Origin of the sequence: Streptomyces sp. NBC_00986, assembly GCF_045162565.1 — a bacterium.
In the GTDB taxonomy this organism is placed as follows: domain Bacteria; phylum Actinomycetota; class Actinomycetes; order Streptomycetales; family Streptomycetaceae; genus Streptomyces.
Genome location: NZ_CP108733.1, coordinates 5215720 through 5331062, shown reverse-complemented (window position 1 = coordinate 5331062; position 115343 = coordinate 5215720). Strand labels below are relative to the sequence as shown.

The 115343-nt window shown below is 69.1% G+C and carries 106 protein-coding genes, 4 tRNA genes, 1 pseudogene and 1 riboswitch (1 of these 112 running past the window's edge); of the genes and pseudogenes, 74 read left to right on the top strand and 37 right to left on the bottom strand.

Translation table 11 applies throughout. The features are described 5' to 3' along the window. Positions 1–62 precede the first annotated feature (62 nt). From OG504_RS23435 to OG504_RS23420, 4 genes are all read left to right on the top strand, one after another. Positions 63–371 carry a hypothetical protein gene (locus OG504_RS23435; RefSeq protein WP_318018110.1) on the top strand — a complete coding sequence of 103 codons (309 nt, stop codon included), beginning with the start codon at positions 63–65 and terminating at the stop codon, positions 369–371. Positions 372–390: 19 nt separating this feature from the next. Next, positions 391–2799 carry a bifunctional polysaccharide deacetylase/glycosyltransferase family 2 protein gene (locus OG504_RS23430; RefSeq protein ID WP_405991569.1) on the top strand — a complete coding sequence of 803 codons (2409 nt, stop codon included), beginning with the start codon at positions 391–393 and terminating at the stop codon, positions 2797–2799. Continuing rightward, a complete protein-coding gene (locus tag OG504_RS23425) occupies positions 2799–4115 on the top strand; it encodes an acyltransferase (protein ID WP_405991568.1) in 1317 nt (438 codons plus the stop codon). The genes OG504_RS23430 and OG504_RS23425 overlap by 1 nt, the downstream gene beginning before the upstream one ends. A 70-nt stretch (positions 4116–4185) precedes the next feature. Further along, positions 4186–4881, top strand: coding sequence for a demethylmenaquinone methyltransferase (locus OG504_RS23420; RefSeq protein WP_363099606.1), 696 nt, complete (start codon positions 4186–4188; stop codon positions 4879–4881). A gap of 46 nt (positions 4882–4927) precedes the next feature. On the opposite strand, the gene OG504_RS23415 is transcribed toward OG504_RS23420, so the two are convergent. Further along, on the bottom strand, positions 4928–5242 hold the full coding sequence (locus OG504_RS23415; RefSeq protein WP_405991567.1) for a PASTA domain-containing protein: 315 nt from the start codon (positions 5240–5242) through the stop codon (positions 4928–4930). 120 nt (positions 5243–5362) lie between these two features. Then, positions 5363–5869 (bottom strand): GNAT family N-acetyltransferase, encoded by a 507-nt coding sequence (locus OG504_RS23410; protein WP_405991566.1) that lies wholly within the window; start codon positions 5867–5869, stop codon positions 5363–5365. Between the two features lie 97 nt (positions 5870–5966). On the opposite strand from OG504_RS23410, the gene OG504_RS23405 reads away from it, so the two are divergent. Further along, entirely contained in the window at positions 5967–7250 is a 1284-nt protein-coding gene (locus OG504_RS23405; protein WP_019061216.1) for a geranylgeranyl reductase family protein, read from the top strand. A 48-nt stretch (positions 7251–7298) separates the two neighbouring features. Here the strand turns inward: OG504_RS23405 and def are convergent, their stop codons facing one another. Together def and OG504_RS23395 are read right to left on the bottom strand one after the other, a co-directional pair. After that, positions 7299–7928: a peptide deformylase gene (gene def / locus OG504_RS23400; protein ID WP_405991565.1), complete on the bottom strand. Its 630-nt coding sequence runs from the start codon at positions 7926–7928 to the stop codon at positions 7299–7301. A gap of 188 nt (positions 7929–8116) precedes the next feature. Further along, on the bottom strand, positions 8117–8932 hold the full coding sequence (locus OG504_RS23395; RefSeq protein ID WP_405991564.1) for a C40 family peptidase: 816 nt from the start codon (positions 8930–8932) through the stop codon (positions 8117–8119). Positions 8933–9677: 745 nt separating this feature from the next. Between OG504_RS23395 and OG504_RS23390 the strand changes: the two genes are divergently transcribed. Genes OG504_RS23390 through nuoN form a run of 14 tightly spaced genes read left to right on the top strand, consistent with a single transcriptional unit; the run spans position 9678 to position 25631 of the window. Beyond that, positions 9678–10037: an NADH-quinone oxidoreductase subunit A gene (locus tag OG504_RS23390; protein ID WP_007383963.1), complete on the top strand. Its 360-nt coding sequence runs from the start codon at positions 9678–9680 to the stop codon at positions 10035–10037. Positions 10038–10050: 13 nt separating this feature from the next. Then, a complete protein-coding gene (locus OG504_RS23385) occupies positions 10051–10605 on the top strand; it encodes an NADH-quinone oxidoreductase subunit B family protein (RefSeq protein ID WP_023547484.1) in 555 nt (184 codons plus the stop codon). Next, positions 10602–11342 carry an NADH-quinone oxidoreductase subunit C gene (locus tag OG504_RS23380; RefSeq protein ID WP_405991563.1) on the top strand — a complete coding sequence of 247 codons (741 nt, stop codon included), beginning with the start codon at positions 10602–10604 and terminating at the stop codon, positions 11340–11342. Before OG504_RS23385 ends, OG504_RS23380 begins: the two co-directional genes overlap by 4 nt. Further along, positions 11339–12676, top strand: coding sequence for an NADH-quinone oxidoreductase subunit D (locus OG504_RS23375; protein WP_318018119.1), 1338 nt, complete (start codon positions 11339–11341; stop codon positions 12674–12676). Before OG504_RS23380 ends, OG504_RS23375 begins: the two co-directional genes overlap by 4 nt. Beyond that, positions 12673–13527, top strand: coding sequence for an NADH-quinone oxidoreductase subunit NuoE (gene nuoE, locus OG504_RS23370; RefSeq protein ID WP_405991562.1), 855 nt, complete (start codon positions 12673–12675; stop codon positions 13525–13527). Before OG504_RS23375 ends, nuoE begins: the two co-directional genes overlap by 4 nt. After that, a complete protein-coding gene (gene nuoF / locus OG504_RS23365; RefSeq protein WP_405842988.1) occupies positions 13527–14873 on the top strand; it encodes an NADH-quinone oxidoreductase subunit NuoF in 1347 nt (448 codons plus the stop codon). The genes nuoE and nuoF overlap by 1 nt, the downstream gene beginning before the upstream one ends. Next, a complete protein-coding gene (locus OG504_RS23360; protein ID WP_405991561.1) occupies positions 14870–17374 on the top strand; it encodes an NADH-quinone oxidoreductase subunit G in 2505 nt (834 codons plus the stop codon). The genes nuoF and OG504_RS23360 overlap by 4 nt, the downstream gene beginning before the upstream one ends. Continuing rightward, entirely contained in the window at positions 17371–18747 is a 1377-nt protein-coding gene (gene nuoH, locus OG504_RS23355; protein WP_405991560.1) for an NADH-quinone oxidoreductase subunit NuoH, read from the top strand. The genes OG504_RS23360 and nuoH overlap by 4 nt, the downstream gene beginning before the upstream one ends. After that, a complete protein-coding gene (gene nuoI / locus OG504_RS23350) occupies positions 18740–19351 on the top strand; it encodes an NADH-quinone oxidoreductase subunit NuoI (protein ID WP_405991559.1) in 612 nt (203 codons plus the stop codon). Before nuoH ends, nuoI begins: the two co-directional genes overlap by 8 nt. Next, positions 19348–20193 (top strand): NADH-quinone oxidoreductase subunit J, encoded by an 846-nt coding sequence (locus tag OG504_RS23345; protein WP_405991558.1) that lies wholly within the window; start codon positions 19348–19350, stop codon positions 20191–20193. Before nuoI ends, OG504_RS23345 begins: the two co-directional genes overlap by 4 nt. Continuing rightward, positions 20190–20489, top strand: coding sequence for an NADH-quinone oxidoreductase subunit NuoK (gene nuoK / locus OG504_RS23340; protein WP_016437642.1), 300 nt, complete (start codon positions 20190–20192; stop codon positions 20487–20489). The genes OG504_RS23345 and nuoK (OG504_RS23340) overlap by 4 nt, the downstream gene beginning before the upstream one ends. Positions 20490–20503: 14 nt before the next feature. After that, positions 20504–22399 carry an NADH-quinone oxidoreductase subunit L gene (gene nuoL / locus OG504_RS23335; protein WP_405991557.1) on the top strand — a complete coding sequence of 632 codons (1896 nt, stop codon included), beginning with the start codon at positions 20504–20506 and terminating at the stop codon, positions 22397–22399. Positions 22400–22404: 5 nt separating this feature from the next. After that, positions 22405–23976 (top strand): NADH-quinone oxidoreductase subunit M, encoded by a 1572-nt coding sequence (locus tag OG504_RS23330; protein WP_405991556.1) that lies wholly within the window; start codon positions 22405–22407, stop codon positions 23974–23976. Next, on the top strand, positions 23973–25631 hold the full coding sequence (gene nuoN / locus OG504_RS23325; protein WP_405991555.1) for an NADH-quinone oxidoreductase subunit NuoN: 1659 nt from the start codon (positions 23973–23975) through the stop codon (positions 25629–25631). Before OG504_RS23330 ends, nuoN begins: the two co-directional genes overlap by 4 nt. Positions 25632–25689: 58 nt before the next feature. Here the strand turns inward: nuoN and OG504_RS23320 are convergent, their stop codons facing one another. Next, positions 25690–26238, bottom strand: a complete 549-nt coding sequence (locus OG504_RS23320; RefSeq protein ID WP_405991554.1) for a hypothetical protein — start codon at positions 26236–26238, stop codon at positions 25690–25692. 255 nt (positions 26239–26493) lie between these two features. Here OG504_RS23320 and recQ point away from each other — a divergent pair, with 255 nt between their 5' ends. After that, the gene (recQ, locus tag OG504_RS23315) at positions 26494–28587 is read left to right on the top strand and encodes a DNA helicase RecQ (protein WP_405991553.1); all 2094 of its coding nucleotides are present in this window, start codon (positions 26494–26496) and stop codon (positions 28585–28587) included. 531 nt (positions 28588–29118) lie between these two features. Here recQ and OG504_RS23310 read toward each other — a convergent pair. Together OG504_RS23310 and fahA are read right to left on the bottom strand one after the other, a co-directional pair. After that, complete coding sequence (locus OG504_RS23310) at positions 29119–30057, bottom strand: M56 family metallopeptidase (protein ID WP_405991552.1); 939 nt, start codon at positions 30055–30057, stop codon at positions 29119–29121. Between the two features lie 306 nt (positions 30058–30363). After that, the gene (fahA, locus tag OG504_RS23305; RefSeq protein WP_405991551.1) at positions 30364–31578 is read right to left on the bottom strand and encodes a fumarylacetoacetase; all 1215 of its coding nucleotides are present in this window, start codon (positions 31576–31578) and stop codon (positions 30364–30366) included. A gap of 214 nt (positions 31579–31792) precedes the next feature. On the opposite strand from fahA, the gene OG504_RS23300 reads away from it, so the two are divergent. Beyond that, positions 31793–33043 carry an ATP-grasp domain-containing protein gene (locus OG504_RS23300; protein ID WP_405996408.1) on the top strand — a complete coding sequence of 417 codons (1251 nt, stop codon included), beginning with the start codon at positions 31793–31795 and terminating at the stop codon, positions 33041–33043. Positions 33044–33135: 92 nt separating this feature from the next. Next, a complete protein-coding gene (locus OG504_RS23295; RefSeq protein WP_405991550.1) occupies positions 33136–34356 on the top strand; it encodes an NAD(P)-binding domain-containing protein in 1221 nt (406 codons plus the stop codon). Between the two features lie 14 nt (positions 34357–34370). Here the strand turns inward: OG504_RS23295 and OG504_RS23290 are convergent, their stop codons facing one another. From OG504_RS23290 to OG504_RS23275, 4 genes are all read right to left on the bottom strand, one after another. Continuing rightward, on the bottom strand, positions 34371–35051 hold the full coding sequence (locus tag OG504_RS23290; protein ID WP_405991549.1) for a formylglycine-generating enzyme family protein: 681 nt from the start codon (positions 35049–35051) through the stop codon (positions 34371–34373). A gap of 9 nt (positions 35052–35060) precedes the next feature. Next, a complete protein-coding gene (locus tag OG504_RS23285; protein ID WP_405991548.1) occupies positions 35061–35795 on the bottom strand; it encodes a hypothetical protein in 735 nt (244 codons plus the stop codon). Positions 35796–36185: 390 nt separating this feature from the next. Beyond that, positions 36186–37343 (bottom strand): arabinogalactan endo-beta-1,4-galactanase, encoded by a 1158-nt coding sequence (locus OG504_RS23280; protein WP_405991547.1) that lies wholly within the window; start codon positions 37341–37343, stop codon positions 36186–36188. Between the two features lie 72 nt (positions 37344–37415). Continuing rightward, positions 37416–39422 carry a beta-galactosidase gene (locus OG504_RS23275; protein ID WP_405991546.1) on the bottom strand — a complete coding sequence of 669 codons (2007 nt, stop codon included), beginning with the start codon at positions 39420–39422 and terminating at the stop codon, positions 37416–37418. Positions 39423–39633: 211 nt separating this feature from the next. On the opposite strand from OG504_RS23275, the gene OG504_RS23270 reads away from it, so the two are divergent. From OG504_RS23270 to OG504_RS23250, 5 genes are all read left to right on the top strand, one after another. Next, a complete protein-coding gene (locus tag OG504_RS23270; protein WP_405991545.1) occupies positions 39634–40968 on the top strand; it encodes an ABC transporter substrate-binding protein in 1335 nt (444 codons plus the stop codon). Then, complete coding sequence (locus tag OG504_RS23265; protein ID WP_405991544.1) at positions 40965–41954, top strand: carbohydrate ABC transporter permease; 990 nt, start codon at positions 40965–40967, stop codon at positions 41952–41954. The genes OG504_RS23270 and OG504_RS23265 overlap by 4 nt, the downstream gene beginning before the upstream one ends. Beyond that, a complete protein-coding gene (locus tag OG504_RS23260; protein WP_405991543.1) occupies positions 41951–42832 on the top strand; it encodes a carbohydrate ABC transporter permease in 882 nt (293 codons plus the stop codon). The genes OG504_RS23265 and OG504_RS23260 overlap by 4 nt, the downstream gene beginning before the upstream one ends. A gap of 174 nt (positions 42833–43006) precedes the next feature. Further along, complete coding sequence (locus OG504_RS23255) at positions 43007–44035, top strand: LacI family DNA-binding transcriptional regulator (protein ID WP_405991542.1); 1029 nt, start codon at positions 43007–43009, stop codon at positions 44033–44035. Positions 44036–44141: 106 nt separating this feature from the next. Beyond that, positions 44142–44948 (top strand): HAD family hydrolase, encoded by an 807-nt coding sequence (locus tag OG504_RS23250; RefSeq protein ID WP_405991541.1) that lies wholly within the window; start codon positions 44142–44144, stop codon positions 44946–44948. Positions 44949–45083: 135 nt separating this feature from the next. On the opposite strand, the gene OG504_RS23245 is transcribed toward OG504_RS23250, so the two are convergent. From OG504_RS23245 to OG504_RS23235, 3 genes are all read right to left on the bottom strand, one after another. Then, positions 45084–45563, bottom strand: coding sequence for a transglycosylase SLT domain-containing protein (locus tag OG504_RS23245; protein ID WP_366435984.1), 480 nt, complete (start codon positions 45561–45563; stop codon positions 45084–45086). Positions 45564–45568: 5 nt separating this feature from the next. Then, a riboswitch (cyclic di-AMP (ydaO/yuaA leader) is annotated at positions 45569–45770 on the bottom strand. 231 nt (positions 45771–46001) lie between these two features. After that, the gene (locus OG504_RS23240) at positions 46002–47996 is read right to left on the bottom strand and encodes a CocE/NonD family hydrolase (RefSeq protein ID WP_405991540.1); all 1995 of its coding nucleotides are present in this window, start codon (positions 47994–47996) and stop codon (positions 46002–46004) included. Positions 47997–48012: 16 nt separating this feature from the next. Further along, entirely contained in the window at positions 48013–49518 is a 1506-nt protein-coding gene (locus OG504_RS23235) for a peptide MFS transporter (protein WP_405991539.1), read from the bottom strand. A gap of 205 nt (positions 49519–49723) precedes the next feature. Here OG504_RS23235 and OG504_RS23230 point away from each other — a divergent pair, with 205 nt between their 5' ends. After that, entirely contained in the window at positions 49724–50734 is a 1011-nt protein-coding gene (locus OG504_RS23230; RefSeq protein WP_405843025.1) for a polyprenyl synthetase family protein, read from the top strand. Positions 50735–50740: 6 nt separating this feature from the next. On the opposite strand, the gene OG504_RS23225 is transcribed toward OG504_RS23230, so the two are convergent. After that, positions 50741–51268 (bottom strand): hypothetical protein, encoded by a 528-nt coding sequence (locus OG504_RS23225; RefSeq protein WP_405991538.1) that lies wholly within the window; start codon positions 51266–51268, stop codon positions 50741–50743. A 371-nt stretch (positions 51269–51639) separates the two neighbouring features. On the opposite strand from OG504_RS23225, the gene OG504_RS23220 reads away from it, so the two are divergent. Genes OG504_RS23220 through OG504_RS23210 form a run of 3 tightly spaced genes read left to right on the top strand, consistent with a single transcriptional unit; the run spans position 51640 to position 54754 of the window. Next, the gene (locus OG504_RS23220) at positions 51640–52857 is read left to right on the top strand and encodes a LolA family protein (protein WP_405991537.1); all 1218 of its coding nucleotides are present in this window, start codon (positions 51640–51642) and stop codon (positions 52855–52857) included. A gap of 33 nt (positions 52858–52890) precedes the next feature. Next, positions 52891–53865 (top strand): ABC transporter ATP-binding protein, encoded by a 975-nt coding sequence (locus tag OG504_RS23215; RefSeq protein WP_405991536.1) that lies wholly within the window; start codon positions 52891–52893, stop codon positions 53863–53865. Next, positions 53852–54754 carry an ABC transporter permease gene (locus tag OG504_RS23210; protein ID WP_405991535.1) on the top strand — a complete coding sequence of 301 codons (903 nt, stop codon included), beginning with the start codon at positions 53852–53854 and terminating at the stop codon, positions 54752–54754. Before OG504_RS23215 ends, OG504_RS23210 begins: the two co-directional genes overlap by 14 nt. Here OG504_RS23210 and OG504_RS23205 read toward each other — a convergent pair. Beyond that, on the bottom strand, positions 54744–55331 hold the full coding sequence (locus OG504_RS23205; RefSeq protein ID WP_405991534.1) for a flavodoxin family protein: 588 nt from the start codon (positions 55329–55331) through the stop codon (positions 54744–54746). The genes OG504_RS23210 and OG504_RS23205 overlap by 11 nt on opposite strands. Before the next feature lie 306 nt (positions 55332–55637). Next, the gene (locus tag OG504_RS23200) at positions 55638–56192 is read right to left on the bottom strand and encodes a hypothetical protein (protein ID WP_405991533.1); all 555 of its coding nucleotides are present in this window, start codon (positions 56190–56192) and stop codon (positions 55638–55640) included. Positions 56193–56370: 178 nt separating this feature from the next. Between OG504_RS23200 and OG504_RS23195 the strand changes: the two genes are divergently transcribed. Beyond that, on the top strand, positions 56371–57888 hold the full coding sequence (locus tag OG504_RS23195) for a tetratricopeptide repeat protein (RefSeq protein ID WP_405991532.1): 1518 nt from the start codon (positions 56371–56373) through the stop codon (positions 57886–57888). A gap of 10 nt (positions 57889–57898) precedes the next feature. On the opposite strand, the gene OG504_RS23190 is transcribed toward OG504_RS23195, so the two are convergent. The 3 genes from OG504_RS23190 to OG504_RS23180 all read right to left on the bottom strand — a co-directional run bounded on the left by OG504_RS23190 (position 57899) and on the right by OG504_RS23180 (position 60404). Then, entirely contained in the window at positions 57899–58363 is a 465-nt protein-coding gene (locus OG504_RS23190) for a VOC family protein (protein WP_405991531.1), read from the bottom strand. 38 nt (positions 58364–58401) lie between these two features. Continuing rightward, complete coding sequence (gene rarD, locus OG504_RS23185; RefSeq protein ID WP_405991530.1) at positions 58402–59391, bottom strand: EamA family transporter RarD; 990 nt, start codon at positions 59389–59391, stop codon at positions 58402–58404. A gap of 158 nt (positions 59392–59549) precedes the next feature. Further along, positions 59550–60404 (bottom strand): SDR family oxidoreductase, encoded by an 855-nt coding sequence (locus tag OG504_RS23180; RefSeq protein WP_405991529.1) that lies wholly within the window; start codon positions 60402–60404, stop codon positions 59550–59552. 105 nt (positions 60405–60509) lie between these two features. On the opposite strand from OG504_RS23180, the gene OG504_RS23175 reads away from it, so the two are divergent. The 3 genes from OG504_RS23175 to OG504_RS23165 all read left to right on the top strand — a co-directional run bounded on the left by OG504_RS23175 (position 60510) and on the right by OG504_RS23165 (position 61801). Next, positions 60510–60926: a winged helix-turn-helix transcriptional regulator gene (locus OG504_RS23175; RefSeq protein WP_405991528.1), complete on the top strand. Its 417-nt coding sequence runs from the start codon at positions 60510–60512 to the stop codon at positions 60924–60926. Between the two features lie 84 nt (positions 60927–61010). Continuing rightward, positions 61011–61475, top strand: coding sequence for a DUF6082 family protein (locus OG504_RS23170; protein ID WP_405991527.1), 465 nt, complete (start codon positions 61011–61013; stop codon positions 61473–61475). Between the two features lie 68 nt (positions 61476–61543). Continuing rightward, a complete protein-coding gene (locus OG504_RS23165; protein ID WP_405991526.1) occupies positions 61544–61801 on the top strand; it encodes a hypothetical protein in 258 nt (85 codons plus the stop codon). 62 nt (positions 61802–61863) lie between these two features. On the opposite strand, the gene OG504_RS23160 is transcribed toward OG504_RS23165, so the two are convergent. The 5 genes from OG504_RS23160 to OG504_RS23140 form a co-directional block, all read right to left on the bottom strand. After that, complete coding sequence (locus OG504_RS23160) at positions 61864–62943, bottom strand: 2-oxoacid:ferredoxin oxidoreductase subunit beta (protein ID WP_405991525.1); 1080 nt, start codon at positions 62941–62943, stop codon at positions 61864–61866. Next, positions 62936–64864 (bottom strand): 2-oxoacid:acceptor oxidoreductase subunit alpha, encoded by a 1929-nt coding sequence (locus tag OG504_RS23155; RefSeq protein ID WP_405991524.1) that lies wholly within the window; start codon positions 64862–64864, stop codon positions 62936–62938. Before OG504_RS23155 ends, OG504_RS23160 begins: the two co-directional genes overlap by 8 nt. Before the next feature lie 318 nt (positions 64865–65182). After that, the gene (locus OG504_RS23150) at positions 65183–65842 is read right to left on the bottom strand and encodes a LuxR C-terminal-related transcriptional regulator (RefSeq protein ID WP_033282544.1); all 660 of its coding nucleotides are present in this window, start codon (positions 65840–65842) and stop codon (positions 65183–65185) included. Positions 65843–66222: 380 nt separating this feature from the next. Next, positions 66223–67590, bottom strand: coding sequence for a sensor histidine kinase (locus OG504_RS23145; protein ID WP_405991523.1), 1368 nt, complete (start codon positions 67588–67590; stop codon positions 66223–66225). 122 nt (positions 67591–67712) lie between these two features. After that, complete coding sequence (locus OG504_RS23140) at positions 67713–68927, bottom strand: sensor histidine kinase (RefSeq protein WP_405991522.1); 1215 nt, start codon at positions 68925–68927, stop codon at positions 67713–67715. Positions 68928–69196: 269 nt separating this feature from the next. Here OG504_RS23140 and ndhC point away from each other — a divergent pair, with 269 nt between their 5' ends. From ndhC to OG504_RS23065, 15 genes are all read left to right on the top strand, one after another. Continuing rightward, the gene (gene ndhC / locus OG504_RS23135; RefSeq protein WP_399386458.1) at positions 69197–69616 is read left to right on the top strand and encodes an NADH-quinone oxidoreductase subunit A; all 420 of its coding nucleotides are present in this window, start codon (positions 69197–69199) and stop codon (positions 69614–69616) included. Next, entirely contained in the window at positions 69607–70248 is a 642-nt protein-coding gene (locus OG504_RS23130; protein ID WP_405991521.1) for an NADH-quinone oxidoreductase subunit B, read from the top strand. Before ndhC ends, OG504_RS23130 begins: the two co-directional genes overlap by 10 nt. Further along, on the top strand, positions 70245–71510 hold the full coding sequence (locus tag OG504_RS23125) for an NADH-quinone oxidoreductase subunit C (RefSeq protein WP_405991520.1): 1266 nt from the start codon (positions 70245–70247) through the stop codon (positions 71508–71510). Before OG504_RS23130 ends, OG504_RS23125 begins: the two co-directional genes overlap by 4 nt. After that, complete coding sequence (locus tag OG504_RS23120; protein WP_405991519.1) at positions 71507–72478, top strand: NADH-quinone oxidoreductase subunit H; 972 nt, start codon at positions 71507–71509, stop codon at positions 72476–72478. Before OG504_RS23125 ends, OG504_RS23120 begins: the two co-directional genes overlap by 4 nt. After that, positions 72475–73083: a NuoI/complex I 23 kDa subunit family protein gene (locus OG504_RS23115; RefSeq protein ID WP_405991518.1), complete on the top strand. Its 609-nt coding sequence runs from the start codon at positions 72475–72477 to the stop codon at positions 73081–73083. Before OG504_RS23120 ends, OG504_RS23115 begins: the two co-directional genes overlap by 4 nt. After that, a complete protein-coding gene (locus OG504_RS23110; RefSeq protein ID WP_405991517.1) occupies positions 73080–73823 on the top strand; it encodes an NADH-quinone oxidoreductase subunit J in 744 nt (247 codons plus the stop codon). The genes OG504_RS23115 and OG504_RS23110 overlap by 4 nt, the downstream gene beginning before the upstream one ends. Then, on the top strand, positions 73823–74257 hold the full coding sequence (gene nuoK, locus OG504_RS23105) for an NADH-quinone oxidoreductase subunit NuoK (RefSeq protein WP_405991516.1): 435 nt from the start codon (positions 73823–73825) through the stop codon (positions 74255–74257). The genes OG504_RS23110 and nuoK (OG504_RS23105) overlap by 1 nt, the downstream gene beginning before the upstream one ends. Next, a complete protein-coding gene (locus OG504_RS23100) occupies positions 74254–76248 on the top strand; it encodes an NADH-quinone oxidoreductase subunit L (protein WP_405991515.1) in 1995 nt (664 codons plus the stop codon). Before nuoK (OG504_RS23105) ends, OG504_RS23100 begins: the two co-directional genes overlap by 4 nt. 6 nt (positions 76249–76254) lie before the next feature. Continuing rightward, positions 76255–77829: a NuoM family protein gene (locus OG504_RS23095; RefSeq protein ID WP_405991514.1), complete on the top strand. Its 1575-nt coding sequence runs from the start codon at positions 76255–76257 to the stop codon at positions 77827–77829. Next, positions 77826–79349, top strand: coding sequence for an NADH-quinone oxidoreductase subunit N (locus OG504_RS23090; protein ID WP_405991513.1), 1524 nt, complete (start codon positions 77826–77828; stop codon positions 79347–79349). The genes OG504_RS23095 and OG504_RS23090 overlap by 4 nt, the downstream gene beginning before the upstream one ends. A gap of 189 nt (positions 79350–79538) precedes the next feature. Next, a complete protein-coding gene (gene htpX, locus OG504_RS23085; protein WP_033282557.1) occupies positions 79539–80402 on the top strand; it encodes a zinc metalloprotease HtpX in 864 nt (287 codons plus the stop codon). Next, positions 80399–80791 (top strand): YccF domain-containing protein, encoded by a 393-nt coding sequence (locus tag OG504_RS23080; protein ID WP_405991512.1) that lies wholly within the window; start codon positions 80399–80401, stop codon positions 80789–80791. The genes htpX and OG504_RS23080 overlap by 4 nt, the downstream gene beginning before the upstream one ends. A 12-nt stretch (positions 80792–80803) precedes the next feature. Then, complete coding sequence (locus OG504_RS23075; protein WP_405991511.1) at positions 80804–81961, top strand: barstar family protein; 1158 nt, start codon at positions 80804–80806, stop codon at positions 81959–81961. Between the two features lie 222 nt (positions 81962–82183). Then, entirely contained in the window at positions 82184–82750 is a 567-nt protein-coding gene (locus OG504_RS23070; RefSeq protein ID WP_405991510.1) for an SMI1/KNR4 family protein, read from the top strand. 180 nt (positions 82751–82930) lie between these two features. Next, positions 82931–83197, top strand: a complete 267-nt coding sequence (locus tag OG504_RS23065; protein WP_405991509.1) for a GlsB/YeaQ/YmgE family stress response membrane protein — start codon at positions 82931–82933, stop codon at positions 83195–83197. Between the two features lie 245 nt (positions 83198–83442). Here the strand turns inward: OG504_RS23065 and OG504_RS23060 are convergent, their stop codons facing one another. Beyond that, complete coding sequence (locus OG504_RS23060; RefSeq protein WP_033282561.1) at positions 83443–83931, bottom strand: YajQ family cyclic di-GMP-binding protein; 489 nt, start codon at positions 83929–83931, stop codon at positions 83443–83445. Between the two features lie 234 nt (positions 83932–84165). On the opposite strand from OG504_RS23060, the gene OG504_RS23055 reads away from it, so the two are divergent. The 3 genes from OG504_RS23055 to OG504_RS23045 all read left to right on the top strand — a co-directional run bounded on the left by OG504_RS23055 (position 84166) and on the right by OG504_RS23045 (position 85607). After that, positions 84166–84247: transfer RNA gene (locus OG504_RS23055), tRNA-Tyr, on the top strand. Between the two features lie 277 nt (positions 84248–84524). Then, positions 84525–85337 (top strand): polysaccharide lyase family 7 protein, encoded by an 813-nt coding sequence (locus OG504_RS23050; RefSeq protein WP_405991508.1) that lies wholly within the window; start codon positions 84525–84527, stop codon positions 85335–85337. A gap of 57 nt (positions 85338–85394) precedes the next feature. Continuing rightward, a complete protein-coding gene (locus OG504_RS23045) occupies positions 85395–85607 on the top strand; it encodes a hypothetical protein (RefSeq protein ID WP_033282563.1) in 213 nt (70 codons plus the stop codon). A 43-nt stretch (positions 85608–85650) separates the two neighbouring features. Here OG504_RS23045 and OG504_RS23040 read toward each other — a convergent pair whose 3' ends face one another. Continuing rightward, positions 85651–86307: an NAD(P)H-binding protein gene (locus OG504_RS23040; RefSeq protein WP_405991507.1), complete on the bottom strand. Its 657-nt coding sequence runs from the start codon at positions 86305–86307 to the stop codon at positions 85651–85653. 143 nt (positions 86308–86450) lie between these two features. Then, positions 86451–87728 (bottom strand): amidohydrolase family protein, encoded by a 1278-nt coding sequence (locus OG504_RS23035; RefSeq protein WP_405991506.1) that lies wholly within the window; start codon positions 87726–87728, stop codon positions 86451–86453. Positions 87729–87997: 269 nt separating this feature from the next. Between OG504_RS23035 and OG504_RS23030 the strand changes: the two genes are divergently transcribed. From OG504_RS23030 to OG504_RS22995, 8 genes are all read left to right on the top strand, one after another. Then, positions 87998–88070: transfer RNA gene (locus OG504_RS23030), tRNA-Thr, on the top strand. Between the two features lie 46 nt (positions 88071–88116). Further along, positions 88117–88189 (top strand) — tRNA-Met (locus OG504_RS23025). 88 nt (positions 88190–88277) lie between these two features. Beyond that, positions 88278–88442, top strand: coding sequence for a 50S ribosomal protein L33 (gene rpmG, locus OG504_RS23020; RefSeq protein ID WP_003948671.1), 165 nt, complete (start codon positions 88278–88280; stop codon positions 88440–88442). A gap of 108 nt (positions 88443–88550) precedes the next feature. After that, positions 88551–89003, top strand: a complete 453-nt coding sequence (locus OG504_RS23015) for a MaoC family dehydratase N-terminal domain-containing protein (protein WP_405991505.1) — start codon at positions 88551–88553, stop codon at positions 89001–89003. Position 89004: 1 nt separating this feature from the next. Then, positions 89005–89433, top strand: a complete 429-nt coding sequence (locus OG504_RS23010; protein ID WP_405991504.1) for a MaoC family dehydratase — start codon at positions 89005–89007, stop codon at positions 89431–89433. Between the two features lie 179 nt (positions 89434–89612). Further along, positions 89613–90185 (top strand): TetR/AcrR family transcriptional regulator, encoded by a 573-nt coding sequence (locus tag OG504_RS23005; protein ID WP_405991503.1) that lies wholly within the window; start codon positions 89613–89615, stop codon positions 90183–90185. 93 nt (positions 90186–90278) lie between these two features. Continuing rightward, positions 90279–91757, top strand: a complete 1479-nt coding sequence (locus tag OG504_RS23000) for a DHA2 family efflux MFS transporter permease subunit (protein ID WP_405991502.1) — start codon at positions 90279–90281, stop codon at positions 91755–91757. A gap of 469 nt (positions 91758–92226) precedes the next feature. Beyond that, the gene (locus tag OG504_RS22995) at positions 92227–93282 is read left to right on the top strand and encodes a UDP-N-acetylmuramate dehydrogenase (protein WP_405991501.1); all 1056 of its coding nucleotides are present in this window, start codon (positions 92227–92229) and stop codon (positions 93280–93282) included. A 19-nt stretch (positions 93283–93301) separates the two neighbouring features. Here OG504_RS22995 and OG504_RS22990 read toward each other — a convergent pair whose 3' ends face one another. Then, on the bottom strand, positions 93302–93934 hold the full coding sequence (locus OG504_RS22990; RefSeq protein WP_405991500.1) for an NAD(P)-dependent oxidoreductase: 633 nt from the start codon (positions 93932–93934) through the stop codon (positions 93302–93304). Between the two features lie 123 nt (positions 93935–94057). Here OG504_RS22990 and OG504_RS22985 point away from each other — a divergent pair, with 123 nt between their 5' ends. Continuing rightward, positions 94058–94696 carry a TetR/AcrR family transcriptional regulator gene (locus tag OG504_RS22985; protein ID WP_405991499.1) on the top strand — a complete coding sequence of 213 codons (639 nt, stop codon included), beginning with the start codon at positions 94058–94060 and terminating at the stop codon, positions 94694–94696. 30 nt (positions 94697–94726) lie between these two features. Next, entirely contained in the window at positions 94727–95392 is a 666-nt protein-coding gene (locus OG504_RS22980) for a hypothetical protein (RefSeq protein ID WP_405991498.1), read from the top strand. Here OG504_RS22980 and OG504_RS22975 read toward each other — a convergent pair. Both OG504_RS22975 and OG504_RS22970 read right to left on the bottom strand, forming a co-directional pair. Further along, positions 95373–96413, bottom strand: coding sequence for an adenosine deaminase (locus tag OG504_RS22975; protein WP_405991497.1), 1041 nt, complete (start codon positions 96411–96413; stop codon positions 95373–95375). The genes OG504_RS22980 and OG504_RS22975 overlap by 20 nt on opposite strands. 130 nt (positions 96414–96543) lie before the next feature. After that, on the bottom strand, positions 96544–97770 hold the full coding sequence (locus OG504_RS22970; protein ID WP_033279974.1) for a pyridoxal phosphate-dependent aminotransferase: 1227 nt from the start codon (positions 97768–97770) through the stop codon (positions 96544–96546). Between the two features lie 260 nt (positions 97771–98030). Here OG504_RS22970 and OG504_RS22965 point away from each other — a divergent pair. From OG504_RS22965 to OG504_RS22915, 11 genes and pseudogenes are all read left to right on the top strand, one after another. Continuing rightward, positions 98031–98103 (top strand) — tRNA-Trp (locus tag OG504_RS22965). 113 nt (positions 98104–98216) lie between these two features. After that, positions 98217–98504 (top strand): preprotein translocase subunit SecE, encoded by a 288-nt coding sequence (gene secE, locus OG504_RS22960; RefSeq protein ID WP_019055477.1) that lies wholly within the window; start codon positions 98217–98219, stop codon positions 98502–98504. A gap of 77 nt (positions 98505–98581) precedes the next feature. Next, positions 98582–99439 carry a transcription termination/antitermination protein NusG gene (nusG, locus tag OG504_RS22955; RefSeq protein ID WP_033279975.1) on the top strand — a complete coding sequence of 286 codons (858 nt, stop codon included), beginning with the start codon at positions 98582–98584 and terminating at the stop codon, positions 99437–99439. Positions 99440–99607: 168 nt separating this feature from the next. After that, entirely contained in the window at positions 99608–100042 is a 435-nt protein-coding gene (gene rplK / locus OG504_RS22950) for a 50S ribosomal protein L11 (RefSeq protein ID WP_019072313.1), read from the top strand. 79 nt (positions 100043–100121) lie between these two features. Continuing rightward, a complete protein-coding gene (gene rplA / locus OG504_RS22945) occupies positions 100122–100847 on the top strand; it encodes a 50S ribosomal protein L1 (RefSeq protein WP_019055479.1) in 726 nt (241 codons plus the stop codon). A gap of 158 nt (positions 100848–101005) precedes the next feature. Continuing rightward, the gene (locus OG504_RS22940; protein ID WP_405991496.1) at positions 101006–101947 is read left to right on the top strand and encodes a hypothetical protein; all 942 of its coding nucleotides are present in this window, start codon (positions 101006–101008) and stop codon (positions 101945–101947) included. A 210-nt stretch (positions 101948–102157) separates the two neighbouring features. Next, positions 102158–102380: pseudogene (locus OG504_RS22935) on the top strand (DUF1396 domain-containing protein); the annotation flags it as partial. A gap of 264 nt (positions 102381–102644) precedes the next feature. Beyond that, positions 102645–103175, top strand: a complete 531-nt coding sequence (gene rplJ / locus OG504_RS22930; protein ID WP_033279978.1) for a 50S ribosomal protein L10 — start codon at positions 102645–102647, stop codon at positions 103173–103175. Between the two features lie 122 nt (positions 103176–103297). After that, a complete protein-coding gene (rplL, locus tag OG504_RS22925; protein WP_086021584.1) occupies positions 103298–103678 on the top strand; it encodes a 50S ribosomal protein L7/L12 in 381 nt (126 codons plus the stop codon). Between the two features lie 571 nt (positions 103679–104249). After that, positions 104250–107735 (top strand): DNA-directed RNA polymerase subunit beta, encoded by a 3486-nt coding sequence (gene rpoB / locus OG504_RS22920; RefSeq protein WP_405991495.1) that lies wholly within the window; start codon positions 104250–104252, stop codon positions 107733–107735. Between the two features lie 94 nt (positions 107736–107829). Further along, complete coding sequence (locus tag OG504_RS22915; protein ID WP_033279981.1) at positions 107830–111729, top strand: DNA-directed RNA polymerase subunit beta'; 3900 nt, start codon at positions 107830–107832, stop codon at positions 111727–111729. Positions 111730–111787: 58 nt separating this feature from the next. On the opposite strand, the gene OG504_RS22910 is transcribed toward OG504_RS22915, so the two are convergent. The 6 genes from OG504_RS22910 to OG504_RS22885 form a co-directional block, all read right to left on the bottom strand. Then, a complete protein-coding gene (locus tag OG504_RS22910) occupies positions 111788–112054 on the bottom strand; it encodes a hypothetical protein (RefSeq protein WP_327401957.1) in 267 nt (88 codons plus the stop codon). After that, entirely contained in the window at positions 112051–112326 is a 276-nt protein-coding gene (locus OG504_RS22905; protein ID WP_405991494.1) for a hypothetical protein, read from the bottom strand. The genes OG504_RS22910 and OG504_RS22905 overlap by 4 nt, the downstream gene beginning before the upstream one ends. Positions 112327–112352: 26 nt before the next feature. After that, positions 112353–113222, bottom strand: a complete 870-nt coding sequence (locus OG504_RS22900) for a peptidoglycan-binding protein (protein ID WP_405991493.1) — start codon at positions 113220–113222, stop codon at positions 112353–112355. Positions 113223–113370: 148 nt separating this feature from the next. Beyond that, a complete protein-coding gene (locus tag OG504_RS22895; protein WP_405991492.1) occupies positions 113371–113805 on the bottom strand; it encodes an ATP-binding protein in 435 nt (144 codons plus the stop codon). A gap of 20 nt (positions 113806–113825) precedes the next feature. Further along, a complete protein-coding gene (locus OG504_RS22890) occupies positions 113826–114521 on the bottom strand; it encodes a hypothetical protein (RefSeq protein WP_405991491.1) in 696 nt (231 codons plus the stop codon). After that, positions 114521–115343 carry the 3' portion of a hypothetical protein gene (locus OG504_RS22885; RefSeq protein WP_405991490.1) on the bottom strand. The gene runs 323 nt beyond the window's last position, so only the last 823 of its 1146 coding nucleotides appear in the window; its start codon lies off the right edge, out of view; it ends in the stop codon at positions 114521–114523. Before OG504_RS22885 ends, OG504_RS22890 begins: the two co-directional genes overlap by 1 nt.

Genomic DNA, 115343 nt, shown 5'->3' with positions numbered 1-115343 from the left:
ATAACCGCGCCTCTGCGCGGGGTCGCCGCCGCAAAGCCGGCAACGGGTCCGCCGAAGGCCCCGTGTTCGTTGACAACTCCGGCCGCCGGTCAAAGGTGCTGCGCCGGATCGGCCTCCTCATGGGCACCGTCTGCCTCGGGTACGCGTTCGTACTCGGCATGGCGTTCATGGGCTGGGGCATCTCGATCAACCCCTCCTCGCTGCTGCCCTTCGGCGGCGGCCAGGCCGGTTCCGCTCCCGGCGGTGGCTACGGCCCCAACGGCGGCAGAGGCGGCGTAGCGCCCTCCGGTGTTCCGACCGGCGCCCCGACCGACATCCCCTCGGGCACCCCCACGGGTGCGGCCCCGTCGTCCTCAGCCACCGCACACTGACCGGAGCGCCCCCGCAGCCATGACTACGACGACTCCCTCGCGCGGGCGCCGACGCGCCCCGACCCGGATGGAACGCGCGGCCGGCAAGGCCGCCGCGCTCCAGCGACCCCGGGTGATTCTCGCCCTGCTGCTTCTCCTCGGCCTCACCTGCGTGATGCTGCTCGACGGCTACCTGCGCGCGGAAGTCGGCGGCGACGAACGCGTCCGGGACGGCGCGAGCGCCAGCAAGGTCCCCGACAAGGTCCTCAACGGCGGCCCGATCCTCACCTTCCGCAACGGCAAGCCGGTCACCCAGACCATCCCGAAGAAGACCATCGTCCTCACCTTCGACGACGGCCCGAACCCCACCTACACGCCCACGGTCCTGAAGATCCTCAAGAAGTACGACGTGCCGGGCACGTTCTTCCTGGTGGGCTCGATGGTCTCGCGCTACCCGAGCATCGTGAAGCAGATGGTCTCGCAGGGCGAAGAGGTGGGCATCCACACCTTCACCCACGTCGACCTCTCCTACCAGAGCGACGCCCGCATCAAGCGGGAGATGGAGCAGACCCAGCTCGCGCTCGCGGGCGCGGCCGGCATCACCACCACGCTCTTCCGCGCGCCGTACTCTTCGGAGACGGACGCGATCGACAACTACAGCTACCCCGTCTACAAGAAGCTCGGCGCGTCCGGCTACACCAGCGTCTTCGTCGACACCGACAGCGACGACTGGAAGCAGCCCGGCGTCGCGAAGATCATCAAGTGGGCGACGCCGTCCGGGACTTCGGGTTCCTCGGTGCTGTTCCACGACGCCGGTGGTGTGCGCTCGCAGACCATGAAGGCGCTGCCCACGTACATCGAGAAGATGAAGGCGAAGGGCTACACGTTCACCACGGTGAGCGGCGCCATCGCCAAGAACGCCGCCGCCCAGCGGGCGAGCGGGACCGGCGCGGGTGCCGGAGCGGGCGCCGGGACGAGCACCGGCAACGTCGAGGCCGGCGCCAAGCCGTCCGCGGCACCTTCCGCCGCACCCACCGGCACCGGTACAGGCAACGGCCAGACCCCGGTCGACTCGGCCGTCGGCGGAACCGGAGGTGCCGGGGGAGCCAACGGCAACGGCTCCAGGAACGGGATCTCGGTCCTCCAGGGCGCCCACCGCGAAGCCACCGGCATGACCCTCTACGAGGGCAAGGCGCTCATCTACGCCGTCACCGTCGCGGAGTGGGTGGTGCCGGGACTTGCGGCGGGCCTCACCGTCGTCGGCATCGCGGTCATGAGCCGCTTCGGGATGATGCTGATCCTCGCCCGACGCCATTACAGACAGCGCAACAAACGCAGGTTCAGCTGGGGCCCGACCGTCACCCGACCGGTGACCGTCATCGTCCCGGCCTACAACGAGAAGGAGTGCATCGCCAACACTCTTGAGTCGCTGGCGAAGAGCACCCACCCGATCGAGGTCATCGTCGTCGACGACGGCTCCTCGGACGGCACCTCGGAGATCGCCCGCGAGGCGGCCCGCTCCTTCGGCATGACGAACGTCCGGGTCATCCGCCAGGAGAACGCGGGCAAGCCTGCTGCCCTCAACAACGGTGTGCGCAGCGCGAGTTACGACATCGTCGTGATGATGGACGGCGACACCGTCTTCGAGCCCGACACCGTACGGCACCTCGTGCAGCCCTTCGCCGACCCCGAGGTCGGCGCGGTCGCGGGCAACGCCAAGGTCGGCAACCGCAACACGATCATCGGCGCCTGGCAGCACATCGAGTACGTGATGGGCTTCAACCTCGACCGCCGCATGTACGACCTGCTGCGCTGCATGCCCACCATCCCGGGCGCGATCGGCGCGTTCCGCCGCGAGGCGGTCCTCCAGGTCGGCGGCATGAGCGAGGACACGCTCGCCGAGGACACGGACATCACCATCGCGATGCACCGCGAGGGCTGGCGGGTCGTCTACCAGGAGCACGCCAAGGCCTGGACCGAGGCCCCCGCCTCCCTCAAGCAGCTCTGGTCGCAGCGCTACCGCTGGTCCTACGGCACCATGCAGGCGCTGTGGAAGCACCGCAAGTCCCTTACGGACAAGGGTCCTTCGGGCCGCTTCGGCCGGGTCGGCATGCCCCTGGTGGTGATCTTCCAGATCATCACGCCGGTCTTCGCCCCGCTGATCGACGTCTTCACCGTCTACTCGATGATCTTCGTCGACTTCTGGGCGTCCCTCGCGATGTGGTTCGCGGTGCTCGGCATCCAACTCCTGTGCGCGGCCTACGCGTTCAGGCTGGACCGGGAGAAGTACCGCTACCTGCTGATGATGCCGCTCCAGCAGCTCGCCTACCGCCAGATGATGTACCTCGTCCTCATCCACTCCAGCATCACCGCCCTGACCGGCGGCCGGCTGCGCTGGCAGAAACTCAAGCGCACCGGCGAGGTCGGCACACCGGCAGGGGCGAGCTGATGAGCTGGGAGCAGCAGGGATACGGCGGCGGCTACGGCCCGCAGCAACATCCCCAGCAACCTCAACAGCCGTACGGCTACGAGGGGTTCGGCCACCCGCAGGCCTACGGCCAGCCCCAGCCGTACGTACAACAGCCGTACGAGCAGCAGCAGTACGCGGATCACGGGCAGGTGCCGTACGCGACGGCGCCCCTGCCGGTCGTAGAACCGGAGCCGGCGCTCGAGCCGGAGGCGGTGGTCGAAGAGGTTGCCGAAGAGCCGGCACCCGCTCCTCAAAAGGCGGGCCGGGACCGGTACTTCGACACCCTGCGGGCCGTCGCGCTGATCCGGGTCGTGACCTATCACACCTTCGGGTGGGCCTGGTGCGGGATGGTGTTCCCCTCGATGGGGATCATGTTCGGGCTGGCCGGGACGCTGATGGCGAAGTCGCTGGAGCGGCCCGCGTTCAAGGTGGTCAAGAGCCGGATGCGGAGGCTGCTGCCGCCGTTCTGGTTCTGGGGCTTCTTCGTGCTCGTGGCGATGATGATCCACGACTGGATGCCGGGCTGGCAGATCGTCTTCTGGATCGTGCCCGTCGGGGATCCGCCGGGCAACGCCTGGGGCACGCAGGCCTGGGAGATCCTCTGGTACCTGCGGACGTATCTGTGGTTCGTGATGCTGTCGCCGGTGCTGCTGTGGATCTTCCGCAAGGCGCCGATTCCCGTGCTGCTGCTGACCCTTGTGCCGATCGTGATCCTCAAGTTCGTGTGGGCGGGGCCGGACAACCGCTTCGGCAACGCGCTCTGGGACCTGTCGACGTACCTCTTCTGCTGGATCCTCGGCTTCGCCCACCGCGACGGGGTGCTCCAGAAGCTGAAGCCCTTCCTGGTGGTGACGCTCTCGGTCGCCGCGATCGTCTTCGGCGGCTGGTACGCCTTCACGCACCAGGCCGAGGCCGGCGGCACCTACGACCTGGACGAGAGCCCGCTCGCCCAGACCTACTGGTCGGCCGGCTACGTCATGCTGCTGATGTGGGCCAAGGCCTACTTCAACATCGACTTCGCCTGGCTCACCCGGTTCAAGCGGCTCGACCGGATCGTCACGATCTTCAACGCGCGGGCCGTGACGATCTATCTCTGGCACGAGATCGCGCTGGTGCTCGCGGTGCCGCTGACCGACCAGTTCTGGAAGGTGCCCGCCTTCGAGAAGTGGCTGCCGCTGGGGAGCCAGTGGTTCATGTTCGGTATCGGCTGGATCCTGATCGCCGTGTTCATCGTGCTCTGCGGCTGGGTGGAGGACGTGGCGGCGAAGAAGAAACCCAGACTCCTGCCGTCGTAAGCGTGTGTCGGTGGGTGAGTGCGGGCCGGGCGCCTTCGGGATGCCCGGCCCGTACTGTCACAATGGGCCCGTGACCCGCGCATCCCTGGACAAGCAGCCGCACGAAGTCGCCTCGATGTTCGACGACGTGGCGGAACGGTACGACCTGACCAACGACGTGCTGTCGCTCGGCCAGGACCGTCGATGGCGCAAGGAGGTCACGAAGGCGGTCGACGCCCGCCCCGCGCAGAAGATCCTGGACCTCGCCGCCGGTACGGCGACCTCGTCCCTCCCCTTCGCCCGCAGCGGCGCCTACGTCGTGCCCTGCGACTTCTCCCTCGGCATGCTCCAGGTCGGCAAGAAGCGCCACCCCTGGCTGCCGCTCACGGCCGGCGACGCGACGAAGCTGCCGTTCAAGGACGACACGTTCGACGCCGTGACCATCTCCTTCGGGCTGCGCAACGTGCAGGACACGGACACCGCGCTGCGCGAGCTGTACCGGGTGACCAAGCCCGGCGGCCGGGTGGTGATCTGCGAGTTCTCGCACCCGACCTGGGCGCCCTTCCGCACGGTCTACACCGAGTACCTGATGCGCGCGCTGCCGCCGGTCGCCCGGACCGTCTCCTCGAACCCGGACGCGTACGTCTACCTCGCCGAGTCCATCCGCGCCTGGCCCGACCAGCCCGCACTGGCGGAGCGGCTGCGCAAGGCCGGCTGGTCGAAGGTCGCCTATCGCAACCTGAGCGGCGGGATCGTGGCCCTGCACCGGGGTTTCAAGCAGGCCTGAGTGCGGCTTCGGGGGCGGGTGCCCGAGCTTCTCTGCCCGACCCCTCTCACCTGATCACCGACTCGAAGAACGCGTCGCCCGGCGGCTCGTCCAGCTCGCGCTGCATTCCGCCGCTCGGCGGCCGGGGGATGCGCGGCTCGCGCATACCGCCCCCGCCGTCTCCCTCGCCGAAGTCGAACCAGACGTAGACGACGGAGTCCCGCGGTACCTCGGCGTCGGGCTGCGGGTACTGCCGGACGATGTAGTCGACGACGGCGAGATGGAAGTCGGGCCGGTCCGGCGAGTTGATGAACAGCCCGCGCGACTGGGCCGTCTCGCGCGCGTCCACGGCCATCAGGCCGACGAGCCGTGGCACGCGCACTTCGGGTGTTTTGGGTGTTATGCGCACAGATGTCACCCCCAGCGGTACCGGAAGGGTAACCCCGGTCCGGTCCCGACCGGAAGCGTCAAGTGTCGTTCTGTAGCGGATGGTTACTCTGGGTTACAGTTCGAGCCGGTAGCAGTGGCCCGTCTCCTCGCGCGAGGGCGTGGTGAAGACCTCGGCGAGGTGCATGCCCAGCCGCTGCGTCACCGCGATGGACCGGGTGTTGCGGGCCAGGACCATCGCCACCACGCTCGGCACCCCGGCCGCCCGCACCCGCTCCAGGGTCGTCTCCGCGGCCGCCGTGGCGTACCCCTGGCCCCAGAACTCCCGCCCCAGCCGCCAGCCGATCTCGATCTCACCCTTCGGTCCCCAGTCCTGCGGCCAGGGCTGGGCGCCGGTGAAGCCGATGACCCGGTCCTCGGCGTCGAGCATCGTCCACAGGCAGAAACCGCGCTCCGCGTCGTGCCGGCGCTGGCGGGCGGTGAGCTCCTCGTAGACGGACAGCTCCGCGGCCTTCCCGCCGTGGAACTCCATGACGTCCGGGTGCGCGAAGGCCCGGTGCCAGGCCACTGCGTCCTCGTCGGTCGGGACACGCAGCCGTACTGCGGGGAGAGCTCGGTTCACGGGGCAGCCCTTCAGCCTGGTGATCAGTGGCGCTGAATAGACTGCCCATGTCCAGTGCCGGTCGGCACGCAGATTTCGAACTTGGGGAGATCCCGCCGTGACCGAGCCCCTCTCCGAAAACACCGCCGACGTGATCGTCGTCGGCGCGGGGCCAGCCGGCTCCGCCACCGCCTATCACCTCGCCAAGTCCGGACTCGACGTACTCCTGCTGGAGAAGACCGAGTTCCCGCGCGAGAAGGTGTGCGGCGACGGACTCACCCCGCGCGCCACCAAGCAGCTCGTGGCCATGGGCATCGACATCTCAGAGGAGGCCGGCTGGCTGCGCAACAAGGGCCTGCGCATCATCGGCGGCGGCGTCCGCCTCCAGCTGGACTGGCCGGAACTCGCCTCCTTCCCGGACTACGGCCTCGTCCGCAAGCGCGACGACTTCGACGAACAGCTCGCCCACAACGCCCAGAAGGCGGGCGCCCGTCTCTACGAGCGCTGCAACGTCGGCGCCCCGATCGTCGACGAGCGCACCGGCCGGATCACCGGCGTCAACGCCAAGCTCGGCGAGGAGAAACGCGAAGTCACCTTCCACGCGCCCCTGGTGGTCGCCGCCGACGGCAACTCCACCCGCCTCTCCCTCGCGATGGGCCTGCACCGCCGCGAGGACCGCCCGATGGGCGTGGCCGTCCGGACCTACTTCACCTCGCCCCGCCACGAGGACGACTACCTGGAGTCCTGGCTGGAACTGTGGGACCGCCGCGGCGCCGAGGACCGCCTGCTGCCCGGCTACGGCTGGATCTTCGGCATGGGCGACGGCACCTCGAACGTCGGCCTCGGTGTCCTCAACACCTCCGATTCCTTCAAGGAGTTGGACTGGCGGGAGGTCCTGAAGGCCTGGTGCGCGTCCATGCCCGAGGACTGGGGCTACACCCCCGAAAACATGACCGGCCCGATCCGCGGCGCCGCCCTCCCGATGGCCTTCAACCGGCAACCCCACTACACGAAGGGGTTGTTGTTGGTCGGCGACGCCGGCGGCCTGGTGAACCCCTTCAACGGCGAGGGCATCGCCTACGCCATGGAGTCCGGCCAGATCGCCGCCGACGTCATCGTCCAGGCCCACGCCCGCCCGACCCCCGCGAGCCGTGAACTCGCCCTGCAGCGCTACCCGCAGGTCCTCAAGGACACCTACGGCGGCTACTACACGCTGGGCCGCGCCTTCGTGAAGCTCATCGGCAACCCGAAGGTCATGAAGATCGCGGCCCAGCGCGGCCTGACGCACCCGCTGCTGATGAAGTTCACCCTGAAGATGCTGGCCAACCTCACCGACCCCACGGGCGGCGACGCGATGGACCGCATCATCAACGGGCTGAGCAAGGTGGCGCCGAAGGCGTAGCAGTAGCCGTAGGGCTGGTTTCGGCTTCGGCTTCGGCTTTGGGCGCGGCTAGGAGGCGGTCAGGGCCTTCGTCTTGGCGGCCCGGCGGGCGAACACCTCGTCACGCCGGTCCGCCACCTGCCGCAGCGCCTCCTTGCGGTCCCGCTTGGAGAGCCGGTCCAGGTACACTTGACCGTTGACGTGATCGGTCTCGTGGGCGAGGCAGCGCGCGAAGTACCCCGTGCCCTCGATCACAAGCGCGTTGCCGTCCTTGTCGAGCCCGCGCACCACGGCCCGGTCCGGACGCGGTACGTCCATCATGGCGCCCGGCACCGACAGGCAGCCCTCGCCCTCGTCGAGCAGTCGGCGCCCGGCCGGGTCGAGCGGGTCGAGGACAGGATTGACGACGTGTCCGACATGCCGGACACCGTCGTCGTCGAGGCAGTCGTACACGAACAGGCGCAGATCCACGCCCACTTGGTTGGCCGCGAGGCCGGCTCCGTCGGCGACGTACATGGTGAGGAACATGTCGTCGATGAGCGCGGCGAGGTCGGGCCCGAACTCGGTCACGTCCCGGCACGGGCGGTGCAGGACCTCTTCGCCGACCTCGGTGACGCGGCGCACGGAACCGCGCCGGGCCTCGGGCGCGGGCCGGGGATAGGAGTCGACGGGGCTGCCCTGGACGAAGACACGTGGCATGGCTTGCTCTCCTCATGTTTGGCGTCCGGCTGTCTGGTTAGCCGAACCTTGAGAAGAGAGCCTTTCAGGAGAGCCGCGAACTCCGGTAGTGGGAACGCCCCGTGGGCCCGGGGCGACCGGAGGGTACGCCGAGGGGACCGCTGCCCCCGAGCGGCAGCGGCCCCATGCTCACGGCGTCGTACGCGGGTTCAGAGCACCCGCACCGCACCGGTCGGCATGTCGTACGACAGCGGCCGCTCCACGATGCCGGTGGAGGGGTTCTGCGCGCCGACGAACATGCCGTCGCCCACGTACACCGCCACGTGGTAGGCACTGCCCGCGCTGCCCCAGTACAGGATGTCGCCGGCCTGAAGGTTGCTCAGGGACACCTGAGTACCCGCGGTCGACTGGTCCTGGGAGACACGCGGCAGGCTGATGCCGACCTGCTTGAAGGCTGCTCCGACGAGTCCGGAGCAGTCGTACGCGCTGGGGCCGGTGGCGCCCAGGACATAGGACTTGCCGATCTGGGCCTTCACGAAGGACACGATGGTGGCGGCCGACCCGGTGGCCGTCGATCCGCTCGTGCTGGTGCTCGTGGAGGCGCTTGTGGACGTCGAAGCGGACAGGGTGGTCCGCTCGGAGCTGCGCGAGGCCGCCTGGGCCGCAGCGGCCTTGCGAGCGGCTTCCTGGGCCTTCTTCTTTGCCTCCGCCTTCTTCTTGGCGTCCGCGAGGTCCGCCTTCGCCTGCTTCGCGGCGTTTGCGGCGGCCGTGTCACGCTCGGCCTGCAGCTGGTAGTTCGCTGCGGCCTGCTGCGTGGCCTCGGCGGACTGGGCGACCTGTGCGGACAGATCGGCGGTCAGGGTGGGCAGTTGCAGGGTCTGCGTCGTCTCGGCGGCATTGGCCGAGGCTGCACCAGCCGCCGCCATGCTGAGAACGCCACCGGCAACTCCGGCCCGCACGGCGATGTTCGTCGTCGCGCTGCGGCGGGGTTTCCGGTGGCTGCGTATGTGAGCGGTGTGGGACATGAGACCAACCGGTATCAGGGGCTCCTCCATACCTTCAAGAAACGTGTGCTGCGCCACAATTGTTCAATGGGCGCCGTCAACACCGGGTGTGTCGTTCCTTATTGACGCCGTAACGGACATTGCGGACCTGTGTGATCAGGCCCGTGATCACGGTCTTTCGTCGGTAAGCCCGAATTGCCCGCTGCCTACCATCTGTTGGGACAGGTGGCCAAGCCCCGTTCTCATGCGCCTCTCATGAGTGTGGCGGAGGTCACGGAACGGTTACCGGAATGCGTGCGTCCTGCGTGGGTACCGCGAGCGGGTGACTTCGTGAACGTGTGCACGCGTCCACGCCGTGCCGCGCGCGTCCCTCTGATGTGTGAACGGGCCTCCACTATCAAGCCGCCCCGTCCAACTCCAATTTGCATGCAAGGGAAGCCTCTTGATATTGAGACGCCGCCCTCGGGCTGCGATGACGAGCGGAAATGTCACCTCTGGTGACCGCTCGGGCGCTTCGCGTGCGAAGATCGCCGCCCGTCCGGCGCGATGATCCTTCGTCGGGTGGTGGAGATCACAAAGCTTGTGTAATACCCCGTGTCGCAGATCACAGAGCGCCGGGCATAAGATGCGGGGCAGTTGGGCTTGTGACCTGCTTCACATGTTCTCGATCTTCGTTGGGACGAACGGGGTTTGAGCGGCGCGTGAGCCGGAAGCGGACCCGATGCCATCGCCAGCAGTCAGTGCCGACTGAGAGGAGCGAGGAGCGGTGAACGCGTATGCGCCCATCCTCGTACTGGGAGCCCTCGGGGCAGGCTTTGCGATCTTCTCCGTGGTCATGGCCACGCTGATCGGTCCGAAGCGGTACAACCGGGCCAAGCTCGAAGCGTACGAGTGCGGCATCGAGCCGACCCCCACGCCGGCCGGCGGCGGGCGCTTCCCCATCAAGTACTACCTGACGGCGATGCTCTTCATCGTCTTCGACATCGAGATCGTCTTCCTCTACCCCTGGGCCGTCACCTTCGACGCCCTGGGTGTTTTCGGGCTCGTGGAGATGCTGCTCTTCGTGCTCACCGTCTTCGTCGCGTACGCGTACGTATGGCGGCGCGGCGGCCTGGAATGGGACTGAGGGGCCTTAGACCATGGGACTCGAAGAAAAGCTGCCGAGCGGTTTCCTGCTGACGACCGTCGAGCAGGCCGCGGGCTGGGTGCGCAAGGCGTCCGTCTTCCCTGCCACGTTCGGCCTCGCCTGCTGCGCCATCGAGATGATGACGACCGGCGCCGGACGCTACGACCTCGCGCGCTTCGGCATGGAGGTCTTCCGCGGATCTCCCCGCCAGGCGGACCTGATGATCGTCGCGGGCCGGGTCAGCCAGAAGATGGCGCCGGTGCTGCGGCAGGTCTATGACCAGATGCCGAACCCCAAGTGGGTTATCTCCATGGGCGTTTGCGCCTCGTCGGGCGGCATGTTCAACAACTACGCGATCGTGCAAGGCGTCGACCACATCGTCCCGGTCGACATCTACCTCCCGGGCTGTCCGCCACGGCCCGAGATGCTGATGGACGCGATCCTCAAGCTCCACCACAAGATCCAGACCTCCAAGCTCGGCGTGAACGCCGAGGAGGCGGCCCGTGAGGCGGAGGAGGCGGCGCTCAAGGCACTGCCCACCATCGAGATGAAGGGCCTGCTGCGGTGAGTGACGCGAACGGCACCAACGGAGCCGACCCGGAGCAGGATCCGGGCGCCTCCAACCTCCCCGGCCCGCGCGGCGAGGGCGAGGAGATCCGCGTCCAGCGCGGCATGTTCGGCGCCGACAACGGCGGCGACACCTCCGGTTACGGCGGCCTGGTCCGCTCGGTCCGCCTGCCGGGCGAGGCGAGCCGGCCCTACGGCGGCTGGTTCGACGAGGTCGCCGACGAGTTGGAGGGCGCCCTGGAGGAACAGGGCCTGCTGCCCGGCAACGCGATCGAGAAGACGATCGTCGACCGCGACGAACTCACCTTCCACATCGAACGCGAGCACCTGGTCCGCGTCGCCCAGACCCTGCGCGACGACCCGGCCCTGCGCTTCGAACTCTGCACCGGCGTCAGCGCGGTCCACTACCTGCACGACAAGGGCCGCGAGCTGCACGCCGTCTACCACCTGCGCTCGATCACCCACAACCGGCTGATCCGCCTCGAAGTCAGCGCCCCGGACAGTGATCCGCACATCCCGTCCCTGGTCCCGGTCTATCCGACCAACGACTGGCACGAGCGCGAGACGTACGACTTCTTCGGGATCGTCTTCGACGGTCACCCGGCCCTGACGCGGATCATGATGCCGGACGACTGGCAGGGCCACCCGCAGCGCAAGGACTACCCCCTCGGCGGCATCGCCGTCGAGTACAAGGGCGCCCAGATCCCGGCTCCGGACCAGCGGAGGTCGTACTCGTGAGCACGCAGTCAGCATCCGCCTCCGCCGCTTCCGCGCGCGAGACCACCGAGGGCACCGTATATACGGTCACCGGTGGCGACTGGGACGAGGTCGTCCAGTCCGCGGCGAAGGCCGACGACGAGCGCATCGTCGTCAACATGGGGCCCCAGCACCCCTCCACGCACGGTGTGCTCCGGCTGATCCTGGAGATCGACGGCGAGACGGTCACCGAGGCCCGCTGCGGCATCGGCTACCTGCACACCGGGATCGAGAAGAACCTCGAGTACCGCACGTGGACGCAGGGCACCACGTTCGTGACGCGCATGGACTATCTGACGTCCTTCTTCAACGAGACCGCCTACTGTCTCGCCGTCGAGAAACTCCTCGGCGTCGAGGACCAGATCACCGAGCGGGCGAAGATCATCCGGGTGCTCCTGATGGAGCTGAACCGGATGTCCTCCCACCTGGTGTGCATCGCCACCGGCGGGATGGAACTCGGCGCCACCACGATCATGATCTACGGATTCCGCGATCGTGAAATGATTCTCGACATCTACGAGCTCATCACGGGCCTGCGGATGAACCACGCGTACATCCGCCCCGGCGGACTCGCCCAGGACCTGCCGCCCGGCGCGGTGGACCAGATCCGCGAGTTCGTGAAGAAGATGAAGAAGAACCTCCCGGAGTACGACAAGCTCGCCACCGGGAACCCCATCTTCAAGGCCCGTATGCAGGACGTCGGTTACCTCGACCTGGCCGGCTGCATGGCCCTCGGCGCCACCGGCCCGATCCTGCGCTCCACCGGCCTGCCGCACGACCTGCGCAAGGCGCAGCCGTACTGCGACTACGAGACGTACGACTTCGACATCCCGACCGCCGACACCTGCGACTCCTACGGCCGCTTCCTCATCCGTCTCGAGGAGATGCGCCAGTCGCTCCGGATCGTCGAGCAGTGTCTGGACCGGCTGCAGCCCGGCCCGGTCATGGTCGCCGACAAGAAGATCGCCTGGCCTGCCCAACTCGCGCTCGGGCCGGACGGGTTGGGTAACTCGCTCGACCACATCAAGCAGATCATGGGCACCTCCATGGAGGCCCTGATCCACCACTTCAAGCTGGTGACCGAAGGCTTCCGCGTGCCGCCGGGACAGGCGTACGCGGCGGTCGAGTCGCCCAAGGGCGAACTCGGGGTGCACGCCGTGTCCGACGGAGGCACCCGCCCCTACCGGGTCCACTTCAGGGACCCGTCCTTCACCAACCTTCAGGCCATGGCGGCGATGTGCGAGGGCGGCCAGGTCGCCGACGTCATCGTCGCCGTCGCGTCCATCGACCCCGTGATGGGAGGCGTCGACCGGTGACCACCAGTTCTTCGGAGCAGGGCGTCAGTCTGGGCATGCCCCAACTGCCCGCGCCCGCCTACCCGGACGACGTCCGGGCCCGGCTGGAGGCCGACGGGCGGGAGATCATCGCCCGCTACCCGGACTCCCGCTCGGCCCTCCTGCCGTTGCTGCATCTCGTGCAGGCGGAGGAGGGTCATGTCACGCGCACAGGGCAGCAGTTCTGCGCGACCCTGCTGGACCTGACGACGGCCGAGGTCGCCGCCGTGGCGACCTTCTACTCCATGTACCGGCGTCGACCGAGCGGTGACTACCAGGTCGGGGTCTGCACCAACACCCTGTGTGCGGTGATGGGCGGCGACGCGATCTTCGAGTCGCTCCAGGAGCACCTGGGCGTCGGCAACGGTGAGACCACCGACGACGGCAAGGTCACCCTGGAGCACATCGAGTGCAACGCGGCCTGCGACTTCGCGCCGGTGGTGATGGTCAACTGGGAGTTCTTCGACAACCAGACCCCGGCCAGCGCCCGCCGCCTCGTCGACGACCTGCGCACGGGCGCTCCGGTGGAGCCCACGCGCGGGGCGCCGATGTGCACCTTCAAGGAGACCGCGCGGATCCTCGCCGGCTTCCCCGACGAGCGGCCAGGGGCCGTCGAGGCGAGCGGCGGTGCGGGACCCGCGTCGCTGGTGGGCCTCCGCCTGGCCAGGGGAGAGACCGCACCCGCGCGCGTGGTCCATCCGCGGGGCTCCTCCGCAGTGCCGCAGGACCAGTCGCCGACGACCGAGCACCTCAGTTCGCACGATGCGCCACAGGACACGTCGGCCTCCGACCCTGCCCACCCGGCGGGGCCTGTCGCCGAGGAGGGGGAGTGATGACCTTGGCACCCGAACTGAAAGACCACAGCCCCGAGAAGCTGCTCGCACCCGTGCTGTCGGCCTTCTGGGACGAGGACGAGTCCTGGACTCTGGACACGTACCGAAGGCACGAGGGATACGAGGGGCTCCGCAAGGCGCTCGCCATGTCGCCGGACGACCTCATCGCGTATGTGAAGGACTCCGGTCTGCGCGGTCGCGGTGGCGCCGGCTTCCCCACCGGAATGAAATGGCAATTCATTCCCCAAGGGGATGGAAAACCGCACTATCTAGTTGTCAACGCCGACGAGTCGGAGCCCGGGACCTGTAAGGACATCCCGCTCCTCTTCGCGAACCCGCACAGCCTCATCGAGGGCATTGTGATCGCGTGCTATGCCATCAGGTCGTCGCATGCCTTCATCTATCTGCGTGGTGAAGTCGTCCCCGTATTGCGGCGGTTGCACGAGGCCGTACGCGAGGCGTACGACGCGGGCTACCTCGGCGAGAACATCCTGGGCAGCGGACTCGACCTCCAGCTCACCGTGCACGCGGGCGCCGGCGCGTACATCTGCGGTGAGGAGACCGCACTGCTCGACTCGCTCGAAGGCCGCCGTGGTCAACCGCGGCTCCGTCCCCCTTTCCCTGCGGTCGCGGGCCTCTATGCGTGCCCGACTGTTGTGAATAACGTCGAGTCGATCGCGTCAGTTCCCGCCATTCTGCAAAAAGGCAAGGAATGGTTCAGGTCGATGGGCAGCGAGAAGTCCCCGGGCTTCACGCTCTACTCGCTCAGCGGCCATGTCACCAGTCCCGGTCAGTACGAGGCGCCGCTCGGCATCACCCTCCGTCAGCTGCTCGACATGAGCGGCGGGATGCGGGCCGGGCACCGCCTCAAGTTCTGGACGCCGGGCGGGTCTTCCACGCCGATGTTCACCGACGAGCACCTCGACGTCCCTCTTGATTACGAAGGCGTGGGTGCCGCGGGTTCCATGCTCGGCACCAAGGCTCTGCAGTGCTTCGACGAGACGACCTGCGTCGTGCGTGCCGTCACCCGCTGGACCGAGTTCTACGCCCACGAATCCTGCGGCAAGTGCACACCGTGCCGCGAAGGGACGTACTGGCTCGTGCAGTTGCTGCGCGACATCGAGGCCGGCAAGGGCTCGATGTCCGACCTCGACAAGCTGAACGACATCGCCGACAACATCAACGGCAAGTCCTTCTGCGCCCTCGGCGACGGCGCCGCCTCGCCGATCTTCTCCTCGCTCAAGTACTTCCGCGAGGAGTACGAGCAGCACATCACGGGCCGGGGCTGCCCCTTCGACCCGGCCAAGTCCACGGCCTGGGCCGACCGCACGGAGGTGAACGCATGACGGTGACCACGAACGCTCCCTCCGGAGGGGGCGAAGCGGCGGTCCCGCCCGAGGATCTCGTCTCGCTGACGATCGACGGCGCCGAGATCAGCGTGCCCAAGGGCACCCTGGTCATCCGCGCCGCCGAGCAACTCGGCATCGAGGTCCCCCGGTTCTGCGACCATCCCCTCCTCGACCCGGTCGGCGCCTGCCGCCAGTGCATCGTCGAGGTCGAGGGCCAGCGCAAGCCGATGGCGTCCTGCACGATCACGTGCACGGACGGCATGGTCGTCAAGACCCAGCTCACCTCGCCGGTCGCGGAGAAGTCCCAGCACGGTGTGATGGAGCTGCTGCTCATCAACCACCCGCTGGACTGCCCGGTCTGCGACAAGGGCGGCGAGTGCCCCCTGCAGAACCAGGCGATGTCCCACGGCAACGCCGAGTCCCGCTTCGAGGGCAAGAAGCGGACCTACGAGAAGCCCGTCCCGATCTCCACCCAGGTCCTCCTGGACCGCGAGCGGTGCGTGCTGTGCGCGCGCTGCACCCGCTTCTCCAACCAGATCGCGGGCGACCCGATGATCGAGATGCTCGAGCGGGGCGCGCTCCAGCAGATCGGCACCGGTGAGGGCGACCCCTTCGAGTCGTACTTCTCCGGGAACACCATCCAGATCTGCCCGGTGGGCGCGCTCACCTCGGCGGCGTACCGATTCCGCTCCCGCCCCTTCGACCTGGTCTCCACGCCCTCCGTGTGCGAGCACTGCTCCGGTGGCTGCGCGACCCGCACCGACCACCGGCGCGGCAAGGTCATGCGGCGCCTGGCGGCTGTCGACCCCGAGGTCAACGAGGAGTGGGTCTGCGACAAGGGGCGCTTCGCCTTCCGGTACGCGCAGCAGCGCGACCGGCTGCAGACGCCCCTCGTACGGAACGCGGACGGGGTCCTGGAGCCCGCGTCCTGGCCGGAGGCCCTGGAGGCCGCCGCCCAGGGCCTGTTGGCGGCACGCGGCCGGACCGGTGTGCTGACCGGCGGCCGCCTCACCATTGAGGACGCCTACGCGTACAGCAAGTTCGCGCGCGTGGCGCTCGACACCAACGACATCGACTTCCGCGCGCGCGTGCACAGCAGCGAGGAGGCCGACTTCCTGGCCGCCCGGGTCGCGGGCCGCGGTCGGGACCTCGACGGCAACGGCGTCACGTACACCTCCCTGGAGAAGGCGCCCGCCGTCCTGCTGGTCGGGTTCGAGTCCGAGGAGGAGGCGCCCGGCGTCTTCCTGCGGCTGCGCAAGGCCTCGCGCAAGCACGGGCAGCGGGTGTTCTCGCTCGCCACCCACGCCACGCGCGGTCTGGAGAAGGCGGGCGGCATCCTGCTGCCGGCCGCTCCCGGCACCGAGACCGAGTGGCTGGACGCGCTCGCGAGCGGGGTCGGCCTTGAGGACGACGGAGCCCGTGCCTCCGAGGCGCTGCGCACCGAGGGCGCCGTGATCGTCGTCGGCGAGCGGCTGGCCGCCGTCGCCGGGGGCCTCACCGCCGCCGTACGGGCCGCGTTCGCGACCGGGTCCCGGCTGGTGTGGATTCCGCGCCGGGCCGGGGAACGGGGTGCGATCGAGGCGGGTGCGCTGCCGTCGCTGCTTCCGGGCGGGCGTCCGGCCACCGACCCACGCGCGCGTGAGGAGGTCGCCGTCGCCTGGGGCGTCGCCGAACTCCCGCACCGCTACGGCCGCGACGCCGGCCAGATCGTCGAGGCCGCCGCCGGTGGTGAACTCCGGGCGCTGCTCGTCGCCGGGGTGGAGCCGGGCGACCTGTCCGACCCGGCACGCGCGCGTGCGGCACTGCACGAAGTCGGCTTCCTGGTGTCGCTCGAACTGCGGCCCAGCGAGGTCACCGAACACGCGGATGTCGTCCTCCCGGTCGCGGCGGCCGCCGAGAAGGCGGGCGCCTTCCTCAACTGGGAGGGCCGGGTCCGCTTCTTCGACGCCGCGCTCAAGCCCGACCAGATGACCCGCACCCTCGCCCCGACCGACGCGCGCGTGCTGCACATGCTGGCCGACGCCATGGACGTACACCTGGGTCTGCCCGATCTGCGCACCACGCGCGCGGAGTTGGACCGGCTGGGTGCCTGGGACGGGCCGCGGGCCAGCGATCCGCTGGAGACCGCGGGTGTGCTGCCCCGGCCGGCCGCCGGGGAGGCCGTGCTCGCCGGGCACCGGTTGCTGCTCGACCAGGGCGCGCTCCAGGAGGGCGACGACGCACTCGCCGGCACCCGGCACGCCGCCCACGCGCGCGTGTCGGCCGCCACGGCCGCCGAGGCGGGCGTCAAGGACGGCGACGCGCTCGCCGTGACCGGCACCTCCGGAACCGTCGAACTCCCGCTGCGGATCACCGAGATGCCCGACCGCGTGGTCTGGCTCCCGCTGAACTCCATCGGCGGGGGCGTCGCCTCCGACACCGGGGCGCTGCCCGGCGCACTCGTCCGCATCGGCCCGGCCACGCTCGCGGGCGAGGCCCCCAAGGAGGTGGAGGCATGAGCCCGTACCCGTACCCGTACCTCGCTGCCGAAGACCTCTCCATGTTCGGCCGCGACCCCTGGTGGCTGGTCGTCGTCAAAGCGGTGTTCTGCTTCGCGTTCCTGATGATCACCGTGCTGTTCTCGATCGTCTGGGAACGCAAGGTCGTCGCCTGGATGCAGCTGCGCATCGGCCCCAACCGGCACGGCCCCTGGGGCATGCTCCAGTCGCTCGCCGACGGCGTGAAGCTGATGCTCAAGGAAGACCTGATCGTCAAGCGCGCGGACAAGCTGATCTACGTCCTCGCGCCGATCATCGCGGCCATCCCGGCCTTCATGGCGATCGCGGTGATCCCCTTCGGGCCCGCCGACAACGAGGTCTCGATCTTCGGCCACCGCACCACGATGCAGCTCACCGACCTGCCGATCGCGATGCTCTACATCCTCGCGGTCGCCTCGGTGGGCATCTACGGCATCGTGCTCGCCGGCTGGAGCTCCGGCTCCACCTACCCGCTGCTCGGCGGCCTGCGCTCCTGCGCCCAGATGATCTCCTACGAGATCGCGATGGGCGCCGCGTTCGCCTCGGTGTTCCTCTACTCCGGGTCGATGTCGACCTCGACGATCGTTGAACAACAGCACGACCGCTGGTACATCATCCTGCTGCCGGTCTCCTTCATCATCTACATCATCACGATGGTCGGCGAGACCAACCGCGCCCCCTTCGACATGCCGGAGTCCGAGGGCGACCTGGTCGGCGGCTTCAACACCGAGTACTCGTCCATCAAGTTCGCGCTGTTCATGCTCGCCGAGTACGTGAACATGGTGACGGTCTCCGCGGTGTCGACCACGCTCTTCCTGGGCGGCTGGCGGGCCCCGTGGCCGATCAGCTCCTTCTGGGAGGGCGCGAACCACGGCTGGTGGCCGATGCTCTGGTTCGTCATCAAGGTCCAGCTGCTGCTGTTCTTCTTCATCTGGCTCCGCGGCACTCTCCCGCGCGTGCGCTACGACCAGTTGATGAAGCTCGGCTGGAAGGTCCTCATCCCGGTCTCCGTGGTCTGGCTGATGCTCGTCGCGACCGTGCGGACCCTGAAGAACGAGAACTACGACTTCGCCGACATCGCCCTCTACATCGGTGGCGGTGTGCTCGTCCTGCTGTTGCTGTCCTTCATCGCGGACATGTTCCGCCAGAAGGCCAAGGACGACGCGCAACTGGCCGAGGAACCCGCCGGGTTCGACGCGATGGCGGGCGGATTCCCCGTACCGCCGCTGCCGGGACAGGAGTTGCCACCGGTGCCTCGACGCCCCTCGCGCCGCGAGCGGGAGTTGATTGTCAGTGGCGGGTCGGACACTGGCAGTGACGGATCTCTGGATGGAAAGGAGGCGTCCGATGGCTGAGGAGCCCAAGGAGACCAAACCCGGTTTCCAGAACCCCGTGGCCGGCTTCGGCGTGACCTTCAAGGCCATGTTCAAGAAGCGGCTGACCGAGCAGTACCCGGAGCAGGAGAAGACCACAGCCCCCCGGTTCCACGGACGGCACCAGCTCAACCGCCATCCGGACGGCCTGGAGAAGTGCGTCGGCTGCGAGCTGTGCGCCTGGGCCTGCCCCGCCGACGCCATCTATGTGGAGGGCGCCGACAACACCGACGAGGAGCGCTACTCGCCGGGCGAGCGGTACGGCCGCGTCTACCAGATCAACTACGCCCGCTGCATCCTGTGCGGCCTGTGCATCGAGGCGTGCCCCACGCGCGCGTTGACGATGACCAACGAGTTCGAGCTGGCCGACACGAGCCGCGCGAACCTCATCTACACCAAGGAACAGCTGCTGGCGGGCCTCGACGACACCATGGTCGACAGTCCGCACGCCATCTACCCGGGGATGGACGAACAGGACTACTACCGGGGCCTGGTGACGGAGGCCGCACCCGGCACGGTGCCCCAAGTGGCCGTCTCCAAGGGCGAGAAGCCCAAGGAAGAGAAGGAAGAGGGGGTGGAGGCATGAGCGCGCAGTTCGCCGCCGCCTACTCCACCTCCACCGGCGAGGCCTTCCAGTTCTGGGTCCTCGGCACGGTCGCGGTGATCGGCGCCCTGTCCACCGTCCTCATGAGGAGGGCGGTGCACAGCGCGCTCTCCCTCGCCGGGACCATGATCATCCTGGCGGTCTTCTATCTCGCCAACGGCGCCTACTTCCTGGGCATCGTGCAGATCGTCGTCTACACGGGCGCGATCATGATGCTGTTCCTCTTCGTGGTGATGCTCGTCGGCGTCACGGCCGCCGACTCCCTGACGGAGACCATCAAGGGCCAGCGCTGGCTGGCCCTTCTCTGTGGGCTCGGCTTCGGCGTCCTGCTGTTCGCGGGCATCGGCAACGCCTCGCTCACGCAGTTCGACGGCCTGAGCACGGCCAACGCCAACGGCAACGTGGAGGGTCTGGCCGCCCTCATCTTCACGAAGTACGTGTTCGCCTTCGAAATCACCGGCGCCCTGCTGATCACGGCCGCCGTCGGCGCCATGGTGCTCACCCACCGCGAACGCACCGAGCGGCCCAAGACCCAGCGCGAGCTGTCCGAACAGCGGGTCCGCGAGGGCAAGCACCTCCCGCCGCTCCCCGCGCCCGGCGTCTACGCCCGGCACAACGCGGTGGACATCGCGGGCCTGCTGCCCGACGGCACCCCGTCCGAGCTCACGGTCAGCAAGACACTCCGTGACCGCGGCCAGATCCGCGATGTGTCCAGCGAGGCGCTCAACGACCTGCGGGCCCTGGAGCAGCGCGCCGAGGAGCGCCTGGAGCGCACCGAGATCGAGCCGGCGAACCTCAAGCGGACCGAGGAGGCGTCGAAGTGAACCCCGTCAACTACCTCTATCTCTCCGCCCTGTTGTTCACGATCGGTGCCACCGGCGTGCTGATCAGGCGGAACGCGATCGTCGTGTTCATGTGCATCGAGCTGATGCTCAACGCCTGCAACCTCGCGTTCGTCACCTTCTCCCGGATGCACGGCAACCTCGACGGTCAGGTCATCGCCTTCTTCACGATGGTCGTCGCCGCCGCGGAGGTCGTGGTCGGGCTCGCGATCATCGTGTCACTGTTCCGTTCCCGCCACTCGGCCTCGGTCGACGACGCCAGCCTGATGAAGCTCTGAGGGGTCGCTGAATCGTGGAGAACCTGATTGCGCTGCTGGTAGCGGCGCCTCTGCTCGGAGCGGTCGTCCTGCTGTGCGGCGGCCGGCGGCTCGATGCCGTCGGCCACTGGATCGGCACGATCCTCTCGTCCGCCTCCTTCGTGATCGGTGTCGTCCTCTTCACCGACCTGCTGGGGAAGAACGCCGAGCACCGGACGCTCATGCAGCACCTGTGGACCTGGGTCCCCGTCGAGGGCTTCCAGGCGGACGTCACCTTCCGCCTCGACCAGCTGTCGATGACCTTCGTCCTGCTGATCACCGGTGTCGGCTCGCTCATCCACCTGTACTCGGTCGGGTACATGGAGCACGACGAGCGCCGCCGCCGCTTCTTCGGCTACCTGAACCTGTTCCTCGCGGCGATGCTGATCCTGGTCCTCGCCGACAACTACCTGCTCCTGTACGTCGGTTGGGAAGGCGTCGGTCTCGCCTCCTACCTGCTGATCGGCTTCTGGCAGCACAAGCCCAGCGCGGCCACCGCCGCGAAGAAGGCCTTCCTGGTCAACCGGGTCGGCGACATGGGCCTGTCGATCGCCATCATGCTGATGTTCACGACGTTCGGGACCTTCGCTTTCGGGCCGGTCCTCAGCCACGTCGGTGACGCCTCCGAGGGCAAGCTCACGGGCATCGCCCTGATGCTGCTGCTCGCCGCCTGCGGCAAGTCCGCCCAGGTGCCGCTGCAGTCCTGGCTCGGCGACGCGATGGAGGGCCCGACCCCGGTCTCGGCCCTCATCCACGCGGCGACCATGGTCACCGCGGGCGTGTACCTGATCGTCCGCTCGGGAGCGATCTTCAACGCGGCGCCGGACGCCCAACTCGTCGTCACCGTCGTCGGCGCCGTCACGCTCCTCTTCGGTGCGATCGTCGGTTGCGCGAAGGACGACATCAAGAAGGCCCTCGCCGGCTCGACCATGTCGCAGATCGGCTACATGGTGCTCGCTGCGGGCCTCGGCCCCATCGGCTACGTCTTCGCGATCATGCACCTGGTGACGCACGGCTTCTTCAAGGCCGGCCTGTTCCTCGGCGCCGGTTCGGTCATGCACGGCATGAACGACGAGGTCGACATGAGGAAGTACGGCGGCCTCAGGAAGTACATGCCGGTCACCTTCATCACCTTCGGCCTCGGCTACCTCGCCATCATCGGCTTCCCGGGCCTGTCCGGCTTCTTCTCCAAGGACAAGATCATCGAGGCGGCCTTCGCGAAGGGCGGCGCCGAGGGCTGGATCCTCGGCGGCGCGGCCCTGCTGGGTGCGGCCATCACGGCGTTCTACATGACGCGCGTGATGCTGATGACCTTCTTCGGTGAGAAGCGCTGGCAGCCCGACGAGAACGGCAACGAGCCGCACCCGCACGAGTCCCCGAAGACGATGACGATCCCGATGATCGTGCTGGCCTTCGGATCGGTCTTCGCCGGCGGCATCTTCGGCATCGGCGACCGCTTCCTGCACTGGCTGGAGCCCATCACCGGCCACGAGGAGGGCAACTCCCCGGTCAGCGCCCTGACGGTCACCCTGGCCACCATGGTGGTCCTCGTCATCGGCGTCGGGATCGCCTGGGCGCAGTACGGCCGCAAGCCGGTCCCGGCCGTCGCCCCGCGCGGGTCGCTGCTCACCCGGGCCGCCCGCCGCGACCTCCTCCAGGACGACTTCAACCACGTCGTCCTGGTGCGCGGCGGCGAACACCTCACCCGCTCCCTGGTCTACGTCGACCACACCCTGGTCGACGGCGTCGTCAACGGCACGGCGGCCTCCATGGGCGGCCTCTCCGGAAGGCTGCGCAAGCTGCAGAACGGCTATGCGCGGTCGTACGCGGTCTCGATGTTCGGCGGTGCGGCCATCCTCGTCGCCGCGACCCTGCTGATGAGGGCGGTCTGATACCGATGTCCTTTCCCCTCCTGACAGCGACGGCGGCGCTCCCGGCCCTCGGGGCGGTGGCCACGGCCGCCGTCCCGGCCGCGCAGCGCACCGCCGCGAAATGGCTGGCGCTGCTGGTCTCGTTGGCGACGCTCGCGCTGGGCATCACCGTCCTGGTGCGCTTCGATCCGGGCGGCGACCGCTACCAACTCACCGAGTCCCACGCCTGGATCGCCGACTTCGGGGTCCGCTACGAGCTGGGTGTGGACGGCATCGCGGTCGCGCTCCTCGCGCTGACCGCCCTGCTGATCCCGTTCGTGATCCTGGCCGGTTGGCACGACGCCGACCCCCTGGAGACGGGCAACAAGCGCTGGCGGCCCACCCAGGGCTTCTTCGCTCTCATCCTTGCGGTGGAGGCGATGGTGATCATCTCCTTCGAGGCCACCGACGTCTTCCTCTTCTACATCTTCTTCGAAGCCATGCTGATCCCGATGTACTTCCTCATCGGCGGCTTCGGGGACAGCGCGCACGAGCACGGCGACGAGGCGGCGGCCACCCAACGGTCGTACGCGGCGGTCAAGTTCCTGCTCTACAACCTGGTCGGCGGGCTCATCATGCTGGCGGCCGTGATCGGCCTCTACGTAGTGGCCGGGAACTTCTCGCTCGCGGAGATCGCGCAGGCGCGGGCCAACGGTTCGCTGCACATGGCGACCAGCACCGAACGCTGGCTGTTCCTGGGCTTCTTCTTCGCCTTCGCGGTGAAGGCGCCCCTGTGGCCGCTGCACACCTGGCTGCCCAACGCGATGGGCGAGGCCACGGCGCCGGTCGCCGTACTGATCACGGCGGTTGTCGACAAGGTCGGCACCTTCGCGATGCTCCGCTTCTGCCTCCAGCTGTTCCCGAACGCCAGCAAGTGGGCCACGCCCGTCATCCTCGTCCTCGCCGTGATCAGCATCATCTACGGCGCGCTGCTCGCGGTCGGGCAGCGGGACATCAAGCGGCTGGTGGCGTACGCGTCGATCTCGCACTTCGGGTTCATCGTGCTGGGCATCTTCGCGATGACCAGCCAGGGGCAGTCCGGCGCGACGCTCTACATGGTCAACCACGGTATTTCCACGGCCGCGTTGATGCTCGTCGCCGGGTTCCTGATCTCGCGGCGCGGCTCGCGTCTGATCGCCGACTACGGAGGGGTGCAGAAAGTCGCCCCGGTGCTCGCGGGCACCTTCCTGATCGGCGGTCTGGCCACGCTGTCGCTGCCGGGACTCGCGCCCTTCGTGAGTGAGTTCCTGGTCCTGGTCGGCACGTTCTCGCGCTACCCGGCGATCGGGATCATCGCCACCTTCGGCATCGTCCTCGCCGCGCTGTACACCCTCGTCCTCTACCAGCGGACGATGACCGGCCCGGTGAAGCCCGAGGTGGCCTCGATGCCGGACCTGCGACCGCGTGAACTCCTGGTCGTCGCCCCGCTGATCGTGCTGCTGGTCTTCCTGGGCGTCTACCCGAAGCCCGTCACGGACATCGTGAACCCGTCGGTCAAGCAGACCTTGTCCGACGTGCACAAGAAGGATCCCAAGCCCTCGGTGGAGGCGGCCAAGTGAGCGCAACAGCCGTCCACAGCCTGTGGACAACGGCGGCAACCGCAGCCGACCCGATCTCGAAGATCGACGCCCCGAAGATCGAGTACTGGCAATTGTCGCCGACCTTGGTCATCCTCGGCGCGGCGCTCATCGGGGTGCTGGTCGAGGCGTTCGTCCCGCGCAGAGCCCGTTACCTCACCCAGGTGCTCGTGTCCGCCCTGGCTCTGATCCTCGGCTTCGTGGCAGTGGTGGTGCTCGCGGCCCAGGGGTACGGCACCACCAAGGCGCACATCGCGGCGATGGGCGCGATCGCGGTCGACGGGCCGTCCCTGTTCCTGCAGGGCGTGATCCTGCTGTCCGGACTGGTCGGCCTGTTCACCTTCGCGGAACGCCGACTCGACCCCGAGGCACACGGCAACCGCGTCGACTCGTTCGCCGCGCAGGGCGCGTCCGTGCCCGGCAGCGACAGCGAGAAGGCGGCGGTCAAGGCCGGGTTCACCACCACGGAGGTCTTCCCGCTCCTGCTCTTCGCGGTCGCCGGCATGCTCGTCTTCCCGTCCGCCAACGACCTGTTGACCCTGTTCGTGGCCCTGGAAGTCTTCTCGCTCCCGCTCTACCTCCTGTGCGCCCTGGCCCGCCGCAAGCGGCTCCTGTCGCAGGAGGCCGCGGTCAAGTACTTCCTCCTAGGCGCCTTCGCCTCCGCGTTCACCCTGTTCGGCATCGCGCTGCTCTACGGCTACGCGGGCTCGATGTCGTACTCCACGATCTCCCAGGTCGTCGACGGCTCGATCACCAACATCAACCCGGCCCTCGCCGACACCATGGGCAACGACGCGCTGCTGCTCATCGGCGGCGCGATGATCGTCATGGGGCTGCTGTTCAAGGTGGGCGCGGTCCCGTTCCACATGTGGACGCCCGACGTCTACCAGGGCGCACCGACCCCGGTCACCGGCTTCATGGCGGCGGCGACCAAGGTGGCCGCCTTCGGAGCGCTGCTTCGCCTCCTCTACGTCGTGCTGCCGGGCCTGCGCTGGGACTGGCGGCCCGTCATGTGGGGCGTGGCGATCATCACGATGCTGGGCGGCGCTATCGTCGCGATCACCCAGACCGACATCAAGCGGCTGCTGGCCTACTCGTCGATCGCGCACGCGGGCTTCATCCTCGCGGGTGTCATCGCGACCACCAGGGACGGCGTCTCGTCCGTGCTCTTCTACCTGGGCGCGTACTCGTTCGTGACGATCGGCGCGTTCGCGGTCGTCACCCTCGTACGGGACGCCGGTGGCGAGGCGACGCACCTGTCCAAGTGGGCGGGGCTCGGGCGCAGGTCGCCGCTGGTCGCGGCCGTGTTCGCGGTGTTCCTGCTGTCCTTCGCGGGCATTCCGCTGACGGCCGGCTTCGCCGGGAAGTTCGCCGTGTTCAAGGCGGCGGCGGCCGGCGGCGCGGCGCCGCTGGTCGTGGTCGGTGTGCTCTCCTCCGCCATCGCGGCGTTCTTCTACATCCGCGTGATCGTGCTCATGTTCTTCAGCGAGCCGCGGCCCGACGGTCCCACCGTCGCGGTGCCGTCCCTGCTGACCATGGCGACGATCGGGGTGGCCGTGGCGGCCACGCTCGTCCTCGGTGTGGCCCCGCAGTACTTCCTGGACCTGGCCAACCAGGCCGGGGTGTTCGTGCGCTGAACGCAGGCCGAAGGCCCCGGTTCCCTTCGCGGGAGCCGGGGCCTTCGCGTGCGTGCGGTCAGACCGTCGGGCAGACGACCTCGGGGTTCCACGCGGCGAACAGGCCCGCCGAGTTGGGCTTGTAGAGCCAGGCGTGCAGGGTGAAGTAGCCGGGGAGCTGGCCCTTCTGGAAGGTCTGCCCGAACAGAGTCGGCGCCACCTGCCCCGAGTCCCTCACGACCCACTCCACCGCGGCCAGCTTGCGCGCGCCGCCGCCGGCCGTGCCTGTGTACTCGTTCGTGAACCCGTCCGCGTACACGAGGGCCGCCGGCTTCTGCGGATCGACCGAACCGATGTTCGCCGGGTTGACGTAGTGGTAGCCCATGCCGCCCTCGGCCGGGTCGGCGACGCAGGTGTCGGTGCGCGCGTACCCACCGGCCGCGGCGAACCCCTCGTACCCGTACTTGGCGATGGCCTGGGTCGTCCTGCTCAGCTGGGTCCACGCGGACGGGTCGGGGTCGGTCGCGGCGTGGGCCGGGGCGGCGGTCAGCGCGAGGGCCGCGGCCGTCGCCACCGCGAGGGCGGTCGTGACGGCGCTCTGCACGGGCCGAGAGGACCGAGGGGACATGGTGGGGCTCCTTGGACTTTCGGGAGGCGTCCGCACGCACGGCGCGCCGTCCGTTCGGGGCGTGGCGGGCCTCCGCGGTCCCGCCCGAGCAGCATGTTCCGGCGGTCATGGTCGCGCCATGTGACGGGAGCCATTCGACTGACCACACCCGGTCACCGCCGCCGGCCTGTGGATAACTCCGACGCTGTCAGCGCGGAGCCCTATCGTGGACGCAGTGGTCGAGGGACGACGTACGGGGGACGAGCGATGCACGGGATGGGCGGGACGGTTGTGACGACCGAAGTACGGACGCCGGCGGCACAGGGCGAGAGCGAGGCGCTGGCCACGCTCCACCGCGTCTTCGGCTACGACAGCTTCCGCGGCGAGCAGGAAGAGGTCATCGAGCATGTGGTGGCGGGCGGCGACGCCGTCGTCCTCATGCCGACCGGCGGCGGCAAGTCGCTCTGCTACCAGATCCCGTCCCTGGTCAGACCCGGTACGGGAGTGGTCGTCTCGCCGCTGATCGCGCTGATGCAGGACCAGGTGGACGCGCTGCGGGCGCTCGGGGTGCGCGCCGGGTTCATGAACTCGACGCAGGACTTCGACGAGCGGCGCATCGTCGAGGCGGAGTTCCTCGCGGGCGAGCTGGACCTGATCTACCTCGCGCCGGAGCGGCTGCGGCTCGACAACACACTGGACCTGCTGTCGCGCGGCAAGATCTCGGTGTTCGCGATCGACGAGGCGCACTGTGTGTCGTCCTGGGGGCACGACTTCCGCCCCGACTACCTCTCCCTCTCGGTGCTCGGCGAGCGCTGGCCGGACGTCCCGCGGATCGCGCTCACGGCGACGGCCACGGACGCGACGCACAAGGAGATCACCCAGCGGCTGAACATGCCGAGCGCCCGGCACTTCGTGGCGAGCTTCGACCGGCCCAACATCCAGTACCGGATCGTGCCCAAGGCCGAGCCCAAGAAGCAGTTGCTGAGCTTCCTGCGCGAGGAGCACGCGGGCGACGCGGGCATCGTGTACTGCCTGTCCCGCAAGTCCGTCGACACGACCGCCGAGTTCCTCTCGCGCAACGGCATCGAGGCGGTGCCGTACCACGCGGGCCTGGACTCGGGCACGCGCGCGGCGCACCAGTCCCGGTTCCTGCGCGAGGACGGGCTGATCGTCGTCGCGACCATCGCCTTCGGCATGGGCATCGACAAGCCGGACGTACGGTTCGTCGCCCACCTCGACCTGCCCAAGTCGGTGGAGGGCTACTACCAGGAGACGGGTCGTGCGGGGCGTGACGGCATGCCGTCCACGGCGTGGATGGCGTACGGCCTGAACGACGTCATACAACAGCGCAAGATGATCCAGTCCAGCGAGGGCGACGAGGCGTTCCGCCGCCGGGCCGCCTCCCACCTGGAGGCCATGCTCGCGCTGTGCGAGACCGCGCAGTGCCGACGCGGCCAACTGCTCGCCTACTTCGGGCAGGACCCGGACGCGGCGGGCTGCGGCAACTGCGACACCTGCCTCACCCCGCCGGAGACCTGGGACGGCACGGTCGCCGCGCAGAAGGTGCTGTCGACGGTCGTACGGCTGCAGCGGGAGCGGGGCCAGAAGTTCGGCGCCCTGCAGATCGTCGACATCCTCATGGGGCGCCGGTCGGCCAAGGTGATCCAGTTCGACCACGACCAGCTGTCCGTGTTCGGCATCGGCCAGGACCTGGCCGAGGGCGAATGGCGGGGCGTCGTACGGCAGTTGCTGGCACAGGGGCTGCTCGCGGTCGAGGGGGAGTACGGCACGCTGGTGCTCACCGAGGCGAGCGGCACGGTGCTGCGGCGCGAGCGGGAAGTGCCGCTGCGCAAGGAGCCGAAGAAGCCGGCGGGCTCCTCGCGCTCGGGGTCCTCGTCCTCGGGCCGGGGCGAGCGCAAGGCCAAGGCCGCGGCGGTGGAGTTGCCCGAGTCGCTTCAGCCCGCCTTCGAGGCCCTGCGCGCCTGGCGTGCGGAACAGGCTCGCGAGCAGGGGGTTCCGGCGTACGTCATCTTCCACGACGCCACGCTCCGGGAGATCGCGACGATCTGGCCGACCTCGGTGGCGCAGCTCGGCGAGATCAGCGGCGTCGGCGAGAAGAAGCTGGCGACGTACGGCGAGGGCGTGATCGGGGTGCTGGCGGGGCTGGGTGAGGCGCCGGCCGTGGCTCCGACTCCGACTCCGGCTCCGACTCCGGCTCCGGCTCCGGCTGCGGTGCAAGTGCCGGCACCGGCACCGGCGCGGGCACAGGCGTCGGCATCCGCGTCGGGTCGGGCGGCGAAGGATGTTGACCCCGGTGCGGATTACTGGCCGGAGATGGATGAGGAGCCGGAGCCCGAGGACTGGATGTAGGGGGCGGGACTGGGCGTTGGGACCGGGACTGGGGTGTGGGTGGTCCCCGGTACGGTCCTCAGCCCAGGGCGGTCGGGCTGGGGGTGTTGGCGCAGGGCTGTGAGCCCAGGACCCTCGGGCCAGGCCCCTCAGCGCCGGTGCCGTGGTTCAGTGCGTTCGGGCAGGCCCGGTCGGGCCGTCCCGTTGGGTGAGTGCGTCGGGCGGGAGCGTCAGCCTGCTGCCGTCAGGCCGGGGCTGTCTGCCGTTGCCGTCAGCCAGTGAGGTCGGGCCATTGCCGTTGCCGTTGGGGGCGGTGTCCGCTGTTGCCGCCGGACGCTGCTGTCGGGTCGCCGTCGTCTGCCCGGCCCCTTCGGCCGACTGCGGCCCGCCACGCGGTCGTTGACCCGGGGCCACCTGCCCAGTGCCGTCGGCTCGGGTGCGCCGGCGCGGGACCGTGAGCCCGGGTTCTCGGGCCCGGGGCCCTCAGGCCAGGTGCGTCAGCGCAGGGTCCTCGGTGCAGGGGCCTCAGCCCAGGACAGTGAACCTGGGCCCTCAGCCCAGTGCCGTGAGCCCCGGTGCGAACACGATCAGCAGGGGGAGCAGCGGGACCAGGGTCGCCACCGTGGTCGTCAGGGCTCGGTTGCGGCGGCCGAGTCTGGGGCGGGGGTCCAGGAGGCGGTTGACGCGTTCGCCGAGGAGGCGGTGGCTGGAGGCGCAGGAGAGGACGCCTCGGTGGTTGTTGAGCTCGATCAGGGCCAACGCCGTTGTCAGGTGGCCGCATTGGCGGGAGGCCGTGTCGTCGGCGGCCAGCTCGACCAGGCGGTGGGTCTGGTCGCAGAAGTGGGCGAACAGGGGGACGTGCGGGAAGCCCGAGGCCAGTGCGGTCGAGAGGTGCAGGAGCCAGTCGTGGTGGGCGCGGGCGTGACCGCGTTCGTGGGTGAGGACCGCGTCGAGCTGGTGGCCCGTGAGGCGGTGCAACGCGCCTGTGGTGACCACGAGTTGGGGCGGATGGCCGGGCATCCACCAGGCGTCCGGGTACTCGTCCTCCAGGACGAGCAAGGGGCCGCGCGCCGGGGGCAGGCCCGCCGGCAGGTCGGGAGCGCGTTCGCGGAGGTGGGCGCGGGCTTGGCCTCTGCGGCGGCGGGCCTCGGCGAGTTCGCGGGCCAGCATCGCGGTGGTCCAGGCGGCGCCGCAGGCGAGTGACAGCGTGAGGGCGACCGCCCAGGCGGGGGCAGCGGAGAGGTCGTAGGCCGCGGCGACGGCCGGGGGAGCGGGGGCGAAGACATGATCACGGACGGTGTGGAAGACGGCGGCCGCGCCCAGGACCAGGGCGGCCAGGCAGCACAGCAGGACCGTGGCGACCAGGCACTGCCACACCCAGAGGCCGACCACGGGTTCCCGTTCGGGCCACACGGCCCGGGTCAGCGCGCGCGGAGCCGGCACGGCGGCCGAGAGGGCGACGACGCTCAGCAGGAGCAGGCAGACAGTCATGCCACGGGCTCCGGATCCTGGTCGACGGAAGTAACAGGGGGAACAGAGGGTGCGGGTGCGGCTGTACCCGAGGGCGGGTCCACGACATGTGTGCCGCCCGCCGTCAGTATGACTGCACGGGCGGCTGGAGTCAGGTGTACAGAGACCACCGGACTCATCTCACCCGCCGGTCCCGCCGACCCCCGCGCCTCAACCCCGCGCCACGATCCGCCCGCCGACCCCGCCGACCCCGCCGACCCCGCCGACCCCGCCGACCCCGCCGGGCCGATCCGTAGCCGCTCGCCGAACTCCGCCGACCCTGTCGCCTCAGCTCCGCGCCACGATCCGGCCGGTGACCTCGCCCAGGCCCACGCGCGTGCCGTCCGCGCCCGGGGCCCACGCCGACAGGGTCACGACATCCCCGTCCTCCAGGAACGTCCGCTTGCCGTCCGGGAGTTCGAGGGCGTCGCGGCCGTTCCAGGTCAGCTCCAGCAGCGAACCCCGCTCGCGTTCCGTCGGGCCGCTGACCGTGCCGGAGCCGTAGAGGTCGCCGGTGCGGAGGGAGGCGCCGTTGGCGGTCATCTGGGCGAGTTGCTGGGCGGCCGTCCAGTACATGGTGGAGAACGGCGGCTCGGAGACCGTGTGGCCGTTGATGGCGACGGTGATGCGGAGGTCGTAGCCGCCGGGTTCCTCGGCCGAGTCGTCCAGGTAGGGAAGGAGTTCGTGCGTGCGCTCCGGCGGCGCCACCCGCGACTCCTCCAGCGCGTCCAGCGGGGTGATCCACGCCGACACCGACGTGGCGAAGGACTTGCCGAGGAACGGGCCGAGGGGGACGTACTCCCAGGCCTGGATGTCGCGTGCCGACCAGTCGTTGAGGAGGCACAGGCCGAAGACGTGTTCGCGGAAGTCGGCGAGCGGCACCGGCCTGCCCATCGTCGACGGCGCGCCGACCACGAAGCCGACCTCGGCCTCGATGTCCAGGCGGACCGACGGGCCGAAGACCGGCGTGGGGTCGGACGGGGACTTCCGCTGGCCGGACGGGCGTACGACATCCGTGCCCGAGACCACGACCGTGCCGGAGCGGCCGTGGTAACCGATCGGCAGGTGCTTCCAGTTGGGGGTCAGCGAGTCGGGGGCGTCGGGGCGGAAGATGCGGCCGACGTTCCGGGCGTGGTTCTCCGAGGCGTAGAAGTCGACGTAGTCCGCGACCTCGAAGGGCAGGTGCAGGGTCACCGACGAGAGCGGGTGGAAGTAGGGGGCGATCGTGTCCTGGTGGGACGGGACCGTCACCCACGCGGTCAGCGCGCGGCGGACGTCCGACCAGGCCGTGTGGCCCGCCGCGAGCAGCGGGTCGAGGGTCGGGTGCGCCAGGAGGGAGACGTACGGCGAGCCGAGCGCCTCCGCCGCCGCGCCCGCGTCGAGGACGCGGTCGCCGAGCCGGACGCCGACGGTCCGTTCGTCCGAGCCGACGGGCGAGAAGACGCCGTAGGGAAGGTTGTGCGGGCCGAAGGGGTCGCCCTCGGGAAGATCGAAGGGGGGCATGGGTGCTGCCTCACTCTCGTACGTACTCGCATGTGGCCGCGCCACACGTTACGGGTGAGTTGCGCGAACCGGCAGTGTCTAAAGAGTTCGCAATGTCCGGATAGGTCTTGTCGGAAGAGGCAATTCCGGCTTAGCGTCCTTTGGGGGACACGGACGGGGTGGGTCCGGTCCGTAGGGGGGACACGTGGGGGGACCCGTGGCCAAGCGCTTCAGCGTGCCTTTCGAGGCCGACCGCGAAGTGCCGGGCCTGATCGTGAAGTTCGGCGACTATCCGCTGCATCACGGCGGGGTGGGTGCGATCCGGAGTCTGGGGCGCCTCGGCGTGCCGATGTATGCGATCACGGAGGACCGTTACACGCCGGCGGCCGCGTCCCGTTATCTGGAACGCGCGTTCGTGTGGCCGACGACCGGCACGGAGGAGCCCGGGCGACTGGTGGAGGGCCTGCTGCGCATCGGGCGCCGCATCGGCCGGCCCACCGTCCTCATCCCGACCGACGAGGAGGCCGCGGTCCTGATCGCCGAGCACCAGGACACGCTCGGCTCCCGCTTCCTCTTCCCGCGTGTGGAACCGAAGTTGCCGCGTCGGCTCGCGAGCAAACAGGGTCTGCACGAACTCTGCGTGGAGCACGGCATCCCCAGCCCCGCGGCGGCCTTCCCGCAGTCGTACGACGACATCGTCGAGTTCGCCGAGAAGGCCCGCTTCCCGCTGGTCGCCAAGAACAGGGAGGCGTTCGTACGGCGCTCCCGGCCGGCGGTGAACGGCACGACGAAGATCGCGACCCGCGAGGGGCTGCTCACGCTCGCGCGGGACTGGGGCGAGCACCCCGGGGTGATCCTCCAGGAGTACCTGCCGAGGGAGGAGGCCGAGGACTGGATCGTGCACGCCTGCTTCGACCAGGACTCGACCCCGCTGGCCCTGTTCACCGGCGTGAAGGTGCGCTCCTGGCCGCCGCACGCGGGCATGACGGCGAACGCGTACGTGGTCGACAATCCGGAACTCACGGACATCGCCGCACGTTTCATCAAACAGATCGGCTTCACCGGAGTCATCGACCTCGACCTGCGCTTCGACCGGCGCGACGGCCAGTACAAACTGCTCGACTTCAACCCCCGCATGGGCGCCCAGTTCCGGCTCTTCGAGAACGAGTCGGGGGTGGACGTCGTCCGCGCCATGCACCTCGACCTGACCGGCCGCACCGTCCCGGAGGGGGAACAGCGCGCCGGTCACCGGTACATCGTGGAGAACATCGACCTGCCCGCCCTCCTCGCCTACCGCCGCAGCGGCTATACGACGCCGCACGCACCGGCGCGGGCGAGCGGGACGGAGCTGGCCTGGCTCGCGGGTGACGACCTGCGGCCGTTCTTCACGATGCTGGCCCGCTTCGTGCGGCCGGGCGCGAAGCACCTGTATCAGCTGTGGCGCACCAACCGGCGCGGCAGCAGCACCAGTAGCGGCAAGCAGTAACTCCAGCAGCGAACAAGTAGCGCAAGGGGCACGCGAGTTCGAGCAGCGGCCCTGGCACGAAGTGACGAATAGACGTCCTGGGGAGGGACTTCGTGATTCAACCGGTAGCAGTCATCGGCGCCGGGCCGTTCGGCCTGTCCACCGCCGCGCATCTGCGGGCACGCGGCATTCCGGTCCGTGTCTTCGGCGAGCCCATGGTCAGCTGGCGTGACCACATGCCCGCCGGGATGCTCCTGAAGTCGACCCCCGCCGCCTCCAGCCTCGACGCCCCGCAGCCCGGCCACAACCTCGTCGACTACTGCGACGCGGCCGGCATCCCCCGCCTGGTCACCGACGAGGACATCATCCCCGTGGAGACCTTCATCGCCTATGGCGAGTGGTTCCAGCAGAAGCTGGTGCCCGAACTGGAGCGGGTGCGGGTCGTCTCCGTCGACCGGAAGACGGGCGGCGGCTTCGAACTCAAGCTGGACTCGGGAGAGTTGTTCACGGCGAGGGCGGTCGTGGTCGCGACCGGCCTGTACGGGCTCGCCCACCTCCCGCCGGAGCTGGCCGCCGCGGCGGTCGACGGGCCCGCGCCCACCGCTCCCGTCTCGCACAGTTCGCAGCACCACGACCTGAGCGCGTTCAAGGGCAAGGAGCTGATCGTCGTCGGCGCCGGTCAATCCGCCCTGGAGACGGCCGCGTTGGCGGCGGAGGCGGGCGCGAACGTGCGGATCGTCTCGCGCGGGCACGGCCGGGTCGCCTTCGGCGCACCTCCGTGGAAGCAGCCGAAGCTGCGCCCCGAGTCGCCGTTCGGGCGGGCATGGTCGCTGTGGGCGCTGAGTTACTACCCCCAGCCGTACCGCTACCTCCCCGAGCAGACCCGGCACTACCTGGTCCGCCGGGTGCTCGGGCCGCTCGGTGCATGGTGGCTGCGCGAGCGGTTCGAGGGGAAGGTGCAGGTCAGCGAGGTCGAGCGGATCGTACGGGCGGAGGCGGACGGCGGCGCGAGCGCGGCGAACGGCGGCCCGGTACTCACCGTCACGACGCCGGGCGGAGGCACGCAGCAACTCACCGCCGACCACGTCATAGCCGCGACGGGGTACCGGGTCGACATCGCGGCGATGGACTTCCTCGGGCACGAGCTGCGCACCCAGCTGGCGGTGAGCCGGGGTACGCCGAAGCTTGGTGCCGGGTATGTGTCGTCCGTGCCGGGGGTCTACTTCACAGGGCTGCCGTCGGCGTCGTCGTACGGGCCGGTGATGCGGTTCGTGTGCGGGACGGAGTTCGCGTCGCCGCGGTTGGCGAAGCATCTGGCCGCCGCGCACGGGTAGTTGGCGACCGGGGCTCAGCTCGTGATGGAGCGGGCGACGCGGAAGCCGACGTCGTCCACTCGGAAGGTCGGGTGGCTTCGGCGGCGTACGGAGGCGCGGCAGCTCCAGTGCTCGTCGAACCAACCGCCGCCGCGCAGTACCCGGTAGGTGCCGTAGACCTCGGGGTCGTAGAGGTCCCAGCACCACTCCCACACGTTGCCGAGCATGTCGTGCAGGCCCCAGGGGTTGGGGAGTCGGGCGCCCGGTTCGTGGGGGCGCTCGTCGGAGTTGCCTCGGTGCCAGGCGATGTCGTCGAGCGGTCCGTAGCGCGGGCCGCTCGTCCCGGCCCGGCACGCGTACTCCCACTCGGCTTCGGTGGGGAGGCGGTAGCCGTCGGCGGAGGGGTCCTCCCGCACGACGGCCTCGCCGTTGGCGTCGAAGTCGTACGCCGGGGTCAACTCCTCTTGCTGGGAGAGGGAGCTGCAGAAGAGGACCGCGTCCCGCCATGACACGGTCTCCACGGGGAGGCGGTCGTTGCCCTGTGCGGTGCTGGGGCGTTCGCCGGTGACCTGGGCGTACTGCTCCTGGGTGACGGGGAGCGTGCCGAGGTGGAAGGGGGCGAGGTCGACCGTCCAACTCCGTTGCGTACGGCGGTCGGTGAGGGAGACCTGGCCGGGCGGGATGGAGACGAGGTCGATGTGCGGGGGCGTGTCCATGGCCATGCCTTACGTCAGTTCCGTGAACATCGGCCTCAGGCGGGTCGCGAGTTCGCGGTCGGAGTGGTCGAGTTCCGCTGTCGCGACCGTGATCGTCGCGGTCAGCGCACGGCGGAGTTCCGGTTCCGTGAGGGAGCGGACCGGGGTGGACTCCAGTGGGGCCGTGAACTCCTCGGGCAGCAGATGGGCGCCCTTCGTGTCGGCCGTGGGCAGGCCCAGACGCAGACAGGCCAGGGTGATCACATGGTCGCGCAGGGCGCTGATCCAGTGCTCGGCCTGCCAAGTCCGGCCGCGTACAAGGCAGTTACGGGTGTGCAGTGCGTGATGCCAGACGAGTCCGGCGAGCATGTCGGCGTCGGGCGGCGCGAACGCCTCGACCGGCTGGTCCTGGCCGAACACGGTTCGCCACTGTGGGCCCCGGGGGCCGAACTCGTCCTCCGGCGTGAAGGTGATGTCCAGTTCCACCCACCCGGGCAGCAGGAACAACCGGACGACGCTCGCACCCCGCACCGGCAGGTCCCAGTGGTGCCGGGGGTCGAACTCGCCCTGGATCCAGTCGGTCCACCGGGCCACCGTCACGTCGACCTCGCCGCGGACACCCATCACGATGTCCGTGTCCGACCAGCGGTCACCGGTACCCGTGGCATGCGAGCCGGTGTAGGCGAAGCCGGTGATCGAGTCGTCGGCCTCGGCGCGGGCGAGGAGTCGGGCGCGGGTGCGGTCGCGTTGTTCGGGGGTGAACATGCCTCGATGATGCATGCCCAGGCCTTCGCCACGCGCTGTCAGTGAGGCAGGGCACGAGCCGGTGGATACGCCTGACCACCCGACACCGCGCGGACGAACCACCGTTGCCGGGCCCGGGCCAGGAGCGGGAGACCGTGGTGGACGTGAGCATCTGCAGCACGAGTGGCACCCTGTGGCTGTTCCAGTGGGGCGGTGACGTCGCGCCGCCCGAACCCGACACCGTGCACCGTGCGAACGACACGCTCGCCCACACGCACTATGATCCGCCCCGCCCCGCCCCGGCCTCCCGGCCAGCCTGTTCAGCCCTGAGCCGCCTCGCTGTTGAGCTCCTGCTCCCGCTCGTTCTCGACACTCATCCCGCGCCCTCAGCCGTACGACCGTGCCGCGGCACTACGACCGGTAGCCGCCCAACGTCCTCAACCCCGGCAGCGCCCTGTCCTGGAAGTCGAACAACGCCAGGTTCTCCCACGCGTTGCCGGACGTCGGGTCGGTCGGGTCCCAGCCGTCACCGGCCCGGTACGTCCACACGCCCTCCCAATAGCAGTAGCCCAGGCCCTTGTTGCCGGGGATGTTCGCCATCAGGTCGGCCACTGTGCGCAGCCATGCCGACTGGCCGGCCGGGGTCGCTGGATAGCCCTCCGTCAGCTGCGAGGGGTCGTACATGATGTCGTTCGTCGCGTCCTCGCTCTGCAGCGTGAACGGGTACGCCGTCTCCGCGATCAGCACGGGCTTGTCGTAACGGGCCGCCAGATCCGCCAAGTTGGCCGCCGCGGCCTCCGGGGCGCCGTGCCAGAACGGGTAGTACGACTGGGCGATGATGTCGAAGTCGACGCCGTCGGCGACCACATTGTCGTACCACCAGCGTGACGTGCCGTTGTCGCCGCCGGAGGCGATGTGGAGCATCGTGCGGATGCGCGGGGTCGTGTCGCGGGCGGCGTTCAGGCCTGCCTTCAAGAACGTCGTCAGGTTGCCCCAACCCCCGCCGTCGTCACCCCAGTTCTTGCCGGTCGGCCAGAGCAGCCCGCCGTTGATCTCGTTGCCGATCTGGACCAGGTCCGCCGGGGTGCCTTGGCGGCGCAACGCGCCCAACACGTCGGCGGTGTGGTCGTAGACCGCCCTCGTCAGGCCTGCCACATCCAGGTCCGCCCAGGCCGCCGGCTTGGTCTGGTGGGACGGGTCCGCCCACGTGTCGGAATAGTGGAAGTCGACCCAGATGCCGATCCCCGCCCGGCGCAACCTCTTCGCCAACGGCAGGATGTGCTTCTTGTTGTTGTAACCGTCGGCCGGGTTCACCCAGACCTTGAGGCGCGCGTGCGTCACGCCCGCGTCGGCCAGGATGCGGATCGGGTCGTCCCGGCGCCCGTCCGCACGGCGGTAAATCGCCCCGTACGCCTCGTCCTTGGGGAGCGACGAGATGTCCATCCCCCGGATCTCCAATCGGCGCCGGTCCGATCCACCCCCAGTACTCGCCACCGCCGGCGCCGCCGCCAACACCGGTACCGCGAGTGCCGCCGCCCCCGCCGCCGTAAGAACACTGCGTCTGCGCATCACGAAGTTCCCTTCAGCAAGTCACCAAAGAATCAAGCAAGTTGAGCTCAGCCCAATCGAGCCGAGCGGAAGTCAGCGCGGGTCCCGGAAAACCTCCACCCCGCCCGCCGGCACCGCCGCCCGACTCCCGTCCGGCAGCACCACCTTCACCTCGCCCCCGGTGTGGTTCACCGCGAAGCGAAACGTCCCCGACTCGCCCTCCCGTACGACGAGTTCGACATCGCGGGGAAGATCGACCGGCGTGATCCCCGCGTCCGCGAGGGCGAGGTCGACGACGGCGGCCAGGTCGGCCCCCGTCAGCCGCGTCGCCAGGTACCACGCGGCCCCCGACCCCACCGCATGCCGCGTCAGTGCCGCCCCTCCCGCCGTACGCCCGTCCGCGAAGACCGCGACCGTCTCGCAACCGGCCCCCGGAACCACGACCTCAGACCACAGATCCGCCTCGTACGACGAACCATCCGCTCCCCGAACGGACACCACCTCGCCCGGCAGCAACGGATCGAACTCCTCGACAGTCAGCCCGAGTACGTCCCGCAACGCCCCCGGATACGCGCCCGGATGCAACGTGTCGTTCTCGTCGACGATCCCGGAGAAGAAGGAGACCAGCAGGGTTCCGCCCCGCGAGACGTACCGCTCCAGCTCCGCCCCCACCCCGACCGGCGCCGCGTACAACTGCGGTACCACCAGCAGCGGATACCGCTCCGGGTCCAGGTCGCCGAGCCCCGTCGGCGGCACGAAGTCCACCGTCAAGTGCCGGTCGTACAGGGCCTCGTAGAACGAATCCAACCGTTCCCGCGCGTCCAGATCCTGGCTCGGCCGCCACTCCAGGCTCTGCGCCCACCAGGAGTCCCAGGACCACACCATCGCCACGTCACCCCGGGTCCGCGTACCCCGCAGACCGGCCCGGCTCAACTCCCCGACCCGGCGCCCGAGTTCCGTCACCTCACGCCAACCCCGGTTGTCCGTACCGGAGTTAGCCAGCATCGCGGTGTGGAACTTCTCCGCGCCCGACTGCGACTGCCGCCACTGGAAGAACATCGCGCCCTCGGAGCCCCGCGCCACATGCCCGAGTGAGTTCCGCGCCATCTCACCAGGACGCTTCGCGGGGTTGTACGGCTGCCAGTTGACCCCCGACGTGGCGTGCTCCAGCAACAGCCACGGACCACCGCCCGCCACCGAACGCGTCAAGTCCGCGGCCAGCGCCAGGTTCACGTGCGTACGGCGGCCGTCCGTCATCAGGTAGTGGTCGTTGGTGACGAGGTCGACCTCCTTCGCCCAGGCCCAGTAGTCGACGCCCGGGCCCTGGCTCGGGGCGACCATGAAGTTGGTGGTGACGGGGACGCCGGGGGAGAGGCGGTGCAGGATGTCCCGCTCGGCGACGAAGTTGGCGCGGGCCTGCGCGTCGGCGAAGCGCCGGTAGTCGAGTTGCTGGGTGGGATTGCATACGGACGGGGTCGCCCGGGGCGGAGTGATCTCCTCCCAGTCGCCGTACTGCTGACCCCAGAACGCCGTTCCCCAGGCGTGGTTGAGGGCATCGAGGGTGTCGTAGCGCTCGCGCAGCCAGTCCCGGAAGGCCGCCGCGCACACATCGCAGTAGCAGGCGAGCACCGGGGCGCCGTACTCGTTGTGGACGTGCCACAGGACCACGGCCGGGTGGCTGCCGTAGCGCTCGGCGAGCGCCGTCGTGATCGTGGCCGCCGCCGCCCGGTACTCGGCGTTGGAGTGGCAGATCGCGCCCCGCGAGCCGAAGGCCAAGCGGACTCCCTCGCGCGTCACGGGCAACGAGGAAGGGTGCGCGCGGTAGAACCACGCCGGCGGTACGACAGTCGGCGTGCCGAGGTTCACGGCGATGCCGGCCGTGTGCAGCAACTCGACGACCGTGTCGAGCCACTCCCAGTCGTACTCACCGGGACGCGGCTCCAGCCGGGCCCAGGAGAAGACGCCGAGGGAGACCGCCGTGACACCGGCCTCCCGCATCAGCCGTACGTCCTCCTCCCAGACCTCCTGCGGCCACTGCTCGGGGTTGTAGTCACCTCCGAAGGCGAGCGGCAGACGGTCGTGCGGGGCGGGGGACGGCATGGGTTCACTCCCGGGGATCGGAGGAGAAAGTGAGCTGTTTCTGTGATCGTGCACACGGATGGTTGCGGCGTCCATCCGTCAGCAACAAGTAGGTAACCCCACGGTTCATCCATTGACAAGGGTCCGAAACAATTCTCTACTGTGCACGGTCACAGAGCCGTGCGGAGCAGGTGGGACACATCCGAGGCCGGCTCGCACTCAGTCAGGGGAGATGAAGATGTCGATCCACCGCCACCAGTTCAGCAGGCGCAGCATTCTTGCCGGGGCGGCAGCCGTAGGCCTCACGGGCACCCTCGCCGCCTGTGGCGGTTCCGACGACGACTCCGGCAAGAGCAGCGGGCCGGTCAAGCTGACCTACTGGGCCTGGGCGCCGAACATGGAGAAGGTCGCCGCGATCTGGAACAAGAAGAACCCGGACATCACGGTCACCGTCTCCAAGCAGGCCGCGGGCAAGGACATCGTCTCCAAGCTGATCACCGCGAAGAAGGCGGGCAACGCCCCCGACCTGATCCAGGTCGAGTACCAGTCGCTGCCGACGCTGGTCTCGAACGACGTCCTCGCGGACATCTCGAAGTACGCGAAGTCCGCCAAGTCCCAGTTCGCCGAGGGCCTTTGGGGCATGGTCACGCTCGGCACGGACGCGGTGTACGCCATACCGCAGGACTCCGGGCCGCTGATGTTCTTCTACCGCGAGGACCTGTTCAAGCAGCACAACCTGACGGTCCCCGCCACCTGGGACGACTTCGCCAAGACCGCCCGCGCCGCCAAGAAGGCACTCCCGAACGCCTACTTGACGACGTTCTCCTCCAACGACCCCGGATTGTTCGCGGGGTTGGCGCAGCAGGCCGGTGCCAAGTGGTGGACCGTGGAGAGCGGCGGCAAGTGGACCGTCGGCATCGACGACGCGGCGACCAAGAAGGTCACCGACTTCTGGGGCGGTCTCGTCCAGGAGGGCGTGATCGACAACCAGCCGATGTACACGCCGGCTTGGAACAACGCGCTGAACAAGGGCACCAACATCGCCTGGGTCTCCGCCGTGTGGGCGCCCGGTGTGCTAGTCAGCTCGGCCCCCGACACCAAGGGCAAGTGGCGCATGGCGCCGCTGCCGCAGTGGAGCGCGGGCGAGGACGTCACCGGCAGCTGGGGCGGCTCCTCCACCGGCGTCTCCACCGACTCCAAGCACGCCGAGGCCGCGGCCAAGTTCGCGACCTGGCTGAACACCGACCCGGAGGCGCTCGCCGCCCTGGTCAAGGAGGTCTCCATCTACCCGGCGGCCACCAAGGGCCAGTCCGGCTCGGTGCTCACCACCCCGGAGTTCTTCTCGAACCAGACCGACTTCTACGACACGGCCGCCAAGATCGCCGCCACCACGGCCGCCTCCGCCTGGGGCCCGAACGTCCAGGTCGCCTACGACACCTTCAGCGACGCGTTCGGCAAGGCCACCAAGGCGAAGAAGGCGGCGCAGTTCGACACAGCGCTCGCGACCATGCAGTCGTCGACCTTCACCGACATGAAGAAGCAGGGCTTCAAGGTGACCGAGGCATGACCAGCACTCCGCTCAAGGGCTCCGACCGGCTCGCGGCCGGGCCCTTGGCGGACGGCACCGTCACACCCGTCCGCCCCCGCCGCCTCCGTCGCCGTGGCCGCAGCGCGCCGTACTGGTTCCTCGTACCGGCCGTGCTCCTGTTCGTCGCCTTCACCGTCGTACCGATCGGGTACGCGGTGTGGCTCAGCCTCCACAAGGTCCAGGTCAAGGGCATCGGCCTCGGCAAGGACGCCCGTCAGCAGGTCTGGAACGGCATCGGCAACTACACCGCCGTGTTCGAGGACTCCGAGTTCGGCCACAGCGTCCTGCGCGCCTTCGGCTACGGCCTGATCGTCATCCCCACGATGCTCGGTCTGGCGCTGGTCTTCGCGCTGATGCTGGACACCCCGCAGGCACGCAGCGCCAAGTTCGCGCGCCTCGCGATCTTCCTGCCGTACGCGGTCCCCGGCATCATCGCCGCCCTGATGTGGGGCTTCCTGTACCTGCCGACGGTCAGCCCCTTCTACTACATCCTGCGCGAGTTCAACCTGCCGCAGCCCGACCTGTTCGACGGTGGCAACCTGTACCTCTCCTTCGCGAACATCGCGGTGTGGGGCGGCACGGGCTTCAACATGATCGTCATCTACACCGCCCTGCGCTCGATCCCGCAGGAGATCTACGAGGCCGCCCGCATCGACGGAGCGTCCGACCTGAAGATCGCCCTGCGGATCAAGATCCCGATCGTGATGCCGTCCCTCGTGCTCACGTTCTTCTTCTCGGTCATCGCCACGCTCCAGGTCTTCACCGAGCCCATGGCCCTCAAGCCGCTGACCAACGGCCTCTCCAGTTCCTGGAGTCCGCTGATGGCCATCTACGACTCCGCCTTCCTCAGGTCGGACATCTACGGCGCCTCCGCCACCGCCGTGGTGCTGGCCCTGGCGACCTTCGCGCTCTCCTTCACGCTGCTGCGCGTCTCCGACCGCTACACCCGGGAGGACCGGGCATGACCCCCCTCACCCTCACCGCCACCGACGCCCGCCCGGGCGCCGCGAAGGCGAAGCGCACGGCTTGGGTGCCCACCCTCGTCCTGATCCTCGGCTCGCTGTACTGCCTGATCCCCGTCATCTGGGTGGTCATCGCGGCGAGCAAGGGCCGCGGTGAACTGTTCTCCACGTTCACCTTCGCCCCCGGCACCGGCTTCGTCGACAACTTCAAGGACCTGAGCTCCTACCGGGACGGCATCTTCTGGCAGTGGATGCTCAACTCCCTCTTCTACGCGGGCGGCGGCGCCCTGCTCTCCGCCGCGGTCTCGGCAGCCGGCGGCTACGCACTGGGCCGATTCGCCTTCAGGGGACGGGAGTTCGTCTTCAAGCTGATGCTGGCCGGCGTCCTCGTACCCAGCATCGTGCTGACCGTCCCCCAGTACCTCCTCCTGTCGAAGATGGGCCTGGCCGACTCGTACTGGTCGATGCTGCTGCCGTCGGTCCTCTCTCCCTACGGCGTCTACCTCGTCCGTATCTACGCGGCCGCGTCCGTCCCCAACGAACTCCTCGAAGCCGCTCGCATGGACGGCGCGAGCGAGTGGCGGATCTTCTCGCGGATCGCGGTGCCGATGATGATGCCGGGCCTCATCACGGTGTTCCTGTTCCAGTTCGTCGGCATCTGGAACAACTTCCTGCTGCCGTTCGTGATGCTCGCGGACGACACCAAGTTCCCGATCACACTGGGCCTTTACACCCTGCTCAACCAGGGCGCCTCCCAACCGGCGCTCTACACCCTGGTCATCATGGGCTGCTTCCTCGCGATCCTGCCGCTGATCGCACTGTTCCTGGTGATCCAGCGGTTCTGGTCCCTGGACCTGCTGAGCGGATCGGTCAAGGCGTGAGCGCTCCGCTGGGGGCGCGGTGATGGGCCGATGCTCGTCCGCGGCACCGTCGTGGCTGGTCGCGCCGTTCCCCGCGCCCCTTTGGGGCGCTGCTCACCGCTGCTGACTTCGCACGACCTGCCCAGGAACCGGGCGGCCCCCCACAGCCGACGCCCCCCACCACGAACGAGGAACATGACCACCAGCTCGAACGGACGCCGTAAACCGCCCACCATCCACGACGTGGCCCGGGAGGCAGGGGTCTCCCGGGGGACCGTCTCCCGGTTCCTGAACGGTGGCCACTACGTCTCGCCCGCCGCGCGCACCGCGGTGGAGACGGCGATCAGGAAGACGGGCTACGTCGTCAACCGGCACGCCCGTTCCCTGAGCACCGGACGGTCGGACTCGGTGGCGTTCCTCCTCACCGAGCCGCAGGAGAAGTTCTTCGAGGACCCCAACTTCAATGTCCTGCTGCGGGGTTGCACCGAACACCTGGCCCGCCACGACATCCCACTCCTGCTGATGCTGGCCTCGTCGAAGGACGAACGCCGCCGCCTGACCCGGTACATCACCTCGGGCCACGTGGACGGCGTACTCCTCGTCTCCAACCACAGCGGCGACCCGGTGGCGGCCGAACTCCGGGACGCGGGCATCCCGTTGGTGGCCTGCGGCAAACCGCTCGGCGCCGCCTCCAAATACAGCTACGTCGCCGCCGCCGACCGCGACGGCGCCCAGGAGATGGTCCGCCACCTCATCGCGCGAGGCCGCCGCCGCATCGGCATGGTCACAGGCCCACTCGACGCACCGGGCGGCCCCGACCGCCTGGCCGGCTACCGAGACGTCCTCACGGAGGCAGGCCTGCCCCACGACCCGACCCTCGTAGTGGAGGGCGACTACCGCCGCACGGGAGGCGAGGAAGCGGCGAGGCGCCTCCTGTCCCAGGCCCCCGACATAGACGCGGTCTTCGTAGCCTCGGACCTCATGGCCCTCGGCGTGGTCAACACCCTTCAGCAGTCCGGCCGTTCGGTCCCGGATGACATCGCTGTCGGAGGCTTCGACGACTCGGCGGCGGCCACGTCCATCACCCCGGCCCTGACGACCATGCGACAGCCCTACGACCGCATCAGCGCCGAGATGGTCCGCATGCTGTTGGCCCAGATCGCCGGGGAGGACACGGCGGGCGTGATTCTGCCTACGGAACTGGTGGTACGGGAGTCGGCATAACGGTCGTAATTGTCAAACCAACCGGAACACGGGTCAACGCATGTGAAGGCAGCAGCCGTCCGGTTCGTGTCGAGTCGGTGGGGCGTTCCATCCGTATTCTCTGATCATGGCCGCACCCCTCGCATATGCACTGATCGCCACCGACCTGGACGGGACGCTGCTGCGCGGCGACGACACACTCTCCGACCGGTCCCGCATCGCACTCGCGAGGGTGACGGCGGCCGGCGCCCGGCACCTCGTCGTCACCGGCAGGCCGGCCCCGAGGGTGCGCCCGTTGCTCGAAGACCTCGGCTCCAGAGGGCTCGCGGTGTGCGGACAGGGCGCGCAGTTGTACGACGCCGGCGCGGACCGTCTGCTCTGGTCGGTCACCCTGGACCGGGAGTTGGCGGAGACCGCGCTCGGCAAGATCGAGGCGGAAGTGGGCCAGGTGTACGCGGCGGTGGACCAGGACGGCGTGGACGGCCTGACGCTGATCGAGCCCGGCTACCTGATGCCGCACCCCACGCTCCCCGCGGTACGGGTGGGCAAGCGGGACGACCTCTGGTGCGAACCCATCAGCAAGGTGTTGCTCCGTCACCCCGCCCTGGAGGACGACGAGTTGGCGTCCACGGCGCGCTCGGTGGTCGGTTCCCTGGCCTCGGTCACCATGTCGGGCCCCGGCACCGTCGAACTCCAGCCACTCGGCATCACCAAGGCAACGGGACTGGCTCTCGCCGCCCGCCACTTGGGCCTGACCCCGTCCGAGACCATCGCCTTCGGCGACATGCCGAACGACATCCCGATGTTCGACTGGGCAGCCCACGGCGTCGCGATGGCCAACGCCCACCCCGAACTCAAGGCGGTGGCCGACGAGGTGACGTCGTCGAACGAGGACGACGGCATCGCGCTGGTACTTGAAAGACTCTTCAGCTGAGATTCTGAATGGCCCCGAAGGGGCGCATTCAGGGGCGCGGGGCTGTGTCTATTTGCGGCTCCGCCGCGCGGGCGCGACCAGCCACGACGGCGGTGTCACTCAAAACACAACCAGTCGTGGCTGATCCAGCAGTTTCTAGTAAGCCCCGTACACGTTGTCGATGGAGCCATACACGGCCGCCGCGTAATTGCAGGCGGCGGTGATGTTAGCGACCGGGTCATACGGGTCGTACGAAGTCCCGGCAACGTGATACGCGTTGAACGTCGGGTCGATGACCTGGAGAAGCCCCTTCGACGGCGTACCGGCCGCCGCGTTGGAGTCCCAGTTGTTGATCGCGTACTGGTTCCCGGAAGACTCACGGATCACGTTCCGGTAGATCCCGTTGTACGTACCCGGAATCCCCTTCTGCGCCATGATCGCGAGCGACTCCCGGATCCACCCGTCAAGGGTGTTGGGGTACCCGGCAAGCGTGGTCGAGGCGGCGGTGGTCGACGTGGTGGCCGCGGACGCGGTGGTCGCACCGACGACAGGCAGCGCGAGGATCGCGGCACCGGTGCCGGCGATGACGACACGGCGGACGAGGCGGGCGCGGCGGGACTGAGCGGTTGCAGGCATGACGAGGTTCCTCTCCGTCGCCTGCGAGGTGAGCTGTCGGGTTCGGGCTGGGAGGTGCCCGGCCAAGTCCTTGCGGACGTGACTTAACCCCAAGCCGTTCCGGTCAGAACGACCGGCCCGGCGACTTACCTGGTTCCCCCGCTCCTGCCGTGCGAGAAGTTCGTGACTGGGATGCCGGGCGGCGGCAGGATTCGGCGTTCCGCTCGACAGGCCGGGAAACTATGCGAGAGCACATGTCCGGAACAAGTGGCGGAATCACACCTAACCCCTATTGACCTTGGTCTGAGGCGTATGGGGCACTTGATCCTTTGCGCGAGCCAAGGGTCAACTGTCAAATGCCGTAAGGGAAAACGCGGGCAGACCAGGACACAGGTCACGCACAGAAACGCGTGACCCAACTCACGGGAGGATTAAGAACGGCAAATCGGGCATTCGCCCTCAACTGGCAGTTCTCGGAATCCTTTTCTCCCAAGTGCGGTGGAAGATCGCTTCTCCACCCTCGGTGCAGATCACCTCATTTGAGGTAAGAAAGTCCGTTTCGTCGCAAGTAATCTCCGACCGTGTACGCACGCTCGTGTCCCACCCCAGCTCCGGCCGGTGCAGCCGGATCGACCACTCCGAGAGGGTGCGGGCGGACAGCGGATCCGACTCGTCGATCGTGTACGTCTCCAACGCGTCCTCGGTGAACTCCAGCCCGTCCGGATACACGCGCGTGCCGCCGTACCGGGGGTCCACCTCCAGCCGCCACTCGCCCTTCGCGACGTCCCGTACGACCAGCCTCTCGGGCCGCGGTTCGTCAAGGGTCGCCGGGTAGTTGACCCCGAGCGGCTCGGCTTCCTCGGGTTCGTCGAAACGAATACCCTCGTCCAACTCCTGCTCCCGGACCGGGAGTTCGAGCGCACTCCCCTCCGGGTCCAACGTGAACCCCGCCGCGGACTCCGGCTGCGGCCAGATCCACGGCCAGTACGCCGACGACACCGCGAGCCGGATGCGGTGCCCGGGCGGGAACGCGTGCCCGATGCCGTTCAGCTCGAAGGTCACGTCCTCGGTGGTGCCCGGCGTCCACGGCACCGCCCGGTCCCGCCCGTGCCGCGCCGACAGGTTCAGCACACCCCGGGTGACGAGGGTCGAGGCGCCGTCCGGGGCGACATCGCACAGCCGGGCGATCACCTGCCCGCGCGGCACCTCGCAGGTCAGCCGCAGCCGTACCCTCGGCCGCCCCAGCACCCACGTCTCGGCCGGTACCTCGAACTCGAAGCACGCCGACCGCGCGTCCTCGTCCCGCTGGTCCGGCGGCAGATCGGCGTCGTTCCCGAAAGGGAAGAAACGGCCCGCGTCCACACCGGTGTGCATGGGGGAGCGGACGATCACGGGCGCACCCCGGAGGCCGTACGTCGTCGTCTTCACGTGCGGCGAGGGCCACGCGGGTTCCCCGACCCAACGGCCCGGGAGGGTGTCGTAGACCGTGGCCGGTGGGTGCGAGTCGCTGACGTAGGCCCGTAGGAGCGGGTCGGCCGTGACGCCGGTGTCCTCGCCCTTCAGCCAGTGGTCCCACCAGCGGAGAGTCTCCTGGAGGAAGCCGATCGCGGGGCCCGGCGGCAGGCCGCGGTCCGGGTACTGGTGCGACCAGGGGCCGATCAGGCCGCGTACGCGGTCCGGCGGGAGGTGTTCGACCAGCCGCAACACCGTGTCGCGGTACGGGTCGTGCCAGCCGCCCACCGCGAGGACGGCCGCGCCGATCGCGCCGTAGTCCTCGCAGACGCTGCCGTGCTTCCAGTAGTCGTCGCGGAGCTGGTGGGCGAGCCAGGTGTGGATGAACGGGTCGATCTGTTCGAGGCGCTTGAGCCACATGTCGCGCCAGATCAGGCCCGCGTACTCGGGGTCCGGCGGGCGGGCGACGAAGGCGAGCATGGTGGCCGCCCAGGCGTGCAGGTCGACGGCGAGGGCCGAACCGCCCATGTAGTGCACGTCGTTGTCGTAGCGGTCGTCCGTCGAGCAGACCGTGACGATCGCCTTCAACGGCTCCGGCGCGAGGGCCACGATCTGGAGGGAGTTGAAGCCGCCCCAGGAGATGCCGAACATGCCGACCTTGCCGGTGCACCAGGGCTGCGCGGCAAGCCAGTTGACGACCTCCACGCCGTCGGCGAGTTCCTGGGCGTCGTACTCGTCGCCGGGGGCACCCTCACTGTTGCCGTGCCCGCGCACATCGACCCGGACGGAGGCGTAGCCGTGGCCCGCGTACCAGGGGTGGCGCTGGGCGTCCCGGGGCGCGGTCCAGTCGGTCAGGCGGTACGGGAGGTATTCGAGGAGCGCGGGGACGGGTTCGTCCGTCACCGGGCGCCACACGCGCGCGTAGAGGCGTGTCCCGTCGGGCAGCGGGATACGGAGGTCCTCGTGGGTCGTCTCGTGAGGGAAGGACGTACGGATGCGCATGAGGGACCCCTCGGGTTCAGTGGACCGGGTGCATCGTGCGGCGCAGCCACGGCGCGGCGGCCATCACCGCGAGGCCCGCGGCCACCGCGATCGCGCCGTTGACGCCGAAGTAGGCCGGCTTGGAGACGTCGTCGTAGAGCTTCACCGTCTGGGCCTGGATGCCGTTCGCGAGGGCGAGGGACAGGAACCAGAGGGACATGGTCTGGCTGGAGAAGGCGGCCGGGGCGAGCTTGGTGGTGGCCGACATGCCGGAGGTCTCCAGGAGGATGTCGCCGAGGCCCAGCAGGAAGTACGAGCCGACGATCCACCAGGCCGACATGCGGTAGGCGTCGCCGCTGTGCCCGCTGGTCGGCAGGACCATCAGCAGGAACGACAGGCCGCCCAGGACGACGCCGATCGCGATCTTGTTGGAGGCGTGCGGCTGGCTGCGGCCCATGCGGACCCAGAGCGCGGCGACCACAGGGGCGAGCCCTACCTCGAAGGCGCCGAGCGCGCTCGCGTACCAGCTGGCGGGGAAGTCGAAGCCGAGGATGGTCGTCTCGGCGTTCGACGCGGCCAGCAGCATCATCGTCGAATACGCCTGGAAGAGAATGAAGTTGAAGACCGTCGAGGCCAGGAAGAGCACGATGTACGGGCGCAGGCGGCCGCGTTCCTCGGGGCTCACGCGCGGGCTCATGAACATCACCGCGAAGTAGACGACCGGCGCGATCACGGAGATCACCGTGAGGAGGTCGACGAAGCGGCCCATCGTCAGCCAGCCGGCGGTGGCCAGTCCGGTCGCGAGCACGGCGGCGACCACGATCCCTACGACGATCAGCCGGACCGCGCGGCGCAGCGCGTCCGGCGCGAGCGCGAACTCCGCGGTGTTCCTGCGACCGGCCAGGTGACGGCGTCCGGCGACGTACTGGATGAGCCCGAAGGTCATGCCGACCGCGGCCGCCGAGAAGCCCCAGTGCCAGCCCTCGTGGTCGCCCAGCCAGCCGGTGATCAGCGGGCCCGCGAAGGCGCCGATGTTGATCGCCATGTAGTAGAGAGCGAACCCGGCGTCACGGCGCTCGTCGTCGGTGCGGTAGAGCTTGCCGACCATGGTGGCCACGTTGGGCTTGAGCAGGCCGGTGCCGGCGCTGATGAGGCCGAGGCCGACCCAGGTCATCGTGGGGGTGGGGACCGCCATCGCGTAGTGCCCGCAGGCGATCAGGATGCCGCCCCACAGCACCGCGCGGTACGAGCCGAGGATGCGGTCGGCGAGCCAGCCGCCCGCGACCGAGACGAGATAGACCAGTGTTCCGTAGGCTGCCGATACGGATGCGGCCGTTCCGGACGACATGCCCATGCCGCCGTGCGCGACGGTATCCGCGAAGTAGAGGACGAGGATGGCCTGCATGCCGAGGAACGAGAAGCGCTCCCAGACCTCGAGACCGGAGAGCGTGAGCAGCCCCTTGGGCTGCCCGAAGAAGGCGTGGTCGTCCTCGGGTGGCGGTTGGTCGTCGGGCTCGGCTTCCAGTGCGGTTCGAGACACCATCCACTACTTCCGCGTAAGTCGATAAATATCCGTTCTTATCAGGTGATCGAAAACATACCGGTCGTGATCCGATACCGCCCCTGCTGGACGGGGTGGGCGGCATGGGTGATCGAAAGCTGACCGGATACGCTGACTTGAGTGATGCCAGCGACCTATCGACAAACCGTGTGACCGCCCAGGGACACCAGCAGACAGGAGACCCCTCGTGACCGTCGTCGGGCCGTTCGGGCTGAGCGTGCGGGACCAGGCTCTGGAAGCCGATGTCCAGGCCGGATTGACGGCCGTCGAGGAGGGTCTGCTCGAAGCCACCAAGAGCGAGGTCCCCTTCATCACGGAGGCCGCCCAGCACCTCGTGCGCGCGGGCGGAAAGCGGTTCAGGCCGCTCCTCGTGATGCTCGCCGCACAGTTCGGCGACCCGTACGCGCCGGGTGTCGTGCCCTCGGCCGTCGTCGTCGAGCTGACCCACCTCGCCACGCTGTACCACGACGACGTCATGGACGAGGCGACCGTACGGCGCGGAGTGGAGAGCGCCAACGTCCGCTGGGGCAACTCGGTCGCGGTCCTCACCGGCGACTTCCTGTTCGCGCGCGCGTCGCACACCCTGGCCGACCTCGGACCCGAGGCGGTGCGGGTGCAGGCCGAGGCGTTCGAACGGCTGGTCACCGGCCAGATCCTGGAGACCGCGGGACCGTCCGACGGGCGCGACCCGGTCGAGCACTACCTCGACGTGCTCGGCGGCAAGACCGGCTCCCTGGTCGCGGTCGCCTGCCGCTTCGGCGCGATGATGTCCGGCTGCGACGACACCGTCGTGGACGTCCTCACCCAGTACGGCGAGCGGCTCGGCGTCGCCTTCCAGCTCGCCGACGACGTCCTGGACATCGCCTCCGACGGGGAGGAGTCCGGCAAGACCCCGGGCACGGATCTCCGCGAGGGCATCCCCACGCTGCCGGTCCTGCTGCTCCGCGAGCGGGCGGCCCGCCTCGGCCTCGCCGAGGACATCGCCCTGTGCGAACTGCTCGACTCCGACCTCACGGACGACGCCCGGCACGCCGAGGCCCTCGCCCGGCTCCGCGTCCACCCGGCCCTGGAACAGGCCCGCCGCGACACCGTCCGCTACGTGGAGGACGCCCGCGCGGCCCTCGCCCCGCTCCCCGAGTGCGACGCCAAGGTCGCGCTTCTGGAGATGTGCGACGCGGTGGTGCACCGGGCGGGCTGAGGCCCGTCAGTAGCCGCTGCCTCCCGTGCTCGTGCCGGAGGCGGCGGTCATGGCCTTCGCTCCGGTGGGTGTCACCGCCCACCAGGTGCCGTCCACGCCCTGGCCGTGGGCCTCCTTGGGCTTGTCGTCCTTGGCGTAGCGGTAGAGGGGCCAGCCGGCGAGCGTGAGCTGTGCGGTTCCGCCGGAGCGCTTCGCCGTGGAGACGAGGCTCTTGTCGATGCCCTTGACGGTGACGGAGCCCTTGACGGTCGCGGCGGGCCAGACGACCGCGCAGGTGCCGTAGCAGCTGATCCTCGTCGGGTGGGCGGAGTCCGCGTCGAAGCGGTAGAGGACGTACCCCTTGCTGTCCGTCACGACGGTGCCGACCTTGGCGACCTTGGCGGTCATGAGGGTCGTCCCCGTGGTGGCCGCGGCCGGCGTGGCGGCGGAGCCGCCGCTTTCACTGCCGCCGCCGCTTCCGCAGCCTGCGAGTGTGAGGGTCAGGATCGCGGCGCCCGTAGCCGCGTATCCGGTGAGGTGATGGGTGGCGTGCATGGCGACCCCTTTGGTCGATGCGGTGTGGTGCCACCCATAAGTACGGATTCGGGCCGTTTATTACTCGATGCGGTGCGAAGCGCGTGATGTGGAGGGGGTCGCGGGATGCGGTCGTCCTGGCCGGTCCCGGTCAACTGCCGTGCGCGGGCGGCGTCTTCCCCCTAGGGGTTTCGGGGAGGCGTCGCCTTCGCGTGTCATACCGCAGGAGTACGAGGAGTTGCCTCCCGGGTCTGACGCTTATCCCTCGGCGATTTGGTCAGATGGAGAACAGAGAAAACACCACTCCTCACCGATTCGGGTGAGAATGGCGGCTCAGGGTGGGACGAGTACAGCAAGGGTTGGCCGCCGCCGACGACGGAGGTAAGGCAGACATGGCACCGTACGAAACCGACGACAGCACGGACACCGGAGAGCGCGACGAGCTCCGGGCCGGGCGGCGCAGGGCGGCGCGGTACATCGTCCCGGTCACCGTGGTGGGGGTGGCGGCCGCGACCATCGGACTGGTCCCGGCGCTCGCCGACTCCGGCGACCCGAACCTTCCGAAGGTCACCGCAGAGCAGCTCATCAACAAGATCGCCAAGTCGGACGTCCAGCAGCTGTCCGGCACGGTGAAGATCAGCACGGACCTGGGCCTGCCCGACCTCGGCGGCCTGGAGAGCAGCATGCTGTCCGGCGCCACGAAGTCCGGCGACGGCTCCTCCGCCGACCCGACCACCAAGCTCACCGAGCTGGCCACCGGCACCCACACCCTGCGCGTCGCGGCCGACGGCCCCGACAAGCAGAAGGTCTCCCTGCTGGAGAACGCGGCGGAGTACAGCCTCATCCACAACGGCAAGGACGTCTGGGGCTACGACAGCCAGACGAACGAGGTCTTCCACGGCACGACCGCCGCCGACACCTCGAAGAGCGACGAGACCCGGGCCACGCCCAAGGGCCTCACCGACGAGGCGCTGAAGTCGGTCGACGACACGACGTCCGTCACGGTCGACGGCACGGAGCATGTCGCGGGCCGCGACGCCTACAAGCTGCTGATCAAGCCCAAGCAGACCGGCACGACCGTCGGCACGATCAGCGTCGCGGTGGACGCGAAGACCGGCCTGCCGCTCAAGTTCACACTCACCCCGGCGAGCGGCGGCGCGGCCGTCGTCGACGTCGGCTTCACCCAGCTCAGCCTCAGCAAGCCGGCCGCCTCGACCTTCGACTTCAAGACGCCCAAGGGCGCGAAGGTCACCACGGAGGACAGCGCGAGCAAGGCGGCTCCGGACCACTCCGCCCCGTTCGGCAAGGACGACAAGGCGGACAAGGGCCTCGCCAAGGGCGCCGACGATCCCACGGTCATCGGTAAGGGCTGGAACTCCATCGCCGTCTTCGAGACCGGCGGCCAGGGTGTTCCGAGCGGCTCCGCGTCGGGCAGCGGTGACCTCGGTGGCTTCCTCGGCTCGCTCGGTGACCAGGTGAAGGGTGACTTCGGCAAGGGCACGGTGTTCTCCACCCGGCTGGTCAATGCCCTGATCACGGACGACGGCAAGGTGTACGTCGGGGCTGTCACCAAGAGCGCGCTGGTCAAGGCCGCGGACGCGGCCAAGTAGGTCCCTTGTGGGCACGGTGAATTGAGGGAGCCGATGGGCGGACCGTCCGCTGAAGTGCCGGAACAGGCGGACGCGGGTGAGGGCATCATCGCCACCCGTGGTCTCACCAAGCGCTTTCGCGGCGGGCAGCTCGCCGTGGACGGTCTCGACCTGACCGTCCCGGCGGGCAGCGTCTTCGGCTTCCTCGGGCCCAATGGCTCGGGCAAGACCACCACCATCCGCATGCTGATGGGGCTGATCGAACCCACGTCCGGGACGGCCCGGGTGCTGGGGCGGCCCATGCCTCGGTCCGTGCGTACGGTTCTGCCTCACGTGGGTGCCCTGATCGAGGGACCTGCTCTGTACGGGTTTCTCTCCGGCCGCGACAATCTGCTCCGTTACGACGCCGCCGACGCGACCGCCGATCCGCGTACCCGGCGGGACCGGGTCGCTGCCGCGCTGGACCGGGTGGGGCTGACCGCGGCTTCCGGGAAGAAGGCGAAGGCTTACTCCCTGGGGATGAAGCAGCGGCTGGGACTTGCCTCTGCCTTGCTTCAGCCTCGCGAGCTGCTCGTTCTGGACGAGCCGACCAATGGTCTTGATCCGCAGGGAATGCGCGAAATTCGGTCTCTGATCCGGGAGTTGGCCTCGGACGGTACGACCGTTTTTCTGTCTTCGCACCTGCTTGATGAGATCGAGCAGGTCTGCACGCATGCGGCCGTGATGGCGCAGGGGCGGCTGATCACGCAGGGGTCGGTGACCGAGCTGGCGGCGGGGACGCGGGGGCGGCTGTTCGTGAACACGCCTGATGCCGGGGACGCGGCGCGGGTGCTGAAGGAACTGGGGCTGGCGGATGTGGTCCTGGCGGAGGAGCGGGTGACCGCCGAGCCGCCCGATCGTGAACTCGCCGAGGTGAACGAGGCGTTGGTGACCGCCGGGGTGCGGGTGCGGGGTTTCGGGGTTGAACGGGCTTCTCTGGAGGACGCGTTCGTGGCGCTCACGGGGGAGGGGTTCGATGTCGCGGGCTGAGGTGGTTGCTTCGGCTGGTTCTGGACCGGTTGGCGTGCGTGCTCCCCGGTTTCTCTGGACCTTTGGGCTGTTGCGCAGTGAGTTGGTGACTACGTTCCGGCGGTGGCGCACGATTGCGTTGCTCGGGGTGTTGGCTGCTGTGCCGATCCTGGTCGGGATCGCGGTCAAGCTGGAGACGCAGGACGGGGCCGGGCCTGGGCGTGGGGACGGAGGTGGGGGGCCGGCGTTCATCGCGCAGATCACCAACAACGGGTTGTTCCTGGTGTTCACTGCGTTGGCCGCCACGCTTCCGTTCTTCCTGCCCATGGCCATCGGGGTCGTCGCGGGTGACGCGATCGCGGGTGAGGCAAGCGGGGGGACTCTGCGGTATCTCCTGGTGGCTCCGGCCGGGCGGACCCGGTTGCTTCTTACCAAGTACGCGACCGTGATGACGTTCTGTGTGGTGGCGACTCTGGTCGTGGCGCTGTCGGCGTTGACGGTGGGCGCGTTGCTCTTTCCGCTGGGGGATCTGACGACCATCTCGGGTACGCAGATCAGTTTCGGGGAGGGGCTGGGGCGGGCGCTGTTGATCGCGTTGGTCGTTGCCGCGTCTCTTGTCGGGATCGCTGCCCTGGGGTTGTTCATCTCGACCATGACCAGCAGTGGGATCGCGGCGATGGCCACGACCGTGGGGCTGCTGATCACCGTTCAGATTCTTGATCAGATTCCTCAACTGCACGCGCTTCAGCCGTACTTCTTCTCCCACTACTGGCTGTCCTTCGCCGACCTCATGCGTGAGCCCGTGTACTGGGACGACCTGGTGAAGAACCTGGGTCTTCAGGCGTTGTACGCGGCGGTGTTCGGGTCTGCGGCCTGGGCGCGGTTCACGGCGAAGGACATCACGGCGTAGGGAAGCGGGCGAGCGGGGGTTCCTGGGTGAAGTACGTCTTCGCTCGGGTCAGTGCCTCGGTGTCCTTCAGTACGTCGCCGGGGGCGCTGCCGTTGCCGGTGAGGAGTCCGCCGAAGCGCATCTTCATGTACGCGGCCGAGTTGTTGAGGGTGCCGGCCACCGGGTCGGCGACCACGGGTTCTTTGTCGGCGAGGGCGGAGATGCCCCAGAGGGTGCGGCCGGCCATCGTGGCCTTGAAGTCCGCGCCGGGGACGCGCAGCCAGTCGGACCAGTAGTCCAGGTAGCGCTTGGTGAGACCGGAGAGCGAGTACCAGTAGACCGGCGAGGCGATCACGATGTCCGTCGCGGCGAGGGTGGCGTCCAGGAGCTGCCGGATGGTGTCGTTCTCGGTGGGCTGGATCGCCCCGACGATTCCGTCGTGCCGGATGTCCAGGAAGTCGGGGAGCGGGTGGTCGGCCAGGCGTATCCACTCCTGCTCCACGTCCGGGGGCAGCTGCTCGGCGGCCCTGCGGGCGAGCAGTTCGGTGTTGCCGTCCAGGCGGGCGCTGCCCAGGACGAAGAGGAAGCGGCGGGTCATGGGTCCCCCAGGGGTAATCGGCGCGCAGCGGTTACAGCCGTATGCATTATATGCGCGCGCAATCATCTGTCCATGGGGTGCGCTGGGGTGCCAGGGCGTGCCTGGGGGTGCCCGCCGGGGGTGGTGGGTGGGGTCGGGGTCGTGGCGGTACGGCGAAGCCGCCGCTGGTTGGGCCCCTCTGTTGTTGACATGGCTGAACGGGTTGGTGCCGGGTACGCGGCGGGCTGCACTGTACCGCCACGACCCGCTCCCGGTTCGTCGGCGGCTGCGGGCTCGTGGGCCGTCCCTGCCCATTCCGGGCGGGTGTCAGCGCTGGTGCCGGATCGTGCCTGTGAGGCGGGCCAGGGGTTCTGTTTCGCGGGGTGGTTCGCCGGTCAGGTCGCCGATGCGCCAGGCCGGGACCCAGGGGACGCGGTAGACGTCGATCACCGACTCGATGGCCTTGACGTGGGGGGCCAGCTGGCGGGGGAGGCGGCCGGGTGCGTCCGCTACGAGGACTACGGCGTCCAGGTCCAGCCCCGCGGGTGCCTCGCCGCGGCGGAAGACCTCCAGGGCGCGGGATACGGCGGCCAGCCCGGCGGCGTGGGTGCGGGCGACGAGCAGGATCGACGGGGGGTCCTCGGGGCCCGGCCAGTCGCGGCCGCAGTCCTGGCCGCCGTAGACCGAGGTGAGGGTGGTGACGCCGGTGCCGCCGTGGGTGGCCACCCAGGAGAAGCGGCGGCGTGGGGTGGTGGCGGTGCCGGCGGGGATGTGGGTGGGGATACTGGAGGGGTGCTCGGGTGTCCCTGTGTGCGGGCCGGTGTCCAGTGGTACTGGTCCGCGGAGCCAGATCTCCGGGCCCCGTCGTCCACCTGTCTGCATGACCGAGCTCCTCCCTCGTGACCCCGCCGGTCTTCACGGAACTCCTGGGACGAGGCTGTGACGTCGCGGTGACCTGAGAACCTGAAGGGAACGGCGAGACTCAACAGTACGCGTACGAACGGATCTTGACGCTGGGGAGCGCGGGCCGCCTCCCCGACGCATGCGAGTGAGGGAACCGATGACTCGACTCAGCCGCGAGAAGAAGCGGGAACAGAAGCGAGCCGCACGCTCGGCACCCGCCGCGTCACCTTTCGAGGTGCGCGTACCCGTGGACGGACCGGGCGCCGTTGGCGCGTCGATCGGCGGAGTGCCGGTCGCGGTCGTCGCGGGGGAGGAGATCCAGCAGACCGTTCTGAGTCACCTCCATCGCATCGCCTCGGCCACGGGGCACCCCGTGCGCGCGACTGTCCACGACGATCGGATCGGGTACGTCGTTCCGCTTCAGATCGATCCGGACGGGTCCAGTCACTTCTCGGCGGAGCCCTGGGAGATGGCCGGCGTGGGGGAAGTGGCGGCGTCGGCCGTCCCGGCTGGGTTTCCTCCGCCGCCGCCCGCGTTGCCGCCGGCGGTATCCGCGGACGTCGTGGAAGCGGAACCCGAGGACGGGCGTCGGTCGAGCGGTGACCCGGTGACTCATCGGCTGCGGGCCGTGTCCGCTCCGGCGCCGGAAGGGGAGGTGGTTCCGACCTTTCCGTTGCGGGCCGTGCCCGAGTCGGCGGGGGAGTCGGCGCCCACGTTCCCGTTGCACGCTGTGCCGGAGTCGGCGGACGGGGGTGCGCCGCTGGGGTCCGTCCAGGCGCCTACGGGGGCGTTCGGGCCGCCGCCGGTGATGGACTCGGCGCCGGTGACGGATGTGGCGCCGGTCGTGGGCGGGCAGTCGGTGGCGGACGTCCCGCCGTTCGTTGACGCGCGGCCTGTGTCGGATGTTCCGCCGGTCATGGACGGGCAGCCGGTGTCGGATGTTCCGCCGTTCGTTGACGCGCGGCCTGTGTCGGATGTTCCGCCGGTCATGGACGGGCAGCCGGTGTCGGATGTTCCGCCGTTCGTTGACGCGCGGCCGGTCGTGGACGTGCCGCCTGTCGGTCCGGAACGTGTCTCCCGTCCCGCCCCCATCCCCATTCCCGACCTCGCCCTCACCGCCCCGGAACCGGATCCCAGGCCGACGCCCGCCCGCGGGTTCGACGCCGTGGCCGAGGCCGTGCTGGGGGACGAGCCGGTGACGACCGACGGCGCGGGGACCGCGTTTCTCATCGAGCCGATGGTGCGGATCAACGACGCCGTCAAGGCGGGGCGGATCGAGGAGGCGGCGGGGCTGGCGGAGCGGACCGTCGCGGACGCGGCGGGCGCTCTCGGGCCTGAGCACCCCGAGGTTCTGCGGTTGCGCGAACTCGCCGCCTACATCGCCTACTTGGCCGGTGACCCGCTTCGGGCCTTCCATCTTTCCCTTGACCTCGCCCGCATCCGTCACCGTGCCCACGACGCGGAGGCCGCCTACGGCAACGTCCAGAGCGCGGCCACGGCCTGGCGTGCCGTACGCGACCCGGAGCAGGGCCTCGCCCTCGGCCGCGATCTCATCGACCTGTGGACCGAACTCACCGCCGAGGACGGGCCCGCCGTAGAGGACATCGAGGAACTGGAGTCCGCCCGCGCCCGTATGGGGCGGCTCACGGAGCGCGCCCGTAGGGCTGCCGAGTGAGGCCCGCCCGCTAGGCCACGCAGAACTCGTTGCCCTCGGGGTCCGTCATCACGACCCATGCGCCGGCCGGTTCCGTCACCCGGCGCAGGACGCTCGCCCCCAGGGTCGTCAGGCGTTCCACCTCGGCCTCACGGTGGTCCGGGCCCGGGTGCAGGTCGAGGTGGAGGCGGTTCTTGGTGGTCTTCGGCTCCGGGACTCGCTGGAACAGGAGGCGGCGGCCCAGGCCCGTGCCGCGGTCCTTGTCGTAGGGGTCGTCGGGGTGGCGTACGGCCATCAGGTCGCGGAAGGCCGGGCGGCCGTGGAAGTCGACGGTCGCGGCTTCGGGCAACGCGCCCATTTCCAGGAGCTGTTCCACCAGGGCGCTGTTGTCCTCGGTCTCGTAGTGGAGCGCTGCGGCCCAGAAGTCCGCCTGGGCGTGTGGGTCGGCCGCGTCGATGGTCAGCTTCCAGTGGAGTGGTGTGGGCGTCTGTGTCATGCCCTTCACTCTGGCATCGGTGCGACGCGCCTGCTGGGTTACGCCTCCACCGTGTCCACCGGGTTCGGACGTCCGGCCTGGGTCCTCTCCTGCGGGAGCGCCGCCGCTGCTGCCGCCGACCTGCCCCTCCGTGCCGTGCGCCATGCGTCCGTCGTCAGGAGGACGAGGGCCAGCCACACCAGCGCGAAGCCCGCCCAGCGTGCGGGTGGCATCGACTCGTGGAAGTAGAAGATGCCCAGCAGGAACTGGAAGACCGGGGCCAGGTACTGGAGCAGGCCCAGGGTGGACAGCGGGACCCGGATCGCCGCCGCGCCGAAGCAGACGAGGGGGAGGGCGGTGACGATGCCGGTGGAGGCGAGGAGGGTGGCGTGGCCGACGCCCTCCAGGGCGAAGGTCGCCTTGCCGTGCGCGCCGAGCCACAGCAGGTAGGCGAGCGCCGGCAGGAACTGGATCGCCGTCTCCGCGGCCAGGGACTCGATGCCGCCGAGGTTGACCTTCTTCTTCACCAGGCCGTACGTCGCGAAGGAGAAGGCCAGGCAGAGGGAGATCCAGGGTGGCCGGCCGTAGCCGACCGCCAGGACGATCACGGCGGCCAGGCCTACGCCGACCGCGGCCCATTGCACCGGGCGCAGGCGCTCCTTCAGGAGGAGGACGCCCATCGCGATGGTGACGAGGGGGTTGATGAAGTAGCCGAGCGAGGCCTCGACGACGTGGCCGCTGTTCACGGCCCAGATGTAGACGCCCCAGTTGACGGTGATGAAGGCCGCGGCGATCGTCACGAGGCCCAACTTGCGGGGCTGGCGCAGGAGTTCACCGGCCCAGGCCCAGCGCCGGATCACCAGGAGTGCCACAGCGACGAACGCGAGCGACCACACCATGCGGTGGGCGAGGATCTCGGCGGCGCTCGCGGGCTTGAGCAGTGGCCAGAACAACGGGACCAGGCCCCACATGCCGTATGCCGCGAAGCCGTTCAGCAGTCCTATGTGGTGCTGTTCGCCCTTCGGCTTCCCGCTCGGCTTCCCGCTCACGGGCCCCTCCTTCGCACGCGCCCTGCCGCGTCGATGCGGCCAGCACGAAGGTAGCGCCGAGCGGGCCTGCCTGTCATGGCCGTATCGCCATACGGTCATGACAGGCGAGGGGCACCCCCGACATGCGGCCCCTCCCGCTCGGTGCTGATGGAGGCAGGTCAGCCCTTGAGCGCGAGGGCGATCGACTCGCTGATCGGCGTGGTCGGGCGGCCCGACAGGCGGGACAAGTCGCCGGTGGAGACGACCAGTTGGCCCTGCGCGATGGACGCGTCGACACCAGCGAGGATCGCGGCGAACGGCTCGGGCAGGCCGGCGCCGGTGAGGATGCCGATGAGGGTCTCGCCGGGCACGTTGTTGTAGGCGATCTCCTTGCCGGTCTGGCGGCTCAGCTCGGCCGCGTACTCGGCGAAGCTCCACGCCTCGTCGCCGCCCAGTTCGTACGTCTGGTTCTCGTGGCCCTCACCGGTCAGTACGGCGACGGCGGCAGCGGCGTAGTCGGCGCGGCTCGCGGAGGAGACCCGGCCGTCACCGGCGGCGGCCACGACCGCGTTGTGCTCCAGCACGGGGGCGAGGTTCTCGGTGTAGTTCTCGTTGTACCAACCGTTGCGGAGCAGGGCGTACGGCACTCCGGAGGCCAGCAGTGCCTCCTCGGTGCCGTGGTGGTCGTCGGCCAGGGCGGCGGTGAGGGTGCCGGGGGCGCTGGTGTAGGCGAGGAGGGCGACTCCGGCGGCCTTGGCGGCGTCGATGACGACCTTGTGCTGTCCGACGCGGCCCTTCTCGAACTCGTTGCCGGAGATCAGCAGCACCTTGTCGCCGGCGGCGAAGACGGTGTCGAAGGTCTCGGGGGTGTTGTAGTCCGCGACCGCGATCTTCACGCCGCGCTCCGCGAAGGCGGCGGCCTTCTCCGGCGTACGGACGACGGCGGTGATCTGGTCGGCCGGAACCTTCTCCAGCAACTGCTCCACGACGTGACGGCCGAGGTGTCCGGTGGCTCCGGTGACGACGATGCTCATGGGTGACAGCTCCTTGTGGGTGTGCGGCGTGGTGCGGTGCGTGCCACTAACCCTAGGGGAGGCGCTAACTCGTGGAAAGTACCCACTTTGAAGTAAGGTACTGGCATGGCAGTAAGTGTAGAGACGGCAGGTGGCCGCACCGCGGGTGAGGCGATGTGCCCGCACCGGCTGATCATGGAACACGTCACGTCCCGCTGGGGCGTCCTCGTCCTCATCGAACTCCTCGACCGCCCCTACCGCTTCAGCGAACTTCGCCGCGCGATCGGAGAGGTGCGGCAGGTGAGCGAGAAGATGCTGGCCCAGACCCTGCAGACCCTGGAGCGGGATGGTCTGGTGCATCGTGATGCCCAGCCGGTGATCCCGCCGCGGGTGGACTATTCGTTGACCGACCTGGGCCGCGAGGCGGCGGAACAGGTGCGGGGGCTGGCGTTGTGGGCCACGGACCGGATGGGGCGGGTGCTGGAGGCGCGGGAGGCGTACGACGCGGAGAAGGCGCGAGCTGGTACCGCCGGGGCGCCCTAGTCCTGCCTTGTGCGCGGCGCGTCCTTCCGTGCGCCCCCTTTCCGCCTCGCGCGCCGCTTTCGGGGGCGGGGCAGGCTGGTCGGCATGGTTGCGTCACAACAGGCCGAGCTCACACGGGAGTTGGCCCGCCAGATCGGTCTCATGGCGGAGGAGCTGCGCAACGCGAACCGGATCCAGTTGCACCGCCTCTTCGGTGAGCAGCTGGACCGGGCGATCGACGACCCTTCGTTCGCGGACGTGTTGGGTGTCCCGGGTGGCGTGTCCCTGGAGAGGCGCCGCCAACTGGCCTTCGCCAACAAGCAGTACGCGCTGATCCTGCTGAGCTACCGCATCGGTGGCATCGACAGAGGTGAACTGCTCGGTCACCTCAAGTTCCTGAGCAAGAGTTCCGTATTCGCGGAGTACTGGCAGCTCACCTCCGAGGGCCGGAGTTCGTTGCCGAAGGAGTCGTTGGAAGCGCGGATCGGCAGAGCGGTCAATGCCGTCATGGAAGAGCGGCTCGACGATCTGGACGAGTGGTGGGTGGTCGGGGCGCCCTCCGAGGCGTAAGCCGAGAGCCGGAGACCGCCGATTGGCTACCTTGCGGTTGTGCTCGACGCCGAGAGGAGCCCACTTATATGCGTCACGAAAACTTGTCCGTCCGAATAGTCCGCCGCCTTGGCGACCCGCCGAGTCGGCGGGGCTCCGTGTCCGGCCAGAACTGCCCCGACCTCTTCGAGTTGAGTGACGGCAACTTCGCCGTCATCGGAACCGACCGCACCGAAGAACTCGACTCCCTTCTCCCCGCCGACGCCGCCCGAGCCGACTACGAGCGCATCGTCGTCATCACTCGCGACACCCTGCTCCGTGCCAAGCGGGACATCCCCGACGCCTGACGTAAACAGAGCAGAGGGCCCGGGTATCACACCCAGGCCCTCCGTCCGTATGAGCGAAACCGTCAGCCGACGACGGTCCAGGTGTCGCCGCCGGCGAGCAGTGCGGCGAGGTCGCCCTTGCCGTTCTGTTCGATGGCTGTGTCGAGTTGGTCGGCCATCTGGGTGTCGTAGACCGGGCGTTGCACGGACCGGAGGACGCCGATGGGGGTGTGGTGGAGGGTGTCGGGGTCGGCCAGGCGGGACAGGGCGAAGGCGGTGGTGGGTGACGTCGTGTGGGCGTCGTGGACCAGGATCTGGGATTCGTTGTCCGGCGTCACGTCGATCACCTTCAGATCACCCGTCGCCGGGTCCCGGATCACGCCTCGGGCGCCGTCCGTGCCGAAGCGGATCGGCTGGCCGTGCTCCAGCCGGATCACCGCTTCCTCGGCCTGCTGGCGGTCTTTGAGGGCGTCGAAGGCGCCGTCGTTGAAGATGTTGCAGTTCTGGTAGATCTCGACGAGGGCGGTGCCGGGGTGGGCGGCGGCTTCGCGCAGGACCTGGGTGAGGTGTTTGCGGTCCGAGTCGATGGTGCGGGCCACGAAGGATGCCTCCGCGCCGATCGCGAGGGACACCGGGTTGAAGGGCGCGTCCAGCGAACCCATCGGCGTCGACTTCGTGATCTTGCCGACCTCCGAAGTGGGGCTGTACTGGCCCTTGGTGAGGCCGTAGATGCGGTTGTTGAAGAGGAGGATCTTCAGGTTGACGTTGCGGCGCAGGGCGTGGATGAGGTGGTTGCCGCCGATCGACAGCGCGTCCCCGTCACCCGTGACCACCCACACGCTCAAGTCCCGCCTGGAAGCGGCCAGTCCGGTCGCGATGGCGGGGGCGCGGCCGTGGATGGAGTGCATGCCGTACGTGTTCATGTAGTACGGGAAGCGGGAGGAGCAGCCGATGCCGGAGACGAAGACGATGTTCTCCTTGGCGAGGCCCAACTCCGGCATGAAGCCCTGCACCGCCGCGAGGATCGCGTAGTCACCGCAGCCGGGGCACCAGCGCACTTCCTGATCGGACTTGAAGTCCTTCATGGACTGCACTGCCTCGGCCTTGGGGACGAGCGAAAGTGCCTCGATCGTGCCCGTGCCTTCCGTGGACGTCTCAGCCATCGATGGCCTCCTTGAGAGCCGTGGCGAGCTGCTCAGCCTTGAACGGCATGCCGTTGACCTGGTTGTAGGAGTGCGCGTCCACCAGGTACTTCGCCCGCACCAGCGTGGCGAGCTGACCGAGGTTCATCTCGGGGATCACCACCCGGTCGTAGCGCTTCAGGACCGCGCCGAGGTTGCGGGGGAAGGGGTTGAGGTGGCGGAGGTGGGCCTGCGCGATCGATTCGCCGGCGCCTCGCAGGCGGCGGACCGCCGCCGTGATCGGGCCGTACGTCGAGCCCCAGCCGAGGACCAGTGTCCGTGCGCCGTGCGGGTCGTCGACGTCCAGATCCGGTACGTCGATGCCGTCGATCTTGGCCTGGCGGGTGCGGACCATGAAGTCGTGGTTGGCGGGGTCGTAGGAGATGTTGCCCGTGCCGTCCTGCTTCTCGATGCCGCCGATGCGGTGTTCCAGGCCGGGTGTGCCGGGGATGGCCCAGGGGCGGGCGAGGGTGTGCGGGTCACGTTTGTAGGGCCAGAAGACCTCGCTGCCGTCGTCCAGGGTGTGGTTGGGGCCCTGGGCGAACTGGACGGTCAGGTCCGGGAGTTCCTCGGTGTCCGGGATCCGCCAGGGCTCCGAGCCGTTGGCGAGATAGCCGTCCGACAGGAGCATCACCGGGGTGCGGTAGGTCAGCGCGATCCGGGCGGCCTCCAGGGCCGCGTCGAAGCAGTCGGCCGGGGTGCACGGGGCGACGATCGGAACCGGCGCCTCGCCGTTGCGCCCGAACATCGCCTGCAGCAGGTCGGCCTGTTCGGTCTTGGTGGGCAGGCCGGTCGAGGGCCCGCCGCGCTGGATGTCCAGGACGAGAAGCGGCAGTTCCATCGACACGGCCAGGCCGATCGTCTCGCTCTTCAGGGCGACACCGGGGCCGCTCGTCGTCGTCACGGCGAGGGAGCCGCCGAAGGCCGCCCCCAGTGCCGCGCCGATGCCGGCGATCTCGTCCTCGGCCTGGAAGGTGCGGACGCCGAAGTTCTTGTGCCGGCTCAGTTCGTGGAGGATGTCGGAGGCCGGGGTGATCGGGTAGGAGCCCAGGAAGAGGGGGAGGTCGGCCTGGCGGGACGCGGCGATCAGGCCGTAGGACAGGGCGAGGTTGCCGGAGATGTTGCGGTAGGTGCCGGTGGGGAACGCGGTGGTGGCCGGGGCGATCTCGTAGGAGACCGCGAAGTCCTCCGTCGTCTCGCCGAAGTTCCAGCCCGCCCTGAACGCCGCGATGTTGGCCGCCGCGATCTCCGGCTTCTTCGCGAACTTCGACTTCAGGAACTTCTCGGTGCCCTCGGTGGGCCGGTGGTACATCCACGACAGCAGACCCAGCGCGAACATGTTCTTGCTGCGCTCGGCCTCCTTGCGGGTCAGCCCGAAGTCCTTCAACGCCTCGACGGTGAGGGTGGTGAGGGGGACGGGGTGCAGGCTGTAGGCGTCGAGTGTGCCGTCGTCGAGGGGGGAGGCGGGGTAACCCACCTTCTGCAGGGCGCGTTTGGTGAACTCGTCGGTGTTGACGATGATGTCCGCGCCGCGTGGCACGTCGGCGATGTTCGCCTTCAGGGCGGCCGGGTTCATCGCGACCAGCACGTCGGGGGCGTCGCCGGGGGTGAGGATGTCGTGGTCGGCGAAATGCAGCTGGAACGACGAAACCCCCGGCAGGGTGCCTGCGGGGGCGCGGATCTCGGCCGGGAAGTTCGGCAGTGTGGAGAGGTCGTTCCCGAAGGACGCCGTCTCCGAGGTGAAACGGTCACCGGTGAGCTGCATACCGTCACCCGAGTCACCGGCGAACCGGATGATCACCCGGTCCAGGCGATGGACGTCCTTCACCCCCGCCGGTTTGCGTTGTTCCCCTACGACGGCTCCGTCGGCCTGCTCCGCTGGGCTACTGACCTGGCTGGTCACTGAACTGGACCTCCTCTTCGAGGACGCTGTCCGGGCATGGTCGTACCGCCGACCCTCCCAGGATCAACCCTACGTCTGTAAGGGTCGCCTTCCTTGGGCCGTTCGCATGATGGACGCTGTTTTGAGACGGCCCGGCGACCTGACTTGTCATGATTTCCCGCCCCCCGGCACTTCCCTTGACGACGCTCCCGTTGCGTTGACTGGTTCTCGGATCGCGCTGTCCGAGTCTCGGACTCGGCTGACAGCAAACTGACGGCGGTGAACAACCGCCGGTCGGCGGCCGGACAGCTGACACGGTGTCAGTTTGGCAGGATTCTTTCAGGAGTTGAGGTAGGTGAGGACGGCCAGAACTCGTCGGTGATCCCCGTCACTCGGCGACAGGCCCAGCTTCAGGAAGATGTTGCTGACGTGCTTCTCGACCGCTCCGTCGCTCACCACGAGCTGCCGGGCTATCGCGGAGTTCGTCCGCCCTTCGGCCATCAGCCCCAGCACCTCGCGCTCCCGCGGGGTGAGTCCGGCGAGCACGTCCTGCTTGCGGCTGCGCCCGAGCAACTGCGCGACCACCTCCGGGTCGAGCGCCGTACCGCCCGAGGCCACGCGCACCACCGCGTCGACGAACTCACGCACCTCGGCCACCCGGTCCTTCAGCAGATAGCCGACGCCGTGCGTGGAACCGGCCAGCAGTTCGGTGGCGTAGCGCTCCTCCACGTACTGCGACAACACCAGCACCCCGAGGCCGGGATGCGCCTTGCGCAACTCCACGGCAGCCCGCACTCCCTCGTCGGTGTGTGTCGGCGGCATCCGTACGTCGGCCACGACCACGTCCGGCAGCGCGCCCTGCTCGGCCAGCTCGGTGATGGTCTTCACCAGCGCGTCCCCATCGCCCACCCCGGCCACCACATCGTGCCCGCGGTCGGTCAACAACCGGGTCAGGCCCTCCCTGAGCAGCACTGAATCCTCGGCGATGACCACCTGCACCCTGTCCTCCACGATGTTCGGCCCCCCATTGCCCGCCCTGCCGGCCCACGTCGATTCGCGTCCGTCCACACGACAGGTCCAGCATTCCAGGGTTCGCGACTCGGTGCGGGCGGGGAGATGGAATCAGGGGTGGGGGGTGTTGGAGGCTGGGGGTAAATCTAACCGCTTTGGGGTGCCTTGAGTGGTTAGAGCGGAGCACAGCCTGCGGAGGGTGGTGGGGGCATCCGGCCTGTCTGGTGTTTGCTTCGCTGCTCGGGCGTTCGCCCTTTCGGCACAGGCCGGCTATTTCCAGCCCGTCCGGCGTTTGAGGACGAGGCCGTTCAGGCCGATGGGGGTCTGGGGGCGCAGCCCCCAGAGGGCAGGGCAGCGGGCTCGTTCCTTCAACGCCTCAAGTCCTCAACTCCCCGCCAGGGCAGCTCCGCCGTGATCCGGGTAGGCCCGCCCACCGGCGAGTCGACCACCAGAATCCCGTCCACCGCGTCGAGCCGCCCGGCAAGGCCGGCCAACCCGGAACCGCCGGAGGCATCCGCGCCGCCCACGCCGTTGTCCACGACCTGCAGCATCAGCCGGTTCTCCACCCGCCACACATCCACCGCGGCATACGTGGCCCGCGCGTGCTTGCTGATGTTCTGCAGCAGCTCGGAGACGGTGAAGTACGCGATCCCCTCGATGGCGGCCGCCGGCCGCGCCGGCAGATCCACGTCCACCTGCACCGGCACCGTGCACCGCGAGGCCACGGAGGACAGCGCCGCGTCCAGCCCCCGGTCGGTCAACACCGCCGGGTGGATCCCGCGGGCCAGGTCCCGCAGTTCCTGCAACGCCGTCTTGACCTCGCCGTGCGCCTCGCCCACCATGCGCGCCGCGGCCGCCGGGTCCTCCGTCAGCTTCTCCTTCGCCAGCCCCAGATCCATGGCCAGGGCCACCAGCCGGGCCTGCGCCCCGTCGTGCAGGTCGCGCTCGATCCGCCGTAGATCCGCCGCCGCAGTGTCGACCACGACACCCCGGTCCGACTCCAGCTCCACGACGCGGGTCGCCAGGGTCGAGGGTCCGAGGAGCCCGTGCACCATCAGGCGGTCGACCATCGTCAGGGCCCGCACGATCCACGGCGTGGCCAGGGTGAACAGCAGTCCGACCAGCGCGGTGACGGTGATCTCGAAGGGGTTGTCCAGGTAGATCTGGTGGTGCTCGTCACCGTAGAGCTGGAGGCCGCCCTGGCCGCCGTACATCGGGAAGACCCAGAACCACAGTGGGTACGTCAGCAGGGCCCAGCCGTAGGCCCAGAAGTTGAGGGCGACGACGAAGGAGAAGACCGCCCACGGGAAGTGCAGCACGGCGTACAGCAGATGGCGCCAGGACGAGCCGCTCTTGAGGACGGCACCCATCCAGGCCATCGGGCCGTTCTTCTTCATGCGCAGCGGCTCGGGGGCGGCGACGTCCAGGTCGAGCAGGCGGCGGGCCCGCGCCCGTTCCAGCGCGCCGAAGCCTCGGCAGCCGGCCAGGGCGCCCGCGAGGACCGGGACGCCGAGGAAGGTGATCAGCAGGCCCGCGCCCAGCGACACCATCGTGACCGCGTAGGTGAAGAGCAGGATGCTGATCGGCAGGCTCAGCAGGACGTAGCCGAACTCCCGCCAGCTGCGCGCCTCGAAGGGTGCGCGCAGCGCGGTCGGCAGCCGGTGCCGGCCCTGACGCCGCTCGTCGAGGTCGAACGTGCCGTGCGTTCCGTACCCCTGCCCGTACTCCGTGGCCATTGACGTCGTCCCGTTCTACTCGATTCCGCAGCCGCGCCGGCCGTGCTGTCGTATCTCCAGACTGCTCGACCGCAGGTCCGTGGACCATGGAGTCCGTCGGCCTCTCGGGAGGGGGGTTTTCCCTACCTCCGGGGTGGCTCGGAGGTCCGTTCCCGCCACGGCAGTTCCGCCGTGACCGTCGTAGGGCCGCCCGGCGGGGAATCGAGGACGAACAGGCCGTCGACCGCGCCGAGGCGGTCGGCGAGGCCGCGCATGCCGGTGCCGCCGTCGAGGTTGGCGCCGCCCCGGCCGTCGTCCCAGACCTGGATGAGCAGGCGGTCGTCCGACCGCCACACGTCCACCGATGCCGTACGGGCGCCGCTGTGCTTGCTGATGTTCTGGAGCAGTTCGGAGACGGTGAAGTACGCGATGCCCTCGATGGCGGCGGCCGGGCGCGCGCCGAGGTCGGCGGTCACCTTCACCGGCACCGTGCAGCGCGAGGCGACGGAGGAGAGGGCCGCGTCCAGGCCGCGGTCGGTGAGGACGGCGGGATGGATCCCGCGCGCCAGATCTCGCAGCTCCTGCAGCGCGAGTTTCACCTCGCCGTGTGCCTCGTCGACCATCGCGGCGACCTGCTCGTCGGCCCGGCCCTCCAGCAGCTTCTCCTTGGCCAGGCCCAGGCCCATCGCCAGATTGACCAGCCGGGCCTGGGCTCCGTCGTGCAGGTCGCGTTCGATCCGCCGTAGATCCGCCGCCGCCGTGTCGACCACGACACCCCGGTCGGACTCCAACTCGGCGATACGGCGCTCCAGTTCGTCGGAGGGGGAGAGGAGGCCGCGCACCATCGCCCGGTCCGCGTTCGCCAGCCCGCGGGCGATGAACGGCAGCACCGGCCACAGCACGAACAGCGAGGTCAGCGTGACGGTGAAGGTGACGATGCCCCACGGCAACCGCATCCCGTCGTACAGCACCGTCCGCCAGCCCACCGGGTCCTTCAGCGCCATCCACACCCGCTGCAGCAGCCCGCCGCCCTTGCGCCACGGCAACGGGCTCGGCTCGTCGATCCGCACCCCGAGCAGCCGCCGGGCCCGGCCCCGCTCGAACTTCCCGATCAGTCGCGCGCCCATCAACCCCAGTGCGAGCAGCGGAAATCCGACCACGGTGACGGTCAGTCCGCCGCTGACGGCCAGCATCGTCACCACGTAGACGAAGCCGAACACCGACACCGGCAGATTCGTCAGGAGGTGCGCGATCTCCTTCCAGGTGTGTCTGTCATAGGCGAGGCGGGCCGGCGGCAGCGGCTCGTCGAGTTCGCCGCCGGGTGCCGCCGGGTCGGCGTAGGGAATGCGTACGGTCATATGGGCCAGCGTGCCGCGCGACGCGCTCCAGCGCCATGAGGTCCGCCGCCCGGGTCCCCTGGGGAAAACCCCACCACGGCCTCTCAGCGGGAGATCAGGGGGGAGCCCAGGGCGAGCTCGAGGCGTGACGGGCTGCTTACCGTCCCTTTAACAGGGCCTAGACTCCCGTGCGTACAGATCGTCGAACACAGAGTTCACATGGGTCACGGGGGCACCGGGTCACCGGAGCGGGCCGTGGGGAAGCCCGTGCGGAGGAGGAGGGGTCGGACTTGCGGGAGACGTTGCCGGACACCTTGCGGGAGCCGACCGTGGTCGTCGCGGCGGACTACTTCCGGTCCTACTCCGTCGTGGGACTGCTCGCCGTCGTCGGCGTGCTCTTCGTCGCCGTGGCCTTCGGCGCGGGCCGCCTGCTGCGCCCGGTCGTCCCCACCCCCGAGAAACTCCTGACGTACGAGTGCGGTGTCGACCCCGTCGGCGAGGGCTGGGCGCACACCCAAGTCCGGTACTACGTCTACGCGTTCCTGTACGTCATCTTCGCCGTCGACTCGATCTTCCTCTTCCCCTGGGCGACGGTCTTCGCCGCGCCGGGCTACGGCGCGACGACTCTCGTCGAGATGTTCGTCTTCCTCGGTTTCCTGACCGTGGGCCTGCTGTACGCATACAAGAAGGGCGTCCTGGCATGGACGTGACCCCCGAGCCCGTGATGCTGCCGGAGCCGAAGCGCCTGGGCGCCCTCGCCCGCCTCGCCCCCGAACCCATGAAGGTGGTCCTCAACTGGGGCCGCCGCTACTCCCTGTGGGTCTTCAACTTCGGCCTGGCCTGCTGCGCCATCGAGTTCATCGCCGCGTCCATGGCCCGCCACGACTTCATCCGCCTGGGTGTCATCCCCTTCGCACCGGGCCCGCGCCAGGCCGACCTGATGGTGGTGTCGGGCACGGTCACGGACAAGATGGCCCCGGCCGTGAAACGCCTCTACGAGCAGATGCCCGAGCCCAAATACGTCATCTCCTTCGGCGCGTGCAGCAACTGCGGCGGCCCGTACTGGGACTCCTACTCGGTCACGAAGGGCGTCGACCAGATCATCCCGGTCGACGTCTACGTCCCCGGCTGCCCGCCCCGCCCCGAGGCCCTCCTCCAGGGCATCCTCAAACTCCAGGAGAAGATCGCCCGGGAGTCGCTGGGGGAGCGGTACGGGACGACTGCCGCGGGCCGACCTTCCACGGCCGCACTGCAGAGCGGGTTGGTGCCGGCGCCGGTGCCCGACGAGGGTTCCGCGGGTGCGGGCGCGTCCTCCGACGCGGGCCCGGGGGACGCCCGATGACCGCCGTCGGCTGGCTGCCCGCCCCGGTCGAGGAGTTGTTCGGTACGGAGGCCGCGGCCGAGGAGTCCTACGACCTCCTCACCGTCGACGTACCTCCCACCACCTGGCTCGCCGCCCTGCGCACCGCCCGCGACGACCTGGGCTGCACCTACTTCGACTGGCTGAGCGCGGTCGACGAACCAGGCACCGGCTTCCGCGTCTGTGCCCACGTCGTGGCACTGTCACCGGTACGCCGACTCCTCGTCCGTACGACCGTCCCGCACGGCACCCCGGCACTCCCCACCGCCGTCGACGTCTACGCGGGCGCCGCCTGGCACGAACGCGAGACCCACGAGATGTTCGGCGTCGAATTCGAGGGCCACCCGGCACTGGACCACCTCCTCCTCCCGGAGACCTTCGAGGGCCACCCCCTCCGCAAGGACTTCGTCCTCGCGGCCCGAGTCGCCAAGGCCTGGCCCGGAGCGAAGGAACCGGGCGAGTCGGACCACGGCGGCCCGAAACGCCGCCAGATGCTCCCGCCCGGCGTTCCCGACCCGAACGAGTGGGGCCCCCTGAAGGGCCAGCTTCCGGCAGCTCCGGCGCGCCCTGCGCGGGGGGCGGGGCGGGCTGCGGGTGAGCGTCCGGTGCGTGCGGGGGGTGACCGTCCTGTACGTGGGGCGGGTGAACGTTCGGTGCGTGGAGCGGGTGACCGTACGACAGGTGCGGCGGGCGAGTCTCCGGCCCGCGCGGCCGGTGACGGTCCCGCCCGTGCGGCTGGCGATCGCCCGGTGCGGCGGGCCCGTTCGGCTTCGGAGGGGTCGGTGAGTCAGGGGACGCCGGCTGGGGGTGCGGCGCCTTCGGCCGAGGGCGCGGTGCCGCCTCGCCGCTCGCGCAGCGCGAGCGACGGCTCGGCGTCGCAACAGGGATCGCAACAGGGATCGCAACAGGCGTCGGAGCCGGCGTCGGAGCCGGCACCGGCGCCGGCGGTGGAACAGGAATCGGCACCCGCGGCAGACCCCTCACAGGGACCGGCGTCAACACGAGAGGGCGGCACCACCCAGCCCCCCACCGCTCCCGGCAGCGCGGACGCTCCGTGGCACAACGCTCGCCCAGCCTTCGAGCGGCCCAAGGCCCAGCCCAAGGCCCAGCCCGAAGCCAAGCCGGAACCCGAAGCAACTGCTCCCGACCCGGACGCAGTTGAACGGCCCGATGCACCCCCCACCCCCGAAGACCCGACTCCCCAACCCCCAACTCCCGGCACCCCCGCAGGAGGCCCGCAGTGAACGACGTGCTCGACGTCGCCCTGCGACTCCTGATCGTCTTCGTCGTCTTCCTCACCTTCCCCCTGATCGTCGGCCAGACCGAGCACAAGGTGATGGCCCACATGCAGGGCCGCCTCGGCCCCATGTACGCCGGCGGCTTCCACGGCTGGGCCCAACTCGTCGCGGACGGCGTCAAGTTCGCCCAGAAGGAAGACATCGTCCCGGCGGGCGCGGACCGCCGTATCTTCCAACTCGCCCCCGCCGTAGCACTCCTCCCGTACCTGCTCGTCCTCCTCGCCATCCCCATCGGCCCGAGCGAGGGCGCCGTCGGCCAGGTCCTGGACGCGGGCATCTTCTTCGTCCTCGCGGTGATGGGCGTGAGCGTCCTCGGCTCCCTCATGGCCGGCTGGGCCTCCGCCAACAAGTTCTCCCTCCTCGGCGGCCTCCGCACCGCCGCACAACTCCTCGCCTACGAACTCCCCATGCTGCTCACCGCCGCATCCGTGGCGATGGCAGCCGGCACGGTCTCCCTCCCCGGCATCCTCGACGCCTTCCACTGGTGGTGGCTGCCCTGGCAGATCGTCGGCGCGATCGTGTTCTTCGTGGCGGGCCTGGCCGAACTCCAGCGCCCTCCCTTCGACATGCCCGTCGCCGACTCCGAGATCATCTTCGGCGCCTACACCGAGTACACCGGTCTCCGCTTCGCCCTCTTCCTCCTCGCCGAGTACGCCGGAATCGTCGTCCTGTGCGGCCTGACCACCGTCCTCTTCCTGGGCGGCTGGCACGGCCCGTGGGGTGCGGACGGCCTCGGCTGGGTGTGGACCCTGCTGAAGGCCGGAATCCTCGCCTTCGTCGTCATCTGGCTCCGCGTCACCTATCCCCGCCTGCGCGAGGACCAGCTCCAGAAGCTCTCCTGGACCCTCCTCGTCCCCCTCTCCCTCGCTCAGATCGCCCTCACCGGCATCGTGAAGGTGGTGTTCCTCCAGTGACCCCGATCCCCGGCTCCGGTCTGGCCAAGGGCCTGGCCGTCACCCTCCGCACGATGACGAAGAAGACCGTCACCGAGCAGTACCCGGACACCCAGCCCGACCTCCCGCCCCGCACCCGCGGAGTCATCGGCCTGTTCGAGGAGAACTGCACGGTCTGCATGCTCTGCGCCCGTGAGTGCCCCGACTGGTGCATCTACATCGACTCCCACAAGGAGACGGTCCCGGCGGCTGCCCCCGGCGGCCGCGAGCGCAGCCGCAACGTCCTCGACCGCTTCGCCATCGACTTCTCCCTGTGCATGTACTGCGGTATCTGCATCGAGGTCTGTCCTTTCGACGCGCTGTTCTGGTCTCCGGAGTTCGAGTACGCCGAGACCGACATCCACGAACTCACCCACGAACGCGACAAGCTCCGCGAGTGGATGTGGACGGTCCCGGCCCCACCCGCCCTCGACCCCGGCGCCGAGGAACCCAAGGAGATCGCGGCCGCCCACAAGGCCGCCGAGAAGCTGGCAGCGACTCAGGCAGCAGTGCAGGCCGCGCAGTCCGACCTCGCAGACCCGGCAGACCCCGCAGATCCCACCGAGCCGCCGGAGGGCCAGTCGTGACCCTCGCCGAAACCGTCGCCGCGCCCCACACCCACGGCTTCCTCTCCCCGACCGGTGTCGAGATCGCCTTCCTCCTCGTCGGACTGGTCACGTTCGGCGCCGCCCTCGTCACCGTCACCACCAAGCAGCTGGTGCACGCCGCCCTGTGGCTCGTGGTGACCCTCGGGGGTCTCGCCGTCGAATACCTCCTCCTCACGGCCGAGTTCATCGCCTGGGTGCAGGTCCTCATTTATGTCGGTTCCGTCGTCGTCCTCCTTCTCTTCGGTCTGATGCTCACCAAGGCCCCCATCGGCCGCTCCCCGGACGCCGACTCCGGCAACCGCTGGGCCGCCCTCGCCGTGGCCGTCGCCGCTGCGGCGGCCCTGGTCTGGGTCGTCGTCGACGCCTTCCGCGCGACCTGGATGGACCTGGACGGTCCGGCCGCCGGCTCGACCGCGGTGACCGGCGCGAGCCTGTTCCAGAACTGGGTCCTCCCCTTCGAGGCCCTCTCCGTCCTTCTCCTCGCGGCACTGGTCGGCGCGATCGTCCTGTCCCGCAAGACGAAGTCGGAGCTGAGCTCTCCCCCTGTGAACTCCCGAGCCGCGACCGGTAGTTCCCCATCCGTCCCGGATTCCCGTAATCACACGTTCAGGCGAAATAGTCGGTCCCAAGGCAACGATCCGGCCGCGCAGCACACCCCCACCGAGCAGGACAACGCCACCGAGCCGCACACCCCCACCGAGCAGAAGGGAACCCGCTGATGCACCTCGTCTATCCCGCCGTGCTCGCCGCCCTCCTCTTCTGCACCGGCATCTACGGTGTCCTCGCCCGCCGCAACGCGATCCTCGTCCTGATGTCGGTCGAGCTGATGCTCAACGCCGTCAACCTGAACCTGGTCGCCTTCGACGTCTGGCTCAGCAGGACCGCCGAGGAGAAGCTGCACTCCGGCCAGGCCCTGACCCTGTTCACCATCGCCATCGCCGCCGCCGAGATCGGCATCGGCCTGGCGATCGTCCTCGCCGTCTACCGCGGCCGCGGCACCTCGGACATCGACAGACTCCGCGACACCACCGAGGGCCACGAAACCGACGGCCCCGATGGGACCGATGGTCTCGGCGGAGCCGGCACCTCCGACGCCGCTGACAGCGACGGCACCGAGCCCCCCGCGGCCGAGAAGGCTGAGGCCACCGCGTGACCACGACCACCCTCGCCGTCCTCGTCCCCCTCCTTCCGTTCCTCGGCGCCGCGGCCGGCCTGCTCCTGGGCCGTGCCGCCCCCGGGTTCGTCCGCCCGCTCGCCGTCCTGCCGTCGCTCGCCGCGCTCGCGCTGGCCGCGGTCGTCGCCGTACGCCAGGGCGGCGACGCGGCCGTCGACTCCGCCACCGAACTCACGCCCACCGGCTCGGTCCCCGTCGAACTCGCCCTGCACATCGACGGCTTCGCCGCCCTCGTCGCCGTATTGGTCGCCTTCGTCGCCACCTGCGTGCAGATCTACTCGACGGGCTACCTGCGCGACGACCCGCGCTATCCCTCGTACGCGGCCCTCGTCTCCCTCTTCACCTCCGCGATGCTCCTCGTCGTCTACTCCGGCGACCTGATCGTGCTGCTGCTCGGCTGGGAGGTCATGGGCATCTGCTCCTACTTCCTCGTCGGCCACTACTGGGAGACCCCGGAGGCCCGCGCCGCCTCCATCAAGGCCTTCCTCGTCACCAAACTCGGTGATGTCCCCTTCCTGATCGGCCTGTTCGCGCTCGCGACCGACGCCGGTTCCTTCCGCATCACCAAGATCCTGAGCACCGTCGCGAACGGCGGGCTGCACCACCCGACGCTGATCGCCCTGCTGCTCCTGGCCGGCGTCGCGGGCAAGTCGGCGCAGTTCCCGCTGCACACCTGGCTCCCCGACGCGATGGCCGGCCCCACCCCCGTCTCCGCGCTGATCCACGCCGCGACGATGGTCGCCGCCGGTGTCTACTTCGTCGCGCGTCTCCTCCCGGTCTTCGAGGCCTCCTCGGCCGCGATGGTCGTCCTCGCCGTCATGGCCGCCGTGACGATGGCGGGGTCGGGTCTCGCCGCGCTCGCCCAGGACGACATCAAGCGCGTCCTCGCCTACTCGACGATCGGTCAGCTCGGCTACATGACCGGCGCTCTCGCCGTCGGCGACCGCGGTGCCGCCGTCTTCCACCTCCTGTCCCACGGCGCCTTCAAGGCGCTGCTCTTTCTCGCGGCCGGTGTCGTCATCCACGCCACCGGCACCAACTCACTCGCCGCCATGTCCCGCATGGGCAACATCCGCGCCCGCGTCCCCGACGCCTTCTGGACGATGACCGTGGCGCTCCTCGCGCTCGCCGCGATCCCGCCGTTCAGCGGCTTCTTCTCCAAGGAGTCCGTCCTCGGCGCCGCCGAACACGCGGCCACCGGAGACACCGCGCACATCCCCGGCGCCGCGGGCTGGATCGTCCTCGTCGCCGGCCTGCTCGCCGCCCTCCTCACCGCCGCGTACGCGACGCGCCTGTGGCTGCTCGCCTTCCACGGACGGGGAGTTGAGGCCCCCGACCACGGCAGGCAGCCGGTGGCGATGAACGCCGTGCTGTGGGTGCTCGCCGTCCCGTCCCTCGCCCTCGGCGGACTCGCCTACCGTGTGCTCCCCGACTGGTTCGACGGCCGCGACCTCACCCCGACGCTCACCACCTCGGTGCTCGGCACAGGGGTCGCCCTCGTCGGCGGCATCCTCACCTACGGCGCCTGGCGCCACACCACCGCGCTCACGGCCGGCGCACCGCTGGGTGCGGTCGCGGCCCACCCGGAGGGCGACGCCGGACTGGTCGAGGCCGAGGCCATCGCGAGCCACACGCCCGCCTACGGAGACGTGGCCTCGGCACCCGACCCGGCGGACCCGGGCCGACTTCTGCTCGGCCCGCTGCACCGCCACGCGGCCTCCGGCTTCCACCTGGACGCCGTGTACGGGGCTCTGTTCGTCCGCCCGGTCATGGCCGCGGCGAGTCTCGTCCGGTTCCTCGACCGGGAGGTCGTCGACACCTACGTACGCGGCGCGGGCACCCTGCCCCGCCTGCTCGGAGCCGCCGTACGGCGCGCCCAGACCGGCAATATGCAGACCTATGTGAGCGCGCTGCTCGCCGGCACCGTCGTCCTGACGGTCGCCGTCCTCCTCGTCGCCACGGGAGCGTGAGCAGGCGTGATCGATATCAACGAGTCCGTGATGCAGGTCCTTCTGGCGTTCATCGTCGTCGGCCCGCTCCTCGGCGCCGTCACCGCCCTGCTGCCCGCCCCGCCCGGGCTGAAGGGGAAGTCGCCCGAACAGGCCGTCCTACGGCACGGAGTGACCGTGACCGGCGTGATCCTCATCGCCGCGATCGTCCTCGCGCTCGGCTTCGACCACGACCACCCGTCGAAGATGCAGGCCACGACCGACATCAGCTGGATCCCCGCACTCGACGTGCGCATCCACCTCGGCATCGACGGCATCTCCCTCCCCCTCCTGGTCCTGACCGCGCTCCTGACTTTCCTCTGCGCGCTCTACTCCTATTTCAAGATGCCCGCGGGCCCGTCCCCGAAGGCGTTCGTCGCCCTGATCCTCGTCCTGGAGTCCGGCACCCTCGCCACCTTCGCCGTCCTCGACCTGATCCTCTTCTTCCTCGCCTTCGAGACCGTCCTGATCCCGATGTACTTCCTCATCGCCCGCTGGGGCGGTGCCCAACGGACCCAGGCCGCCTGGAAGTTCATCCTCTTCACACTGCTCGGCTCCGTCGTCATGCTGCTCGGCCTGCTCCTGATCGGGATCAAGGCGGGCACATTCGACATGGTGGCACTCGCCACTGACAACGGCCGGTCTCTGACCACATCCGTGCAGGTCATCGCGGTTCTGGCGATCGGGATCGGGCTCGCGGTCAAGACCCCGATGTGGCCCCTGCACAGCTGGCTGCCCGACGCCCACACCGCCGCCCCGACCGTCGGCTCGGTCCTGCTGGCCGGCGTGCTGCTCAAGATGGGCACGTACGGGTTCGTCCGCATCCTGCTGCCGATCGCCCCCGACGGCATGCACACCTTCGCGCCCTACCTCGCCGCCTTCGCCGTCGTCGGGATCGTCTACGGCTCCCTCGCCTGCCTCGCCCTCGCGAAACGGGGCGCGAAGGGCGACCTCAAGCGCCTCATCGCGTACTCCTCCGTCGGCCACATGGGCTTCGTCCTGCTCGGCATCTCGACGATGACCCCGACCGGCGTGAACGGCGCGCTGTTCGCCAACATCGCCCACGGCCTCATCACCGGCCTGCTGTTCTTCCTCGTCGGCGCCCTCAAGGACCGCACGGGCACGACCGACCTCGACACCCTGGCCGAGGAGACCGGCGCGGCCCTCTACGGCAAGGCTCCGCGCCTCGGCGGACTGCTCGCCTTCGCCGCCGTCGCCTCGCTCGGACTGCCCGGACTCGCGGGATTCTGGGGCGAGATGCTCGCGCTGTTCGGCGCGTTCAAGCCCGCCGCCGACCTCAGCCGCCCCGCGTTCCTCACCTTCATGGCGATCGCGGCCTTCGGCACGCTTCTGACCGCCGCGTACATGCTCGCCGTGGTCCGCCGCGTCTGCATGGGCGCCGTGGCGCAGGAATCGCCGAAGCTCGCCGACGTCCAGACGTACGAGTTCGCCGCGTGGACCCCGCTCGTCGCCCTCACCGTCGCCGCCGGCCTGTGGCCGAAGGCACTCCTCGGCCTGACCGACCCGGCCGTGCAGCAGCTCCTCGCAGGAGGCACCCGATGAGCGCCCTGGCCCAGCCTCTCGCGGAGTCGATGGTCCAGTCCGTCGACTGGCTCGCGATCGCACCGCCCACCATCACGGCGGTCGTCGGCCTGGTGGTCCTCGTCGCCGACCTGTTCCTCCAGGAGGCCAGAAAATCGCTCCTGGGCTGGGTGTCGGTCGCGGGCCTGGCCTCCTCCGCCCTGATGCTGCTGCCCCTCCTGGACGGCGACCGCGCCACCTTCTGCATCACCGGCGACGCGACCGCCTGCAGTTATACGGCGGACCGCTTCACCCTGGTCATCCAGTTCCTGGTCCTCGGCGGCGCCCTGTTGGCGGCCCTCCTGTCGATCACCACCCTGAAGGACGCCGACAAGGGACTCCCCGAAGGGGAGTACTGGTTCCTGCTCCTGTCCTCGGCCGCGGGCGCCGCCCTGCTGCCCGCCTCCCGCGACCTCGCGACCCTGATCGTCGCCCTGGAGGTCGCCTCCCTGCCCGCCTTCGCCCTCGTCGGCATCCGGCACGGCGACAAGAAGTCCGCCGAAGCAGCCCTCAAGTTCTTCCTGTCCTCGGTCACCGCGACCGCGGTCAGCCTGATGGGCGTCAGCTTCGTGTACGCCACCACGGGCACCCTGTACCTCACCCGGATCGCCGACCGCATCCAGCACGTGGACGGCCAGTTCCACACCCTCGCCCAGACCGGTGTCGCCCTCACCCTCATCGGCTTCGCCTTCAAGACGGCCGCCGTCCCCTTCCACTTCTGGGTACCCGACACCTACGTAGGAGCGCCCCTCCCGATCGCCGCCTACTTGTCGGTCGTCGGCAAGGCGGTCGGCTTCTCCGGCCTGATCCTCGTCACCGTCGTCGCCTTCCCGTCGTACGCCGACGTGTGGGGCCCGGCACTCGCAGCCCTGGCCGCCCTCACCATGACGGTCGGCAACCTCGGCGCCCTGCGCCAACAGAGCACGCGCGCGTACAGCGCGGTACGACTCCTCGCCTGGTCCTCCGTCGGGCAGGCCGGCTACCTCCTGGTGCCGATCGCCGCCGCCGCGTACTCCAAGGACGCCCAGAAGTCGATCGGCTCCACCGTCGCCTACGCCCTCATGTACGCCGCCGTGAACCTAGGCGCCTTCGCGGTGGCCGCACTGGTGGGCCGTAGCAGAGCCCTCAACCGCATCAGCGACTACCGGGGCCTGTACGCGTCGAACCCGCTCGCCGCTCTGCTCCTGGCGTTCTTCCTACTGTGCCTCGCCGGGCTGCCGCCGGGTGTCATCGGGCTCTTCGCCAAGGTGACCGTCTTCTCGGCGGCCGTCGACGCGGGCCTGGGCTGGCTCGCGGTCGTCATGGCCGTCAACGTGGTGATCGCACTCTTCTACTACCTCCAGTGGACGGCCCTGCTGTTCCGCACCCCGGAGGGCGAGCACGCCAAGCACCGCGTCCCCGCGCCCCTCACCGCCGCGCTCGCCCTCACCGGCGCACTCGCAATCGCCCTCTCCGGAGCACCCCAGTTGGTCCTCCGGTTCGCCGGCACCGGACTCTTCTGAGCCACCGGCACATACCACCGTCCTCACCCGGACGGCCCACCCTCGACGTCGTACGCACAAGGGAACTAGAGCCCCCCGCCTGGCGTTGACCAGTACGGGAGGGTCCACTGGACGTGACACCACGACACCGGTGGCATCAGAGATCAGCAAGCAAAGGGTTCCCCTGCTGCACGATTTGGAGGGCGTACCGTGCACCGCCGGCACAACGGGCTCAGGACCGCAGTTCTCCTCGGGGGACTGTCCGCACTCATCATCGTCATCGGCAGCTTCTTCGGCCGCACGGGCCTCGTCGTAGCGGTCGTGATCGCGCTGGGCACGAACGCGTACGCGTACTGGAACAGCGACAAACTGGCGCTACGCGCGATGCGCGCCCGCCCGGTGAGCGAGTTCGAGGCCCCGGCCCTGTACCGGATGGTCCGCGACCTCTCCACCCAGGCCCGCCAGCCGATGCCGCGCCTGTACATCTCGCCCACGGAGGCCCCCAACGCCTTCGCGACGGGCCGCAACCCGCGCAACGCCGCCGTGTGCTGCACCGAAGGCATCCTGCGCATCCTGGACGAGCGCGAACTGCGGGGAGTCATCGGGCACGAACTCAGCCATGTCTACAACCGCGACATCCTGATCTCATCGGTCGCCGGCGCCCTCGCCTCGGTGATCATGTTCCTGGTCAACTTCGCCTGGCTGATCCCGATCGGCCGCTCGAACGACGACGACGGCCCCGGCATCCTGGGCATGCTGCTGATCATGATCCTGGGTCCTCTGGCAGCCAGCCTCATCCAGTTGGCCATCAGCCGCTCCAGGGAGTACGAGGCGGACGCGTCCGGCGCACAGCTCACCGGAGACCCCCTCGCCCTCGCGAGCGCGCTGCGCAAGCTCGACGCCGGCACCAAGCAGCTTCCGCTGCCCCCGGAGCCCCGCATCGAGACCGCGAGCCACATGATGATCGCGAACCCCTTCCGCCCGGGCCAGGGACTCTCCAAGATGTTCTCGACACACCCGCCGATGGCGGAGCGCATCGCCCGGCTCGAGAAGATGGCAGGTCGCCCTCAGTGAAAACCATCCTGAACGTCATTTGGCTCGTCCTGAGCGGCTTCTGGCTGTTCCTCGGGTACCTGTTCGCCGGCGCGCTGCTGTGCATCACGATCATCGGTATCCCGTTCGGCATCGCAGCCTTCCGTATCGGCGTCTACGCCCTGTGGCCCTTCGGGTACACGACGGTCGAGCGCCCCGACGCGGGCGCCCCCTCCTGCGTCGGCAACGTCCTGTGGCTGGTCCTCGCGGGCTGGTGGCTGGCCCTCGCGCACATCGTCACCGGCATCGCCATGTGCATCACGATCATCGGCATCCCGTTCGGTATCGCCAACTTCAAGCTGATCCCGGTCTCGCTGTTCCCCCTGGGCCGCGAAATCGTGCCCACGGACCAGCCGTTCGCCACTCGCTGACGGCGGGCAGCGGTGGGGGCGCCCAAGTACGTCCTGCTGTCGTACGACGAAGGTGCCGAGTCCAACGGTGAGCACGGTCACGAGGAGACCTGGGCCCTGTGCGAGGACGTCGCCGACCTCTTCGCCGACCCGCTCCCACTCGCGCGCGGGACGTACGAACTGCTCGGCTGCGCACCCGAGGGCGACCTGCGAACAACCCTCGCACGCGCGCGTGCCGACGGTTCGGCACCACTCGGCCTGCTCACCTTGGAGACCCTCGACAAGGCCGGCAGGGGAGAGGGCGAGTGGTGGCTGGAGGACGTACGCGTCATAGGCGACCGCCCATGCGCGTGTGACCTGTCTCTACGGGACATCACCGTCGAGGGCAGGCAGTCCGACGAAAACCCCTACGACTATCCGCAGTGCCCGCCCCTGTCCTCGGGCTACCGAATACGAGGCGCGGACGGCGAACTGTGGGGCGGCTGCCGGGACTTGGCCCATGTCCAGCAGGATCGGCCCGAACAACTGGAGCCTCCCCTGCGCCTGTTGGGCTGCTCCCCGCGCGGTGCGCTGCGGGTGGCACTGGACGGCGGGGAAGAAGACCTGGGGCACGTCAAGGTCGTGCGCATCGACTCGTCCGGCAGACCCGTACAGCCCGCAGCCGAGGGCGAGTTACGGGCCTGGATCCCGTCCGCGCGCGGCCCGGGCCTGGTCGACCTCACCCTTGACCCATGGTCGGAACGGCCACCGCTCGCGGCCCGCGAGGTGTGGGACCTGTGGGCCGAGGGCCACCCCGCCGAGCCCAACCGCTGGGCCGGTTGCGACGCCGAAGGCCGCCGATTCTGGCTCGACACGGCCCTGGCGAACCACACCCACACCTCCCCGGACCGTCCGCCGGGCACCACCTACCACCTCGACGGCAGCCACATCACCGACGTGCCGGGCTTCTTCTGCGCCCTGGGTGAGGCGGTGAACGGCCCCGCCGGATACTTCGGTTGGGGCCTGGACGCCTTGAACGACTGTCTGCGTGGCCGTTGGGGAGCAGCCCCGCCCTTCACCCTCGTCTGGCACGACGCCGCCGTAGCCCGCACCTGCCTCGGCGTCACTCCGCACACCGGCCGACGCCCGCCGACGTTCGAGGAGTTGCTCGCTTTCCTCGCCGAACGGCACATCGAAGTCAGGCTGGCCTGACCGTTCGTCACCGCACCGCACCGCACCGCACCGCACCGCACCGCACCGCACCGCACCGCACCGCACCGCACCGCATCGCACCGCACCGCACCGCACTGCACCGCACTGCACCGCACCGCACCACGCTCGCCACCCCCAGGCTCCCGACCAGCAGGTTCTCCACAACCGCCGGGTTGTCCACAGGCCGGCCCGATTGTCAGTTGCGCGCGGCACCATGAAGCCATGACCGAGAACGAGCAGCGACTGCTGACCCGGGTGGCCGCCGAGGCCCACAACACCCGCCCGCTGGGCTGGACTTCACTCCCCGCCCCCGTGGCCGAGGCCACGGTGACCCGCGCCGAGGCCGCCCTGGGTTTCCGCCTGCCCCAGCTGCTCGCGGCGCTCTACACGCGCATAGGAGACGGCGGATTCGGCCCGGAGTACGGCCTGTTGCCCCTCCTCGACAACCCGCCGACCGGCGAGCCCGCCGCCGTCACGCAGTACCTCGCCAACCGCGCGAGCGGACACCAGGACCCCGACCGGCCCTGGCCCGAGGGCGTCCTGCCGATATCCCACTGGGGCTGCGCGATGTACGCGTGCGTGGACTGCCGATCCTCGGAGGCCACGGTCCTCCTCTACGAGCCGAACGCCGACGAGGCCGACCGCGCGTGGTACGTCGACGCGCCCAGCCTCGCCGACTGGCTGCGTGCCTGGCTCGACGGCACGGGTTGGTACAAGGACTACGAAGGCGCCCCCGAACCGACCCCGTGGACCGACTTCCGCATCCGCACGAGGGCACAGGCCTCCTGAGCGGTCGTCGCAGGCCACCGATGCCTGCAACCACCACACGCATCCGTGACGTCCTGTTCATCGACACGGCGGAACATGCAGCGACAGGCCGTGCGCAAGGACCTACGAACACAGCCTGTCCGGGCGGAATTCACAGCTCCGGATCAGTGCAAGCACAGCGTGAGAGGGCAGGTTCACGGCATGGGCATCATCAGCTGGATCATCCTGGGACTGTTGGCCGGAGCCATCGCCAAGTTCCTGCTGCCGGGCCGCGACCCGGGCGGCTTCATCGGTACGACCATCATCGGCGTCGCGGGCGCGTTCATCGGCGGCTGGATCTCGGCCCGCTGGCTGGACCACCCGGTCGCCAAGAACTTCTACGACGGCGCCACGTGGGCCTCGGCGATAGGCGGCGCACTCGTCCTCCTGATCGTCTACCGCGTCCTGTTCGGCAACTCGCGCAGCTAGAGGCTGTCCGGCGGATTTTGCCGCAGCCGCAGCCGCAGCCGCAGCCGCAGGCATGCACATCTGCGGCGTTGCAGGCGCTCACCGGTGCCGGTCAGTCGCCGCCACCTTCCTGCGACTTGATCGGTCGGACAGGCCCTAGCGCACCCCATGCCGCAGCCGGCAGGCGAGAAGGGTGGGCACCGACGGGTGCCCACCCTTCCTCGTAATCCCCATACCCGCGCGCGGTGGGCGCAGGAGGCGCGGTTCTACCGGTAGTTCACGAACTGCAGCGCGAAGTCGAAGTCCTTGCCCTTGAGCAGGGCCTGCACGGCCTGGAGGTCGTCGCGGCTCTTGGAGCTGACCCGCAGTTCGTCGCCCTGCACCTGGGCCTTCACGCCCTTGGGACCCTCGTCGCGAATGATCTTCGCCACCTTCTTCGCGTTGTCCTGGGAGATGCCCTCCTCGATCGACGCGAAGATCTTGTACTCCTTGCCGGACAACTGCGGCTCACCGGCGTCCAGCGCCTTCAGCGAGATGCCGCGCTTGATCAGCTTGGACTGGAAGACGTCGAGGATCGCCTTGACCCGCTCCTCGGAGTTCGCCTCCATGAGGATCTTCTCGGCGGACCATGCGATCGACGCACCCACGCCCTTGAAGTCGTAGCGCTGCGAGATCTCCTTGGCGGCCTGGTTGAGGGCGTTGTCGACCTCCTGCCGCTCGACCTTCGAGACGATGTCGAAACTGGAGTCGGCCATGTCCTGTGGCTCCTTGTATCGGGGTGCGTATCGATGCGTGTCACTGCGTATCGGCGTGCGTCGGGGCAGCCGCCGAGCCCGGTGTAGGCCCCGGGCCGCATCCGCATAAGCCTAGCCACCCCCTCCCCTCCGAGCGCCGGTCAATCGGGTGGCGAAGCACCCCTGGGCATCGGGTATCGTTTACGTCGTTGCCACGAAGCACCGCCGAAAAGCGGTTCGAGAGGCAGCATCCCCGGCGGTGTGCCCGAGTGGCCAAAGGGAGCAGACTGTAAATCTGCCGGCTTAGCCTACCCAGGTTCGAACCCTGGCGCCGCCACATGATCGAAAGGGTCTGTGATCAGCAGCAATGCTGATCACAGACCCTTTCGTCGTTCCCGAGGTCTTCCCGAGACCTTCGCGAGGCTTTCCCGAGGCCTTCCAGAGGCGCCCCAGAGGCGTCCCCGCGGCCCCCATTCGCCCTGCCGCCAACCTTGACGTGCCCGTGCCACAGCCCTACTGTCGCGTCACCGTGTTCATGTTGAAACACAAAGTTCACACACATGAACACCCGCTCCGCCAACCGAGTCCACAGAGCAGACAGGAAGGCACCCCCCATGCGCATGCGTACGCTGCTCACCTCCCTGGCCACCGTCGTCGCCGTCACCGGCGGCCTCGCCCTCACGGCCCCCGTCGCGTCGGGCAGTACCGGCGCCGCCGGCGTCGTAGCCTCACCCCTGGCGGACCCCTCCGTCGCGCCCGGCGGGAACTTCGACCTGGGGGTGTGGCAGCTCCAGGAGCCGATCGGTTCCCCCGGCTCGCCCACGACGATCTCGTCGTCCCGGCTCCAGGGGGCCAACGGCTTCCAGGACTCGTACTTCTACACGGACACCCGTGACGGAGCGATGACCCTCTGGGCGCCGGAGAAGGGCGTCACCACCCCCAACTCGAACTACGCCCGCTCCGAACTGCGGGAGATGAACCGCAGCGGCAGCGCCGCCGACTGGTCGCTCAGTGGCACCCACACGATGAAGGCGACGCTGCGGGTCGTCTCCGTCACGTCGAACGTCTGCGTCGGCCAGATCCACCTCGGCACCGGCGGCACGTCCACCAAGCCGCTGCTGGAGCTGTACTACCGCTCCAGCGGCGACATCGTCCTCGGCACGGAGAACTCGCCCTCCGGCGGCCAGACCCTGCACACCGTGGGCAACGTGTCCGTCGGCAAGACGTGGAGCTACACGATCGGCGTCTCGGGCGGGAACACCATCAACCTGACGGTCAACGGGAGCACCACGCACTACGCCATCCCGTCGTCCTTCAACGCGTACAAGCAGTACTTCAAGGCCGGTTCGTACAACCAGTCGTCCTCCGACAGCACCACGAAGGGCGCCCGCGTCGCCTTCTACGGCCTCACCGTCGCCCACAGCTGAGCGCGCCCGAGCGAGCCTCGACAGCCGACCCGGCCTGCGGCGGGGCAGACTGATCCCATGTCGTCACGCCGCAGAAGCTGCCCCGAGTGCCGTCGTGAAATCGCCGTAGTGGCAGGCCGGTTCGCGCGCCACGACCCGCCCGGCGCCCGGGAGACCGGGGACCTCGTGTCGTGCCCCGGGTCCCGCCGCCAGGCGGAACTCGGGGCGGCACAGCCCGCGTTGGACGGCTACGTGGTTCCGGAGTTCCCCGGCCAGATGCCGCTCTTCTAGACGGCGGGGCACCATCCGGCAGGGAACCCCGTTCCCCAGGCCTTCAGTTCCCCGCCACCGACTTCACCGCCACCGACACCGGCGCGGACCCGCTGATCAGCTCCAGCGTCAGGCCGGCCGTCGCAGGGGTCTCCACCAACTCCGCGAGAACGGCGGCCACATCGTCCCGCGGGATCGAGCCGAGCCCGGTGTGGGCCTCCAGCCGGACCAGCCCGGTCCCGGCGTCGTTCGTGAGCGAACCGGGCCGCAGAATCGTCCAGTCCAGCGCGTCCAGGCCGCGTACATACGCGTCGGCCTCGCCCTTGGCCCGCAGATACACGTCGAAGACGCCGTCCCCGGAGTGCGTCGGATCCGCGCCCATCGAGGACACGACGACATGACGCCGTACACCCGCCAGGACCGCCGCGTCGGCGAACAGCACCGCCGAACCCCGGTCCACCGTGTCCTTGCGGGCCGTGCCGCTGTTCGGGCCCGCGCCCGCCGCGAAGACCGCCGCGTCCGCACCCCGCAGCAGCGCCGCGACCTCCTCGACCGAGGCCGACTCCAGGTCGAGCACGAGCGGTTCGGCGCCGGCCGCCCGTAGATCGTCGCTCTGTTCGGCGTTGCGGATGATGCCCGCGACCTCTTCACCGCGCGCGGTGAGCAGGCGCTCCAGCCGCAGCGCGATCTGACCATGACCCCCAGCGATGACAATGCGCATGCCTTCGACCGTACGCCCGGACGGCCGCACGCGCCGCATGACTTCAGCCGCGTCCCAGCGGCGCACACCCGCGGTGGACGCGCCGGGCGCGCGGACCCGAGCCGTGGCGCCTCAGGCGTACGCCCCGGCGCAGCGGTGGCCGCTCACGACAACTCGCCCCGTCCCTGCCGGGGCAGCCCCAACTCCGAGCCCGCCGCCGTGTTGCAGTACTCCCGCACCGCGCTCGTCCGTGCCACCACGCGCCCCCGGTGCACCACGATCCGGCTGTACGCCAGCGACAGCGCGCCCGCGAGCTGGTCGCCGCGCACCGCGAGCAGTTCGGCCGGAAATCCCGCCTCGACCCGCACCTCGGGCAGGCCGAGCGCCGCGCGTGCCGACGAACTCACCGTGTCGTAGGCGTCCTCGGGCCGCATCCCGTGGCGCGAGGCCAGCAGGTAGGCCGCCTCCAAGGGGTCCCCGCGGCCCACCGGGTTGGACACGTCACGCAGGGCGCCGCTGCCGGCGGCCACCTGGACGCCGGCCGTGCGCAGCAGCCGTACGGGAGCCGTGCCCCGGCGGTCGACGCCGCCGCAGCCGCCCTGCGGCAGGCAGACCACCGTGACGCCGGCGGCGGCCAGTTGGTCCGCGATCCGGGTGACCGTGTCCGCCGGCAGCCGCCCCAGGCCGCCGCACGGGCCGAGCGTTACCCCGGGGCGCATCCCGCCCGCGACCGCCGCCAGCCGGGCCAGGCGGGTGGGGTCGGCGGCGTCCGTGTGCAGGTCGACCGGGCAGCCGTGTTCGGACGCGACCTCCAGGACCGCCTCCACGTACCCCGTCGGATCGGGGTCCAGATCTGGACAACCGCCCACTACGGAGGCACCCATTTTCAGCGCGTCCCGCAGCATCGCGAGCCCGTCCGCCCCCGCCACCCCGGTCAGTAGCCGGGGCATCGCCACCGCCGTCAGCTCCGCCAGCCCCCGCAGCGCCCGCCGCGCCTGCAGTACGGCGGCCAGCGCGCTCAGCCCCTGAACGTCCCCCACGCGCACGTGTGCCCGCTGTGCCGTCGCACCGTGCCCGAGTTGCAGCAGCGCGGCCTCCGTGGCGCGGCGCTGGACGTCCTCGGGGGCGTAGGAGACCGGTCCGCCGTTCTCGGCCGACAGGGCGGTGTCACTGTGCGTGTGCGGCTCGGCCGGGGCCGGGAGGAGGAGATAGCCGCTGAGGTCCACGCGCGCGCCGCACGCGCGCGTGGCGTCCGTCGCCAGGCTGCCGGCCGTGCCGACCGCCTCGATGCGCCCGCCGCCCAGCCGTACGTCCACGGTCCGGCCGTCGGTCAGCCGGGCCCCGCACAGCAGGAGCGCGGCCGGGTCGGCCGGTCCCGACGAGCCTGAGGAACCCGACGGGCCGGACGACGAGTGGGACGGCTGGGGCTGGCTGTCGGGCATCGCGCTCCAGGGGCTCAGGGCTTCGCGGGCTCGGGGCTTCGGGGCTCAGGACTGGGGACTGCGCAAAGGGGCGCAAGATCACGCAGAGTGAGTCGAGCCTAGGGCGGTGATCCGCTCACGGCCGGGAGGAGCGCAATAGTCGTACCGGTGTGGTCCCCCATACGAGAGAGGCCCCTGAGGCCTCTGGGAGGCCCGTGGAAGCGGCTGGAGCGGGGCCGCGAAACGGATTTGGGCGAACGGTCGCCGAGCGTGTAATGTCTTCATCGCTCGCCCCAATAGCTCAGTCGGTAGAGCGTCTCCATGGTAAGGAGAAGGTCTACGGTTCGATTCCGTATTGGGGCTCTGGTGTGAAAGGTTCCCGTCGCGAGATGGGAACTGATCGCATCACAGCGGTGTAGCTCAGTCGGTAGAGCAAGCGGCTCATAATCGCTGTGTCACCGGTTCAAGTCCGGTCACCGCTACTGACAGTAGCCGATTGCGGGGTCGGTCCTTCGATCGGCTATTCTGTTATGCGTTCATAGTCCCATCCGTTCGTCAAGGAGCACTCCTGTGGCTGCCACCGACGTCCGCCCGAAGATCACGCTGGCCTGCGTGGAGTGCAAGGAGCGGAACTACATCACCAAGAAGAACCGGCGTAACAACCCGGACCGACTGGAGATGAAGAAGCACTGCCCGCGTTGCAATGCGCACACCGCGCACCGCGAAACGCGATAAGAATCAGGCTCGTACACGAGGCCGTCCCCGAAGTCTGGGGGCGGCCTCGCGTCGTTCTCCACCCAGCAGCAGGCCACACGGCAGCAGGAACATCAGGAGGTACGGGCCATGGCGCTCGACCAGTCCTTCGTGGGGCGGACCTACCCGCCCACCGACCCCTACGAGGTGGGCCGGGAGAAGATCCGTGAGTTCGCGGAGGCGGTGGGCGACGCCAACCCGGCGTACACGGACCCGGAGGTCGCCAAGGCGCTCGGTCACCCCGATGTGATCGCCCCGCCGACCTTCGTCTTCTCCATCACGTTCAAGGCGGCCGGACAGGTCGTCCAGGACCCGCAGCTCGGCCTCGACTACAGCCGCGTCGTGCACGGCGACCAGAAGTTCGTCTACGTCCGCCCCGTGCGCGCCGGCGACCGCCTCACGGTCACCTCCACGATCGAGGCGATCAAGTCGATGGCGGGCAACGACATCCTGGACATCCGCGGCGAGGTCCACGACGAGGTCGGCGAGCACGTCGTGACCGCCTGGACCAAGCTCGTGGCCCGCGCGGCGGAGGAGAACTGACATGACGGCGAAGATCGCGTACGACGACGTCGAGGTCGGCACCGAACTGCCGGCCCGGACCTTCCCCGTGACCCGCGCCGCCCTCGTCCAGTACGCGGGCGCCTCCGGGGACTTCAACCCGATCCACTGGAACGAGAAGTTCGCCAAGGAGGTCGGGCTCCCGGACGTCATCGCGCACGGCATGTTCACCATGGCCGAGGCGATCCGCGTGGTCACCGACTGGACCGGCGACCCGGGCGCGGTCGCCGAGTACGGCGTCCGCTTCACCAAGCCCGTCGTCGTCCCGAACGACGACCGGGGCGCGACCGTCGAGGTCAGCGCGAAGGTCGCCGCCAAGCTCGACGACAACACGGTCCGCGTGGACCTGGTGGCGATGAGTGCCGGGCAGAAGGTACTGGGGATGTCACGGGCGGTCGTACGACTGGCGTGAGCTGAGGTAAGGGGCGTCCGCCATTGCGGGTGCCCCTTACCTGTAGGTCGGCTGTCTGTGGGGCGGCCCGGGCCGATCCGGTGACTGGCGGTGACATCGGCGGCCCCGGAGCCGGCCCGTCCATGTGCCGTGCCCCACACCTCTTGACTTAGTTAGTGATTGAGTACTAACTTTCTCGCATGGTCAGGATGAGCGCAGAAGAGAGGCGCGAGAGCGTCGTCCGTGCGGCGATCACCGAGTTCGCGCAGCGGGGCTACTACGGGACCTCCACCGAGGCGATCGCCAAGCGGGTCGGTGTCTCGCAGCCGTATCTCTTCCGGCTCTTCCCGGGCAAGAAGGCGATGTTCGCGGCGGCCTCGCTGCGGTGTGTGGCGGACGTGTGCCAGGCGCTGGAGGGGGCGGCCGAGGGGCTGGAGGGTGAGGATGCCCTGCATGCCATGGCCGACGCCTACGTGCGGCTCATCACGGAGAATCCCGAGAAGCTCCAGATGCAGATGCAGACGTACATCACCGTGGCTGCCGCCGAGGCGGAGGGTGACCACGAGTTCGGTGATGTTGTGCGGAACGGCTGGATGAAGCTCTGGGAGATCGTGCATCTGCCGCTGGGGGCGGATGTCGAGGAGACCACGACCTTCATGGCGTACGGAATGCTGATCAACACCCTGGCGGCCATGGGTTTTCCGCCCGAGCACCGGGTCTGGGAAGGGTTGTACCCGGAGGCCCGTGTCACCGGTCGGCTGGAGAAGTCGTAGTGGTGGGCAAGGGGCGGATTCTGCGCCTCTTCATGCCCGGCAAAGTTAGTCATCAATAACTAATCATCGGTACGAGCACCCTTTGGGGGAGCGATGTCAGAGCCAACCGCACGTCGCGGGGGAATGGTCTGGGCCCTCGTCATCACCAGCGTCGCCGGATTCATGGCGGCCCTGGACAACCTGGTCGTCACCACCGCCCTGCCGTCCATCCGCAAGGACCTGGGGGGCGCGCTGGGCGACCTGGAATGGACCGTGAGCGCCTACACGCTCACCTTCGCCGTCCTGCTGATGTTCGGCGCGGCGCTCGGCGACCGGTTCGGCCGCCGCCGGCTCTTCCTCATCGGCATCACCGTCTTCACCGGCGCCTCCGCCGCCGCGGCCATGGCGCCCGGGATCAACTCCCTGATCGCGGCCCGCGCGGTCCAGGGCGTCGGCGCGGCGATCATGATGCCGCTGACGCTGACCCTGCTGACGGCGGCCGTGCCCGCTGCCAAGCGCGGGATGGCGTACGGCATATGGGGCGCGGTGAACGGACTCGCCGTCGCCTCAGGACCCCTCATCGGCGGCAGCCTCACCGAGCACATCTCCTGGCACTGGATCTTCTGGCTGAACGTCCCGCTCGGCCTGGCCCTGATCCCGCTCGCCCGCCTGCGCCTCTCCGAGTCCCACGGCACCGGCGCCCCGCTCGACTTCCCCGGCACCCTGCTCGCCAGCGGCGGCCTCTTCGGGATCGTCTACGGCCTGGTCCGCGGGCCCGCCGACGGCTGGACCAGCTCGCTCGTCCTCACCGGGCTGTTCGCGGGGAGCGCGCTGTTCGCCGGCTTCATCATCTACAGCGTCAACGCCAAGAACCCCATGCTCCCGATGCGGCTGTTCCGCTCCCGCGCCTTCTCCGGGATCAACGCGGCCAGCCTGTTGATGTTCCTCGGGATGTTCGGGTCGATCTTCCTGCTGAGCCAGTACATGCAGGGCGTCCTCGGCTACTCGCCCACCGAGGCGGGCCTGCGGATGCTCCCCTGGACCGGTATGCCGATGCTGGTCGCCCCCATCGCCGGCATCCTCTCCGACCGCATCGGCGGCCGCCCGGTCGTCGCCGCGGGCCTCTTCCTCCAGGCGGCCGGTCTCGCCTACATGTCCTACGTGGTCACCACCGACGTCTCCTACGGCGCCCAGCTGCCCGGCCTGATCCTCAGCGGCATCGGCATGGCCCTGTTCTTCGCGCCGGCCTCCAACCTGGTCATGTCCAGCGTCCGCCCCCAGGAGCAGGGCATCGCCTCCGGCGCCAACAACGCGCTCCGCGAGGTCGGCGGCGCCCTCGGCATCGCGATCATGGCGTCGATCTTCTCGGCCCAGGGCGGCTACCAGACCGCGCAGACCTTCGTCGACGGCCTGAAGCCCGCGCTGGTCACCGGGGCTGCGGTGGTCGCCCTCGCGGGAGTCGCGACCCTGCTGATCCCGACACGGCGGCGGGCGGCGGAACTGGAACTCGCGGCGACGTCTGAGTCGGCGGAGGCTTCGGACCCGGCCGGGGCTTCCGAGTCCGACTCGGTACTGGAGAACGCCGGTCGCTGATCGGGACACCTGTGCACGCACGCGTGGGGCCCTGCCGTTGCCCGTGGGGCCTCACGCGTGCGTGCGGGTTCGGTGGTGGGGTTTTGTGGGAGTGGGTGGCTGTGCTGTGCCGGGGAGCTTCACGCGCGCGTGGGCTTGCCGTCGTGGGTGAGGTTCCACGCGTGCGTCCGGCTTCGGTGGTGAGGCTCTACGGAGGTGTGCGTTCGGCTTCGCCGCGGGCGTCAGGCGGTGGTGGCCAAGGAGTTGGCTGCGCGGGGTGCGTGATCCGGGTCGAAGTGGGGGCTCGCGTCGGATGGGGCGCATCGTGCCGGGTGCTGTGCGGTGTCAGGCGCGTGTCACGCGGCGGATGTGCTGCCGGACGCCTGCTCGGCGGATGAGGTGCCCTGTACCGGATGAACCCCCCCACGAAATGACCAGCCACACCCCGCCACCCCCAGACTTGTCAGTCCCGTCTCGTAGTCTTGGCCACGTGCAGGAACTCCACGACGCTCCCCTCGCCCCCCTCACCACCTTCCGGTTGGGCGGTCCCGCGACGCGGTTGATCACCGCGGCCACCGACGCCGAGGTGATCGACGTCGTGCGCGCGGCCGATGACGCCGGGACGCCGTTGCTGGTCGTCGGAGGTGGGTCGAACCTCGTCATCGGGGACAAGGGGTTCGAGGGGACCGCCCTGCGGATCGCCACCCGCGGCTTCGAACTCGACGGTACGCGGCTGGAGTTGGCGGCCGGTGAGGTGTGGACCGACGCCGTCGCCAGCACCGTGGAGGCCGGTCTCGCCGGGGTCGAGTGCCTCGCCGGGATTCCCGGGTCGGCCGGTGCGACCCCGATCCAGAACGTGGGGGCGTACGGCCAGGAGGTCTCCGCCACCATCACCGAGGTCGTCGCCTACGACCGCACCACCCGTGAGACGGTCACCCTCACCAACGAGGAGTGCGCCTTCTCCTACCGGCACAGCCGGTTCAAGGCCGAGCCCGAGCGGTATGTCGTGCTCCGCGTCCGCTTCGAACTGGAGGACGCGGACGGGCTGTCGGCGCCCGTGAAGTACGCCGAGACGGCCCGCGTCCTCGGGGTCGAACCCGGTGATCGGGTGCCGTTGGCGCAGGCCCGGGAGACCGTTCTCGCGTTGCGTGCCGGGAAGGGCATGGTTCTCGATCCCGAGGACCATGACACCTGGTCGGCCGGTTCGTTCTTCACCAACCCGATCCTCACCGACGCGCAGTTCGCCGCGTTCCACGCGCGCGTGGAGGAGCGTCTCGGGGAGGGCGTGGAGCCGCCCGCGTACCCGGCGGGGGAGGGACACACCAAGACCTCCGCCGCCTGGCTGATCGACAAGGCCGGCTTCACCAAGGGATACGGCAAAGGGCCCGCCCGGATCTCCACCAAGCACACCCTCGCCCTCACCAACCGGGGCGAGGCGACCACGGCCGACCTGCTCGCCCTCGCGCGCGAGGTCGTCGCCGGGGTTCACGACACCTTCGGGGTCACGCTCGTCAACGAACCGGTCACCGTCGGCGTCAGCCTCTGACACCGCCCTCCGGAGGGCCTCAATAGGCCAGCCCCACCCCCTGCTTCACCGTCCCGGGGTCGTCGGTCATCGCCAGCATCGCGTGGGCGACATCGGCCCGGCCGATGAACCGGCCTTTGTCCGGGAAGCCGCCCACGACCGTGCGATACGTGCCGGTCACCGGCTTGTTCTGCAGGCGTGGCGGGCGGACGCTCGTCCAGTCCGTGGCGCCGGCGGCGAGGGCCGCCTCCATCTCCCGCAGGTCGTCGTAGACGTCCTTCAGGAGGGCCGAGATCAGCCCGCGCGCGGTGCGGTCCAGGAGCCCGGCGCCCTCCGGGTCCGGGCCGATCGGACCGGCGCTCACCACCAGCACGCGGCGCACCCCCTCCGCCTCCATGGCCGCCAGGACCGTCTGCGTGAGCCGGGTCGCGATCCCGGCGTCCTTGCGGCTGCGCGCCCCGAGCCCGGACAGCACCGCGTCCCGGCCCGCGACCGCCGGGCGTACCGCCTCCGGGTCGGTGAGGTCCGCGCGGAACACCTCCAGGCCCGCGCCCCGCACGGTCAGCCGCGCCGGGTCCCGTACGACCGCCGTGACCTCGTGGCCCGAGGCCAGCGCCTGGCGGACGATCTCCTGGCCGATGCCTCCCGTGGCACCGAAAACGGTGAGCTTCATGGCGCACTCCTGCCCCTGAACTAGGTGGGTGAGTGTTTACTCACCCCTGCCTCCCTCTAGAGTGGGTAAGTACTCACCCACCGGTCAAGCCCGAACGGACCGGCCATGAAATCCTTGGGCCCCATGCAGCAGAAACAGGCCGCCGAGCCCGCCGCGCAGAAACCCGCCCGGGTCCGCATCCTCGATGCCGCCCACGCGTTGATGCTCACCGTCGGCCTGGCCAAGGCGACCACCAAGGAGATCGCGAAGGCCGCGGGCTGTTCCGAAGCTGCCCTCTACAAGTACTTCGCGAGCAAGGAGGAGCTGTTCATCCGCGTCCTCACGGAACGGCTGCCCCAGCTGACCCCGCTGCTGCGCAGTCTCGCCGCCGAGCCCGGCCGGCACTCCCTGGAGGGCAACCTCACCGAGATCGCCCGCCAGGCGGCCCTCTTCTACGAGCAGAGCTTCCCGATCGCGGCCTCCCTGTACGCCGAGACCCAGCTCAAGCGCCGCCACGACGAGGCACTGCGCCGGCTCGGCTCCGGCCCCCACAAGCCGATCGAGGCCCTGGACGCCTATCTGCGCGCCGAACAGGCCGTCGGCCGCGTCCGCCCCGACGCGGACACCTTCGCGGCCGCGTCCCTCCTCCTGGGCGCCTGCGCACAGCGCGCGTTCGCCTACGAGGCCGCGGGGGCCGGCGTACGACCGCCCGTGGACGAGTTCGCGCCACGCCTGGCCCGGACGCTGCTGGGTGGAATCTCCGTTGCCGAGGACCCCTCCTGACCGGGACCCTTGTCCCATGAGGCATCCCATATGGAGCTGAGACTCCGTCAGTTCAGACCTCGGTTCGGCCCGCACGAACACCGGGTCGTCCAGCCCGGGCAACCCCTGCGCCACACCTCACTGCGCGACCCGGCGCCGTTCGGGATGCTCATGGGGGACCACGACGGGCTGAGTCGGCTGGCTGGGCTGTTCTCGTTCGCCGCGTACTCCCGGCACACCATCGTGCACATCCCGCTGCGGGACGGCGTGCTGCCCGACGAGGGGTGCGGGGAGCTGGTCGATCTGGTGGTGGCCCACCAGGAGGCGGGGCTACGGCCCTCCAAGTGGCCCGAGCTGCGGCGGTCGCTCGGGCGTGGGTCGCCGCTCACCGTGCGCACGGACGAGGCCCGTACCGAGCGGCACGCGCGCGCGTGGGAGGAGCGGCCGTACGCCCGTGGGCAGTTGCGGCACAGCACGCACGCGCGTACGTACTTCCTCATCGGTGACCGTGACGTCCTCGCCACCGCCGCCGGCCACTTCGCCTACGCGGCCGGCTGGGGGCCGCGGGAGAAGCGGGTCGTCAAAGGGCACTCGGCCTATGTGACCTCCTTGAGCGGCGAACTGCTTCCCTACCCGCACGGCTCGCGCTGCCCCGAGGTCGCGATCTGTTTCAAGCCGTATCCGCCCTACGCGCACTTCAAGCGACCGGGGCACTGAGCCAGTCGTCGATGCCGGACAGGAGCTTCGTCTTCATGTCCTCCGGGGCCGCCGATCCCCGTACCGACTGCCGGGCCAGTTCGGCCAGTTCGCGGTCCGAGAAGCCGTGGTACCGGCGGGCGATCTCGTACTGGGCCGCCAGTCGGGAGCCGAACAGGAGCGGGTCGTCGGCGCCGAGCGCGAGCGGGACACCGGCCTCGAAGAGAGTCCGTAGGGGCACGTCCTCGGGCTTCTCGTAGACGCCCAGGGCCACGTTCGACGCGGGGCACACCTCGCAGGTGATGCCGCGGTCGGCGAGCCGCTTCAGGAGCCGCGGGTCCTCCGCCGCGCGCACCCCGTGGCCGATCCGGGTCGCGTGCAGGTCGTCCAGGCAGTCCCGCACCGAGGCCGGGCCCGCCAGCTCGCCGCCGTGCGGCGCGGACAGCAGGCCGCCCTCCTGGGCGATCGCGAAGGCCCGGTCGAAGTCCCGTGCCATTCCCCGGCGTTCGTCGTTCGAGAGGCCGAAACCGACCACTCCGTGGTCCGCGTACCGCACGGCCAGCCGGGCCAGCGTGCGGGCGTCCAGCGGGTGCTTCATCCGGTTCGCGGCCACCAGGACCCGCATCCCGAGCCCGGTCTCGCGGGAGGTCGTCTCCACCGCGTCCAGAATGACCTCGAGGGCCGGGATCAGCCCGCCCAGGCGCGGTGCGTACGACGTCGGGTCCACCTGGATCTCCAGCCAGCCCGAGCCGTCCCTGACGTCCTCCTCGGCGGCCTCGCGCACCAGCCGCTGGATGTCCTCGGGCTCCCGCAGACACGACCGCGCCGCGTCGTACAGCCGCTGGAAACGGAACCAGCCCCGCTCGTCCGTCGCCCGCAGCTTCGGCGGCTCCCCGCTGGTCAGCGCCTCGGTCAGGGCGTCGGGCAGTCGTACGCCGTACTTGTCGGCGAGCTCCAGCACGGTGGTCGGCCGCATCGACCCGGTGAAGTGCAGGTGCAGATGGGCTTTCGGCAGTTCAGAGACATCACGTACACGCTCCATCTGGGAATCCTGCCGTACGTTTCCGCCGTCCCGGTACCACTTTCCTCGATCGTGGTCTTGCTCGCACAAAGCAGCGGGCCGCCTCCCCGGAGGGGAAACGGCCCGCACGCACGCGTGGAGGTACGAAAACTCAGTCCTTGGCCTCCGCCAGCAGCTTCTGGATACGGCTGACGCCCTCGACGAGGTCCTCGTCACCCAGGGCGTACGACAGTCGCAGGTAACCGGGGGTCCCGAAGGCCTCGCCCGGGACGACCGCGACCTCGGCCTCCTCCAGGATCAGCGCGGCCAGCTCGACCGAGTCCTGCGGGCGCTTGCCGCGGATCTCCTTGCCGAGCAGCGCCTTGACCGTCGGGTAGACGTAGAACGCGCCCTCGGGCTCCGGGCAGAGCACGCCGTCGATCTCGTTGAGCATCCGCACGATCGTCTTGCGGCGGCGGTCGAAGGCCTCGCCCATCTTCGCGACGGCGTCCAGGTTGCCGGAGACGGCGGCCAGCGCGGCGACCTGCGCCACGTTCGAGACGTTCGAGGTGGCGTGCGACTGGAGGTTTGTCGCGGCCTTGACGACGTCCTTCGGGCCGATGATCCAGCCCACCCGCCAGCCGGTCATGGCGTACGTCTTGGCGACGCCGTTGACCACGATGCACTTGTCGCGCAACTCCGGGAGGATCGCGGGCAGCGAGGTGAACTTGGCGTCGCCGTAGACCAGGTGCTCGTAGATCTCGTCCGTCATGACCCACAGGCCGTGCTCGACGGCCCAGCGGCCGATCGCCTCGGCCTCGGCCTCGCTGTAGACGGCGCCGGTCGGGTTGGACGGCGAGACGAAGAGGACGACCTTGGTGTTCTCGGTGCGGGCCGCCTCCAGCTGCTCGACGGTGACGCGGTACCCGGTCGTCTCGTCGGCGACGACGTCCACGGGGACACCGCCCGCGAGACGGATCGACTCCGGGTACGTCGTCCAGTACGGCGCCGGGACGATGACCTCGTCGCCCGGGTCGAGGATCGCGGCGAAGGCCTCGTAGATGGCCTGCTTGCCGCCGTTGGTGACGAGGATCTGCGAGGCGTCCACCTCGTAGCCCGAATCGCGCAGCGTCTTCGCGGCGATCGCGGCCTTCAGCTCCGGGAGACCGCCGGCCGGGGTGTAGCGGTGGTACTTCGGGTTCGAGCAGGCCTCGATGGCGGCCTGGACGACGTAGTCCGGAGTCGGGAAGTCCGGTTCACCCGCGCCGAAGCCGATCACCGGACGTCCGGCGGCCTTGAGGGCCTTGGCCTTGGCGTCCACGGCGAGGGTGGCGGACTCGGAGATCGCGCCGACTCGGGCGGAGACCCGGCGCTCGGTGGGAGGGGTTGAGGCGCTCATGGGGCCCATCGTTTCAGACCGGAAACCCGCCCGGCACACCGGTTTCACAGACTGAACAGGATCGGGCGAGCGTGGAACAACCGTCCGGATTCCCGCCCCGGCCTGGGCGATCTTCCTCCGGCAATCCCCGTACAGGCACTTTCTGTTCGACGACCGGCCCCGGAGCACGTACACTCCTAGCTCGTTGGCCTTCAACAGCCGCGCCCTATCAGGTGCACACCGAGCACCCGGGCGGATGCGGTACGTTGGGGACGTCACAAAGGGTCGTAGCTCAATTGGTAGAGCACCGGTCTCCAAAACCGGCGGTTGGGGGTTCAAGTCCCTCCGGCCCTGCTACACACACCTTCACCAGGATGTGTGCGCAGCGCATGTACGTACAGCAATGCACCGCCGTGCGGCTCAGACCGGGCGCGGCACGGCCACGACCCGGGAACAGGTGAGGATGAATGGCGGACGCCGTGGGCTCCATCGACATGCCTGATGCCCAGGACGAGGTGTCGGAGTCCAAGAAGAAGGCCCGCAAGGGTGGCAAGCGCGCCAAGAAGGGCCCGCTGAAGCGCCTCGGCATCTTCTACCGCCAGATCGTCGCGGAGCTCCGCAAGGTCGTCTGGCCGACGCGCAACCAGCTGACGACGTACACGACGGTTGTCATCGTCTTCGTCGTCATCATGATCGGTCTCGTGACCGTGATTGACTATGGACTCAATCACGCCGCGAAGTACGTCTTCGGCTGAGGCCGGAAGCGAAGGGCGCCCTGACCGGCGCCCCTTTCGCGTGTTCCACCCCCATGTATCCAGGAAGAAGCAGCCACGTGTCTGACCCGAACCTGAACGAGGCCGTCGAGCCGGACGAGTCCGTGGAAGACGAACTCGACATCGTCGAGGGCGCGGACGAGGAGCTGGACGAGGTCGAGGCTGCGGACGCCGACGCGGGCGAGCCGGCCGAGGAAGCCGCCGTACACGTCGAGGACGAGGACGCGGAAGCGACCGAGGACCTCGACGACGAGGCCACGGCCGAGGACGACGAGGAAGAGGCCGAACCGGCCGAGCCCGTCGACCCCGTGGTCGCCCTGCGTGAGGAACTGCGTCTCCTGCCCGGCGAGTGGTACGTCATCCACACGTACGCCGGTTACGAGAACCGCGTGAAGACCAACCTGGAGCAGCGTGCCGTCTCGCTGAACGTCGAGGACTACATCTTCGCGGCCGAGGTGCCGCAAGAAGAGGTCGTCCAGATCAAGAACGGCGACCGCAAGACGATCAAGCAGAACAAGCTCCCGGGCTACGTCCTGGTCCGCATGGACCTGACGAACGAGTCCTGGGGTGTCGTCCGCAACACCCCCGGTGTCACCGGCTTCGTGGGCAACGCCTACGACCCGTACCCGCTGACCCTGGACGAGATCGTCAAGATGCTCGCCCCGGAGGCCGAGGAGAAGGCCGCGCGCGAGGCCGCCGAGGCCGAGGGCAAGCCGGTTCCGCAGCGCAAGGTCGAGGTCCAGGTGCTGGACTTCGAGGTCGGCGACTCGGTCACCGTCACCGACGGTCCGTTCGCGACGCTGCAGGCGACCATCAACGAGATCAACGCCGACTCGAAGAAGGTCAAGGGCCTCGTCGAGATCTTCGGCCGCGAGACGCCGGTGGAGCTCTCCTTCGACCAGATCCAGAAGAACTAGTTCTTCCTGGAGTTACGTCTTCCGCGCAGGTCAGACGGGCTGTCAAAAGCCTCTCTGACCTGCGCGGTTTTTAGCCGCGCATAGATACCCGTTATCGTTGTGCGGTATGCCTCCATCCGGATTAACCGGACAGAGGCCGAACACTCTCACTAGGACCCGGAGAGAGCAATGCCTCCCAAGAAGAAGAAGGTCACGGGGCTCATCAAGCTCCAGATCAACGCCGGTGCGGCGAACCCGGCCCCGCCGGTCGGCCCCGCGCTCGGCCAGCACGGCGTCAACATCATGGAGTTCTGCAAGGCCTACAACGCGGCGACCGAGTCGCAGCGTGGCTGGGTGATCCCGGTGGAGATCACGGTCTACGAAGACCGCTCCTTCACCTTCGTCACCAAGACGCCGCCGGCCGCGAAGATGATCCTCAAGGCCGCGGGTGTCGAGAAGGGCTCCGGCGAGCCGCACAAGACCAAGGTCGCCAAGATCACCCAGGCGCAGGTCCGTGAGATCGCCACGACCAAGCTTCCCGACCTGAACGCCAACGACCTGGACGCCGCGTCGAAGATCATCGCCGGCACCGCCCGTTCCATGGGCATCACGGTCGAGGGCTGACCTTCACCTCGTAGGAAAGACCGTGGCAGGGCCTGCTCGGCCCACACCACGACTCCTCAGAACACACACAGGAGCAGTAGTGAGCAAGCGCAGCAAGTCTCTCCGCGCTGCGGACGCCAAGATCGACCGGGAGAAGCTCTACGCCCCGCTCGAGGCCGTCCGTCTCGCCAAGGAGACCTCCACCTCCAAGTTCGACGGCACCGTCGAGGTCGCCTTCCGTCTGGGTGTCGACCCGCGCAAGGCGGACCAGATGGTCCGTGGCACCGTGAACCTCCCGCACGGCACCGGTAAGACCGCCCGGGTCCTGGTCTTCGCGACCGGTGACCGTGCCGAGGCCGCGACCGCCGCGGGCGCCGACATCGTCGGCTCCGACGAACTCATCGACGAGGTGGCGAAGGGCCGGCTGGACTTCGACGCCGTCGTCGCCACCCCGGACCTCATGGGCAAGGTCGGCCGCCTCGGCCGCGTGCTCGGTCCCCGTGGTCTCATGCCGAACCCCAAGACCGGCACCGTGACGCCGGACGTGGTCAAGGCCGTCAACGAGATCAAGGGCGGAAAGATCGAGTTCCGCGTCGACAAGCACTCGAACCTGCACTTCATCATCGGCAAGTCGTCCTTCGACGACACCCAGCTGGTGGAGAACTACGGCGCGGCCCTGGACGAGATCCTCCGTCTGAAGCCGTCCGCCGCCAAGGGTCGCTACATCAAGAAGGCCGCGATCAGCACCACGATCGGCCCCGGCATTCCGCTCGACCCGAACCGCACCCGCAACCTCCTCGTCGAGGAGGACCCGGCCTCCGTCTGAGCCCCGCGCTCACCTCGGTAGCCGCGTCCGGTACGCGTCAGCATTGAGCGAGCCCCGCAACCTTCTGGTTGCGGGGCTCGTCCTCTTTTCGGACGGGGTGTCAGTGCGCTGCGCTAGCGTTTCTGGCAGGCACAGCAATCGCATAGGGGTGGGGACGGATGAAGAGCACGACCGTGCGCCGGGTGGGTCTCTCGATCGCGGTGGCGACCGCACTGGCCTCGGTGGCCGCCTGCGGCTCCTCGGGGTCCTCCGGGGGCTCAGGCAAGGACGACAAGGCCGTGGGCAAGGGCTCGACCCGGGTGAGCCCCATAGCGGCCCTGCGCAGCGCCGAGCAGTCCACCGACAAGGCGGACTCCGCGAAGGTCGAGTCCTCCACCGAGATGGGCTCCCTGATGTCCATGGACGCCAAGGGCAGCCTCGGCTGGGGCGACGGCATCACCGGCGTCCTCACGATGACGTACACCGGCGGCACGTTGGCCCAGACGATGCGCGCGGCCGGGAGCACGTCGATGGAGGCCCGCTATCTGCCGGACGCCTACTACGCGAAGATGGGCGAGAAGTTCGCCGAGCAGGCGGGCGGCAAGCACTGGCTGAAGTACGACTACGACGACCTGGCCAAGCTCGGCGGCAGCTCCGGCGCGTACCTCAAGGACCAGATGCAGAACTCCACGCCGAACCAGTCGGTGAAGCTCCTGCTCGCCTCCGGGGACGTCAAGAAGGTCGGTGCGGAGTCGGTGCGCGGCCAGCAGGCCACTCACTACTCGGGCACGGTGGACGTCGCCGACCTCGCCGCCAAGAACTCCAACCTCACCGCGAGCCAGCTCGCCGGCCTCAAGAAGCAGCTCACCGCGGCCGGCGTCACCACGGAGCAGGTCGACATCTGGGTCAACGCCCAGAACCTGCTGGTCAAGAAGGTCGAGAAGGGCCAGATGTCCTCGGGCCAGTACAGCCAGACCGCCTACTACAGCGACTACGGCGTGAAGGTCGACGCGACCGTGCCCCCGGCGAGCGACACCGAGGACTTCACGGCACTGCTGAAGCAGCAGGGTGCGGGTTCGGACAGCAGCGGCACGTCGACCGGGTCCGGCACGAGTTCCTGAGCGGATGACAACTCCGGCCGGGCGCAAGTCCGGCCAGGGCCAACTCCGGCCGGGGCCAAGGGACTTCGCGGGGACCCGCAGGAGCTCGCCGAGGCTCACGGGACTTCGCCGGGGCTCGCCGCCGCCGGTGCCGTCGGCTGCTCGAAGCTCGTCGCGGACCAGCCGCCGGACATGGCGTCCGCGTCTGCCGTAGCGAAGGCGGCGAAGAGGAGCGTCGAGCAGTACCCGAAGGCGGGCGTCGACGCGCACCATGGACATGTGGGTCGACAGCGAGGACCACACCAAGCGGTTCCGGATGCGCGGCGAGGGCGACAAGGGCCCGCTCGACATGACGGTCACCTTCCTCGACCTGAAGGAACCGGTGACGGTCACCGCCCCGCCGGCGGAGGACATCACCGACCTCGCCGAGTTGATGATGAGCGCCCGGGGCTGAGCCGTACGGGCGGATTTGCTTCAGTCCGTGACGCTCGCGTACGGTGGTTCAGAAGCCAAAGACCGCTGGTCGTTGCCGCGCCTCTCAAAGGGTGTGGTGACCGAAGGATCCGCTGAACAGTGGACGACCCGCGCAGGTGAACTGGATGTGCTCCCGGGATGTTGTTTCCGGTCGAGCTACGCCCCGTGCGCCTGCGCCGGGGCGTTTTCTCTGTCCCAGCCCCTTCTGAGCGGTCCTCATCACCCGGAAGGAGGCCGACGCTCTATGGCAAGGCCCGACAAGGCTGCCGCGGTAGCCGAGCTCGCGGGACAGTTCCGCGACTCGAACGCCGCCGTGCTGACCGAGTACCGGGGTCTCACCGTGGCGCAGCTCAAGACGCTGCGTCGTTCGCTCGGTGAGAACGCCCAGTACGCCGTGGTGAAGAACACGCTGACCAAGATTGCGGCCAACGAGGCCGGGATCTCTACGCTCGACGACCTGTTCAACGGTCCGACGGCGGTCGCCTTCATCACCGGTGACCCGGTGGAGTCGGCGAAGGGTCTTCGTGACTTCGCCAAGGACAACCCGAACCTCGTCATCAAGGGCGGTGTCCTTGACGGCAAGGCGCTGTCCGCCGACGAGATCAAGAAGCTCGCGGACCTCGAGTCCCGCGAGGTTCTGCTCTCCAAGCTGGCGGGTGCCTTCAAGGGCAAGCAGACTCAGGCTGCGCAGCTCTTCCAGGCGCTTCCGTCGAAGCTCGTCCGCACGGTGGACGCCCTTCGCGCCAAGCAAGAAGAGCAGGGCGGTGCCGAGTAATTCGGCTCGCAGCATGACCGCCGCCTGAGGCTCCGCGCCCAAGGCAACGGTCGTAGCGGGCCGAACGTACGCCCGCCAGACATGTACACACCGGCACCAGCCGAAATTAGTGGAAGGAAGCCATCGTGGCTCTCACCCAGGACGAACTGCTCGCCGAGTTCGAGACCATGACCCTCATCCAGCTTTCCGAGTTCGTGAAGGCGTTCGAGGAGAAGTTCGACGTCACCGCCGCCGCCGCGGTTGCCGCCGCCCCCGCCGGCCCGGCCGCTGCCGTCGAGGCCGAGGCCGAGCAGGACGAGTTCGACGTCATCCTCACCGGCGCCGGCGAGAAGAAGATCCAGGTCATCAAGGTCGTGCGTGAGCTGACCTCGCTGGGCCTGAAGGAGGCCAAGGACCTCGTGGACGGCGCCCCGAAGCCCGTCGTCGAGAAGGTCGCCAAGGACGTCGCCGAGAAGGCCGCCGAGTCCCTCAAGGCCGCCGGCGCCTCGGTCGAGGTCAAGTAACACCTTCGAGGTCGTGAACGAGGTCCCAAGGACCTTGTAACGCCTCAGCACTGAAGAGCGATCATCCATCTGGGTGGTCGCTCTTCGGCGTTCCTGGGTCGGGTGAGCGGCAGCCTTGCGATCAGGGGTTCGCGGAGTATGGTGATCTTCTTCGTGCCTCCGGGCATCCCTGGTGGCATGTGGTGTGGGCCATGGAGGCCTTGACGAACCGCACGCAGCGCGCAATTCTCAGGACGCGTCGTCACAACGATCCGAATCCGAGGCATGGATCGGCGGCGAAGAGGGCAGTATCAACGCGTTGAGGACGTGAGCTTGCCGAGGGTGTTGAGCACGACGAGGGTCTCAAAAAAGCGGGGCTGGACATCAGTGCGCCAAGTGGCTACACTGACCCTTTGCGCTGCCTGTTAGCTGCTCCCTGCCCGTCACCAGGGGCATGCCCTCACTTGAGCATCGATGACCGGACCAACTCTGACCTGGCCTTTCCGGGCCGTCTCAGGAAGTCCATGTCTCTTTGCCCCTGAGAGGGGCCGGTACGCGCGTAGTGAGTCCGAGCCCTCGGAAGGACCCCCTCTTGGCCGCCTCGCGCACTGCCTCGACCGCGAATATGAACAACGGCGCCAGCACCGCCCCGCTGCGCATCTCCTTTGCAAAGATCAAGGAGCCCCTCGAGGTTCCCAACCTGCTCGCGTTGCAGACCGAGAGCTTCGACTGGCTGCTCGGCAACTCCGCCTGGCAGAGTCGGGTCGAGGCGGCTCTGGAGTCGGGTCAGGACGTCCCCACGAAGTCCGGTCTGGAGGAGATCTTCGAGGAGATCTCTCCGATCGAGGACTTCTCCGGGTCGATGTCGCTGACCTTCCGCGACCACCGTTTCGAACCTCCCAAGAACAGCATCGACGAGTGCAAGGAGCGCGACTTCACGTACGCCGCCCCGCTCTTCGTAACCGCTGAGTTCACCAACAACGAGACCGGCGAGATCAAGTCCCAGACGGTCTTCATGGGCGACTTCCCGCTCATGACCAACAAGGGCACCTTCGTCATCAACGGCACCGAGCGTGTCGTCGTGTCGCAGCTGGTCCGTTCGCCGGGCGTCTACTTCGACTCCTCGATCGACAAGACGTCCGACAAGGACATCTTCTCCGCCAAGGTGATCCCGTCCCGGGGTGCCTGGCTGGAGATGGAGATCGACAAGCGCGACATGGTCGGTGTCCGCATCGACCGCAAGCGCAAGCAGTCCGTCACCGTCCTGCTCAAGGCTCTCGGTTGGACGACCGAGCAGATCCTGGAGGAGTTCGGCGAGTACGAGTCCATGCGCGCCACCCTGGAGAAGGACCACACCCAGGGCCAGGACGACGCGCTGCTCGACATCTACCGCAAGCTGCGTCCGGGCGAGCCCCCGACCCGCGAGGCCGCGCAGACGCTTCTTGAGAACCTCTATTTCAACCCGAAGCGCTACGACCTCGCCAAGGTCGGCCGCTACAAGGTCAACAAGAAGCTGGGCGGCGAAGCCCCGCTGGACGCCGGCGTCCTGACCGTCGAGGACATCATCTCGTCGATCAAGTACCTGGTGAAGCTGCACGCCGGCGAGACCGAGACCGTTGGCGACAACGGCACGACGATCGTCGTCGAGACCGACGACATCGACCACTTCGGCAACCGTCGTCTGCGCAATGTCGGCGAGCTCATCCAGAACCAGGTCCGTACGGGCCTGGCGCGTATGGAGCGCGTCGTCCGCGAGCGGATGACGACCCAGGACGTCGAGGCGATCACGCCGCAGACCCTGATCAACATCCGGCCGGTCGTCGCCTCCATCAAGGAGTTCTTCGGCACCAGCCAGCTGTCGCAGTTCATGGACCAGAACAACCCGCTGTCGGGTCTCACCCACAAGCGCCGTCTGTCGGCGCTCGGCCCGGGTGGTCTCTCCCGTGAGCGGGCCGGCTTCGAGGTCCGTGACGTGCACCCCTCGCACTACGGCCGCATGTGCCCGATCGAGACCCCTGAAGGCCCGAACATCGGCCTGATCGGCTCGCTCGCCTCCTACGGCCGGGTCAACGCGTTCGGTTTCGTCGAGACGCCGTACCGCCGGGTCACCGACGGTGTCGTCACCGACGAGGTCGACTACCTGACCGCCGACGAAGAGGACCGATTCGTCATCGCGCAGGCCAACGCGCCGCTGACGGACGAGTTCCGCTTCGAGGAGTCCCGCGTCCTGGTCCGCATCCGTGGCGGAGAGGTCGACTACGTCCCCGGTGACGAGGTCGACTACATGGACGTCTCGCCGCGCCAGATGGTGTCCGTCGCGACCGCGATGATCCCCTTCCTGGAGCACGACGACGCCAACCGTGCCCTCATGGGCGCGAACATGATGCGTCAGGCCGTGCCGCTCATCAAGTCCGAGGCGCCGCTGGTCGGCACCGGCATGGAGTACCGCTGTGCGGTCGACGCCGGTGACGTCCTGAAGTCGGAGAAGGACGGTGTGGTCCAGGAGGTCTCCGCGGACTACATCACCACCGCCAACGACGACGGCACGTACACCACGTACCGCCTGGCGAAGTTCTCCCGCTCCAACCAGGGCACCTCCGTCAACCAGAAGGTTGTCGTGGACGAGGGCGCCCGGGTCATCGCCGGCCAGGTGCTGGCCGACGGTCCGGCGACCGAGTTCGGCGAGATGGCGCTCGGCAAGAACCTGCTCGTGGCGTTCATGCCCTGGGAGGGTCACAACTACGAGGACGCGATCATCCTGTCGCAGCGCCTCGTGCAGGACGACGTCCTCTCCTCGATCCACATCGAGGAGCACGAGGTCGACGCCCGTGACACCAAGCTGGGCCCCGAGGAGATCACCCGGGACATCCCGAACGTCTCCGAGGAGGTCCTCGCCGACCTCGACGAGCGCGGCATCATCCGTATCGGTGCCGAGGTCGTCGCCGGTGACATCCTCGTCGGCAAGGTCACGCCCAAGGGTGAGACCGAGCTGACCCCCGAGGAGCGTCTGCTCCGCGCGATCTTCGGTGAGAAGGCGCGCGAGGTGCGCGACACCTCGCTGAAGGTGCCGCACGGCGAGATCGGCAAGGTCATCGGCGTTCGCGTCTTCGACCGCGAGGAGGGCGACGAACTGCCGCCCGGCGTCAACCAGTTGGTCCGGGTGTATGTTGCGCAGAAGCGCAAGATCACCGACGGTGACAAGCTGGCCGGCCGCCACGGCAACAAGGGTGTCATCTCCAAGATCCTGCCCATCGAGGACATGCCGTTCCTCGAGGACGGGACTCCGGTCGACATCATCCTGAACCCGCTGGGTGTCCCGTCCCGAATGAACCCGGGACAGGTCCTGGAGATCCACCTCGGCTGGCTCGCCAGCCGCGGCTGGGACGTCTCCGGGCTCAGCGAGGACTGGGCGCGCCGCCTGCAGGTCATCGGCGCCGACCAGGTCGCGCCGGGTACCAACGTCGCGACCCCGGTCTTCGACGGTGCCCGCGAGGACGAGATCTCCGGTCTCTTCGAGGCCACGATCCCGAACCGCGACGGCGACCGGCTGGTCCAGGCCTCCGGAAAGGCCAACCTGTTCGACGGCCGCTCCGGCGAGCCGTTCCCGGAGCCGATCTCGATCGGCTACATGTACATCCTGAAGCTGCACCACCTGGTCGACGACAAGCTGCACGCCCGTTCGACCGGTCCGTACTCGATGATCACCCAGCAGCCGCTGGGTGGTAAGGCGCAGTTCGGTGGTCAGCGCTTCGGCGAGATGGAGGTGTGGGCGCTTGAGGCTTATGGCGCCGCTTACGCCCTCCAGGAACTGCTGACGATCAAGTCCGACGACGTCACCGGCCGCGTGAAGGTCTACGAGGCCATCGTCAAGGGCGAGAACATCCCCGAGCCCGGCATCCCCGAGTCCTTCAAGGTGCTCATCAAGGAGATGCAGTCGCTCTGCCTGAACGTGGAGGTGCTGTCCAGTGACGGTATGTCCATCGAGATGCGTGACACCGACGAGGATGTCTTCCGCGCAGCGGAGGAGCTCGGCATCGACCTGTCCCGGCGCGAGCCGAGCAGCGTCGAAGAGGTCTGACGGGAGTCCGGAGACCTGCGCCACGCAGGTCTCCGGCCCCAGGACCCCCGTATCAGACCCCAAGACTTACAACCCTGAGAGGGATTGACGCATAGTGCTCGACGTCAACTTCTTCGATGAGCTCCGGATCGGTCTGGCAACCGCTGACGACATCCGTCAGTGGAGCCACGGCGAGGTCAAGAAGCCTGAGACCATCAACTACCGCACGCTCAAGCCCGAAAAGGACGGACTCTTCTGCGAGAAGATCTTCGGTCCGACCCGGGACTGGGAGTGCTACTGCGGCAAGTACAAGCGCGTTCGCTTCAAGGGCATCATCTGTGAGCGCTGCGGCGTCGAGGTGACCCGCGCCAAGGTGCGCCGTGAGCGGATGGGCCACATCGAACTGGCCGCTCCTGTCACCCACATCTGGTACTTCAAGGGTGTCCCGTCGCGTCTGGGATACCTGCTCGACCTCGCCCCGAAGGACCTCGAGAAGGTCATCTACTTCGCGGCGTACATGATCACGTTCGTCGACGAAGAGCGCCGTACGCGTGACCTGCCCTCGCTGGAGGCGCACGTCTCCGTGGAGCGTCAGCAGGTCGAGAACCGGCGTGACTCCGACCTCGAGGCCCGCGCCAAGAAGCTCGAGACCGACCTGGCCGAGCTCGAGGCCGAGGGCGCCAAGGCCGACGTGCGCCGCAAGGTGCGCGAAGGTGCCGAGCGGGAGATGAAGCAGCTGCGCGACCGTGCGCAGCGCGAGATCGACCGTCTGGACGAGGTGTGGACCCGGTTCAAGAACCTCAAGGTCCAGGACCTGGAGGGCGACGAGCTCCTCTACCGCGAGCTGCGTGACCGCTTCGGCACGTACTTCGACGGTTCGATGGGTGCCGCGGCGCTGCAGAAGCGCCTGGAGTCCTTCGACCTCGACGAAGAGGCCGAGCGGCTTCGCGAGATCATCCGTACCGGCAAGGGCCAGAAGAAGACCCGTGCGCTGAAGCGGCTGAAGGTCGTGTCTGCCTTCCTGCAGACCTCCAACAGCCCCAAGGGCATGGTCCTCGACTGCGTCCCGGTCATCCCGCCGGACCTCCGCCCGATGGTGCAGCTGGACGGTGGCCGCTTCGCGACCTCCGACCTGAACGACCTGTACCGCCGTGTGATCAACCGCAACAACCGCCTGAAGCGACTCCTCGACCTCGGTGCGCCCGAGATCATCGTGAACAACGAGAAGCGCATGCTTCAGGAGGCCGTCGACGCGCTCTTCGACAACGGCCGTCGTGGCCGCCCGGTGACGGGCCCCGGCAACCGTCCGCTGAAGTCGCTGTCCGACATGCTCAAGGGCAAGCAGGGTCGCTTCCGTCAGAACCTGCTCGGCAAGCGTGTGGACTACTCCGCGCGTTCCGTGATCGTCGTCGGCCCGCAGCTGAAGCTGCACCAGTGCGGTCTGCCGAAGGCCATGGCGCTGGAGCTCTTCAAGCCGTTCGTGATGAAGCGCCTGGTGGACCTGAACCACGCGCAGAACATCAAGTCGGCGAAGCGGATGGTCGAGCGCGGCCGCACGGTCGTCTACGACGTCCTCGAAGAGGTCATCGCCGAGCACCCGGTTCTGCTGAACCGTGCGCCCACGCTGCACCGCCTCGGCATCCAGGCCTTCGAGCCGCAGCTGGTCGAGGGCAAGGCCATCCAGATCCACCCGCTCGTCTGCACCGCGTTCAACGCGGACTTCGACGGCGACCAGATGGCCGTACACCTGCCGCTCTCCGCGGAGGCGCAGGCCGAGGCCCGCATCCTGATGCTGTCCTCGAACAACATCCTGAAGCCGGCCGACGGTCGTCCCGTCACCATGCCGACCCAGGACATGGTGCTGGGTCTGTTCTTCCTCACCACCGACGGTGAACTCCGCGACGTCAAGGGCGAGGGCCGCGCGTTCGGCTCCACGGCCGAGGCGACGATGGCGTTCGACGGCGGCGAGCTGGCGCTCCAGTCGGCCGTGGACATCCGCTTCCCGGTGGGCACCATCCCGCCGCGTGGCTGGGTGCCGCCGGTCCGCGAGGAGGGCGAGCCCGAGTGGCAGCAGGGTGACACCTTCCGCCTCCGTACGACCCTGGGCCGCGCGCTCTTCAACGAGCTGCTGCCCGAGGACTACCCGTTCGTCGACTACTCGGTGGGCAAGAAGCAGCTCTCCGAGATCGTCAACGACCTGGCCGAGCGCTACCCCAAGGTCATCGTGGCGGCGACGCTCGACAACCTGAAGGCGGCCGGCTTCTTCTGGGCGACCCGTTCCGGTGTCACCGTGGCCATCTCCGACGTCGTCGTTCCCGAGGCGAAGAAGGAGATCGTCAAGGGCTACGAGGCGCAGGACGAGAAGGTCCAGAAGCAGTACGAGCGCGGTCTGATCACCAAGGAAGAGCGCACGCAGGAGCTCATCGCGATCTGGACCAAGGCGACCAACGAGGTCGCCGAGGCGATGAACGCGAACTTCCCGAAGACCAACCCCATCTTCATGATGGTCGACTCGGGTGCCCGAGGAAACATGATGCAGATGCGTCAGATCGCGGGTATGCGTGGTCTGGTGTCGAACGCCAAGAACGAGACGATCCCGCGCCCCATCAAGGCCTCCTTCCGTGAAGGCCTGTCGGTGCTCGAGTACTTCATCTCGACCCACGGTGCTCGTAAGGGTCTGGCCGACACGGCCCTCCGTACCGCCGACTCGGGTTACCTCACCCGTCGTCTGGTCGACGTCTCCCAGGACGTCATCATCCGCGAGGAGGACTGCGGCACCGACCGCGGCCTCAAGCTGCACATCGCGGAGCGCGGCGCGGACGGTGTCCTGCGCAAGGCCGACAACGTCGAGACCAGCGTGTACGCCCGTGCGCTGGCCGAGGACATCACCGTCGACGGCAAGGTGCTGGCCCCGGCCAACACCGACCTCGGCGACGTCCTCATCGACGAGCTGGTCAAGCACGGCATCGAGACGGTCAAGACCCGCTCGGTCCTGACCTGCGAGTCCGCCGTCGGCACCTGCGCCATGTGCTACGGCCGCTCGCTGGCCACCGGCAAGCTGGTCGACATCGGTGAGGCGGTCGGCATCATCGCCGCCCAGTCCATCGGTGAGCCCGGTACCCAGCTGACGATGCGTACCTTCCACACCGGTGGTGTGGCCGGTGACGACATCACCCAGGGTCTGCCCCGTGTCGTCGAGCTCTTCGAGGCTCGTACGCCGAAGGGCGTCGCCCCGATCTCCGAGGCCCAGGGCCGCGTGCGGATCGAGGAGACCGAGAAGACCAAGAAGCTCGTCGTCACCCCGGACGACGGCAGCGACGAGACGGCGTTCCCGATCTCGAAGCGTGCCCGTCTCCTGGTCAGCGAGGGCGAGCACGTCGAGGTGGGCCAGAAGCTCACCGTGGGTGCCACCAACCCGCACGACGTGCTGCGCATCCTGGGTCAGCGTGCCGTCCAGGTCCACCTGGTCGGCGAGGTCCAGAAGGTCTACAACTCGCAGGGTGTGTCGATCCACGACAAGCACATCGAGATCATCATCCGGCAGATGCTCCGCCGCGTGACGATCATCGAGTCCGGCGACGCCGAGCTGCTGCCCGGCGAGCTGGTCGAGCGTTCGCGCTTCGAGCAGGAGAACCGTCGTGTGGTCCAGGAGGGCGGTCACCCGGCCTCCGGTCGTCCGCAGCTCATGGGTATCACCAAGGCCTCGCTGGCCACGGAGTCCTGGCTGTCGGCGGCGTCCTTCCAGGAGACGACCAGGGTTCTGACGGACGCGGCGATCAACGCCAAGTCCGACTCCCTGATCGGCCTCAAGGAGAACGTCATCATCGGTAAGCTCATCCCGGCCGGTACGGGCCTGTCCCGCTACCGCAACATCCGGGTCGAGCCGACCGAGGAAGCCAAGGCCGCGATGTACTCGGCCGTCGGCTACGACGACATCGACTACTCGCCGTTCGGCACGGGCTCCGGCCAGGCCGTTCCGCTGGAGGACTACGACTACGGTCCGTACAACCAGTGAGTAGCTGAAACGCGTTGAAGGGCGGCACCCCGTACGGGGTGCCGCCCTTCGGCGTTTCTCAGTGCGGGGTCAGCTCCCAGGCGGTGACCACCACCGTGGCGATGGCGGCCAGGGCGCCGATGCTGGCGAGCGGCCAGCGGGAGCGTTCCAGGGCGTCCAACCGCTGTTCGTGGTCGGCGAGTTGGCGGTCGGTCTGGTCGCTGCGCTGGACCAGCAGCGCGAGGGAGCCGTCGACCCGGGCGAAGCCGGCCTCGACGGTTCCGCGCAGCCGTTCCAGTTCCACGGCGACGGCGATCGGGTCGGACAGGGACGTGGGTTCGTTCACGCGTCCTCCCGTTCCGGCTCGGCCTTGACCAGCTTCAGCAGCGCGCCGTCCCCGGCCGCCGGCCCGTCGGTGCGCAGCCAGGACGGCAACAGCGCCTGTACGGCGGGCAGCGCCATGATCCTGGTGACGCCGGCGGCTGCGGCCAGCGCCGCGGCCACCCAGGGCAGGGTGTCCGGGACACCGGCGGCGTCTACGACCGCCGGCAGCAGGACACACAGGCCGACAGCGGTCTGGAGAACGGTACGGAGGGTGCGCTTGGCGGCCTCTGACATGGGTGGACCTTGCCTTTCCGAGGGGTTCAGGAGCTGTATGGGACCTTCAGCGCGATCCAGGACGTGGCTCCCGGCCAGCCGTCCGCCGCGGTGCCGGTGTAGCCGAGCTTGCGCTGCCACTTGGCGTAGGAGGCCTTGTCTACGGTGGTCCACTGGGGGCCGGGACCCGAGGTGTACGCCGAGCAGCCGACGGCGACGAGGCGCTTGCCCATCGCGGTGACGATCGCCGACTTGGGGTTCTTCTTGAACCAGTCGGCGCCGGGGAAGGGCTGGTAGGTCGGCTTGGCGGGCGGGGTGACCTTGGTGCCGAGGCGGGTGGCCACCCGGGTGCGGAAGTCGGCCATCGTGAAACCCCGCGGGTCGATCTTGGTGTTCGTCCACTCCTTGTGGCCGATGACCGAGTGGGCGTTCCAGCCGTGCGCTCGGCAGAGGGCGGCCGAGGCCCGGACCATCGCGTCCAACTGGACCGCCGGCCAGGGGTCCTTGCCGTCGCCCAGGTTGACGCACTCGAAGCCGTAGAAGTGGACGTTGCCGTCCGTGTTGTTCTGGTTCGGGGCGGGGAGGGTGGGGCTCTGGGCGATGACTGCCTTCAGTACGTCTCCGTCGCCGCTGCCCGCGTGGTTGGCTCGGCCGTTGCCCACGAGGTGGACTGTGCCGTCCTTGGCGATGACTCCGTGGCAGAGGGGGCCGGGGAGTTCTGAGTGGCCGTTGTAGCAGAGGTTGACGGAGGTGGTGGTGCCGGTGGTGACGGTGTGGTGGATGACTACGCCGTTCACTGGGCCCCAACTGCCCTTGCTGTTGCGGTTGTTGGTTCGCCAGCCGGGGTGTTCGGTGACGGTGATGCCCTCGGCTTTGAGGGCGGTGATGAGGGCGTCGGGGGATAGGGGTGTGGCCATGGGGTGCCTTCCTGGTCGGCGGGGGTGGGCATGAAAAAACCCGGGCCGGGGGTGGGGGCTCGGGTTGTGTGCGGGGTGCGGGTGCGTTGTGGCTGGTCGCGCAGTTCCCCGCGCCCCTGAGGGAGTTGGGGTGGGCGGGGTTGGAAGGTTAGGCGGGTGTCGTCGATGGCTCGGCTGTGCTTCCGGTGTCTCCGGAACCGTCGCCGTCGCCCGAACCGTCGTCCTGCGGGGTCCACTTGGCGGCCAAGGCTGTGTAAATCGCTGTGTTTTCGGCGAAGTTGGCCAGGGCCGCGGCCACCACGGTCTGGATGGCGGTCTGGTCGGGGACGACCATGGCCGTGCCTATGGGCATGATCGTGGTGCGGGCGCTGCCTCGGATGGCGGCGCCGTTCGCGCCCCACTCGGTGAACTGGGCCGCTACCGTCACGGGGGCGTACGTGCCGCTGATCGAGTCGGGGGCGATGATGCTGTTGTAGCTGGAGTCGGAGACGTTCACGTAGATCGTGTGGCCGGCCTCGGTGATGGTGGCTCGGCCTGCGAAGTCGATGGCCAGGCCCCAGGGTTGGGTGGTGTCGATGTCCATGGGTGTGTGGTGTCCTTTCTTCAGGTCTGGCGGCCGTACATGAGGATCGGGTTGGCGTAGACCGTGCCGGAGGCGCTGGTGACCTGGGCCTGGACCTCGACCTTGAGCTGGGTGCCGTAGACCGAGCCGAAGTCGGAGCTGATCAGGGCCTCGTAGACGAAGTCCGTGCCGGCGCTGACCGTGCTGCCCCACTGGGCGCCGTTGACGAGGACCTGGACGGAGCCGGTGGCGCCGGAGCTGGCGCGGGTGTTCATGACGAGGCGCATCTTCGGCTGCCAGGCGATGTTGTAGGACATCGCGATCGTCGTCATCGAGGTCGATGTGGTCTGTGGCCAGCGGGTCGTGCTGGTGTCCTGCGGGGGCAGCATGTTCAGCCAGGGGCGGGCCAGGCCGCCCGTGCTGATGTCGTCCGAGAGGATCTCGCGCTCTGCCCTGTCGTAGAGGCGGAGGGGTTGCAGTGAGGTGGCGGTGCCGTCGCCGTTGTACATGCTGATCGCCAACTGGCCTGTCTGGCGGCGGAGTTCCATGCGGTACTCGTCGGTGCCGGGCCACTTGCCGATCTTGAAGACCGGGGAACCGGTGGCCGGGCCCACCTCCAGGGTGCCGCCCGAGACCGTGTTGAGGGCCGGGCGGGTGTTGACCGCGGTGGAGAGCTGCTGGATGCGGCGTTCCATCTGGCTGAGCCGGTCGATGATGTCTTCGGGGAGCTGGGGCATCACACCTCCTCCAGGTAGAGGTCGGCGGTGTCGGGGCGGCCGCGCTGGGCGGGGCTGACCTTGACGCCGATGATCCGGTAGCGGGTGTCGAGGCCCTCGGCGTACCACTCGTCGGTGATCCGGATGCGGACCGTGCGGCCGATCAGCGCCGACGGGACCAGGTCGTCCAGGCGCACGCTGATCTCGGGGATCACCACCGCGCCGGTGGCCGCGGCCAGTTCGGTGCGGGCGAGTGCGGTGAGGGTGGCCGCGTCGGTGATGTCGTTGTGGTCCGAGGTCAGGTCGATGCGGGGGTAACCCGCTTGTCCGATCAGGTCGTTGGCGACTGCCACGGTTGAGCAGAGGGGGCGGGACTCGCTGGCCTGGTCCGTGTTGGTTGAGGCGCCCCGGGCTCGGTCTGTGGTGCCGCCTCGGGTCGCGTCGCGCGGGAAGGAGTAGGAAAGGATCGTGCCCGGTCTGTCCATCACCAGGTCGGTGGCGCCGGTGAGGATCTTCGGGCTGCCGAGACGGAGACGGCGTACGCGGGCGCCGGTCGTCGGGTCCGTGTACACCGAGATGTAGTGCTCGAAGCCGTTCTCCAGCGCGGCCAGGGCGTCCAGCGCGTCGAGGTAGACCGTCTCGTCGCCGTCCCGGTAGCTCGCCGAGCGGGTCACCTCGGAGGTCTCGGTGCCGTAGGTGACGCCGATGTCTCCGCCGGGGAGTGCGGTCTGGAGGTCCGTCCACAGGGCCCTGGCAATGTCCAACTGGTCGCCGGTGAGGGTTAGTTGGTAGCCGGGGTCGTATTCGGGGGTAGTCGCCCGGATCTGGCGTCTTCCCGCGTAC

Bases quoted from the DNA above. Each gene is read 5' to 3' on its own strand.
- fahA (WP_405991551.1), bottom strand. From the start codon at position 31,578: ATGCCCCCCTTCGATCTTCCCGAGGGCGACCCCTTCGGCCCGCACAAC.
- OG504_RS23345 (WP_405991558.1), top strand. From the start codon at position 19,348: ATGAGCGCGCAGTTCGCCGCCGCCTACTCCACCTCCACCGGCGAGGCC.
- OG504_RS23430 (WP_405991569.1), top strand. From the start codon at position 391: ATGACTACGACGACTCCCTCGCGCGGGCGCCGACGCGCCCCGACCCGG.
- OG504_RS23040 (WP_405991507.1), bottom strand. From the start codon at position 86,307: ATGCGCATTGTCATCGCTGGGGGTCATGGTCAGATCGCGCTGCGGCTG.
- OG504_RS23225 (WP_405991538.1), bottom strand. From the start codon at position 51,268: ATGCACGCCACCCATCACCTCACCGGATACGCGGCTACGGGCGCCGCG.
- nuoF (WP_405842988.1), top strand. From the start codon at position 13,527: ATGACCTTGGCACCCGAACTGAAAGACCACAGCCCCGAGAAGCTGCTC.
- recQ (WP_405991553.1), top strand. From the start codon at position 26,494: ATGGGCGGGACGGTTGTGACGACCGAAGTACGGACGCCGGCGGCACAG.
- OG504_RS22905 (WP_405991494.1), bottom strand. From the start codon at position 112,326: ATGTCAGAGGCCGCCAAGCGCACCCTCCGTACCGTTCTCCAGACCGCT.
- def (WP_405991565.1), bottom strand. From the start codon at position 7,928: ATGCCACGTGTCTTCGTCCAGGGCAGCCCCGTCGACTCCTATCCCCGG.
- OG504_RS23005 (WP_405991503.1), top strand. From the start codon at position 89,613: ATGGTCAGGATGAGCGCAGAAGAGAGGCGCGAGAGCGTCGTCCGTGCG.
- OG504_RS23130 (WP_405991521.1), top strand. From the start codon at position 69,607: ATGGACGTGACCCCCGAGCCCGTGATGCTGCCGGAGCCGAAGCGCCTG.
- OG504_RS23285 (WP_405991548.1), bottom strand. From the start codon at position 35,795: ATGTTCACCCCCGAACAACGCGACCGCACCCGCGCCCGACTCCTCGCC.
- OG504_RS23035 (WP_405991506.1), bottom strand. From the start codon at position 87,728: ATGCCCGACAGCCAGCCCCAGCCGTCCCACTCGTCGTCCGGCCCGTCG.
- OG504_RS23165 (WP_405991526.1), top strand. From the start codon at position 61,544: ATGCGTCACGAAAACTTGTCCGTCCGAATAGTCCGCCGCCTTGGCGAC.
- OG504_RS23330 (WP_405991556.1), top strand. From the start codon at position 22,405: ATGTCCTTTCCCCTCCTGACAGCGACGGCGGCGCTCCCGGCCCTCGGG.
- secE (WP_019055477.1), top strand. From the start codon at position 98,217: ATGGCGGACGCCGTGGGCTCCATCGACATGCCTGATGCCCAGGACGAG.
- OG504_RS23000 (WP_405991502.1), top strand. From the start codon at position 90,279: ATGTCAGAGCCAACCGCACGTCGCGGGGGAATGGTCTGGGCCCTCGTC.
- OG504_RS22975 (WP_405991497.1), bottom strand. From the start codon at position 96,413: ATGGAGCGTGTACGTGATGTCTCTGAACTGCCGAAAGCCCATCTGCAC.
- OG504_RS23060 (WP_033282561.1), bottom strand. From the start codon at position 83,931: ATGGCCGACTCCAGTTTCGACATCGTCTCGAAGGTCGAGCGGCAGGAG.
- OG504_RS23235 (WP_405991539.1), bottom strand. From the start codon at position 49,518: ATGGTGTCTCGAACCGCACTGGAAGCCGAGCCCGACGACCAACCGCCA.
- OG504_RS23275 (WP_405991546.1), bottom strand. From the start codon at position 39,422: ATGCCGTCCCCCGCCCCGCACGACCGTCTGCCGCTCGCCTTCGGAGGT.
- OG504_RS22900 (WP_405991493.1), bottom strand. From the start codon at position 113,222: ATGGCCACACCCCTATCCCCCGACGCCCTCATCACCGCCCTCAAAGCC.
- OG504_RS23050 (WP_405991508.1), top strand. From the start codon at position 84,525: ATGCGCATGCGTACGCTGCTCACCTCCCTGGCCACCGTCGTCGCCGTC.
- OG504_RS23195 (WP_405991532.1), top strand. From the start codon at position 56,371: ATGACTCGACTCAGCCGCGAGAAGAAGCGGGAACAGAAGCGAGCCGCA.
- OG504_RS23010 (WP_405991504.1), top strand. From the start codon at position 89,005: ATGACGGCGAAGATCGCGTACGACGACGTCGAGGTCGGCACCGAACTG.
- OG504_RS23210 (WP_405991535.1), top strand. From the start codon at position 53,852: ATGTCGCGGGCTGAGGTGGTTGCTTCGGCTGGTTCTGGACCGGTTGGC.
- nuoK (WP_405991516.1), top strand. From the start codon at position 73,823: ATGCACCTCGTCTATCCCGCCGTGCTCGCCGCCCTCCTCTTCTGCACC.
- OG504_RS23125 (WP_405991520.1), top strand. From the start codon at position 70,245: ATGACCGCCGTCGGCTGGCTGCCCGCCCCGGTCGAGGAGTTGTTCGGT.
- OG504_RS23310 (WP_405991552.1), bottom strand. From the start codon at position 30,057: ATGACTGTCTGCCTGCTCCTGCTGAGCGTCGTCGCCCTCTCGGCCGCC.
- OG504_RS23245 (WP_366435984.1), bottom strand. From the start codon at position 45,563: ATGCCTGCAACCGCTCAGTCCCGCCGCGCCCGCCTCGTCCGCCGTGTC.
- nuoH (WP_405991560.1), top strand. From the start codon at position 17,371: ATGAGCCCGTACCCGTACCCGTACCTCGCTGCCGAAGACCTCTCCATG.
- OG504_RS22940 (WP_405991496.1), top strand. From the start codon at position 101,006: ATGAAGAGCACGACCGTGCGCCGGGTGGGTCTCTCGATCGCGGTGGCG.
- OG504_RS23015 (WP_405991505.1), top strand. From the start codon at position 88,551: ATGGCGCTCGACCAGTCCTTCGTGGGGCGGACCTACCCGCCCACCGAC.
- OG504_RS23070 (WP_405991510.1), top strand. From the start codon at position 82,184: ATGACCGAGAACGAGCAGCGACTGCTGACCCGGGTGGCCGCCGAGGCC.
- nuoI (WP_405991559.1), top strand. From the start codon at position 18,740: ATGGCTGAGGAGCCCAAGGAGACCAAACCCGGTTTCCAGAACCCCGTG.
- OG504_RS23175 (WP_405991528.1), top strand. From the start codon at position 60,510: ATGGCAGTAAGTGTAGAGACGGCAGGTGGCCGCACCGCGGGTGAGGCG.
- OG504_RS23180 (WP_405991529.1), bottom strand. From the start codon at position 60,404: ATGAGCATCGTCGTCACCGGAGCCACCGGACACCTCGGCCGTCACGTC.
- OG504_RS23395 (WP_405991564.1), bottom strand. From the start codon at position 8,932: ATGTCCCACACCGCTCACATACGCAGCCACCGGAAACCCCGCCGCAGC.
- OG504_RS23090 (WP_405991513.1), top strand. From the start codon at position 77,826: ATGAGCGCCCTGGCCCAGCCTCTCGCGGAGTCGATGGTCCAGTCCGTC.
- OG504_RS23240 (WP_405991540.1), bottom strand. From the start codon at position 47,996: ATGCGCATCCGTACGTCCTTCCCTCACGAGACGACCCACGAGGACCTC.
- OG504_RS23215 (WP_405991536.1), top strand. From the start codon at position 52,891: ATGGGCGGACCGTCCGCTGAAGTGCCGGAACAGGCGGACGCGGGTGAG.
- OG504_RS23140 (WP_405991522.1), bottom strand. From the start codon at position 68,927: ATGACCGTACGCATTCCCTACGCCGACCCGGCGGCACCCGGCGGCGAA.
- OG504_RS23145 (WP_405991523.1), bottom strand. From the start codon at position 67,590: ATGGCCACGGAGTACGGGCAGGGGTACGGAACGCACGGCACGTTCGAC.
- OG504_RS23280 (WP_405991547.1), bottom strand. From the start codon at position 37,343: ATGCGCAGACGCAGTGTTCTTACGGCGGCGGGGGCGGCGGCACTCGCG.
- OG504_RS23250 (WP_405991541.1), top strand. From the start codon at position 44,142: ATGGCCGCACCCCTCGCATATGCACTGATCGCCACCGACCTGGACGGG.
- OG504_RS23265 (WP_405991544.1), top strand. From the start codon at position 40,965: ATGACCAGCACTCCGCTCAAGGGCTCCGACCGGCTCGCGGCCGGGCCC.
- OG504_RS22970 (WP_033279974.1), bottom strand. From the start codon at position 97,770: ATGAGCGCCTCAACCCCTCCCACCGAGCGCCGGGTCTCCGCCCGAGTC.
- OG504_RS22890 (WP_405991491.1), bottom strand. From the start codon at position 114,521: ATGCCCCAGCTCCCCGAAGACATCATCGACCGGCTCAGCCAGATGGAA.
- OG504_RS23290 (WP_405991549.1), bottom strand. From the start codon at position 35,051: ATGGACACGCCCCCGCACATCGACCTCGTCTCCATCCCGCCCGGCCAG.
- OG504_RS23260 (WP_405991543.1), top strand. From the start codon at position 41,951: ATGACCCCCCTCACCCTCACCGCCACCGACGCCCGCCCGGGCGCCGCG.
- OG504_RS23160 (WP_405991525.1), bottom strand. From the start codon at position 62,943: ATGGCTGAGACGTCCACGGAAGGCACGGGCACGATCGAGGCACTTTCG.
- OG504_RS23425 (WP_405991568.1), top strand. From the start codon at position 2,799: ATGAGCTGGGAGCAGCAGGGATACGGCGGCGGCTACGGCCCGCAGCAA.
- OG504_RS22990 (WP_405991500.1), bottom strand. From the start codon at position 93,934: ATGAAGCTCACCGTTTTCGGTGCCACGGGAGGCATCGGCCAGGAGATC.
- OG504_RS23320 (WP_405991554.1), bottom strand. From the start codon at position 26,238: ATGTCCCCTCGGTCCTCTCGGCCCGTGCAGAGCGCCGTCACGACCGCC.
- OG504_RS23065 (WP_405991509.1), top strand. From the start codon at position 82,931: ATGGGCATCATCAGCTGGATCATCCTGGGACTGTTGGCCGGAGCCATC.
- OG504_RS23190 (WP_405991531.1), bottom strand. From the start codon at position 58,363: ATGACACAGACGCCCACACCACTCCACTGGAAGCTGACCATCGACGCG.
- OG504_RS23360 (WP_405991561.1), top strand. From the start codon at position 14,870: ATGACGGTGACCACGAACGCTCCCTCCGGAGGGGGCGAAGCGGCGGTC.
- OG504_RS23205 (WP_405991534.1), bottom strand. From the start codon at position 55,331: ATGACCCGCCGCTTCCTCTTCGTCCTGGGCAGCGCCCGCCTGGACGGC.
- OG504_RS22985 (WP_405991499.1), top strand. From the start codon at position 94,058: ATGCAGCAGAAACAGGCCGCCGAGCCCGCCGCGCAGAAACCCGCCCGG.
- OG504_RS23045 (WP_033282563.1), top strand. From the start codon at position 85,395: ATGTCGTCACGCCGCAGAAGCTGCCCCGAGTGCCGTCGTGAAATCGCC.
- OG504_RS22895 (WP_405991492.1), bottom strand. From the start codon at position 113,805: ATGGACATCGACACCACCCAACCCTGGGGCCTGGCCATCGACTTCGCA.
- OG504_RS23255 (WP_405991542.1), top strand. From the start codon at position 43,007: ATGACCACCAGCTCGAACGGACGCCGTAAACCGCCCACCATCCACGAC.
- OG504_RS23170 (WP_405991527.1), top strand. From the start codon at position 61,011: ATGGTTGCGTCACAACAGGCCGAGCTCACACGGGAGTTGGCCCGCCAG.
- OG504_RS23200 (WP_405991533.1), bottom strand. From the start codon at position 56,192: ATGCAGACAGGTGGACGACGGGGCCCGGAGATCTGGCTCCGCGGACCA.
- OG504_RS23270 (WP_405991545.1), top strand. From the start codon at position 39,634: ATGAAGATGTCGATCCACCGCCACCAGTTCAGCAGGCGCAGCATTCTT.
- rplK (WP_019072313.1), top strand. From the start codon at position 99,608: ATGCCTCCCAAGAAGAAGAAGGTCACGGGGCTCATCAAGCTCCAGATC.
- OG504_RS22980 (WP_405991498.1), top strand. From the start codon at position 94,727: ATGGAGCTGAGACTCCGTCAGTTCAGACCTCGGTTCGGCCCGCACGAA.
- OG504_RS23385 (WP_023547484.1), top strand. From the start codon at position 10,051: ATGGGACTCGAAGAAAAGCTGCCGAGCGGTTTCCTGCTGACGACCGTC.
- OG504_RS23220 (WP_405991537.1), top strand. From the start codon at position 51,640: ATGGCACCGTACGAAACCGACGACAGCACGGACACCGGAGAGCGCGAC.
- rplJ (WP_033279978.1), top strand. From the start codon at position 102,645: ATGGCAAGGCCCGACAAGGCTGCCGCGGTAGCCGAGCTCGCGGGACAG.